The organism is Alcaligenes faecalis, from assembly GCF_005311025.1.
Classification (GTDB): Bacteria; Pseudomonadota; Gammaproteobacteria; order Burkholderiales; family Burkholderiaceae_B; genus Alcaligenes; species Alcaligenes phenolicus.
The window spans coordinates 1,205,767-1,321,109 of the sequence record NZ_CP031747.1 but is presented as its reverse complement, the minus strand read 5'-3'; the positions used below and the strand labels follow the sequence as shown (position 1 = coordinate 1,321,109).

The window sequence follows — 115,343 nt, the reverse complement described above, 5'->3', positions numbered from 1 at the left end:
GATCGCGAATCTACGATTCGAGCCTGAAGTGCGACAAGCCTGGGTCAATGACCAAGCCTTGATGTTGCCACGGCGGGAAAGCCTGCTCTTGCTGGAGCTGATGCAGGCCAGCCCCCGTTTGCTGGTCAAGGATTATTTGCTGGAGCAGCTCTATCAAAACCAGACCGACATCAGTCTGAATGCCATCGAAGCGTTGATCTCCAAACTACGCCGCAAGTTGCGCGAGCAAAATGCCCTGGTTTGCATCGACACGGTGCGCGGTGTGGGCTACCGCTTGCGCGCTCTGTGAGCAGGCGCGCCTTCAGTCTGCGCGGGCGATTACTGATCAGCCTTTTGCTGATGCTGGCCTTGGGCTTTTGCACTTTGGCCCTGTCCTTGTTCGATACACGAGACGAGCTGCGCCGCATCAGCCTGTTTTTGCAGGCCGAGGAAATTGCCCGCGACTTTAAACCCTCGGAATCATTGGATAGCTTGCCGCGTCAGTACGCCGGTGGGGAAATGTCCTATTCGCTGTACAGCGCCGAGGGTGAGTTGCTCCAGGCTTCATCCAATCTGGCAAGTCCACGACGCCTGCGCCCTGCTCAGCCCGAAGACGAGCTGGCCTTGTTCAGACTGAAGCATCGCAGTGGCTATGTGGTGTCGGTTTCGGTCACGCTGCCCAGTGGCGAAATCCTGATGGTCGCCAAACGAGACCAGCGCGAAAGAGAGCTGATCGGAGCCTTGCTGCAAACCCGCATGTGGCGCTCACTGCTTTTGTGGCTGCCGGTGTGTGCGTTGGGTCTGTTGTTGATCGCCTGGCTGATTCATTGGACCTTGCGCCCGGTACGACAAGCGGCAAATCTGGCTGCGACGCTGGGTCCCGCACAACCCGAGCTACGCTTGCCAGTCACTGAGCTACCCAAAGAAATTCGCCCCTTGGCACAGGCCGTCAATCAAAGTCTGGACCGCCTGATGCAGGCCTATCACCATGAACAACAACTGGTCGCAGATGCCGCGCACCAACTGCGCACCCCATTAGCTGTGATGTCCTTGCGTCTGCAAACGGCTGAACACCATAGCGAGCAGGACTGGGATTTGCTGCGCGAGGATATTACCCACTTGCAGCGTCTGGTCAGCCAATGGCTCAGCCTGGCCCGCAAGCAGGAGCAGGCTACGGAGCTAACAGACCACACAGCCTTGGCACCGTTGTGCCGCCGTGTGATGGGAGACTTATGGCCGCTTTTCGAGCAGGCCAATCGAGAGATTCAATTTCACGATGATAGTTCGCTCGATACTGTTCAAGCCTGCGAGGCCGATCTGTCCGAAGCCATTGTCAACGCACTGGACAATGCCCTAACACATGGCAAAGGCACGGTCAGCTTGCATTTGCATAACCCACAGCCAGACCAATGCGCGATCGATATCAGCGATCAAGGTGCAGCCTTGGATGCGCAAACAGCTCATCTGGCCTTTGAGCGCTTTCACAAGCAAGACAGCGCCAGCAAAGGAGCGGGCCTGGGGTTGACGATTGTGCGTCAGATTTTGCTGCGCCACGGTGGCCAGGCCCAGTTCCTGCCCGGCGCACCCTGCACTCTGAGGCTCTTGCTGCCACTAGCGGCTCCCGCCTCTGACAAAAAAACGGTTTAGCGGTAAACTCGTCCGGTTGGCCTCCCCGGCCAACTACGTTCTCAGGGCGGGGTGCAAGTCCCCACCGGCGGTAATGGCACTAGCCTAGCCCGCGAGCGCCTGGCCTTGTGTCAGGGACAGCAGACCCGGTGTGATTCCGGGGCCGACGGTATAGTCCGGATAAAGAGAGAACGGGATACCCTCATAACCTGTACAGGAGTCATCCTGCTATGGGCTTGAGCTATCCTGCTTCCTGCATGCCCTGTTTTTGTTGTCATAAAACAGGAAATCAACATGAACAGTATTACCCCAGCCAATCTTCTGGCTCCCCGTATCGCCTTTATTCAAGCTTGCTGGCACAAGGACATTGTGGATCAGGCCCGACTGGGTTTTATCGACGAAATCAAAGCCATGGGCCACGACAGCAGCCTGATCGACTTCTTTGAAGTAGGCGGCGCCTTTGAAATCCCACTGCATGCTCAACGTCTGGCCCAATCGGGTCAATATGCCGCTGTTGTGGCTGCCGGCCTGGTGGTTGATGGCGGTATTTATCGCCACGACTTTGTGGCTACCGCAGTGATTCAAGGCATGATGCAAGTCCAGCTCAGCACCAACGTGCCGGTGTTTTCAGTCGTGCTGACTCCTCACCATTTCCATGATGGCAAAGAGCACCACGATTACTTTCACCGTCACTTTGTGATCAAGGGCCAGGAAGCGGCCCGTACATGCCTGGATACCATGAGCAAATTGCAAGCACTGCCTGCGGCATCCGTCGCCGCTCTCTAAACGGCAAGGCGGCCTGAAAAGGCCGCCTCAATCCCAAACCCCCCGGGCTGCTTTTACCCGCAGCGCCAGAGCTGGCCAGAAGCTTGCTGGCCATGCATTTGGTAACTACTGTATCAAGACTGGTTACGCTTGCGCGACGAGTCTATACCCAGCTGTTTAAGCTTGCGGTACAAGTGGGTGCGTTCCAGACCAGTACGCTCCGACACACGCGTCATGCTGTGATTTTCGCGGCGCAGATGATATTCAAAATAAATGCGCTCGAACTCGTCACGCGCTTCGCGCAAAGGCAGATCCAAAGAAATGCTACCCAGCTGAGACTCATCCTGCTCGACTTCAGGGACGGCCATGGCAGGTGCCATACCGGGAGCCATTGTGGCGGTTTCAGGGCGGCGATCACCACCTTGAGCCACCGGGCGGGCAGCGGCTGCCAGCGCCTTGGGTGCAACGGTACGCTCCAGACCCGAGGCGACGGTCTTGAGCAGGCGCTGCATGGTGATGGGTTTTTCCAGGAAGTCCACCGCACCAATACGGGTTGCTTCCACCGCGGTATCCACTGTGGCGTGACCACTCATCATGACCACTGGCATATCCAGCAAGCCTTGAGAAGCCCACTCCTTGAGCAGGCTGACACCGTCAGTGTCTGGCATCCAGATATCCAGCAAGACCAGATCGGGGCGGCCCCGCAAGCGTGCCTCGCGAGCCTGGGCGGCATTCTCTGCCAATTGCACGGTGTGCCCTTCGTCGTAAAGAATTTCCGACAAAAGTTCCCGAATGCCGATTTCGTCATCAACTACCAGAATTCTGGCCATAAAACGTCACCTACGTGATTTTTACGCATTATCGTTTGCTCGCCGCCCAGAGTCCAGACGAATATGCTGGCCAGCAAGCCGGGTAAAGAGGATGGAAATGCGAGCCCCCCCCTCACGACGATTGGAAACATCGATTCTGCCGCCGTGCTCCTCGATGATTTTCTTAACTATAGCAAGTCCCAGACCCGTGCCGGTGGGCTTGGTGGTTACGTAAGGTTCAAAAACGCGCACCAGCATCTGGGGATCAAAACCAGGCCCGTTATCTGACACCACAAAACTGACCGCATCAGAAGAGTCGGAACCTTCTACGCCCGCAATCATGGTTTTAACAAATACATGCGCCTGGTCAAGTGATTGATCCTGGGCAGCCGCTTCACGAGCATTGGCCAGCAGATTATGGATAACCTGCCGCAGCTGCGTGGGGTCGCCTTGAACCATGGGCAAATCAGGGTCCAGCTCCACATCAATTGCCACACTATAACCATCGTCCCGGACCATGCCTTCTTCCGGGTCCCAACCATATAAAGTCAGCACTTCGGTAATCAGCTCGTTCAGATTCAGAGCTTGCATCTGAGTCGCCGGTTTACGAGCATACTCTCGGAAATCTTCCACCATCTTCTTGAGCGAACTGACCTGATTGACGATGGTATTGGTATAGCGCAGCAACATGGCAGCATGGACTTCATCCAGCTGCGACTCCAGTTTCATGGCCAGACGTTCGGCCGACAACTGAATAGGCGTTAACGGGTTCTTGATCTCGTGTGCCAGGCGTCGAGCCACCTCGCTCCAGGCCACCAGACGGCTGGCGGAAATCACGTCGGTAATATCGTCAAACACCACCAGATACCCGGTTGGCTGACCATCTACACGCAGCAAGGTACCACGGGCCAAAACGGTGACGATAGTATCACGCGCTTCATTACCTTCTTGCATTTCCAATTCAAACTGCTGCTGCCAGTAAGGATGATCCGAGCCCATGGCCTGATGCGTGGAAAAGGCTTCACGTATCACCGAGGCAAAGGTCATGGCCCCTTCCAGCGTTTCCAGCGGACGACCCTTAATGGAGCGCAAGTCCACCTGCAAGATACGCTGTGCCCCCTGGTTGAACATGGTGACGCGGAACATCTCGTCAAAAGCCAGCACACCACTGGACAGGTTACTGAGCACGGACTCCAGGTACATATTGGAGCGTTCCAACTGCAGACGATTTTTCTCGACCATGCGGCGCGCTTCATCCAGTTGCCGAGTCATGGCATTGAAAGAGCGGGTCAACTGGCCTACTTCATCTTTGGCAGGTGGCTCAGGCAAAGCCCGGTAATCCCCTACCCCTACCGCCTGCGTCCCGGCAGCCAATGTCAGCAATGGACGCGTCAGGCGGCGCGACAAGGCCAGGGCAGCCGCCACAGCCGTAAACACCGCCAGAATCAAGGCCAGCGTCAGCGTTATGCCGTAGAGCTTGCGCAAGCCCTGACGAGATAAGGCCAGCTCCTGATAATCCCGGAAACCTTGCTGCACCTGGTTGGCATTGCGTGCAATCTTGTCCGGCACTGGCTGAATGACCTGCAGCCAGCGCGAGTCTGCCGTGCCACTCAAGGTTGCCGCAAAGCGATTGGGATCGGCCAATGGTAGAACCGTGCGCAGACGCAAACCTGTGGACTCTGCGGGAACCCCGCCTTCGTCCAGGCCGTTGTCGTGAACAGGCGCATCATCATCCACCTCGGCAGCCGAATAGCGGCCTGCAATACGCAGCTGATTCATCACGCTGGAGGGCGGCATATCAGGCAGCAGCGTGTCATAGCGGCCCGAGGAAAAGGCAATCAGACGACCATTGCCCGAAAACACCATTGCCTCCGTCACCCCGCTGTTCTCACGCAAGGAGATCAGCAAGCTGCTGTACTGCGCGCTATCCGCCTTGTTCAGTGCCGACACCATTTCATTGGCACGACCTTCCAGCTCATTGAGCTGCGAATCCAGGGCGGCACGGCCCAGGCTCAAGCCCGACTCCAGGGCCGTATCCACCCGCACGTTGAACCAGGACTCGATCGAGCGTGACATGAACTGCACCGAGAGCAGGTAGATCAGCGCCCCCGGAATAATGCCGATCAAGGTGAAGTAAAAGGCAAAGCGCGCCGTCATACGGGCACCAAACTGACGCCGGCGTATTTGTCTGAACAGACGAATCGTGAGCAACAGCACCCAGGAAATCAGCGTGGCGGCCAGTACACCGTTGAGCACCAGCAGCAAGTCATACTGCTGCGCATAGCGCGAAGCGTTACCCGTAGACCAGACAAGAAGAGAAAACAGCGCCAACGCGCTGACACCCGCTCCGAACAGAGCGGTGCGCAAGATCCAACGTATCAAGGTTGGGGCTCGTCGACGGAGACGGAAAAGGAAAAGGTTTTCCATGGAGTAGCCAATGTCCAGGCAGAACTATTGATGGCGTCCACTTGAAACGGACGGGCCAGCAAAGAGGTATCCAGGCGCAAACGCACACGACCCTGGTATTCCTGGTCGCGGTCCAGATCAGCCACATAGGCCACGGCCCAGCCGCGAATATGTCGCAGCATGGCCAATGCGTCGTTCATGGAGGATTCGGGCAGAGAAAGGTCGCCGGTGCCCACGCGCCACTGACGGGTCAGGGCGTTATACACGACCCGCCAAGTTTGTTGTTCTTTGACAACGTTTTTGTCAAACCAGTACCAGCGGGGTTTGGCCAATTCCACTTCAACCGTGAAATACAGCGGCACCCCTTTCTCGGCAGCGGTACGCAATTCCGGGCTTAACTCGAATTCGACATCCGCGTCGATATACAGTTTTTCGTCCCGAATATGGGGCTCGACCTTGACGACCCGCTCTCCCGACGTAGCGACCGGCACAATGGTATTGGCCGAGCTTAGCGCGCAGTTGAAAATCAGCAGAAAAGACAGAAAAACGCGCCACATCGTGATTAACCGCAAAAAGGACAAAGTCAGAGCCCTAATTGTGACAAGTCAAACCGGGCGCGTAAATAAGGCGTAGAAAAAACCGTCGCCATCTGCCAGCGATCGTCCCGCAACGCCGGGCAAAATCTGGCCAGGAGAGTCCAAAAGCTGCGCCTCGGGGTGACGGGCCAAAAATGCCTCGACCTGTTGCTCCCCTTCAGCCGGAAAAATCGAGCAGGTCGAATACAGGAAATGCCCGCCGGGCCGCAATGTGGACCACAAGGCATCCAGTATAGATCTTTGCAAACGCGCGGTATCGGCAATGTCCGACTCGCGGCGCAACCAGCGAATATCGGGGTGACGACGCACAATACCCGAAGCGGTACAAGGCACATCAGCCAGGATGGCATCAAAGGGCTGACCATCCCACCACTGGGCAGGACGAGCCGCATCGCCCCGTTTCAATTGAACTTTGTCGCTGGCCAGGCCCAGACGACGCAGGTTATGACCTACGCGCTCCAGACGCTCGCCGTCCGAATCCAGGGCCAACAGGGAAACATCCGCCTGCTCCAGCAAATGAGCGGTCTTGCCACCCGGGGCCGCGCAAGCATCCAGCACGCGCATGCCATCCTTGACCGGCAAAAGCAGACCGGCTTGCTGAGCCGACCAGTCCTGCACCGACCACCAGCCCAGATCAAACCCAGGAATCGCCTGAACCGGCATGGCCTTGTCCAAGGTAACGGCACCCGTGCCGGGGCTGCTGGACGCAATCCCGGCTTCCGTCAGCACCGCCTGCAAGCGCTCCACCGAGCAACGACGCTGATTCACACGCAAGGTCAAAGGACCGGGGCGATTAGCCGCTTGCAACAACGCTTCCCAATCACGAGGGTAAGCACGACGCAATTCCTTGACCCACCAGCCAGGATGATTCCAGCGTGCTTCGGGACGGCTCTCTACCTGAGACAGGATCATCTTGCGCTCGCGTGTAAAGCGACGCAGCACCCCGTTCACCAAGCCCTTGGACAGACGCAGCGCAGCCTGGCTATCAGCCGCACGCACAGCCTGATCCACCACCGTATGCACGGCATAGACCGGCACATCCGGGCGATCCTCAAAAGTCCTGGCATCCTCTTGCACACGCATGGCTGTATCCAGCAAGGCCAGCGACACCATCAGCAAGGCATCCAGCCAGGTATTGCTGGGCTGGCGCGGCACCAGCGTGATACGAATCTGACGGGCATGGCCCAGACGGCGCAAAACATGGAAGCTGACAGACTGCACCGCCGCCCGGGCTGGCGCTGGCGTTGCAGCCAGGCTTTCAGTCAGGGACTTGCCTGCCAGCACGCCTTCAATATTGCGCGCGCTCAGCAGCATGACTTCGGACAGGGGCAAAGAGGGGGAAAGATGGGTGTCGGACACAGAACAACCGCTAGAAAAGAAAAATATGACTGCGACTGTAGCACTATTTGCCGCATAAACCGGGCTCAAACGCACAAGATCCGCACGCATCCGGGCATGGGACGGTAAAATCAAGCCTATTTCCCAATTTCGAGCCCTCAAGCTCCAGAAGGACCCTCTATGAGCGCCCCCAAAGTCGGATTCGTGAGCCTGGGTTGTCCCAAGGCCCTGGTCGATTCCGAACGAATTCTTACCCAGCTGCGTACCGACGGCTATCAGATCACCCCCAGCTACGACAATGCGGATGTGGTGGTGGTCAATACCTGTGGCTTTATCGACAGCGCCAAGGCTGAATCGCTGGAAGCGATCGGCGAGGCACTGGCTGAGAACGGCCGCGTCATTGTCACCGGTTGTATGGGTGTGGACGAAGGATTGATTCGCGACGTACACCCCTCGGTGCTGTCCGTCAGCGGCCCCCAGCAGTACGAGCAGGTACTGCGCGCCGTGCGTGAAGCCGCCCCGCCCTCGCTGGACCACAATCCCTATATTGATCTGGTACCGCCACAAGGCATCAAGCTGACCCCGCGTCACTACGCCTACCTGAAGATTTCCGAAGGCTGTAACCACAGCTGCAGCTTCTGTATTATCCCGTCCATGCGCGGCAAGCTCGTCAGCCGTCCTGTCGGCGAGGTGCTGGGCGAAGCCGAGCGTCTGGTCAAGGCAGGTGTCAAAGAACTGCTGGTGATCTCACAAGACACCAGCGCCTATGGCGTAGACATCCGTCAACGCACCGGCTTCTGGAATGGCCGCCCCGTCAAGAGCAGCATGCTGGACTTGAGCGCCGCCCTGTCGGAACTGGGTGCCTGGGTGCGCCTGCATTACGTCTACCCCTACCCACACGTGGACAACATCATCCCGCTGATGGCTGAAGGCAAAGTGCTGCCGTACCTGGATATTCCCTTCCAGCACGCCAGCCCTTCGGTGCTGCGTTCCATGAAACGCCCTGCTTTTGAAGATCGCACCCTGTCACGTATCAAGCAATGGCGTCAGGACTGCCCGGATCTGACCATCCGCTCCACCTTCATCGTGGGCTTCCCCGGCGAGACCGAGGAAGACTTCCAATACCTGCTGGACTGGATGACCGAAGCCCAACTGGATCGCGTTGGCTGCTTCCAGTATTCGCCTGTTGAAGGCGCCCCCGCCAACAAACTCGACGGCATCGTCCCTGATGAAGTCAAGCAAGAGCGCTGGGAACGCTTCATGGAACATCAGCAAGCCATCTCCACCGCTCGCCTGGCTGCCAAAGTGGGCCGCGAAATGGACGTGCTGATTGATGAGATCGACGAAGACGGCGATGCCGTTGGCCGCTCCAGCGCCGACGCCCCGGAAATTGACGGCAACGTCTTCATCACCAGCGAACAAAAACTGGAACCCGGCCAGATGGTGCGTGTGCGCATTACGGATTCCAGTGAATATGACTTGTTTGGAGAAACAAGCTAAGCTCGAACGTCCCTACGTTCATTTGACAATAGCCCGGCCCTCGAGCCGGGCTATTCGCTTACGACATGATAAGAACACGACTCATTGATCTGGTTGTTGTTATCGCGCTGGGGTACTTCCAGCACTATCTTTTGCAGGACCATCTGGATTTTCTCTTTCTGGATGAGGCAGGCCAATATCGATGGCTTGCGCTGGCCCTCTCCATGGCCCCACTATTTGCGCTCTACTTTCTGCTGCGGGTAGTTCTACCCTGTACGGTCGCAGGGGCCCTGACGGCAGGGGTCTCCTTATTGCTGACAGAAGTCAGTAACACCAAGCAGGCGCTGACGACCGAACCGCTTAGTTGGACAGATATCACTCGCACTGACAATCTGTCAGTTGTGCCGCACTACATAAGCCAGTCCCACATAATCTATGCATTACTAGTCATTGCCGGGCTTGTGCTACTGCTACGGCTTGATCGAACAGCACGCTTAAAAAAGACAGGGATTGTGCTGGCCACCCTTTTTTCTGTGCTGTCCCTGCACCCCTACTTGAATCGCATAGATACACCGTTAAGCCACCTAGCGCAGTTTGAATTAACACGCCAAGACATCAACTATGTCGTGTGGGACTGGCCCAGGAATATTAGAAAAAATGGCCTGCTTACCCATTTAGTTCAAACAAGCCAACGCCGCATGCCCCCGAAGCCCTCGACCGAAGAACGGGCGCAATTTGATATTTTGAAAGAATCCAGTGCTGGCACATCAGCTCTCCCCTCAAACATCATTGTGATTCTCTGTGAGGCATGCTGGCATGATGAGCAGCACTTCAAAGAGGCCTTCACCCCCTTGGAAACAATAGGCTTTCAAGCCTTTCGCGCCATTGCTCCCGTGTATGGAGGCGGGACTGTCAACTCAGCATTTGAACTCCTTACCGGACTGCCCGCCAATGGTGCTTTAAATGGCATCATTTACCAGGAATATACAGAGCTGCTCTCTTCGCAGGCCTGGAGCTGGCCCCGTAGCCTTGAGCAAGCAGGTTACGCCAGCGTTTCACTGCACAATCACAATGCGGCCTTCTGGAACCGGCACATTGTTAATCCCAAACTTGGGTTCCGACGGTTTGTCGCCCTGGAAGACATGGATTACAACGGCCCGATCTGGGCCAATGATGGAATTCTTTTCAAGGCCGCCAGCCAAGAGCAGCAAAACAGTGACCGGCCAAACTTTCAGTTCATCACAACCGTTTATACACATGGGGCCTATTACCCACGTGATGGCGACCATGGCGAGCAGCACTATCAAGAGAAACTGACTCAAAGCCTGCGTGATGCGGCTGATTTTGCCGAGCGACTTCTTGCCGACCATCCGGACTCCCTTATTATGCTTGTTGGAGACCACAAGCCAGCCTTGACCCGTTTTTTCCACCAAGAAAATGTCTTTCCAGATGATTTCTTCATACGAACGGGGGAAATGAACGACGACTATATGTTCGCTCCCTCCGCCCCAAAAGAAATACTGGGTGACGTACCGGGCTATATTTACTATCGTGGTCAGGATCTGACAGCCCATTTGAACCATCAGCCCTTTTTCTGCCTTGGCCAGATCATTAATGACGCCTCCGCAGGTGCTGTCTTGCCAGCGTTCCAATACGCCAGGCATTATGATCTTTGCTCTTCCACCCCAAAGCTCACCTATACCCAGCGCAGTGAATCCTATCCAGGCTGGCTATATTCCGCCTCCCTCTTCGACTTCTGATTTTTGTACATTGTTATGCCTATCTATCAACTAGACGAACACAGCCCACAAATCCATGACAGCAGCTTTGTTGCCGCAGAGGCCACCCTGATTGGCAAGGTCGTATTGAAAGAGCACAGCAGTGTCTGGCCCGGTGCCGTTATCCGTGGTGACAACGAAACCATTACCGTAGGCGTAGGCTCGAACGTACAAGAAGGTGCCGTACTGCACACCGACCCCGGCTATCCCCTGAATATTGGCGACCACGTCACCATCGGCCACCAGGCCATGCTGCACGGCTGTACCATCGGTGAAGGCTCATTGATCGGCATTCAGGCTGTGGTGCTGAACGGTGCTGTCATCGGCCGCGATAGCCTAGTTGGTGCTGGCGCATTGGTCACTGAAGGCAAAGTGTTCCCGGAGCGCAGCCTGATCATCGGATCGCCCGCCAAAGCCGTACGTACCCTGAGCGATGAGGACATTGCCAAGCTACGTCAAAACGCCAGTGTTTACGCCCAACGCGGTGGCCACTACAAAACGGCCTTGAAACGCATAGGCTAAGAAAAACAGGCGTACACCGGGTTCCTCTTTGTCACACACCATGCAGTCAGCTGTCGCTTAAAAAGCCTCCGGAAAATATGCGAGGCCACTCAACGCTGGCAATCCGGACTGTCCTGATCCCTGCCACTCCTGCCATCGCCGTTGGCGATGGCACGTTGACAGATGATTGATTTGCAAGGAAGAAAACGGGTCCTAGAATGAAGGCGTCAATCTAAAAACCACCTTCAGAGACAGATTCCTATGAAAACCTACCGCATCGGTCAGATCGTTCCCAGCTCCAACACCACCATGGAAACCGAGATTCCTGCCATGTTGCAGGCTCGTTACGCCGAGTTTCCTGAAGAGCGCTTCACCTTCCACTCCTCGCGCATGCGCATGATGCACGTAAACCCCGAAGAGCTGAAAGCCATGGACATCGCCAGCGATCGCTGCGCTGTTGAGCTGAGCGACGCCCGCATGAGCGTGATGGCCTACGCTTGCCTGGTTGCCATCATGGCCCAAGGCGACGGCTACCACCGCGTGTCGCAAGAGCGTTTGCAAAACACTGTAAAAGACAACGGCGTGGAAATTCCTGTGCTGAGCTCGGCCGGTGCCCTGGTCGATACGCTGAAAGAATTCGGCTACAAGAAAGTCTCCATCATCACCCCTTACATGAAGCCGCTGACCAAGCGCGTGGCTGACTACATCGAAGCTGAAGGCATCGAAGTTCAAGACTCCATCAGCCTGGAAGTGTCGGACAACCTGGAAGTGGGCCTGTTGAATCCAGAGAACCTGCTGGAGCACGTCAAGCGCCTGAACCACGACGGCGTGGACGCAGTTATTCTGTCCGCTTGCGTGCAGATGCCTTCCCTGCCTGCTATCCAGCGCGCCCAAGACCAGATCGGCAAGCCCGTTCTGTCCGCCGCTGTTTGCACCGTGTACCAAATGCTCAAGACCCTGGGTCTGGAAACCCGCGTTCCTAACGCTGGCCACATCCTGTCTGGCGCCAAGCCACAAGCCTGATCCAACAGGCTTAGCGGTACAAAGCCCTGCCGACATACTGTCGGCGGGGCTTTTTTTTATGCTTAGACATCCTCAATGCGTACCGTAAAAACCGCAGTTGTAGCGACTCATAAACAAACGCCAAGCCATGGCCGGTCGTTCGCCCTCGATACAGGCTGATAACACCCTCTGCTACTACATCCGTATGGAGATATGGCGTAGACACGACGCGAAATAGCCATAGAGCTTAGAGCGATGACTCTCTCCGCTGCCACCGTCAGCCCAGATGCAGATAATCAAAAAAAAGCGATATGATGCCTGCATGAAACTGGACCTTCTAACCCTCAAACTGTTTGTCCGCATCCTGGAAGAAGGCACGATCAGCCAAGCGGCAGAGCGTGAGCATATTGCTGCCGCCGCGGTCAGCCGCCGGATTGCGGATCTGGAACAGTCTCTGAACACCACCCTGCTGCTGCGTACGAACAAAGGTGTCAGCCCAACTGCGGCGGGCCTGGAGCTGCTGTACCGCTCACGTGCCTTGCTCAACAGTGCTCAAGAGATCGAGACGCGCCTCCAAGCGTTTTCGCAAGGCCAGCAAGGGCTGGTACATATCCTGGCCAACACATCGGCTATCTCTCAGTTTCTAGCCGAGCCTCTGGGCAAATTTGGACGTCTGCACCCCGCTATTCCCCTGCAACTGGAAGAACAAACCAGCCTGGACATTATTCGGGCTCTGGCAGAGGGCAAAGCCGACCTGGGGGTGTTTACTCGCCTGCCTTATGCAGCCGATATTGAAGCTTACCCATTTCGCAGTGACAAGCTAGTCGTGCTAGTGCCTATCAATCACCCCTTGGCTCAGCATGAAAGAATCCGTTTCGAGCAGACGCTGGAACATGAGCAGATTACGCTACTGACCGGCACGCAGCTGCATTACCAGATCACCAAAATCGCCATGGAAGCCAACCGTTCGGTGCGTATCCGCACCGAGGTTTCCGGCTACGACGCCATGTGCTTATTGATTAATGCAGGCATGGGTATAGGCATCTTGCCGCGCAAGAGCGCCAGCATTTATCAGATCCCCAATACCCGTGTGATTGAGCTGGACGAAGAATGGAGCCAGCGAGAAATTCTGATCGGTGTGCGCCGCCGCAGTGACCTGCAACCGAGCGCCGAAAGCTTGCTGAGCTTCCTGCTCGAGAGCGGCGCTTAAGAAAGCCGACCTTAGCCGGTGCTACGGCCAAGGTCATATCGTCTAATAAGCAGGCCCGGCCTTTACAACATAACTGAGGCGGAGCAGCTATCCGCAAGACGTCTGGCGATCTAACAAGCTTTAGTAAGCGGCGCCGGGCTGAGCAGCTGGCACCTCGACCTCGTCCTTGAATTGACCCAACAAAGCCGTTGCCGCCTGCCGCAACAAAACCGCGTCCACGCCTACGGCCACAAACAAGGCCCCCAAGGACAAATAGTGATGCGCTGCCTCGACATTGGCCTGCAAGATTCCGGGAGCCTTACCCGCCTTGCTGATACGCACGATCGCGTCCTCAATCGCTGACAAAACGTCTGGATGCCCGGGTTCGGTCAAATACCCCATACTGGCCGCCAAATCCGCCGGGCCGATGAAAATACCGTCCACGCCCTCCACCGCCAGAATCTCGTCCAGGTTCTCCAGCGCCTCACGCGTTTCCACCTGACAAATCACGCACATTTCCTGATTGGCTCGCGCCACATAGTCCGTGGTCGCCCCCCAGCGAGCAGCACGCGCCAAGGCTGCCCCCACCCCTCGAATGCCATGCGGAGGATACCGTGTCGCGGCAACAGCCGCTTTGGCCTGCTCCGCGTTTTGCACCATGGGAATTAAAAGGTTCTGAGCCCCCATATCCAGCAGCAGCTTGATCTGCACAGGGTCATTCCAGCTGGGACGCACAATCGGCGCAATAGGATGGGCCGATACGGCCTGCAACTGCGCCAACAAAGTCTGTACCGTATTGGGAACATGCTCGCCATCCAGCAAGATCCAGTCATAGCCCAGGCCTGCACAGAGGTCCGCCACATACGGGCTGGCCAAGCCATGCCACAAACCAATCTGGGACTTGCCCTGCCGCAAAGCCTGCTTGAATGCATTTACCGGGTGCTTCATGTCCTCTCCTTGTCATGTGCTTAGGCGTCAAACAAGTAGTGTAAAGCGCGCAAGGTAGAAGTGAGCACAGGGCCTGATTGTTTTGTCTCTGAGCATACCCATGCAGAACCAGCAGACAAGAGTAGGCAACAGAAACGGCCCACTCAATGGGCCGTTCTTCTTGATGCAATGGCAGACGTAATTACAAGGCCTGACCAACCTCTTTCACCAACTCCCCAAAGCGGGGTGTAGTGCGATCTCGCGGACGTGGCAGGTCTACCTCTATCCGGGCGCTGACACCAGCCGGGCTGCCACCCAGAACGATAATGGTATCGGCCAAAAAGACCGCTTCGTCAATGTCGTGCGTCACAAACAGAACTGCTGCTGAACTACGCTGCCACACTTGAACCAGCTCATCCTGCAAGGCCTGACGAGTCAAGGCATCCACGGCAGAAAAAGGTTCATCCATCAACAACAAATCCGGCTGCACAGCCAAGGCACGGGCAATGCCAACACGCTGTACCTGACCACCCGACAGTTGATGCGGCCAGCGGTCTTTCAGATGCGCCAAACCCACCTGATTCAAGGCGGCATCCACACGCTGATCACGCTCTTCACGCGACAGACCCAGACCTTCCAGACCATAAGCCACGTTGGAAGCAATACGCCGCCAAGGCAGCAGACGGCTGTCCTGAAACACGAAGGCGTTGGCACGACGGCCAGGACTATCTTGCAGGTTAGAACGCAGATGTCCGAAGCTGGGCTGGCTCAAACCGGCCGCCGCACGTAGCAAGGTGCTCTTGCCTACGCCCGAACCACCCACAATCGCCACAAAATGCCCTGCCTGAACTTCCAGATTCACATCGCGGATCACAGGTGCAGGCGCACCGGGGTACTGAAAACCAAACCCCTGAAACTGGATCAAGGCTGCCACTGAAGTACCCATTTGTTGAAAGCCAGAAAAAGCATGTCGCACAAGGTGTAGACCACCGAGATGATCAACATATAGACCACCACCGCATCGTAAGCACCCACTCCCGCTGCGGCATTCATTTCCTGACCCATACCAGGCACACCCAGCAACTCGGCCGCAATCAACGTCATCCAGGCTTGACCAATACCAGCACGCACACCACTCAACAAGCCGGGGCTGATCGCTGGCAGAACCACCGTCCAGGCGCGAGAAAAATAAGAATTATGCCCAAAAGCCGCAGCCAATTCGTAATAGCGGGGATCGACCGAACGCACCGCACTGTAAGTGGCAAAGTAATTCAGCCAGAACACACCGATTGCAATCACAAAGGCTGCACCAGTGTGGCTGACCTTGAACCAGGCAATGGCAAACACCACCCACGCCAAGGGCGGGATAGGACGCAGCAAGCGAACCAAGTAAGCTTGCAGTAAATCAAAGCGATGGATCGTTGCCGCCGCCAGACCAAAAGCAATACCCAGGAAAGTGCCGATGCCCAAGCCCCAGAAATAATGCACCAGGCTGGACTGAGCAGCCGGCCAAAGACGACCGGCTTCAATCTCCTGGAACAAAGCCGAGGGCAAGCTCAATGGATCAGGCAGCGTACCGCGCGGAGCCCAGCCATAGACATAAGCCAGGCGCCACACCAGGATAAACAAGGCCAGACCGGCTACGCCGTAAACAATCCGCTCCAGACCGCGACGCCACAAGGCATCAACCAGGGCACCCGCAGTTGCGGGTGCTGCGGCGGGCAAACTTGCTTGTTTCGCAACGCTCATTACGGTGCTGCCTTTTCATAAAAGCGAACGTCAAACAGGCTTTGAACATCATCCAGCTTGGTCGCCAGCGTGCCTAAAGAAACCTGGAAATCCTGCAGCTGAACCGTGCCATCAATAATCTTGTGAGGGTCAGGCTGGAACTGATCACGCGAGCGCTCGATAGCGGCTTGCACAATCTCTTTAGGCAAGCGACCACCGCCTACATACTTCTGCACATAAGGTGTTGCCTTGGCTGGCTCATCGCGCAACATGGCAGTGGCACGCAAGTGAGCATTCACCAAGTGCTGAACCAGATCAGGATTGGATTTGATCAAGCCTTCGCGCACCAGCAGTACCGAGCCGGGCTCATTGGGGAACAACTCACCACCATGAGCCACAATCTTGGCATCGGGCTGGCGCTGCAGAATTTGGCTAACCGTCGGTTCCAGAATGGCGGCGGCATCAACAGCGTGATTGCTCAAGGCCTGTTGAATCTGGGCCTCGCCCTGGTAGATCACCTCGACCACATTCGGATCAACTTTCAACATATTGCGCAGCCAGTACTGCAAGGCAGCTTCAGGCACAGCACCTTTGGGGTAGCTGGCAACCTTGGGCTTGTGACCCTTCTCTTGGGTGAACTTGGCGACAGCCGCTGCGAAATCAGGCTTGTCGGCATCAAGATAAGCAGCCAGATCGCCAATAGCCACCACACTGACCTGCTCCACGATGTTGGAGGCAACAACTTTGACGTCGGCCTCTTTAGCCTTGGCCACCAAAGCGGGGCCAATACCCACATAGGCAACATCCAGCTGCCCGGCGATCAAGGCCTGGGTCAGCGCTGGACCGCTTTGAAACTGAACCAGCTTGGGTTCCGCTTGTCCCTCTGGCAATAAGTCGCCAGACCCTAAGCCCACGAACAATTGAGCGGCAGGCATGATAGGCAAATAGCCGATCTCCAGCGCTTGCTCGGCAGCCTGTGCGGAGAAGGAGACGGATAGAGCAAGAAGGCCAGGGGCTAAATAACGGGAAAACATAACGATCTCGTGAAACAGGCGAAAACTGAAGCTTAAACCTGTTGGGGAGACGCATCTTTATTTGTTTATAACTATAGAAAATATAAGAGCTTCGTCACATAGCTGTAGCTATTGGTCTAACCTCATACAGTCTGTAGGATCCCTGCTCATATCCCGCTATACAATAGCGAGCATATCGAGAACGAGCGCTTATATTGGCGCATGGCTTTCCCCATCAGAGGAGCTTTCGCTTGACTAGTCCGTCTACTCCCCCCTCTTCCGTTGACCAAGGCCCTACGATCTTTGATGTTCTGGATGCATTACGCAATAACAAATTGCCTGTTATCTTGCTATCCCTAGCGGGCATAATATGCGCGGCCGCTTATCTGGTGATAGCAGAACCGCGCTTTCGCGCGCACTCCACCCTAACTCCGCCCACCCCCACTGATCTGGTTCATTTCAATACCGCCATTCGCTCCTTAGGCCCCGAAATAGACAATATTCTTAATGAGCAGCCGGGAGAAGCTGGCAAGCAACACCTTGCCGAACTTACTCCGGAAACCGCTTTTCAGATCTTCACCCGGCATCTGAACTCTCAGAAAACCCTCGACGAGTTTTTCGAAACTGTTTATCTCCCTCACCTGAATAACACGGCCTTACCTGCCCAGGAAAGAGAAATACTACGAGAACAATTTTCGCGAGACCTCAATATTTTGAACTCCAGCCCGAATGGGGTTCCGACAGCAACGGTAACCTTAAGTAATCAAGATCCCCAATTAGCCAAAGCCTGGACGAACCAATTCGTTACCCTGGCTTTGCAGAACAGCCGTGCTGAAGTTCTACAAACAGTGCAAAGCACGGTAGATCTGGAGAAAAAAACAACGGACTCCCAGATCACTGCCCTGCGCTTATTTGCAGAGACAGAACGACAAGCGCAAATTTCGCGCATAAAGGACGCCCATGAGATTGCCTTGAGCATTGCACTGGAACATCCTTCTTCTACAGGTAATCTCATTACTTCTTATTCAGGCGACAACTTGTACCTGCGCGGTACAAAAGCTCTGCAAGCACAACTTGATACGCTTGAGAAGCGCCAGAATAACGACCCCTATATTCCTACTCTGCCACCTCTAAAGGCTAAGTTGGACTTATTGAGCAGCATCGATTCAACTCAACTATCAGGTCAAGTTGCGACCATAGACCAGCCAGCTATCGAACCCAGCACACCTTATCAACCACGTACATTGATAACTCTGGCGATAGGCCTGCTTGGTGGCCTCGGCATTGCCTGTCTATATGTTTTGACCAGACTGTCGTACTTATTCAGACAAAAACCAACGGCTGCAGATCAGTAACCTCACACTCTCACTGTGATCTACTATCTCTTTCTCTTTCTGGCACTGCTTTATCTCTACCTGCTTGGAGTCTCTTCCAGACTCCAAGTTTTCCTGTCACTACTAATATTGTGCATTTTTTCTGGCGTACGTTTCAATGCGGGATATGACTATCCTGTTTACTACAATCTCAGCCAAAAAGATGACTACGACTGGTTCGAGCCTTTATCCCGTGTTCTTATGGATATTGGCCATCACACCGATCCTATTCTGTTATTTATTCTATCAAGCGCATTGATCGCAACATTCTACTATCTTGCGTTCGATCGCTACAGTCGGCTTTACAAATGGCACCCGGTAGGCCTTTTTGCTTTTCTAGGTTTACCCATCGCATACCTGGATAGTTTGGGAGTCATTCGTCAATTTATAGCCATCGCTATTTTTGTGTATGTTGCCAGCAATATCCAACGCCGCACATTAATTTCCATAGCTTGGCTGCTAGTCGCAGCCCTGTTTCATAAATCAATTCTGGTCCTCTTTCCTCTAGTGATACTAAGACGATGGCTATCCAAACCGCACTCTTGGTTCATCTATGTACTAATTTGGTCCTGCTTCCTAACATTAGGACCATTACTGATCACCGCTGTCTCGCAATACACAGGGCTATACACTAGCTACTTTACTTTGCATCTCTCAAATAGCGGCCTCAAAATTTATGCTTTACTTTCTCTAATATATATCTTCTTTTTAATCAACAGAAAATATATATTCGAAAACAGCAATCATATATTCTTATTTCATTGCTACTTTATTGGTATTTTACTTTTCTCAGCAGCTCTTCCCTTTGGGATTCATATATCAAGAATAAGCTGGGCACTACTGGCTGTACACCCCCTTTTATTTGGAATAGTGCTTTATAACAAGACCTCATTTCTGCGGGGATCTTTCATTATTGCTTGTGCACTTACCATGAGCCTGTCGCTGTTTCTTGCATACAAAAATCCTGAGCGGGACTTTTTAAACCAATACCAGCCTTTTTTTCTATTAGATAAATTTCAACGAGATTTTATCGTCGAAAAATCCTTGCAAACAGAAATTCAACGTCAAGACTAATGATCAGCGGCCTTCAAACCTATAGCCGCTATCAATGACTGCATTCTGCGAGCCTGTGAATCCGGTGATAAATACAAATGAAAAGCCTCCAATGCCAGCTGGCGACGGCGCAAAAGCTCATCCGGATCCGCAAACAAGGCTGCCAACCCATGAACCATTTGGCCAACATCGTTAACCACCTCAATCACACAACGATAGCGATCCGAAGACAGCACGTCTTCATAGCCTTCTGCAGCATTTTCCATGCAGATAACCGGCAGGCCATAGGATAGCGCCTCTGCAACCTTGGTTTTCATGCCGCTTCCCCACGCAACAGGCGCTAAATACACAGATGCACTACGGAAAAAAGCTTGCATCTGCGCACTACTTGGCGACTTCAACTTCTCAAAATGCTCCCCTGGTATGGAACATTTCGACAGACCCGCCCCAGCAGCAGCAAAGCTTACGTCATGCCCTGCTGCAGACAGGCGGAATTGCTCAGCGGCCTGAGCAAACGTCTGCAGTGCACTAACGTTGGGGGCAAAGCCAAAATGACCAGTGAAAATGACGCGGGGATGTTGAGCAGGCCTTAACTCGGTAGCAGATATACCGGCTTCGACAGTGATCGGCAAGATTTCATGTAGGGCAGGCTGTCCATATCGAGCGATATACACATCCCGATCTTTACGCGTAATAAACGAAATAAAATCCGCCTGCAAACAGCGCTTTTCAGCTGCATAAATCTCGGAGCTGTCTATTGCCCGTTCCAACTTCCGCAGCCAACTACTGGCTTCATGCTGTCGTCTCAAGTCGTATTCTGAATTATCAGAAATAATACCGAACCGCTTGCCTGGCAACCGTCGTTTCAAGGTACTCAGAATGCGGCCGCACCGAGAATTATGCAGGACTACCAGATCTGCTTCCTGAGCATGCTGGGCAATCAGCTCAGTACTGGTTCCAAGAAAGGTGGGATTGAGCATCGCTCGAGAAACGATATCCGAACGCACGGTTTTCGGCACATAAACATATCGTGCTTTTTCAGGCAAAGTGACACTTTGCTCCCCGACCTCCTTAGAGATGACAGTCACTTCTCCCACATCGTCCAGGCTGGCGAATGCTCTCACCACAGAACGCAAATAAAGTCCGCCACCAGAGAGTTCCTGGACGCCATTTAAAGAAACGATCAGAACTTTAATGCTCACCGCTCTCACACCCGGCCATATGTATCTTCGAGACGAACAATATCGTCCTCACCCAAATAAGCCCCCGTCTGCACCTCAATCAGTTCCAGGGAAGTTTTGCCCACATTCTCTAAACGATGAGTCGTTCCCAAGGGAATATAAATAGACTGGTTCTCGGATAACAGATGCTGCTCTTCGCCCCTGGTCACCAGGGCCGTACCTTTGACAACAATCCAGTGCTCGGAGCGCTGATAGTGTTTCTGCAAGCTCAATGCGGCCCCCGGTTTCACAACAATACGTTTGACCTGAAAGCGATCACCACTATCAATGCTGTCATACGAGCCCCAGGGACGCACGACATTACGATGCGTATCGGCTTGAGCAACATTAGACTTTCTCAGGTCCTCAACAACGTGTTTGATTTTTTCCACTTCCGAAGCCCGTGCCACCAGCACAGCATCTGCCGTTTCCACTATCTGCAAGTCTTGCAGACCCAGGCCGACAACCACACGATGTTCAGCTCGAATGCTGGTACCCGAACAACCATACGCATAGGCTTGACCCGACAGACGGTTATCGTCCTCGTCAGCCTCCTGGACTGCTGATAAGGCATTCCAGCTACCGACATCACTCCAGGCGCCACGGAACGCGGTCATCATGACCTTGTCACTTTTTTCAAGCACGGCATAGTCGAAACTGTCTTCAGGAGTCTGGGCAAAGACTTCTGCATCTGGGCGGAAAAACAAACCATCCACCTGCCCTGCCTGGAATGCTCGGGCAACATGATCCAACATATCAGGAGCCAACACCTCCAACTCGCTCAACAGTACATCTGCTTTGGCCAGCACCATGCCTGAGTTCCAAAACACATTACGGTTGGCCAGCAACTGTGTGGCAAGCTCCAGTGACGGCTTCTCGATAAAAGCCTTGACCGGCACAGCAGACTCTTCACCCAGCTCATGCTTGCTTTCTATATATCCATAAGCAGTACTAGGGAAGCTAGGCTGCACGCCAAAGATCACGATTGCTCCCTGCTCGGCAGCAGGCACTGCTCGACGTATGCACTCCTCGAACAGTTGCGCGTCCGGAATAAAATGGTCTGCAGGACAGATCAGCAATAAGTCATCGGGTCCGACGGCCATTGCCGCTAACGCCACCGCAGGGGCCGTATTCTTGGCGACGGGCTCCAATATGATCTTGCCCAGCAAATTCACGGACTCCAGCTCATTGCTGATCAGAAAGCGATGTTCCTCAGAGCCAATACAAACCAAAGACCCGCTCTGCATCAAAGGGCTTAATCGCTCCAGCGTCAATCTGAGCAAGCTGCGATCATGAATGACAGGCGCAAACTGTTTCGGAAAACTTTTCCGGCTAAGTGGCCATAATCGGGTTCCCGATCCACCACACAGCACTACCGGAGAAATCACAGGCTTAGTCATCAATTACCTACTTCAAAGTACGCTATATTATAAAGTCCGGCGGATTCCGTTCCTGCAAAGAAAACGCATCTCATCATAACCGGACTGTCTCGTAGGTCGGAGTATGGCATAGGCGTCCGTTTACCACTTGTATCGATACTCGCTTAATTGCATCCTTGCCTATAGACACGCAACGAAATCCGTATCGTTTTTATGATTCAAATAGTGGCCCGGCACAAGCCATCTCCACCTCAGTACTGAAATACCACGTTACAGACCGCTGCCATTGCCAGATAAGGTGTGGCAGACCAGCAGGCGAGAAGCCTGTGACTCTTTGCCCAAGTGCCCTCACCCCTCAAATATTCATGTCCTTAAAAAACGAATCCGCCCTTGTCAGTGTCATTATGCCGGCCTACAACGCTCAAGCTACTCTGGCCGATTCCGTTCGCTCTGTGCTCAAGCAAACTTACCCCCATCTTGAGCTTTTAATTATTAACGACTGCTCAACCGATAACACGAGTCAGCTCATGCAAGAGCTGGCTCAAGAGGATGCCAGAATCCGTTTAGTACAGTGTGAAACTAATGGGGGTGTTGCTCGGGCCCGTAATGCCGGGATAGAACTTGCCCAAGGACAATACATCGCTTTTCTGGACTCAGATGACTTATGGCTACCTGAAAAGCTGGAAAAACAGCTCGAGCTAATGCGCGCCACCAACACGCTGGTATGCACTAGTGCATACTACCGGTTCCGTGAGCCTGGACAGTGGCTAAGCACCTCATCGCCCCCTCAACAGACTAGCTACCACCAACTTCTTCAAGGCAATGTCATCGGTAACCTGACCGGTCTATATGATTGCCATGCCTTGGGCAAATTTTATCAGCAGCCCATCCGCCACGAAGACTATCTCATGTGGCTGGAAGTCACGCGCAAGGCAGGCACAGTCTGTGCAGTACCCGAACCCTTGGCGGCCTACCGGGTGGGCCATGCCTCGCTGTCATCAAACAAATTTAAATCGGTTCAATGGACCTGGGAAATCTACCGCAAACATCTGGGCCTGTCTGCGCCTTACAGCATGTATCTGATGCTGCATTACCTCAGCAAAGCCATCCTCAAAAGACTTTAATCCCATGAATGTTTCATCACAGACCACAGCTTGGGTAGACATACTGCTCGTCAATTACAACGGTGGCAGCCAGATTCTCGAGACCATAGCAAGTATCGAGCAGTACAGTACGCCAGATACCTATCGCATCACCGTCGTGGATAACGGCTCCAGTGATGACAGCTGTGATCAGATCGAACAACGTTACCCGCGGGTTCAATTGCTGCGCACAGGGGCAAACAACGGGTTTGGCAAAGGCTGCAATATAGGCGCACGCCACACCAATGCGCCTCACATCATGTTGCTGAATCCAGATGCCCAACTGCTCTGTAATGTTATCGAGATCTTCCAGCAGTATTTGGCTGTCCCTCAACCGGGGCCACAGCCTATTCTGGGAGGCTTGTCTGTTGATAGCCAAGGCACGCCAAGCTATGCCTATGAGCACTTTCCCACGCCACTGACACTAATGCTCAAGGCGTTCGGACTAGGGCGTTTGCTAACTCCCTCATACACCCGCACAGAGCCTCATCAGGTGGACTACGTTTCGGGCTCCTTGCTGCTAATCGGTCGCGAGCAATTTCAACAGCTTCACGGCTTTGACGAGTCGTTCTTTCTCTACTTTGAAGAGACAGACCTGCAATATCGAGCAAGGCAACAAGGCATTGCTTCCGTTCATATTCCTGCCGCGCGTTACTTGCACGAGTCAGGCGGCACATTTACAGATGAGTCATTTCGGGGACGTTGTTATAGCGACGGCATGAAAGTCTATCTGAACAAGCACTACGGGCATTGGGGGTCCGTCTTGCATCGCCTCTACCATCTGATCCATGGCACCCTGCAACCGCTGAAAAATTGGATCAAGAAGCGCTTGTCATCAAGCGCCTAACGTGCTCCAAAACCTGTAGCCATCGTCTTGAGAGTCAGAAATGTAATGTAGAGATCCAGCATGATTGAACAATTCTTAATATAGTAAAGATCGTGCTGAATCTTGACTCGGGTATCTTCTGCATTGGAAACATACCCATGCCGCACCTGCGCCCAACCCGTAATGCCAGGTTTGACGACATGGCGGTAACTATAGAAAGGAATCATTTCATCAAATTCCTTCACAAAAGAGGGTTGTTCAGGCCGCGGACCAATCAGGCTCATATCCCCGCGCAACACGTTGTAGAACTGCGGCAGCTCGTCAATACGCAGTTTACGAATAATCCGCCCTACTCGCGTAATACGTGGGTCATCCTCACCAGCAAACTGCTCGCATGCGTCTCGATCGAAACGCATGCTGCGCAATTTATAAATGGTGAACGGACGGTTACCCTGCCCCACTCGCACTTGCGAGTAGATCGCCTTGCCCGGACTTTCCAGTCGAATCGCCAATGCGGTCAGCAGGCACACGGGCACCACAACAACAGCGCTCAACAAAACAATCGTGTAATCGAACACAGTCTTGCTTATCTCATATTGACGTGAGGGCAACAAAGAGCCGATGTTGTTCTCGGACATTCGATCAATACGCACACGCCCGGTCACCGACTCAAAGACCTGGCGGGCGCTGTATACGGCAATCCGTTGCAATGCACAGCGCGTTAGAAAGCGCTCGCCATTCGCATCTAGACAGGAAAAATCGGCCACAACCCCATCGAACCGTCGCCCAGTCAAATCAAAATCAGAAATATAACGGGCGTCCACACCTGGCAATCCAATCAGGGAGTCCGCCTCGCCGCCAGGCAACACCGCTAACTTGACAATGCGGTATCGACTGGTCAAAAAATACTCAAGGTGCAACCAGCAAAGGGATAAAACACCACTGCTTAGCAGCAGGGCCCGTGATGCATCAAAGCGCAAGAAAAAAGTCACCACATACAGCAGGATGTATACACAGAGCACCGTGGGCGCAATAAGCCACGCACTATGAGCCCCGGGGTAGTCAGACGAACTTTTATTAATACTTAACTTGCTGACGACAAAAGCACAGCTGGTTAATATCCATGCACTTAACTGCCCCACATCAGGGTGTAGCAAAACACGCGTTCCCCACAGCCCTAAGGCAGGGGCAACGACTGTGACCAACAGGCCACATAACAGGGAAATAGGTAGAGACAGCAACAGCAGCTCATGCAAGCGCTGAAATCGACGAATTTTTAACTGGCTCATTCTGGATCGGTGGTCCAATATTTCAAGTTGGAGTCAAAAAGCATTATACGCATAGGACGTTACAACTAAATATTGGTCGTATCGCGAAAACGCTTATATTTATCTAAACGAATGAGAATCACTACTATTAAAATAATTCCTAAGTTATCTCATCTTCACGATTGCTGCGGATGCTAAGCTTTGTAAATTGTAACCTACAGCAACCTTTTTCAGACTGTTTAACGATGGTCAACACCCAATAAACCTACGCGTACAATACAGCCCACCATGCAACGACCTTCTTTCCATTTTTCCGCATACGCGAATTTAGGTATCAACCTGGGTTTTTCACTGTTTTTCGCCAGTATCCTATCGACTCGGAACGTATATGCCATTGCGGCAGGCCTATTGTTAGTCAGCTCGCTGGCATTATGCTTTCTACGCTCCCTCCAACCCAACCCGGCAAGCTCATTTAACAAAGGGCTGCATGTACTGCTGCTCTTGATCTTCCTGAACGGGCTTGCCATGTGGCTTTATCACGGCGACGCCGTCCGTCAGCTTGACCTGATCAGCCGCTACCTGCTGCTACTACCCATTCTGTATGCCTTGAGCAAGGCGACACTCAAACCTGACTGGATCTCGGCTTCCTTTGCATTGGGCAGCCTATCTTCTCTATGGCTAGTCTACGCACAATTAGGCGGTGAGCTTCATAATGGCAGGGTTTATGGCTATACCGGCGCAATTCAGTTTGGCAATATTGCCCTCCTGCTTGGGCTATTTTGCCTGACTGCTTTACTGGCGCAATGGCACGCCAAGGAGTTCAAGCGCGGCCTTGCCTCTCTCTATGCCTTAGGAGCCCTCGCAGGTTTATTCGCCTCTCTGGCTTCTGGCAGCCGAGGAGGATGGATTGCACTACCCCTTGCTCTTGCCATACTGATTATCGCCTACACGCCCAAACGCTATGCCGTGCGCAGCATCACAAGCTGCGTACTGGCGGCAATCCTGGCAGGAGCCCTGCTGACGCAAAGTTCCTTTGTGCAGGAACGATATCAACTAGCTGCTCAAGATATTACTCAGTTCCAGGAGGGCAACGCCAATACCTCAATCGGTGCCCGTCTCGCAATCTGGCAAGCGAACTGGGAATTAATCAAGCAGCGCCCTATTGTGGCTTGGTCCGATGCAGAACATCAAAAAGCGCTGGAACAACTCACACAAAACAGAGCCGACGCTCCGATTATTCTCGGCCTGGCAAACTCACATAACAACTATATTGAAACATGGCTGCATTTTGGTATTAGCGGCTTATTTCTTTTAGTTTCTTTATTTGTTTTTTGTTTTTTTAATTTTATTAAAAATATTTTCCACAACAACCCGATAAAAAAACAGTCAGCCATTAATGGATCTATTCTTGTAGTTGTTTACTCAATCTCCAATCTCACGCAAAACATGATGGAAAGAAACAATACATTATTATTTTTTCTTCTAGCCATTTCCATTTTCTGGAGCCTCATGAGCTTCAGTAAAACTACTAACACTCATGCGTCCTTATCCAAGCAATGAGTTTAATTAAAAACTCCTTCTGGAACTTAGCGGGGTATGCGGCCCCACTCATTATCGCCATTCCGGCTATGGGCGTTATTGCTCGTCTGCTGGGGGTGGAGCAGTTTGGTATTTTCACCTTGTTTTTTGCAATTGTTGGCTACGCCAGCCTGTTTGATCTCGGTATCAGCCGTGCCGTCATTCGCTCCGTTGCCATAGAGCAAGGCAACCTGGCAGGCATCCATAGCATCCTGGGCACCTCGACCATACTTGTCGCGGCAAGCAGCCTGCTGGCATTGCTACTGATCGCTGGGTTCAATACCACACTGGTGCAGTGGCTTTCCATCAGCCCGGAGTACCAGGCAGACAGTGCACGAGCCTTTTCCATACTAGCCGTGACACTTCCTCTCGTACTATTGAGCTCGGTCTGGTTTTCTTACCTGGAAGGCATGTCCAATTTTCGCCTTCTCAATATGCTTAGAACTCTCAGCGGAATTTTTCTCGCTGTTTTTCCATTGATTGGCGTCTGGATACATGCTGATTTGAGCCACGCGGTCTGGGGACTGTTCTTTGGCCGTTTACTAACTGCCCTGATCGCCTATATCTGGAGCTTACCCGGCTCATCCCGCAAATATCTGTTGCGCTGGGAAACGGCAACCGCTTTCACCCTTTTCCGCTTTGGCGGCTGGCTAACAGTTAGCAATTTAATCAGCCCCTTAATGGTGTATTTTGATCGTTTTCTGCTCTCTACGATGAATGGAGCCAAAGTCGTGGCCTTCTATACCGGGCCAGCCGAAGCAATCACCCGACTGCTAGCCATACCAGGATCAGTGGTCAGAGCCATCTTTCCGGTGCTCAGCGCACGCAGCGGCATTGGCAATGAAACGCGGTTATCCTACCTGCTGCTATGTGGCGTATGTGGCGCCATTTCACTGACAGGCATTTTTCTGGCAAAGTGGATTCTGCTTTTATGGTTAGGACAGGACTTTCTGGGAGATGCCGTTCCGGTCCTGCAGATTCTGTTGGTCGGTTTTTTCTTTAATGCCGTCGCGCAAATCCCATACACCGTCATTCAAGCAGCTGGCCACTCACGCGTCACAGCTTTGTTGCACCTGGCCGAGATCATGCCTTATTTAGGACTGCTCTATTTGAGCATCAACCGGTGGGGTGTCATCGGCGCGGCACTGGCATGGACGATACGAGTCGGCGTAGACTGCTTGGCCCTTATCCTGTTGTCCAGACGATATCGCTAATTCTCACTGTCCGAGTCTAATCTTTTGTCCAACTGCACTAACGAGATCACTTCATGCGCATTCTAGTCACCGGCGGAGCGGGCTTCATCGGCTCGGCAGTTATCCGTCACTTGATCCTGGATACGAATCACAGCGTCCTTAATGTTGACAAACTGACTTACGCGGGGAATCTGGAGTCTGTTGCTCCGGTAGCTAACAATCCCCGATATCAGTTTGCTCATGCCGATATATGCGATGCCTCCCAGATGAGCCATTTGCTCACGCAGTTTTGCCCTGACGTGATCATGCACCTGGCCGCGGAATCCCATGTTGATCGCTCCATCGACGGACCCGCCGCATTTATTCATACCAATATCATGGGCACCTACACCCTGCTGGAAGCAGCACGGCAGTACTGGTCAGCCTTGCAGCCTGAAGATCAAGCCAGATTCCGCTTCCATCATATTTCTACAGACGAGGTTTATGGCGATCTGGATGGAACAGATCAATTATTTGTGGAAACAACGCCATATGCGCCCAGTTCGCCCTATTCTGCGAGTAAAGCCAGCTCCGATCATCTGGTCCGTGCCTGGCACCGTACCTATGGGCTACCGGTACTGATTACCAACTGCTCCAACAACTATGGGCCTTATCACTTCCCCGAAAAGCTCATTCCCCACGTTATCCTGAATGCCCTGAATGGGAAGCCTTTGCCGATTTATGGCAAAGGCGATCAGATTCGAGATTGGCTATATGTCGAAGACCATGCTCGTGCGCTGGTGCTGGTAGCTACAACTGGCAAGGCAGGTGAAACCTACAATATTGGCGGCCACAACGAAAAGCAGAACCTGGAAGTCGTACATAGTATCTGTACTATTCTGGAAAAATTGGCTCCCACCAAACCCGAAGGGGTCAAACAATACGCCGATCTGATCACTTTTGTCACAGACCGCCCAGGTCACGACAAACGCTACGCAATCGATGCCAGCAAAATTGCTAATGAGTTAGGCTGGCAACCCAAAGAAACATTTGAAACAGGACTGCGCAAGACCGTGGCCTGGTATCTGGAAAACACGGGCTGGTGGGAACGAGTACTTAGCGGCGACTACCGTCTGGATCGTATAGGAAACAAGGCATGAAAGGCATTATTCTGGCAGGCGGGTCAGGGACTCGCCTTCACCCCATTACCATGGGCGTATCCAAACAGCTGCTGCCCATCTACGATAAACCGATGATTTTCTATCCTTTGTCGGTTTTGATGTTGGCCGGCATCAGGGAGATCTTGATTATCTCCACCCCTGAAGACCTTCCTAATTTTCGCAAGCTACTTGGAGATGGTTCTCGCTACGGCTTGTCTCTGTCTTACGCTGAACAACCCTCACCCGATGGATTGGCCCAAGCCTTTATTATCGGAGCCGACTTCATCGGCCAGGACAATGTCAGTCTGATTCTCGGAGATAATATTTTCTACGGATACGGCTTTAGCCAGATGTTGCGCGAAGCTGCAGAACGAAAAACAGGCGCAACTGTCTTTGGTTATCAAGTCAGTGACCCGGAACGCTTTGGTGTTGTCGAGTTCGACGCACAAGGTAAAGCGATTTCGATTGAGGAAAAACCCTCCAAACCCAAATCAAACTTTGCTGTCACTGGCCTGTACTTTTACGATAACCGGGTGGTCGACATCGCCCGTCAAGTTAAACCTTCTGCCCGCGGCGAACTGGAAATCACAGACGTCAACAATGCTTACCTAGAATCCGGCCAATTACACGTCAGCCTTTTGGGCAGGGGCTTTGCTTGGCTGGATACAGGCACTCACGAAAGCCTGCAAGAAGCTGGCAGCTTCGTGCGCACGATTGAACATCGCCAAGGCCTGAAAGTCGCCTGTCTGGAAGAGATTGCTTTCAATCAAGGTTGGCTCAGTCGTGAGCAGCTACACGAGCAAGCCCAGGCACTGGCTAAAACGGGCTATGGCCAATACCTGCTGAAACTGGCTGGAGCAAAGCATGAAGGTGATTGAAACTGCACTGAACGGCGTCATGATCATCGAGCCACGTGTCTTCGGTGACGAACGAGGATTCTTTAAAGAGACATTCAGTGTCGAACGGTATCGTGACCAAGCCGGCATTACATTGCCATTCGTTCAAGATAACCACTCCCGCTCTCAGCAAGGTGTTCTGCGTGGGATGCATTTTCAGCGCACCCGGCCACAAGGTAAATTAGTCAGCGTGACACGGGGTGCAGTTTACGATGTCGCGGTCGATATCAACCCCGCCTCCCCCACGTTTGGTACCTATGTGGGTGTAGAGCTTAGCGACAGCAACCACCGCCAACTCTGGATTCCCCCAGGCTATGCACACGGATTTTGCGTTCTGTCCGAAATTGCCGACTTCACCTATAAATGCACCGACTACTACTTCCCCCAGGACGAGGGCGGACTTGCATGGGACTGCCCTGAAGTGGCAATAGCGTGGCCAATCCAGAACCCAAGGCTATCTGATAAAGATACACAGTACCCAGGCCTCCAAGAGCTGGCGACGCAACAGAAAACCTGAGCACCCATGTCACGCACTCTTATTCTTGTTACAGGCGCTCAAGGCCAGCTTGGACAATCCCTGCAATGGATACACAAGCTCGCTCCTCAGGACAGCGATCTGGTTCTGCTTGGTCGAGATGAGCTTGATATCACCCAAACAGACTCAATCTCACACGCATTAGACAAGTACAAACCAGCAGTCCTCATCAATGCAGCGGCCTACACAGCGGTGGATAAAGCCGAATCTGAACCTGACCTTGCACATCTGATCAACGGTGTAGCTCCTGGTCTACTAGCCATAGCTTGCGCACAACGCGCCATCAAGATGGTGCATGTCTCCACTGACTACGTGTTTGACGGCCTGGCAAGCCAGCCTTACCCCGAAGAGGCCCCTACAGCCCCTGTCAGTGTCTATGGACAAAGCAAGCTGAAAGGTGAGCAGTCTGTCTTGAACGCACTGCCTTCAGCCATTGTTTTGAGGACCAGCTGGGTCTTTAGCCAATTTGGAAACAACTTTCTGAAAACCATGTTGCGTCTCGGGCGCGAGCGAGCTGAGCTCAGTATTGTGGCCGATCAGATCGGAGGCCCAAGTTACGCGCCCCATATTGGCCAAGTATTATTAAGCTTGGCTGCACAACAGATCCAGCCAACTCATGGACAGAGCCCGCATTCCGCTCCATCTGGTATTTACCATTTCGCAGGACAACCTTATACAAGCTGGTACGACTTTGCGCACGAGATTTTCAAGCAAGCCTCCACGCTAGGGCTACTGGCTCAGTCTCCTGCTTTACATCCTATCCCCAGCAGCCAATACCCAACACCAGCCACGCGACCTGCCCAATCAAGCTTGGAACAAGGCAAGCTGAATGCCCTGCTAGGGGATAAAAACATAGAGCGGGACTGGAGCAAGGGAATTGAACAAAGCTTGTTGTTCCTGCAAAAACAAGCTGAATAACACTTTGCCAAATTGGCTATATCACAACGCAAAAAAGCCACCCCTAAGGGTGGCTTTTTCACGGATGCTACCGACTTGAGCTTAGTGCTTGCGCGCGTTGCTCAAGCGACGTGCTGCGGCAGCTTGAGCGGCCAGCATGGCCAGCTCGGCTTCCACAACAGCGATGTCGGCCTTGTCCTTGGTGTTGCGCAGGGCCTCTTCCGCATGCTTGCGGGCTTCCAGAGCCTTTGCTTCATCCAGGTCTTGTGCGCGAATCGCGGTATCCGACAATACAGTGACTTTCCCAGGCTGAACCTCGAGTATGCCGCCAGCGACAAAGATATGCTCTTCGCTGCCATCGTCCATAACGATCTTCAGCGTGCCGGGACGAATCCGCGAGATCAGTGGAGTGTGACCGGGCAAAATACCCAGCTCCCCAGCCTCGCCGGGCAGTGCCACGAACTTTGCTTCACCAGCAAAGATCGATTCTTCAGCACTAACCACGTCAACATGAAGCTTAGCCATGAGTAATCCTTATTACTGAATAGTCTTGGCTTTTTCGAAAGCCTCGTCGATCGAACCGACCATGTAGAACGCCTGTTCTGGCAGTGCATCACACTCGCCGTCGACGATCATCTTGAAGCCGCGCAGGGTTTCAGCCAGTGGAACGTACTTACCAGGCGAGCCGGTAAACACTTCTGCCACGTGGAAAGGCTGAGACAGGAAGCGCTGGATCTTACGGGCGCGGGCAACAGCCTGCTTGTCTTCTGGAGACAGCTCGTCCATACCCAGAATCGCGATAATGTCACGCAATTCCTTGTAGCGCTGCAGCGTTTGCTGAACACCGCGAGCCACTGCGTAGTGCTCTTCGCCCACAATTTGTGGATCCAGCTGACGGCTGGTGGAGTCCAGAGGGTCCACAGCGGGGTAAATACCCAGAGCAGCAATGTCACGCGACAACACAACAGTGGAGTCCAAGTGCAGGAAGGTCGTAGCAGGCGATGGGTCAGTCAAGTCATCGGCTGGAACGTAAACGGCCTGGATGGACGTAATCGAACCGGTCTTGGTGGAGGTAATGCGCTCTTGCAGCTTACCCATTTCCTCGGCCAGCGTAGGCTGGTAACCCACTGCGGAAGGCATACGACCCAGCAAAGCGGACACTTCGGTACCGGCCAGCGTGTAGCGGTAGATGTTGTCCACAAAGAACAGGATGTCACGGCCTTCGTCACGGAACTTCTCGGCCATGGTCAGGCCGGACAGTGCCACACGCAGACGGTTGCCTGGAGGTTCGTTCATCTGACCGAACACCATGGCCACTTTGGACTCGCTCAGGTTGTCCATCTGGATAACGCCAGCATCGGCCATTTCGTGGTAGAAGTCGTTACCTTCACGGGTACGCTCACCCACACCGGCAAACACGGACAGACCGCTGTGTGCCTTGGCGATGTTGTTGATCAGCTCCAGCATGTTCACGGTCTTGCCCACACCGGCACCACCGAACAGACCAACCTTACCACCCTTGGCGAACGGGCAAACCAGGTCAATCACTTTAATACCGGTTTCCAGCAGCTCTACGGAAGGCGACAGTTCGTCGAAAGTAGGAGCGGCTTGGTGAATGGCGCGACGCTCGTCGGACTGGATAGGACCGACTTCGTCGATCGGGCGACCCAGAACGTCCATAATGCGGCCCAGAGTACCAACACCGACTGGCACGGAGATAGGAGCGCCCGAACCGGCCACTTCCATACCGCGGCGCAGGCCGTCGCTGGAACCCATGGCGATGGTGCGAACTACACCGTCACCCAATTGTTGCTGTACTTCAAAAGTCAGGCCTTTTTCTGCGAAAGCCGAACTTTCGTCAACGAGCGTCAATGCTTCGTAGACTTTAGGGATGCTGTCGCGGGGGAACTGAATATCCACCACGGCGCCGATGCACTGAACGATGGTACCGTTGCTCATGTTGAGTCCTTGCAATATAACTTTGATGGTGTGCCTTGCCGTGATTACACAGCAGCGGCACCCCCCACGATTTCAGAGATTTCTTTCGTAATCGCTGCCTGGCGGGTCTTGTTATAGACCAGCTGAAGATCACCGATAACGGTCTTGGCGTTGTCCGAAGCGGCTTTCATGGCCACCATACGGGCAGACTGCTCAGAGGCCATGTTCTCGGCAACGGCCTGATACACCAGACCCTCTACGTAACGCAGCAGCAAGTCGTCAATAACCGACTTGGCATCGGGTTCGTAGATGTAATCCCAACCGTATTCGGAAGAGTTAGCGCTTTCTTGAGCGACTACCTGATCACCAGCCTGGAAAGGATCTTTCAGACCGGAAGGCAGAGGCAGCAAGCGAATAAATGTTGGGTCCTGCTTCATCGTATTGACAAAGCGGCTGGTCGCCAGATAAACAGCATCAATGCGGCCTTCCACGAAGTCGTCGATCTGCACCTTGATAGCGCCAATCAGACGTTCCAGGTTAGGCGCGTCGCCCAAGCCCACTTCCTGAGAAACCAGATTGGCACCAACACGCGCCAATGTTCCAGCAGCTTTACCACCCAGAGCCGTTGTCTGAACCTTAATACCCTTGTCTTCAAACTCGCGAACACGCGCAAGTACCAGACGCAGAATATTGGTGTTCAGGCCGCCACACAGACCTTTGTCCGTGCTGACAACCACGATACCTACCGATTTGACTTCGGCAGGCTCAACCATGTAGGGGTGAGTGTAGTCGGGGTGCGCCTGCATCAGATGCGAAGCAATCTCGCGCACCTTGTCTGCATAGGGACGACCAGCACGCATCCGCTCTTGCGCCTTGCGCATCTTGGATGCCGCCACCATCTCCATGGCTTTGGTGATCTTGGACGTGTTTTGCACGCTCTTGATCTTAGTACGAATTTCCTTGATTCCGGCCATCACACTTTCCTGTAAGGGCATTATCGGGAGCCAGACTAGGCTGTCGACTCCCGCTAATCATGACGCCGGGGTTTCCGGCGCCTGCCAACAATGATTAGAAAGCGCCGTGCTTTTTGAAGTCCTGGATGGCTGTAACCAACTCAGCCTCGTCTTCTTTAACCAGTTCCTTCTTGCTTTCGATACGCTCAACCAGGGCAGCGAACTTGCTGCGCAGGTGATCTTTCAGGCCTTTCTCGAAAGGCAGAACCTGAGCGACTTCCAGATCGTCGAAGTAACCGTTGTTCACAGCGTACAGGCTCACGGCCAGTTCCCACACAGCCAGAGGCTGGTACTGGGGCTGCTTGAGCAGTTCGACCACGCGCTTACCACGTTCCAGCTGGCGACGGGTTGCGTCATCCAGGTCGGAAGCGAACTGAGCAAACGCAGCCAATTCACGGTACTGAGCCAAGTCGGTACGAATACCGCCGGACAGTTTCTTGATGACCTTGGTTTGAGCAGCGCCACCCACGCGGGACACCGAAATACCGGCGTTAATAGCGGGACGAACACCAGCGTTGAACAGGTCGGACTCCAGGAAGATCTGACCGTCAGTAATCGAAATCACGTTGGTTGGAACGAAAGCGGAAACGTCACCGGCTTGCGTTTCAATGATAGGCAGTGCGGTCAACGAACCGGTCTTGCCTTTCACTTCACCGTTAGTGAATTTTTCTACGTACTCGGCGTTCACACGAGCAGCGCGCTCGAGCAGACGGGAGTGCAGGTAGAACACGTCACCGGGGTAGGCTTCACGGCCTGGTGGGCGACGCAGCAACAGGGATACTTGACGGTAGGCCCAAGCTTGCTTGGTCAAGTCGTCATAAATGATCAGGGCGTCTTCGCCACGATCACGGAAGTATTCACCCATGGTGCAACCGGAGTAAGGAGCCAGGTATTGCATGGCAGCGGACTCGGAAGCCGAGGCGGCCACAACAATTGTGTACTCCAAAGCACCGTGCTCTTCGAGCTTGCGCACCACGTTGTTGATCGTGGAGGCTTTTTGGCCCACGGCAACGTAGATACATTTAACGCCATTGCCCTTTTGAGCAATGATGGTGTCCACAGCCACGGCAGTCTTGCCGGTCTGACGGTCACCAATGATCAGTTCGCGCTGACCACGGCCGATTGGCACCATGGAGTCCACGGCTTTCGTGCCGGTCTGCATGGGCTGGGAAACGGACTCACGGGCGATAACGCCAGGAGCCACTTTCTCGATGACGTCAGTCATCTTGGCGTTGATCGGGCCCTTGCCGTCGATAGGCATACCCAGAGTATCAACCACACGACCCAGCAGTTCGGGGCCAACGGGTACTTCCAGAATGCGGCCAGTTGTTTTAACTGCGTCGCCTTCGGAAACACCGGTGTATTCACCCAGAATCACGGCGCCGACAGAGTCGCGCTCGAGGTTAAGGGCCAGACCGAACGTGTTGTTCGGAAATTCGAGCATTTCGCCCTGCATCACATCGGACAAACCGTGGATGCGCGTAATACCGTCGGTCACGGATACGACCGTGCCTTGTGTACGAACGTCAGTCGACGCACCCAGGCCTTCGATGCGGCTCTTGAGCAGTTCGCTGATCTCGGACGGATTAAGTTGCATGTTCAGACTCCTGAAATCCTGTTTACTGACTCGCGCTATGCGGTCAGCGTATCGCGCATGCTGGCCAGCCGGGCCTGCACGGAAGTGTCGAGCACCTGGTCACCAACAATCACCCGAATACCGCCGATAAGGTCAGCGTCGACGGTCACAGTCGGTTTTAGCTTCAGGCCAAACTTTTTCTCCAGCCCAGCGGTCAGCTCAGCAACCTGAGCCTCAGCCATCGGGAAAGCACTGATAATCTGTGCCTGCGCCGTGCCTTCGAGTTGGTGTTTCAATAGATCAAACTGTTCTGCAATTTGTGGCAACAGCAAGATGCGCTGGTTATCCACCAACAATTGAAGAAAGTTGCGAGCCTTTTCGGTGACCTGTGACTTAACCAGGCCCGTAAAGAGTTCGAGTCGCTGCCCGTTATTCAGGCGCGGATCGTTCAGTGCCTCGCGCACATCGTGGAGACCGGCCACCTGAGCCATTTCGGACAACAGGGCCGACCACGATTCGAGACCCTGGCTGTCGTCGCGCACGGCGGCGAACAGGGCTTCGGCGTAAGGTCTGGCAATAGTCGATAGTTCAGCCATGGCCTGCCTTGATGTTAAAGTTCTGCCTTGAGCTGCTCGAGCAGCTGGGCGTGCGCATTAGCGTCAACTTCGCGTCGCAAGATTTGCTCGGCACCCTTGACGGCCAAGGCAGCCACTTCGCTACGCAGACCTTCACGTACACGTTGCACTTCCTGGTTAGCGTCTTGCTGGGCCTGCGCAATAATGCGGGCTTTTTCGGCTTCGGCTTCACGACGAGCTTGCTCCAAAAGAGCAGTCGCTTGTTTTTCAGCGTCGACAATGCGTTGATGGTTTTCGGACTTGGCCGAAGCATCCATCAGGCTGATACGCGCTTGGGCCTGTGCCAGATCGGCCTTGCCTTTATCGGCAGCAGCCAAACCATCAGCGATTTTCTGACGACGATCATCGATTGCTTTCGTCAGTGGCGGCCATACGAATTTCATCGTAAACCAGGCCAAAACGAAAAACACGATCATCTGAAAAAAGAGAGTCGCGTTTAAATTCACGGTCGTATCCCTTCAATACCACGTGTGTAGGAAGCGGTATGCGTCCTGACACATGTATGTTCAAGTCGACAAGCGGTGCATGATCAAACCGAGCAACACACCGCTAACGACGACTGCCTGCCCGTCTGCCAAAAGCGGCAACGGACTCGCCTTATTACCCAACGAATGGGTTGGCGAATGCAAACAACATGGCGATACCGACACCGATCAGGAAAGCAGCATCGATCAGACCGGCCAACAGGAACATCTTGGTTTGCAGAGCGTTCATCAGTTCAGGCTGACGAGCCGATGCTTCCAGATATTTACCACCCATCAGGGCGATACCAATGCAAGCGCCAAAAGCGCCCAGACCGATGATGATACCGCAAGCAAGAGCAACGAGAGCTACGTTGGTCATGACAACTCCTTGGTTAAAAATCAGGTGTAATTCAAAAAAATCAAAGCGTTAGCAGGCCAGGCCTGCTCCCCCCAACCAGACACCATTGTCCAGTCGGAATCGGATTAATGGCCTTCGTGTGCTTGTCCAATATAGACAAGGGTGAGCATCATGAAGATGAACGCCTGGAGCAACACAATCAGAATGTGGAAGATTGCCCACACAGAACCGGCCAGAATGTGACCGATACCCAGTCCCAGGCTGGCGCCATTAAACCCTGTCCATGCGCCACCCAGCAGAGCGATCAACATGAAAACCAGTTCACCGGCAAACATATTGCCGAACAACCGCATGCCCAAGGACACGGACTTGGCCGCGTATTCGATGCAGTTCAGCAAGAAGTTGAAAGGTGCCAGCACAACAGCCATCAGGCCTGTGGCAGTGAACGGTGCAGTAAACAGCTCTTTGACGAAGCCGCCGGGGTGCTTGATCTTGATGCCGTAGTAGAACATCAGCAGCAGCACGCCCATGGACATGCCCATAGGCACGTTCAAGTCAGCGGTTGGCAAAATACGGTGGTAGTAAAGAGGGTCGCCATGTTCAGCGGCCAGACCGGTCTGGATGAAGATCCAGCCCAGACCATCAACGGGCAGCAAGTCCAGCACGTTCATCATGACGATCCACAGGAACACGGTCAGCGCCAGGGGCGAGACAAATTTCCGGGACTCAGCGTTAGGAACAATGGATTTGGCCTGGTCTTCAACCCAATCGACCAGCATTTCTACAAAAGACTGCAAGCGGCCTGGTACGCCGGCTGTTGCGGCCGAAGCGGCGCGCCACAGAAAGAAAACCACAACCAGACCCATCAGCAGGGACCAGAACATGGAGTCGTAGTTAATGACACCGAAGTTGGCCAGAACATCCTGTTTTTCACCCAAGTTGTTCAAGTGAACCAAGTGATGCTGGATGTACCCTGACTGAGGCGAAATATCACTAGCAGCAGCCATCTGTATTTACCCTGTGATGTATACGTTATGGGACGAGCCCGTGAAACAAAAATTCGTTATGGCAGCTTGCGGAAAAACAGCAGCAGCACATATCCCTTCAAGACACACAGCAGGCCAAAGAGCAAGGCAGGCCAAACTAACCAGCCCGTGTTTGCCATGGCAGCCGTTGCCAGTGTCAATACCGCAAAACCGAGTTTGAATGCCTCCCCCCAGAAGAAGGAAAGCGCTCCGGCGTTGCCGCCGCCCATCAAACCCAGCAAAAGACGCAATGCGAACAATGCGTTAGGCACAAAATAAGCAGCCGCACCAATCAGTGCTGAGGCTGCTGCATATGCGCCGGAAATCCATGCCGACAGGCCAATTGCCACCAGACCCATAAAAGCTTGGGCAACAAGTGTGCGCACAATTCCTTGCCCTGCCCGGCGAGCCATGCGGCTACGTTGCTCGGGTGTAAGTACTACGGGTTCCGGAAATGGTGGCTTGTCCCCTGCTGCCTGCACCGTGGCTGTGGTGCCTGTCTGCTGATAAATCGGCTGATTCATAGTAGGAAACAATCAGATAACGTTGTGTGGGTGGATGTACTGCAAAGGCCTTGGCCAATCCATCCGCGCAATATTATCGGCCCCTTTCAAAAGCCGGTGTCGTCAAACCCATAAAGTATAGCGTCTTTTTTTTGTTGTAAGCAAATTCAGCCTTGCTTGTTTGATACTTAATGCAAGGCTGATTTACGCAATCTCAATGGCATCAAGGGGTAAGCTTATTTTGTAACATTGCAGTGCAGCAATTTTACAACACACCCCTTGTTTTATCAGCGATTGAGAAACTTAGCGGTGCTTGAACTCGGGCTTGCGCTTCTCGACAAAAGCACGCATGCCTTCCTTCTGATCGTCAGTGGCAAACAAGCCATGGAAGTTACGACGCTCGAACAGTAACCCTTCTTCCAGTGACGATTCAAAAGCACGGTTCACACACTCTTTGGCCATCAGGACCGACGGCAAGGACATGCTGGAAATAACCGTTGCGGCTTCCAGCGCCTCTTCAATCAGCTTGTCGGCAGGCACCACGCGCGACACCAGACCGGAGCGCTCGGCCTCTTCGGCATTCATCATGCGCGAAGTCAGAATCAGATCCATGGCCTTGGCCTTGCCCACGGCACGGGGCAGACGCTGCGTACCACCAAAACCGGGAATCACGCCCAGCTTGATTTCTGGCTGACCAAAACGAGCGGAGTCAGCGGCAATGATGAAGTCACACAACATGGCCAGTTCGCAGCCACCGCCCAAGGCATAGCCAGCGACGGCGGCAATGATGGGCTTGCGGAAACGGCGCAGTTCTTCCCACTGGCCACCCAGATAGTCCTGGGAGCTGACATCGTGGTAATTCCAGTCTTTCATGGCGCCGATATCGGCACCGGCGGCAAAGGCTTTTTCGTTACCGGTCAGCACGATACAACCGATTTCGTTGTCGGCATCGTATTTCTTTAACAGGGCATACAACTCGGCGATCAGCTCGTTATTGAGCGCATTCAAAGCCTTGGGCCGATTTAATGTCAATAAAGCAACACGACCATGCACCTCTGCTTTGACTAAGGGTTCGTTCATGCTGACTCCCAGAAAAATTAAATAGAATAGGGGAATGGAACCTACACCCGTACTTTACCGTGCCGAGCCGACAGATCTCGCCGGCCACCGCCTGACTGTCCAGATACAGATCACTTCCCCCCAAACAGATGGCCAGATCTTGAGCCTTCCGGCCTGGATCCCTGGCAGCTACCTGATCCGCGACTTCTCGCGTCAGATCGAAAGCATAGCCGCCTTCTTCGGCGAAAAGCCGGTTTCCATCCGCAAGCTGGACAACCATCGCTGGCAGTGCGAACCCTGCGAGGGCCCCTTGAGCATTCAGTACCAGGTCTATGCCTGGGACCTGTCCGTACGAGGCGCGCATATTGATCAGACCCATGCTTTCTTTAATGGCACCAGCGCCCTGCTGGCCGTTGAGGGCCAGACTGAACAGCCGTGCCTGCTGGAACTGATGTCCAACGAGGACATGGAAGACTGGCAGGTTTACACCAGCCTGCCCGAGGCCACCGGCATGCCAGGCGCGGCAGAGCGCTATGGTTTTGGCCTGTACCGCGCCAGCAATTACGATGAGTTGATCGACCACCCCATTGAGATGGGTACCCCCCAGGTCATCAGCTTCTTTGCACACGGCGCTGAACACGAACTGGTCTTTACTGGCGTCATCCCGAACCTGGACCTGCCCCGCATTGCCCGTGACGTAGAGAAAATCTGTGCCGAGCAAATCGCATTTTTCGAACCTGAAACCCGTCGCGCGCCCTTCCTGGATTGCAGCTCGCGCTACGTGTTCATGACCATGGTGACTGATGACGGTTACGGCGGGCTGGAGCATCGCGCCTCGACCGCCCTGATGGCTTCGCGTCGAGACCTGCCTACCCAGAGCCAGGACAAATCGGTGAAAAGCGCGGGCTACCAGACCTTTTTGGGCCTGATCAGCCATGAGTACTTCCATACATGGAACGTCAAACGCATCAAGCCCGCCGTCTTCGCACCCTATGACCTGAGCCGTGAAAACCACACCCGCTTGCTATGGGTGTTTGAAGGCTTCACCTCGTACTACGACGATTTGATGCTGCTGCGCTCGGGCGTGCTGAGCGAAGCCGACTACCTGAAGCTGCTGGCCAAGAACATCAATGCCGTTGAGCGTGGCCCCGGGCGCTTCAAGCAGTCCGCCGCACAAAGCTCTTTTGACGCCTGGACGCGCTATTACAAGCAGGACGAGAACTCCCCCAACGCACTGGTCAGCTATTACAGCAAGGGCGCACTGATCGCCCTGGGCCTGGACCTGTGCATTCGCAGCCATACCCAGCAAGCCAAGAGTCTGGACGATGTGATGCTGCTGATGTGGGAGCGCTATGGTCGTGACTTCTATCAAGGCAAGCCAGAAGGCATTCCTGAAGATGCCATGCCTGCCCTGATCCTGGAAGCCACCGGCTACGACGCCACGGATTTCATTGCTCGCTACGTTGAAGGCTGCGAGGACCTGCCCTTGAAACCCTGGCTGGCCGAACAAGGCTTGAAGCTGGAATGGCAAGCCTCCTCCAAGCTGCCCAGCCTGAACGCTCGCTTGCGCCAAAGCGCAGGCCAATGCCAGCTGGCTACCGTCTTCACTGATGGTGCAGCGCATCAAGCAGGCCTGTCTGCGGGTGACGCCCTGGTCGCGATTGACGGCTTGCGTGTCAGCGACACGGCGAGCCTGGAGCGTCTGCTGGCCGCTTACGAGCCGGGTCAAACCGTTCAGGTCCACGCCTTCCGCCGCGATGAACTACACTGCTTCACGCTGCAACTGGCGCGTCCTGCCTTGGACGAATGCGTCCTGAGCCGCCAGTCCTGATTGACTTCACAGGCCCGCCATACCCGGCGGGCCTGATACTTTGTTTTTGCCATGACGACACGCCGTATATTTATCAACAATCTGGTGGTGCAAGCCTCTATCGGCATGCTGGACCACGAGCTGGTTCACCGCCAGCCCCTGCATATTGATGCCGAATTCGACACCACCATTACACAAGACGTAGAAGACAGTGATATTGGTACCGTGCTGGACTACCGTCAGCTGCGCGAGGCACTGATCGACGTCAGCACCACGGAACACACGAATCTGCTGGAAACACTGGTAGAGCGCCTGGCTGATCGCATCCAGAATGATTTCCCGACCGTGGAACGCGTTAAAATCCGCGCCAGCAAACCCGAGGCCTTTGCCGACTGTGATGCCGTCGGCATCGAGATTGAACGCAGCCGCTAAAGCCCCCTGCCCCGCCTCTGGCCGGAGCTACGACGACACTTCTTTCCGCTTTTCCTTATGTCCCAAGACACCAGCACCCTCCCTCCTTCCGAAACCGAGACTCCCGTGTTTGCCAGCAAGGCTGAACGCAAGCAGCGCGTCAATGACAACAAGCTGAGCAAACGCATCATGCGTGAGGTGGGCCGCGCCATCGGTGACTTCAACATGATCGAGGAAGGCGACAAGATCATGGTCTGCCTGTCTGGCGGCAAGGATTCCTACGGCTTGCTGGACGTGCTGATGACTTTGCAAAAGCGCGCTCCGATCAAGTTCGACATCGTGGCCGTGAACCTGGACCAGAAACAGCCCGGTTTCCCTGACCACATCCTGCCCGAGTATCTGGAAAAGCTGGGCGTGCCCTATCACATCGAAACTCAGGACACGTACTCGGTGGTGACGCGCGTGATTGCCGAAGGCAAGACCATGTGCTCGCTGTGCTCGCGTTTGCGTCGCGGCATCTTGTACCGTGTCGCCAAGGAGCTGGGTGCTACCAAAATCGCCCTGGGCCATCATCGTGATGACATTCTGGCCACCTTCTTCCTGAACCTGTTTTACGGTGGCCGTATGAAGGGCATGCCGCCCAAGCTGATGTCGGACAATGGCGAGCACATCGTGATCCGTCCTCTAGCCTATGTGCCCGAGAAGGACCTGATCGCCTACGCCAAGCTCAAAGAATTCCCCATCATCCCCTGTAATCTGTGCGGCTCACAGGAAAACCTGAAGCGCCAGGAAATCAACCGCATGATTGCGGACTGGGACAAGAAATTCCCGCACCGTTCCTGGAACGTGTTTGGTGCCCTGACTCGCGTGGTGCCTTCGCACCTGATGGACCCCAAGCTGCATAACTTTGCAGACCTGAAGGTCACAGGCCAGGCCGATCCGGAAGGCGATAAAGGCTTTGATCAGGATTATTTTGACGATCACCTGCCCGAGAGTTTGCTGGCCGCAGGCTTTGAGGAAGATAACGACGAAGCTACTCCGGGCGTGCGTCAGGATGCCTTCACACCCGCTCAACCTGCCGCTTCTGGTGAACAGCAGATTGTGTTCATGAGCAAGCGTCGTTCCGGCCAATAAACATGACACGCGGCTTAGCGTAGCGCTTGCCGCCTGCCAATACACAAGCGACAGACAATAAAAAGCCCCGATATAAACCGCTAGCGTCTGGAATGACATCCAGATTGTGGAGGTTTATATCGGGGCTTTTTTTTGCGCCCGCTGAAAGATTATCAGGCCTTAGCTCGGTTTTTGCGAACCATCCCAGCGTTCACCGGGCACCTGAATATCGAACAATTCCAACACCCGCATCACCGTGTGATCGACAATATCGTCGATGCTTTTGGGTCGCAGGTAAAAAGCGGGCATAGGCGGGAAGATGATCCCGCCCATTTCCGTTACGGCCGTCATATTACGCAAATGCGCCAGATTGAATGGCGTTTCGCGCACCATCATCACCAAACGACGACGCTCTTTCAAGGTAACGTCGGCAGCCCGGGTAATCAGGTTGTCAGACAAACCATGCGCCACGGCGGCCAGCGTACGCATCGAGCACGGCACAATCACCATGCCCGCCGTAGGAAAACTGCCACTGGCCAAGGTTGCACCCACATCGCGGAAGCTGTGCACCTGATCGGCCAGAGCCTGAATCTCGTGCCTGCCGATATCCAGCTCATATTTGATGTTCAGCACCCCGGAGGGCGAGATCACCAAATGGGTTTCCACATCCGGACAGGACTGCAGCACTTGCAGCAGGCGCACGGTATAGACCGCCCCGGTAGCCCCGGTCATACCTATGACCAGGCGTCGCTTGGTGCTCACTCCAGAGCCCCAGCCTCGCGCAGCATGGTTTCCAGTTCGCCGTTTTCGTACATTTCAGACACGATGTCCGAACCGCCGACGAATTCGCCCTTGATGTACAGCTGGGGGATGGTGGGCCAGTTGGAGAAGTCCTTGATGCCCTGACGCACTTCGGCGTCGTCCAGCACGTTGACCACAACCACCTGGCTCAGGCCAACAGCGCGCAGAATCTGCACGGTGCGTGCGGAGAAACCACACTGAGGAGCTTGAGCTGTGCCCTTCATAAACAGCACAACGGGGTTTTCCGTTACGGTTTCGCGGATGAAATCTTGAACTTCACTCATGATGTTCTCTTAAGAAAAGAATTAACACTGTCCACCTGTGACCCGCCGGATTCCTGCCAGATCTTCATAACTGATGACCTGTTTGAACCCTGCCTGCCGCAGCATATTTTGCACATGGTCGGCCTGATCCCAGCCGTGCTCCATGAGAAGACTAGCACCAGGACGCAGATACGGCCCGGCTCCCTGAACTATTGTACGCAAATCCGTCAAGCCGTCAGAGCCATCTGTCAGTGCCTGACGCGGCTCGAACCGCACATCGCCCTGCGCCAGATGTTCATCATCCACTGCAATGTATGGAGGGTTGGACACGATCAGGTCAAAAGGTTCCTGGCCTGCCACGGCATCGTACCAACTCCCCAGGCAAAACTCGACTTTCCCACACAAACGCTGAGCATTTAAGCCCGCCTGCGCCAATACCAGTGTGCTGATGTCACTGGCGACCACATGGGCATCGGGACGGGCCAGCGCCAGAGAAACCGCAATGGCACCGCTGCCACAGCCCATATCCAGAATGCGGGGAGATTGGATATGCTGCACGCGCTCCAAGGCACGCTCGACCAGGGTTTCGGTATCCGGGCGAGGAATCAGCACCGAGGGCGACACCAGAAACTCGTGACCCATGAATTCACGCACACCGACGATATACGCCATGGGCTCGCCCGCCACACGGCGGGCTTCCAGTGCTTGATAGGCTTGGATCTTGTCCAGCGGCAACTCGTCCGTATCGTGCGCAATCAACCAGGAACGACCGACGCCCAGCACCTGCATCCACAGCATGTCGCGCTCCAGGCGCGGCAAGGGACTTAGCGGCTGCAAGGCTCGCAAGGTACGTGGAGAATCGGCAGGCGTGGCCATTGAGGACACGGCCTGCTCACCGGATAGGTTCATGCTCACGCCTGCGCCAGATCAGCCAGCAAACCGGCCTGATGCTCGGACAGCAAGGCCTTGATCAGCTCGTCCAGATCGCCGTCCATGATGTAGCCCAGCTTGTACAAGGTCAGATTAATACGGTGATCCGTCATGCGGCCTTGCGGGAAGTTGTAGGTGCGGATGCGCTCGGAGCGGTCACCCGTACCGACCAGGCTTTTACGCTCGGCGGCTTCTTTGTCAGATTGCTCACGCTGCTGCTTGTCTTTCAGACGCGCGGCCAGCACCTGCAAGGCCTTTTCGCGGTTACGGTGCTGGGAACGGTCGTCCTGACACTCCACCACCAAACCTGTAGGCAAATGAGTCAAACGGACAGCTGAGTCCGTCTTGTTCACGTGCTGACCACCAGCACCACTGGCGCGGAAGGTGTCCACACGCAAGTCAGCGGGGTTAATGGTGATTTCAGCCAGGCCTTCGGCTTCGGGCAACACGGCCACGGTACACGTAGAGGTATGGATGCGGCCCTGAGCTTCAGTCTCAGGCACACGCTGCACACGGTGCGCACCGGACTCGAACTTCAGACGCCCGTACACATCCTGGCCTTCAATTCGGACGATCACTTCCTTGTAACCACCCACTTCCGAATCGCTGGCAGACATGATCTCCGTACGCCAGCCGCAGTTTTCGGCATAGCGCATGTACATGCGCAGCAAATCCCCGGCAAACAAAGCGCTTTCATCCCCACCGGCACCGGCGCGGATTTCAATGAACACGTTACGGGTGTCGTCCGGGTCGCGCGGCAGGAGCAGGATTTGCAATTCATCTTCCAGTTGAGCGATACGTTCCTTGCCCAACTTGTATTCTTCCTCGCCCATTTCCTTCAATTCAGGGTCGGACATCATGTCCTGGGCCGCTTGCAGATCGCCTTCGGCAGCCTCATAGCTTTTGAATGCTGCTACAACAGGGTCCAGCTCGGAACGTTCGCGCGACAGTTTGCGAAACTCGTCCATATTGCTGGCAATTTCAGGCTCGGCAAGCATGGCATCAACTTCATGCAGACGGCGAGCCAATTGCTCAAGCCGACTGCGCATAGAGTCTTTCATAGGGAACAGCCTAAAGGGAAAATCAGAGGGTCTGGGCGCAGTTCAAAGCTATCGGGCTGCACCGCAGGAAAGTCGGTGAACAGACAACAGCCCAAACGCTAACGTCGACGGGTGGTCGAGGGCAACAGGCGAGGCAGCAGATTCAACAATTGCTCGCGCTCGGAACCTTCACTGCGCGTCAATTCAGCCATCGGGCCGTGCATGTACTTTTGAGTCAGGCCATGCGCCAGCATTTCAATGACTTCTGCTGGATCATCACCACGGGCCAACATGCGGCGCGCGCGCTCCAGCTCGTGTTGACGTACTTTTTCGACCGACTGCTGCACATCCAGAATGGCCGGCACAATCGCACGGGTACTCAGCCAGTGCATGTAATGCTGCACCTGGGTGTCAATAATGGCTTCAGCCTGCACCACAGCGGCCTGACGGGCATCGGCACCCCGTTGCACAAAGCGGCCCAGATCATCGACGGTATACAGGTACACGTCGTCCAGGCGACCTACTTCGGTTTCAATATCGCGTGGCACGGCCAGATCAACCATGACCACAGGGCGGTGACGACGCGAACGCACGGCTCGTTCCACCATACCCAAACCCAGAATGGGCAAGGTACTGGCCGTACAGGACACCACCACGTCAAAATCTGCCAGACGATCAGGCACATCAGCCAGCTTCATGGTGCTGGCCATGAAGCGCGAGGCCAGGCTTTCAGCCCGTTCCTGAGTACGGTTGGCGACCACGATGCTACAGGGATTCACTGCTGCAAAGTGCGTGGCACACAGCTCGATCATTTCCCCAGCACCAATAAACAGCACTTTGGCCTGGCTCAGATCACCAAACACACGCTCGGCCAAACGAACAGCCGCGGCAGCCATGGACACCGAATGGGCACCAATAGCCGTTTGCGTACGGACTTCCTTGGCCACCGAGAAGGTGCGCTGGAACAATTGATGCAGCAAGGTGCCCAGCGAGCCGGCTTCATTGGCGGCACGCACGGCATCTTTCATCTGACCCAGAATCTGGGGCTCGCCCAAGACCATGGAGTCCAGACCGCTGGCAACACGGAACGCATGGCGCACGGCCTCGTTCTGGTTGTAGCGGTACAGATGGGGGGTCAGCTCGGCAGAGCGCAGACTGTTGAAGTCTGCCATCCACTCGGGCAGACGTTCTGCCACATGGGGCTCGGCCGCACAGTAGATCTCGGTGCGATTACAGGTAGACAGGATAGCTGCTTCACGGACACCGGTGCCAAACGTGGCACGCAAGGTATCAAGCGCAGGCTTTAACACATCGATCGGAAACGCAACGCGCTCGCGCACGGCAACGGGCGCGGACACATGATTCAGACCGAAGGTTAGAACATCTACAGACATGAGCAGTACAGGCTATAGCCCTGAAAAGACCAAGACTGGCAATTTTGCAAAGGCAAAACGCATGAAATTTAAGTGATTTTACGCCGCAAGCCGCAATTTTGCCAAAAATGTTACTTGAATTGCCCTTTTGTGATTACAATTGCACTCCTTTATGCAGCCCTCTTTTCGCTGAAAAGGGCCTCCCCCTAGGGGTACGGCAAATTTGAAGTCGAAAAGATGCATAAATTTTTTGTTGTACTATGCGCACAAATTAAAAAACGTGGTATAGTTCTATTTTTACCGAGCAGTACACGTTGGCCTGGTAGCTCAGTCGGTAGAGCAGAGGATTGAAAATCCTTGTGTCGGTGGTTCGATTCCGCCCCAGGCCACCAAGAATTCAAGCAAAAAGCCCAGTCAAACGACTGGGCTTTTTGTTTTTCTACTTGCCAGATGCGCAGACTCTAGCCCATACACACGACGTGAAGCATTTTCATTTCAGTATGGAAATCTGCCCTACCTGCCTCGGACACCTCGTCTATCGATCATCAGACAGCATGCTTTGCCTACAGCAGTGTCGCTGGCATCGCCTCCAAGCGCTTGGCGGACTCACGCATTCCCAGTTCAATTGCCTCAAACACTTCCATAGGAAACTCAGCAGGCAGCTGCTGGGCGACCACCTCCAACACGTGCGGGACTCGTCCTAAGCAATCCTTGATCAGGCCCTCCATGTTCTCTCCCCACCCGCACAGTCGGGCCATGTGGTTGAAATGCCGGCGCTGAATATCACGCAATCGGTAGTGGGTATTTTTCCCGCGAACGGCCATGGCCAGCTTGAGACGATTCACATCCAACTTGTTCGGTCCAGTACCCGTGACTGGCCAAGCCGACAAAACATCGTACAGAGGCGTCAAGCGGTAACGGCCACCAGGCAATAGAAAAATCGAAAAATTCTTCGCATGCCCATCAGTCGCTGCCAACATCCAAAACACTAATTGTGCTGTCAGCAAAGTACGCAAGTCCTGCTCCCTCGCTTCAGACAGCTGCAAAATACGCGCGATATCAACAACGCCCGGCCCGCCATCGGCCTCGTATTTAGCATCAGGAGACTTGCCTGTTGCCTGACAAAAGTCCTCCTGTGGCAGCCTCAGCCAATAAGACTGTACAGCCAACTTCCGGTCAAAACGCTCAACGATCAATACCTTTTGCTCTTCAAAACTGGCCATCTCGCAGTTAGCGACAGGTAAATCAAAGGCGCGCAAAATCTGTGCACACAGCCATTCATTTTCTACAGAACTGCGCATATCCGCTTGGCGGCCCCCCACCAAGCCCAATGGTAGTTTGAAGATATGCGTTGTCGGAGTAGATCCAACAGGTCGACACCATTGTCCGTGATGCCATAAAAAGGCTGTTTTTTCCTGGGCTCCTGCCAAGGATATTCTGAAGTCTTCATCAGACGCTTGCTGTTGCCCCAAGACCAACGGTGCAGCAGTAGCCGCCCTCAAAGCGTTAGCGATTTCAGCCTCGTTTAAAGGACAAGCCTGAATATCAAAGACATCATCGGGCTCCTCACCTTCGGGAAGCAGCTGAATAGCTCCAACACAATCACGCCCGATAGCCGTTAGCAAATCAAAAGCATCTGTGCTGGATGTTCTGAATCGTGTCTGCAGGCGACGGCGGATTACATCACTGTCTGGTAGCAGGTTGTCAAAATAATTTCGTACTTGAGGACCACGCAAAGGCGCGTTATCAATAGTGAACGGCAAAGAAAGCGATAAGGGACGCCCTTGTGATGATACGAGCCAAACAGGGTCGTAAGTCAGTCTATCCTCGCCATTGGCGGCTACTTGCCAAGTCCCTACCCGAAGGCCATTCGCCCATAAACCCAATAGGCGTTGCTGTGAACGGTGCGCCATGGCTACCATTCACTTGTACTTAAAGGGGCTTGAGAGCGCTGTTGTATGGCTAGCTCCAGCCCCAAAATACCAGTCAAGGCTAACAATCGCTCAACGGTTAACTGGCTCGGCTGACTTTCCAGTTCGGACAAACGATTTTGGCTGATCCCCAAACGAGATGCGACTTCCTGCTGCGTCAGACCTAAAGCCTTGCGTCGAGCAACAAGCTGATAACCAAGCTGATCACTAGTAGAAAGTATGTACATATCTATTTATCGCTAATGTCGATAATTTGAGTATATCGATTATCTCGATAAACAACAAATATCGACAATATCGATAAAATTAAATTATCGATATTAGCGATAAAAGCCTCAAAATCCCACCGGCTCCGCCATCCAGCCAAACCCGGCCGTCATGGTCGGTGGTGGTGTTACACAGGCCTTGCGCCCCTGTCGCAGCTCCGTCCAATTTCCCAGCAACGCCTGTTCGCAATGCGCCTCAGCCCGGCGCAGCTCGTTGCGTGCTTTGCTGGTGGTGACGCCGAAGCGTTCGGCCACCACACTCAGGCTCTGTTCTTCCAGCCGGGCCGCCAGAAAGATGGCGCGACGTTGGCGGGGCAACAGCTCGATGGCGTAGATCAGGACGGACAGCAAAGATCGGCCGATCAGGCTGGACTCTGGCCCCGGCATGGGGGAAATCTGCTGATGCTCTTCCAGTTCCTCCAGGGGTACCAGCGTCCCTCTGCCAGATTCGGCACGCCATTCATCAATCGCCAGGTTGCTGGCCATACGCAGCAAATACAAGCGCGGGTTGGCAACGGGCCCGATCTCCCGGCTGTCATGCAGGCGCAACCAGGTGTCGTGCAAGGCATCCGCTGCGCGGTCGCGGCAGCGCAGGCGGATGGTCAATTGCCGCAGCAGTTCTTCGTAGTGCACCTTCAGATACAAGCACAGTGAATACTGCGGCGTCACACACTCTTCATTACGCTTGCGGGTAGGCAAGGGCAGGCAAGTGGACAGCATGATCAGATCTCCCAGGCTCAGGCTACAGTGTCATCCGCCGCCGCTCCTCGGGCGTCAACCGATCCAGAGCGGATTGCGGATTGGCGCCCAGTCCCAGGACCTGCACCGTACTGTCTTGGCGATACGCAGAGGCATCTATCCTGGAAGTCGCTGGGCCTGCTCCTGATGATGTGGCCCCGCCCCCTGACTGCCCTGCATCCCCAAATCCCAGAATCTGCACAGTAATGACCGAAGGCAGATTCTGACGAGCCTGTGCACGAGCGCGGTTGACCGTATCCTGCGCCGCCGATGCGGCCGAAGATGCTGTCGCGCTGGCGTTACTCAAGGCGCCTGTGTTGACAGTCGCCACCACCGGAATTCCCTTGGACTCGCCCTGTACCTGAATATTGTCTGCATTGACCACACGCAAGGCGGCGATATTGATGTCGCCCGACACGCGAATCCCTGCCTCGCCCGCGTCCACCGTTCCCAATGGCGCAATCAGATCGATATAACCTGGCGGGACCTCGGGAACCGGGTTCAAGGTAGCGATACCCGCACCGGTATTCGGTGTTGATGGTGACAAGGCCACATTGCCAAACAGATCGTAAACACGACGCTGCGGTGTGTAGACCACCGTGGTCTTGCTACCCCGACCCGCGTTGATGTCCCCTGCTGCCGACCAGGCCAGAATATTGCCGCCAAAGGTCGTAAAGACCCGGCTCTGCCCCATCAGAATGTCGCTTTGCGAGAAGAAGTTGATGTCCCCTTCCCCTTGCGTGATCACACCTGATCCCGGACCAGGGTTAAAGCCACCATCAATCCCCACCAGAGCACGACCGCCTGGAGTCAGGATGCTGATGTCCCCACCAAAGTTGGTGTGAATACCTGCATCCAGCACGTCGTAGAACGACACGTTGTAACCCGGACTGCCCAAGGCCTCCCACTCGGCCTTGGTGATGTAATCCAGCTTGGGATTAGGCCGGCTCTTGCCCGCCGTGTTGTTCACGTAATCCGCGTCGTAATACAGCGCACTGCTGTACATCGTCAAATCACCCGTGTAGCTCAAGGCCTTGCCTTGAGCATCCTGTTCGGGGAACAAGGTGGCAATCGCTTCACGGCCACGCAAATAGCTGCCTGCGCGCTTGCTGTCACTATCGTTGTACTCACGGCCCGATGCCTTCAGCTCTGCGTAGTACACATTGCGCAGATAGCTACGTTGCTGCTCGGGCGGCAAGGCCTCGAAGAAGCTGCGGGCGTCCATGCTGGCCGCATCAAAATGCAGGCCCAGGCCGTTCTTGTCGCCAAAGCGGGTGCTCAACCAGTTGACCAGATGCAGCTGGCTCTCCAGCTTGTACTCGCGCGCCAAGGGACGACTGGAGGCATTGCGGCCTTCAGCCCTGGCCTGATCGCGTACCTGATCCAGCTCTCCCTGCTTCTCCTGCAAGAAGGCTTGTGCGCCGGATTCATCACCTGTGTAGCCAAACTCGCGTTGCAGCCATTGCCCCAGCGTCAGGCCACCGCTGTAGATGTACAGCGCCTTGCCCTGTTGATCTGCAAACGGCAGCTCCAGATCAGCCTGATTCTCGGGGTTCAGATAGCGCGCCGCAAAGTCGTTCCAATGCGCTCCTTCGCCCATTCCGGCCGAGACCGAAATACTGGCGCCACCACCACGACTATCGGACAAGGCACTGCTCAAGGGCCCCAGACTCTTGATCTCGCCCTTGTCAGCCAGATACACATGACGCCCGGCCGACACGTCCAGCAAACCTGGCCCCAAGATGTAGAAGCTGCTGTTACGGACATCCCGACCCGCTTCAACAATGGAAATATCGTCTGCCCAGGCATGGGTAATCAAATTACCGCGTGTCGTCGCAGTGGCACTCTTGGCCCCTGCCACCGCATCTTTCTGCCCCAGGCGTGTGCCCGAGTCGGTAATGTCACGCCCGGCCCGAATCGCCACAGGAACCGAGCCTTCCATACGTGAGCCCTGCGAGCCTGGAGGGTACCCCAACAACACTTCCTGACCGACGCGCAAGCCAACAATGTCGCCGTTGACAGCGTAGTAACGAGCAGGCTGACGTTGAGCTGCGGCAGTACCGATATTGACCGGCGTACCAAACACAAACAAGGAACCTGTATTTTGACGGCCTCCGTACAGCGAAGTGACCGCCTTGCTGCTGACGGTGAACCAGTCGTTGAGCTTGACGGCCTCGCCATCCACGTTATGAATAATGCGAGGGTTATAGCCGTACTCGCCGCCCCCTGTCTGCGATAGCAAGCCTACAAAGGCAGGACGGAAAGGGCTGGACATGGCCGCTGCGTCTGCCGCCGAGGCCGAGAAAACATAGCCGGCCGCCTGAATGGAGCCCCCCGCCAGGAACTGCAGTTCACCACGCCCTGTTGCGTTGACAAACTGCTCGCCCATTGGCGAAGGGGCCAGTACCGTACCAAAGCCATAACGCAATATCGAATTGCTGGATACAGTGGCATCGCTGGCACTGGCTCCATACTGAATATTGCCGTTGGCGGCCGCCGCACGCAGGATAGAAGGATAAAAATGACCATCTGCGTTATGAGACTGGTTGCGGCCTGGGTCGCCCCAACGCGTATCTTCATACGCATTGCGCTCATCCCAGGACGTGGTGGGCGTCAGGTTGCCCCCCACGCTCAACAAATCAATCGCCGTCGCCGGTGTCCACAAGGAGAACCAGGACCAGCCATTGCCGTCATAGTGCTGGCCATCTACGGAGAAAGGCGTTGAGCTTAAAGACAAGGTACGCCCTGGGTCTACCGTACTGCCCAGCACCAGATCGCCCCGCGTTTGCATGCGTACTGCGGAATCACCCAAGACCAGAATCGGACCACCGGTTGCGGCCCCTCCGCCGCTGGCATAAATATTGCCAGGACGCGTATCCATTTGATCTGTTCCACCAAAGCCCAGCTTTACCCCACCAACCGCGCCGGCATCCAGAGCAATGGCTCCTCGCAAATTCACCAAAGTGCTGTTCAGATCATGCTCGTTCAAGCGCACATCGGGGTTCGGGTTCAGTGTGCCGCCCAGGCGCAGGACCAGATCCCCGCCACCTGTCTGTACCAGTTCGCCCCCCGGGGTGATTCGGCCTGTGCTGCCCACCACCAGATGCAAGCCCTGGCTGCGCGGCGTATGCGTCTGCTGATTCCAGCTGCTGCGAATACCGCGCTGGTTCAACATGCCGGCATCCGCCCCGGCCTCCACGGTCAAATTGCCACCACCCAAAGTACCCACTCCGGTAAAGCCGGCCAGGAAAGGATCATTGGCAAACAACCAGGTGTCGTACTCGCTATACCCGCCATTTGCGGTACCCGCCACATATGTCCCGAAGTTGACCCACCAGGCACTGGGAGTCCCTTCCGAGGCTGACACTGCACTACCCGTTCCCTGGCGCCACAACCAGTTACCCACTGCCGTAGAAGCAATCTGCTGACGCGTGTTGTAGAAGGTGTAGCTCAGATCATTCTTGCCGTCGTTATTGCCGACCAGATCCCCCTTCACACTGCCTTGAGCACGCAGCAACACATTGCCGCCCTTTTCGGGATACCAGGCCTGGTACAGGCTGTCCGCACCACCGTCGACCAGCGACTCGAAACGCTTGCCTTCCGCACGCAAGATCGTGCCATCGAACAACTTGCCACGCGCCTGGTTATAGGCCGCCCCCATCGATGCCGACGGCGTGCCCGCGGTGTAGACCCCATACAGCGAATTCATCTCGATGTCGCCACCAGACACCAGATCCAGGTCACCCACGCCCGTACGCAGGACACTGAACAGTTGCTCACGGGCGGGCTGTTTCACGTCTTGCATCTCGGGCGGTGTAGCGGGCGAGAGCTCGGCGGCCATATCGCCCATGCCAAAAATATTCAATTCAGTGACATCGGCACCGATAATGCCGTACGCTTGCAGCTCTTCGATCTGAGCCTGTGTCACCTGCTCACCAGAGACAGGCACAAAGCTCAACCAATAGCCCCCCGCCAGCAATTCAATCAGCTCTTCAAAGCGGCTGACCTCTCCCCAGCCATACACCGCTGGTTTACCCGTTCCTGGAATTTCGATTGATTTCACGCCAAGGCCAAAGTGCGTATCCGCCAGCATCAAGCGACGCTCGGCATCAATCAACGTCAAGCGATTATCCGCTGCCGAGGTATCCGCCCCGGCAACCAGACGCAAATCCCAGGACTGCGACCCAGCGGCCAACATGGGGGCCAAAGCCAGCATACGACCTTGCGTGTCATCCCCATCTCGAGGACGAAGATCAACCATCACGGCCCCGCCCGGCAATACCACGTCCGTCTCGGAAGGCACCAGCGCCCCTTTCTTCAAGGCAACCTGCTGGTTCAATTTCATGAGCACCGGCAAGGGCACGCCTTTGGGCCACAGAGTAGCCGCCATTTGCGCATCCTCCGGCAAACGGAAGCCCGCGGCCAACTGCATATTGGCTGGTAGTGTCACAGCCTCTTTCAAGACCGTGCCAGCGGCATAAACCACTTGCCCGGACGCATCCAGCACGGCCGCTGACAGCACCGTTCCTGCCTGCAAGGACAGGCCTTGCGCCAGACTCATCAGGCTGGGGATTACGGTGCCGCGTGGCAAGCTCATGCCCTCCACGGGCAGGTCATAGTTAACGGTACGACCGGCCGCGAACTGGGTCCCCACGTCCAGCGTGGCCATGCCGCCATGGGGGATGATGAGATCACCGCCAAAAGGCATACGACCTGCGGGCAGAACCCAGCCACCATCATCAGCCGTGACACCCAGCACGGAGGTATTGAAGCCATCCGTCAAACTGCCAAAAATCGTCAGATCTCCAGCGGCGCGCAATACCAGGGCCCCGGCCTCGCCCGAGCCATATACCGAGCTTTTCTGAGCATGAGGATTTACGCTGGCATAGCGGTAGCCCGACAGATCAATATCCCCATCCACATGCAGATCACCATCTGGATTCGTGACGGCATTGCTGACAATCTCCACACCAGGGCGCAGGTGGAATTGATCACCATAAGCACGCAGCCCGGCCAGCTTGCCTTGCATCAAGGCCTGATTCGCCAGAGCCTTGTTGATGAAGGTTTCACTATCCAGATGCTTCTGACGCAAGTAGTCCTGATCGATACGCTGGTAGCTGCGACCATCTACCGTTTCATCGAGGCCGAGCTGCGCATCGTCGTATTGCTGGAAAGCATTGACGGCAATCGACCTGGCCCCGGTAATGTTGAGTGCACCGCGTGCATCAATATCGACATCGTTGCCCGTCGCGCCACCCAGGCGCGGTGCGTTCAGAGCGACAGTGCCGTAATTCGCATGGGAACCAGCCACACTCAGATTCATGCGCATGCCATCGACCAGAACCAGACGACCCTGGCCCGAATCAATTTCAATGACAGCCCGGTTAGGTGCTTCAATCACTTGGCCATAACTGTCCCGACGCAGCACACTGGCACTGGCATCCAGCACGGCGCTGCCAGTCAGGGTCACCCCTCGCTTGGCAGCCAGGCGAATGCTGCCCGCCTGCTCACCGCTGGCATCAATGGTACCGTTGACCGTCAGGCTGCCATTGTCCACGGAGACATTGACTTCACGCGCTTTAAGCTCGTTGCCAATGAGCAGATCTCCCTGGCGCAGCTGGAAGCTGCGACCACCCCACACCGATCCTTCATTCAGACGGGCGTTAAGTCCCGCAAAGTCCGCAATCTGCTGTCCACGCAGCTCAATAAAGCCGGAGGCAAAAGGCACCAAGGTACCGCCCGCATCGTAATGCCCTGTTCCAGCTCCCAACATACGGCCACGCAAGTCCACCAAGCCGTTCAAGGCCAGGGCCGTCAGTTTGCCTGCACGATTGTGCTGGGCCGATACATCAATCAGGGATTCCGCCGCTTGGGTCACATTGCCGCCGCGACTCTCCAGCACAACCTCGCCACCCCAGCTGTACTTGTTCACATCAAAAAAGCCGATCGGACGCCCTGCCAGATCCAGTTGCGCACCCTCTTGCAGAACCACATCGTCCTGAGCAGACAGCTTCAGCTTTCCGCTAGGCAGCAAGGCCGCACTGTCCCAGACCAGGGACCTGGCAGCATCCAGGCTCAACTCGGCTCCCAAGGCGTGCACCGCTGTGGCCAGATCAGGCTGCACCGTGCTGCTCCCCTGCGGACGAGTCACCGCAATGTTGCCACCTGCACGGATGTTGTTGACCGAACCGGCCTGTCCGGTAAACAAGGGGGTGCTGATGTTCAGATTGCCGCCCTGATAGGTCCAGCCATTGCTGGCTGCATCCCAGGCACCACGACTGTGGTACACGGACAAGCTGCCCTTGTGATTGGCTGTGATGCGCTCGGAGGCATTCAGGTTCACGCTGCTAAAGCCCAAGGCCAGACGGTCGTGCATGCCCACGGTATCGGGCTGGCTTTTCGGGCCGTAACCAAACTCAATCTGCTGAGCATCAAATACCAGACGGCCATTCCCCGTGCCCGCGCCACCTTCCACGATGCTACCCGCCGGTGTCGTGGCTCCGTTCCAGACCAGAATTCCGGTTTCAATACGTGCTTCACTATGTGCGTCGCCATAGCCATAAATGGCAGCTGCGCTTAACACCAGGCGCTCCAGTGCCGACTTGCCTGTCACCGGGTCCAGCGTGCTCAAATTGACATCACCATAGAAGTTGACGGAGTCACGCGCCGTCAACACCAGGTTCTCCAATGCAGGCGCCCCCATCTGGGTATCGCCGCGCAGCAAGCGCTCCAGCACACGTTGATTCAGCGTCAGACCGGAGGGCAAGATACCCGCAACAGACGCGTCGGACAGGGCCTGCGCTCCGCCCACATTGATGCCACCCATAGCCAGCACCAGATTGCGTGTGCCATAGCGCACCGACTCATCCAGCTCAAAGGTTTTATTGGTGGCAGCAGTAATCGTGCCTTCAGAATACAAACGGGTTTCACCCGAACAGCTGCTACCGACGGCACAAGTCCCAATATGCAGAAAGCCCGCCCCTACCGTGCCCCAACTATCGTCGTTGCTGGGTGAAGTGACATCCAGCCAGCCATTGCTCAAGGCCAGAACCCCTTTCTGGCCGGGCTGCAGCACATAGCCCTCACTGGAGTCCCAGGGCGCGGCGCCTTTGCCCAAAGTGTTGATCGTGGCGCCCTGCTCAACCGTCAGGCCCTTTTCACGATTACCCACCACCAGAAATACCTGCGCTGCTTCCAGCACGGCGCCGCCGCGAATATAGATTTCATCTGTGCGCGTGTTGCCCAGACTGACACGCCAGGCATCGCGGGTCGAACCATAACCTTGCAAGGCAAACGTGGAGGTAGGTGCCCCCCCGATACTGATGCCTGCCGCCCCCAGGCGATTGAGCACACCGGACTCTACCGACATACCATCAAAGCCTGCGGTCGGCGCTGCCCCATCAGCCAGCACTTCAATGCGCTGACCAGTCAGCACCACATTGCCCCCACGGCCATTCGGGGCCGGTTCAAACTTGGCAACACCGGACGCCACCTGCAAACGGTTCGCCTCCAGCTGCAGTTGGCGGGCATCCCGCTCCAGTTGAGGGCGCGGGACGCTATCGCGCATGGCCCAGTCCAGCCCAAACTGCGAGTAAGACGTTTCGTTGTACTGGGAATACTGGCGCAGAGTGTCTGCCGAGGTCAGCACCACGCGCGAGGGCATGGCATCCATGACATGGGTATTGGCGATCCCCAAACGAGCGGCCACATTGTAGGAACCATTACGCATTGCAATGGTGCCACCCATAGCCGCACTGGCACTGCCCGAACCACTGATTTCAACGCGGTAAGCACCAGGCAACAAGGCGTAGGTAGAGGGCAGCAAGGTATACGTCCCTGCGGCCAGGCCCGGCACGCCCTCTCCGATATGAATCTGGCGTCCCACCATAGGATCGCCTGCACCATTGTCGGCCGCCAATGGCGCCACCACTTGCTGTACACCTGGCACGACGGCATAGACCGGGTTGCCAGAAAGCTCGGGCAGCATGAAGCCGTTATTGGTGCTCTGAATCAGGGGGTGCAGACGGGCATCCGTAGAACCACCCCGCCCAGGCAGGAAACCTGCTCCTGTCAGTTCTCCACCACCCGACAGATCCAGCAAGGCACCTTCTTGCACGTCCACGCTGGTGGCTTTCAGGCTGAGATTACCCAGCAGACCGCCCAGGCCCACATAAGGCGCATCGCTACCTGCATAGTTATAGGTCAGCCCATCCACCGTCCCGCCGTAGGGCATGATCAAACCCGCGGCACTGACCGAGGTAATGCTGCCAGGGCGCATCACCATGGAGGTTGGGGCTTGCGAGGCACCACCTACACCCACACCCAACTCCAACTGCCCCAAGGGAGCCAGCAACACACCGCCCTGATCAATATTGCCCGACATCAGGCGCAAGACACCCAAGGCAGAATAAGGCTGGGCGACAGGGCCACTGCCAATGCGCTCGATACGCAAGCTGCGCTGCGGGTCATACTGTGTCAGCGGGTTATTCCACTGATCGCGCTGGATATAACGGCCGGAAATCACCTCCGCCGTCACGCCAGTTCCCGGATAAATGCGGCCAGCCGCCAGCACCAGATCCCCTTCGGTCAGCAACTGTGTACGATCACCGACCGAATGCTTCAGGAAACGCAGATCGTTCTGCGCACGCAAATCCACCGTATCAAAGCCGGCACGCGATACCTCGGCCTTGCCACTTTGCAAGGACCGGCCCAATGCACCGAAGGCGATCTGGTTGGCTATGTCCAGCACATTGGCGTCGATACGCAGATAGGAGTCTGGCAGCAGCTCGGGCAATCGGCCTTCATTACTGTTCAGAGCCTGAATCAGCGGAGTCACATACTTGTCGCGGGTGGGATGCGTTGCCCCTGCCAAACGGACATGAGGCGCGGCCAGCTTGACCGTAGCACCGGGCATTGAGCCAGGGGCCAAGGCAATCTTGGGGGTGGCCAGATGCAGGCTTTGGCCCATCTGCAAATCCACACCGTTTTCAATCGACAAAATGCCGTTGGACAGCAGGGCCAGATTATCAAAGCCCCCCGCCTGAATGCGGTCCACACCCAAACGAGCATGGCCGTAGACCAAACCCGCATCAGCACGACCAGCTTGCAGATCAAGCGGCAGATTCTCCAGTTGCTGCTCTTGCACCAAGGTCATTTCACGGTGTGCCAGCACGCGATCACCCGGCCCACCTGACATTTCATAGTTCGGCGACTCCAGGGCGACCGACAAGGTTCCGCCTGCCGCATTGGCACCACCGGCCCAGGCCTGCATATCGCCATCCAGATACAGTCCGTTGAAGCTGGCCAGATGAATGACACCGCCATTGGAAGCGATGGTTTGCGCGCCCTGACCAGGCATGTCCAAAGTCGCTGCGGCTCCGGATGCCAGCAGGCGCGCGCCTTCGCGCACAATGACAAAGCTGTCGATAGCCTTGACCTGCGTCGCAGCCTGCTGGTACTTGCTACCAATTTCGATACGACCACCATTGAGCACCTTGCCGTAGCGTTGACCCTGGGTATCGACAGCCGTCATGGCCTTGCCCGACACATCCAGCACGGCATTGCTGCCCAACCAGATTGAACCGTCGTGTCCTTTGAGGTGGCGCACGTCCTCGCTACCAGCACTCAGGCCATAGATACCGATCTTGCCACCCGAGGCTCGCAAGGAGCCATCCACCGTAATCTGACCGCTGCCTTGCAAGATAATGTTGCGACCATCATCTACGCTAATATGCGCCGCCTTGCCCACGGACAGGGTGGGGCCACTGGGGTCCACATCTTGCTGCTTGTACTCAAAACCTGCCGTCAAGCTCAGATCGGCACCGCCGCGCTGGCTGATCGAGCCTTTTTCGGGCGATTCGCTGAACTCGGGTGGCAACCACAGGGAGGCAACCTGGCTCAGATCCCCACCATTGGCCAGTTGACGTGCAGCGGGCAGATCCAGCTGCATGACGGGCATGTTCAGCGCCAGATTGGCCCCTTCTGCCACGGCCACGCCGTAACCGCCTATCACGTCGTAATTCGCAAACCCTTTCTGGAACAGGCTGCTGTCCAGATGCAGCATGGTCCCCACGGCCACATCCTGCGTCAAGCGCGTTCCGGCACGCAGCAAGGTGCCTGCGCTATAGCTCAAATCGGCATGAGCGACCGTGCCAGCCTTGTAAACACCGGGGGATGGCGCAATGGCAATGCCATCAGGCAGGATATCTGCCGGCACCACATAGTTGGTCGGGAAGCCGGCGGGATTCATGATCTCCATGATCACCGTTCCCGCTGGCAAGGTTGGCGCCACGCTCCAGCTATAACCGTCTACCCGCAACTGCTGGCCATTGGACAGCCAAACCGAATAACTGGAGTTCTCGTTGCTTGGCTTGGGCAAGGTCCAGGGGGTCGTCAAATGAATCCAGCTGGACTGATTGGCCTGCTCAACCTTGGGCGCCCCGCCAATAACCTCGCCAGCGGCGGCATGGGTACGCATGTAGTGGAAATCCACCGGCAAAATCGCACCAGCAGCAATGGTAAAGGCCTCGGTCGTCAGCAAATCGGCCAGAGAGCTTTGACCCGCCTGCAGGACGCCATCACTGCCCTGCACCGTGCCACCCAACACGACAGTCTCCCCGGTCTGCAAGCGCAAGGTGCCACCACCAGCCACACCATGACCACGGATTTCACCTTCGAAGACCAGTCGTCCACCTATGCCGGATACGCCGGATATATACGCATCAGCGGCCAGAGTGATATTGCCACCCTTGCCACCTAGCACCGAGCCATCGGCCATATAGGCCGCCGCCGAAGAGACGTCCAGCAGCGCGTGTTCGGCCACAGTCACATCACCGCTGCTGCGCAAAATGATTTCACCACCATTACGCCACGGCAGATAGCGCATCGCGCGGCTATCCATCTCCTGATTGCTCCAGAAGCCTCTGGTATCCAGGGTGACACCTGAGTCAATTCGTGTGGCAGCAATAGCGCCGGCTGCCACATCGGCAATCTTGCTGGATTGCCAGCCCAAACTGGCGCTGGTCCATTTATCCACCATATCACCCAGCAAAATACGGCCACCGCGCGCCGTCAGGTCAGCCTTCACATCGACTTGATTGGCATGCAGCGCGATCTCGCCCCCCAGAGCAAGCTCCAGCGCGTCATTGACTTCCACACTTTGGCTGGCATAGGCACGTAGAGCCCCCAGACCCATTTGCGTCAACCAATCGGAATCCAGGCTGATGCGAGAAGGGCCGGACGTCGCGTCGGACTGCTCACCCCCCTCTTGCGCCTGAGCCTTGCCAATCACAATCTGCTCAACCACTGCACTGGGGCTATAACGCAGATTCTGCGTGTCCTTGTCATAAACCGGTGTCCAACCACCCAGAATCAGCTCGGCCCGACGCGCTACAGCCGTTTGTGACTGCTGATAGCCATCCAGCTTGGGAGCCGGTGCCTGAATCTGGCGCGGGCCCTGGTAAACCTCGGATTCGATATGCCCTTGCAGGTCCGCCGCCTTGGTCGAAATAACCAGGCGGCCCGCATCACGTCCTACCGTATAGCCTTCTTCGTAACGCTGGGTAGGAGCCAGAATCGGGTTATAGAAGCTGCGGGTTTGACCCCAGCGCGCGCTGGTCTGCTCGTAACCTTTGTACAAGCCGGTGTAGAGCAAATCGCCCGGTGCACTATCGACCGCGTATAGACGGCCATCCACACCCCGCAGCCAGCTTTGGCGCAGATAACCGCTTTGTACATCCAGCGTGCCGCCCGACAAGTTGATCAAGGAGCCGGGACGCGTCACCACGCTGGCACCGCTGAACTGCACGGTGCCACCTTGGGCGGCCCACTCGCCGATACCGTGGCTGGCGACCCCCAGATAACCACCCACTTCCAGTAGCCCGCCCGCGGTGTACCAACGGTCCTTTTCATAGCCATTGGTGCCAGCAGGAACAAACACCAGGTTGCGGCGATCCAGCCAGACATCGCTGCTGCGCAGATTGTCGCCCTCGCGGTTGACCGGAGCATCGCGTTGCTCATTACCCTGAATGTTGATCATCAGGTTGTTGGCTTCCATCGCCACGCGAACACCCACATGGCCGGACACATCAATCACGGCGTCCTGACGTACCTCGCTGTTCCTGGCCGCGTCCACAAAGACCTGACCACCCGTCGCCAGCGTAAGGCTGTCGGCGTCAAAAACCACATCGCCACCGCTGGCAATCTGTACCAGCGACTGATCACGGCGATGACGCAGGCCGTCGCCTTCCTTGTCCGATTCCTTGATCAGAGCTTCGCGTTGCACATCCAGGGCGGTAGCAGCGCTTTCGTCCAGCACAATGGCTGTGACGCTATCCTTGCCCAAGGTCACGCTGGATTGAGCATCCGTCTTGTTGTTCTGCAGATGAATCGTGCCTCGGTTGTGAACCGAGGTGCTGGCCACCAGCACGCCGTCCTGGCTGATCGTGCGCCCGGCCAAGGTGATGTCGCCCGTTGCGGCTTGAATCACGCCCGTATTGCGAACCAGGCCCGCCTTGTCGGATGCCCCTGCCTGAGCTACCACCGTATTGCCACGGGTGGTGGAATTGACGTTTTCCTCTGTCCCCATCCCCTTGCGGATGATGAAGTTCTCGCCAGCGGCCAAGGCAGCCTGCCCGCCCGGGGTCGAGATACTGCCTGCATTGTGCACTTCCTGCCCCAGCAAGAGCACATAGCCCCCGCCCTGGTTCACGGTCTCGGATGCGTGTGTGCCGATACGTGCACCGGCGTGTATCTCGATCTTGCCTTGCGCATTAGTGAAGGACGCCGTGTTGGCATCCTTGCCATACAAACCTTCCTTGAATTGCTGGTCCGTGATCTTGGCGGCGGCTGTCACCAGATTACGCACGTTCACTTGAGACGTGCCACTGAACACCACCCCGTTCTGGTTCACCACCATCACGGTGCCATCACCCTTGATGGCGCCTTGAATCTGGCTCGGGGCGGTCTCTGCCCCCACAACACGGTTCAACACCGCATCGGACGCTTTTTGCTGGAACTGCACCGTGGTGTTGCGGCCCACGTTAAAGCTTTCCCAATTCAGTACGGCTTTGCTTTCGGTCTGCTTGATGGCAACGGTGTGCTGACCATTGTCTTGTGTGTGCACCGGACGCTCTGCGCCGGTCCAGACGTGCAGATTGCCTGCAGCATCACGATCCCACACCCCGCCTTGCACATAACCGTCCGGCACACCGGCTTCTTTGGCAGCAGCCTCGCGCGCGGCTTTTTGTGCAGCTTGCTGAGCAGCAATCGCACTGGCGGTACGACCCAGGTTCTCGACCGAACGGGCCAATTGCTGACGTGCTTCGGCATGTTGGCGTGCCGCCGAGTTCAAAAGGCCATTGCCCGGATCAACCATTCCACCTTGGGCGCCGGAGACATTGCGCTCTACCGCTCCCCGCGACGCGAACCACGCGCCTGATACGGGCTGGGTTTGCGCATAAGCCTGCGCACTTACCCCCCCTGTAAGCAGCAAGGTCGCGATGGCTCGGGCCACCGGCGTAAGGCGATTTCGGGTCTTGTCGCGAGAAGCTCTATCGACAGGGTTTCTAGGATCAGATGACTTGGAAGACAAACTGCGTAGGCGTGGCGACATTGCTTGAGTTTCCCGACTTAAGACTGGAGGGATTTCGTATCCATATCTACAAGACTGGTTCTGGCGAGAAATCAATCATGCCTATTTTGTTACTTTATGTAACTACGCCTGCCTTACCAGAGCAATACCACCCGCCAACTCTTGCACCCGTATGCCGGACATGGCGCGCAGCATATCCAGGGCCAAATCCATATCGCTGATGGACAAGCTCAAGTACACCGGGCGGCTCTTCAAACTATCGCTGTAAATCACGATTTTTCCGGGCCGATAGCGGTTCAATTCTTCCACTACATCAGCCAGAGGCTGACCTTCAAAAGCCAGATAACCACGTCGCCAGGAACTGACCTGGTCCAGGTTAGGGCGCTGCACCGCGTGGATGCGCTCATAGTCGTAAACCGTTTGCTGGCCCGCCTGCAAAGTGACGGTTTGATTCGCCTGCACCTGGACCTGCCCTTGCAGGCACGTCACCGTTACGTTCTTCCCCGTGTAGCGCACGTTGAACTGTGCCTGTTGCGCTTGCATGCGCCCTGGCCCAGCCTGGACGTGGAGGTGGCTGGTCGCTCCATCCAGCACCCGAATTTCGACTTCACCTTCAACAAGCTCAATGCCTGCCCCCTGGGCAGTATCACGACGGTTGATGCAAGTTTGCGTGTTCATCTGAATGGCAACGGCCTGCCCCAGTTGAATCTCGCGCTGCTCGCCCACCCCTGTTCGAAAATCCGATGTCAATTCCGTGAACGATGGCCACAAGCCCCAGGGCGGATGTACCACTCCCACCACCGCCAGGGCCGAGGCTGCAAAAGCTCCCCCCATGAAGGCGCGCCGGGCCGTAAATACGGGTGGGGCAGCGGGAGCTTTCCATTCCGGCAACAAGTCTCTGGCGGCCTGCAAACCAGGTGTTACCGTGTCCATCGTTACCGTCAGCTCCTGCCAGGCCACACGATGTTCGGGACTTTGCTCCAGCCATTGCTGAAAGCTCTGCGCATCGGACTGCCGGGCACTGCCCGAATGCAGCCGCACCCACCATTGATTGGCTTGGGTACGCACGGCGTCAGACGGAGAGGAGGAAGAAGAACTCATGGGGCAAAACTTAAGCGTCGGTAAGGCTGTCGGAGACGCTGACACCCACAGCATCATTGAATTGTTCCGCGCACCGCAGTCGCAAATAGTCCAGCGCGCGCATCATTTCCTTGTTCACCAGGGAAACCGAAATATTGTACTGTTTGGCGATCTGGGCATAGGTCAGACCATCTACCCGCGAAGCCATCAAAATCGTGCGCTGACGAATCGGCATGTCCTGCAGCACAGCCAGCAATTGCGCCGTCGTGATGCGCGCCCAGGCACAACGCTGGGTATCGAAGGTGTCATCGGCAATATGGCTCAAGGCGTCCAGATCCATGGCAGTCAGCAAGCTGTTGCGCTGTTTGTAGGAATCAATGGCGATATGGGTGGCCATGCGCAGCAAGTAGGCTTCGTCATTGTTCACCGATACTCCATTGCCTACCCCCCCTATCCGTATCCAGGTTTCCTGCAAGGCATCCGCCGCATCTTCACGCGAACCTATCGTGCGCTCCAGCCGCCGACGCAAATGCGTGTAACGGGCGATCAGACTTTGGCGCAAACGGCTACGCAGTGCTTCGGACATGATCTACTTCCCGGCCTGCACAGGGCAGTCGTCACGCACATGGCCCGAAACGGGGGCCAGCAACAGGACCAAGGGTTGCGGCAGACTGGCATCCGGGGCCACGCCCATTGCCAGTGAGTCCAGCACCTGACTGATCGCCTGATCGCGGCTGGCCTGCCCGGTCGAGCCCAACAGGTGCACGCGTTCCACTTGCCCCTGTGGGTTCAGCCACAGCTGCATGGCCAGCCGGTACGCGCCGGGGCGGGTCTGGGGTGATCGGCACAAGGCATGACGCACGGTCTGCTGGACTCGGGTGACATAGGCACTGTAATCATGGGCACCATCACGCACGCCCGAGATGTGATTCAGATTCAAGGGGCGCTGGCCGGTGGCCACTTTGCCCGGCCTGCTATCGGGCAAGCGGATCACAATCGAGCGGTTATCCACGTAATAGGCTTGCAAGCCCGAACCATGCAGCAAGGAGGACAAGGCTTGCTTGCGCGTCATTTCGCCGCGCACGGCTGGCATGGGTCGCTGCGGATCGGCACCGTCCAGCAGCACAGAGAGATCAGAACGTTGACCATACGCTTTCAAGGCCTGAGCCAAAGGCTGAGCCTGAATGTCGAAAGACAAACGTTCGGAAGAATTTAGCAGGGTGTCAGCATCAGACCGGGCAACTGCGAGACTTGCACAGGCAAATAACAAGAAAGCGCCGAGTAACACCGCCACACTGATCGCCACCTGAGTCATGGTCATGCGCACGTTAATAGGTCTAGCCGCGGCGTCGGACAGTGAAACGAAAAGGGGTGAGGCGAGGCGATTGTAGAAGTCCCCAATGACAACATAGTGACAGTTCCCGCCCGCTTTACGTGCCAAGCCACCTTAGCGCAGCACCAGCCAGGGCGTAGCGCCCTGCAGGTGTTCACGCATCTGTTCCAGGCTGCGCTCCAGCGCCTGAGCATCCTGGCGGTACAGATGAATCAAGGAAAACAGCGGCGAGCGGGTATCAATCAAATATTGATTCGCCCCGTTCAAGGCAGGCACACACAGCACAGGCCGGTCGGCCAGCAAGCGCCAGCGCAAGGTCAGGTCGCGCGTTTCTTTCAGGTTGAAATGCCAGTGGCGCGAGACCTGCGCACGGCGTATCAAATTCTGGCTGACACCGACTGAATGCAGGGCCTGGTGGCTGGGGATCAGGTCTGGATGAGGCAGGCAGTGGCGCAATAAATACGCGCACACTGCCGCCAGAGGGGAGGCATGGTAGATGGAGATGGAAGAAGTTTTGGCACTGAACCACGGCGTGGCTTCATGCTGCTTTTCCCAATGCGTACTGCTGATCCGCCACAATCGCATGCCATTCTCCTTCACCCGCCCTGCCCCTGGGCCTGCTGCCTGCTGCCTGCTGCCTGCTGCCTGCTGCCTGCTGCCTGCTGCCTGCAACATTTTGCCCGGTACAAACAGCCAGCATCACCCCCAGGGTTCAAGACTATGGGGTCTGCTGCAACAACTGACTCAACACCTTGCCATCCACGCTTACCGTATCGGCATCCAGCATGCCAGCCACATAGGCCTGCGTTGCTTCCTGCTGTCGCTGACGACGCAAGGCATCACGTAGCGCCGGCTTTACTTCCTCCAGCGAACGCACGCTAGCCGGGCGCAGATCAGTCAACTGCAGAATATGCACACCATCGGCCTGCACAATCGGATCACTCAGCTGGCCCGGTTCCAGCTTGGCAACCGTGGCACGCATGGCTGGCACCAACTGGCTAATCGGTAAAAAGCCATTGTCGCCACCCCGCTCGGCACTGATTTTCTCGTCCGAATGCTCTTTGGCCAGCGCCGCAAAATCCGCCTTGCCTTCGCGCATTTGCTTGACCCAGGCATCGGCCCGTTTCTTCGCTTGCGCCAAAGCCTGTTCGTCCTTGTCCGGCACGCTTAAAAAGATCTGGCTCAAGCGATACATGGCCGGCAACTGGAACTGATCCTGATTGGCCTGATAAGCCGTTTGCAGATCCTGCTCGGACGGGTAATCCGCTGCAGGTTCAGACACGGATTGCAGATAGCTGCGCAGGATCACCTGATTCTGCGCTTCTTCAATGGCACTGCGTATCTCGGGCTTCTTGTCCCATTCCTGAGCCTTGGCCTGCTCTACCACGGCTTTCTCGGCCAGGCGGCTGCGCAGCCACTGCTCCAGCACCACGCGATCATTACGCATGGCTTCACGCTGTGCTGCGGGCAAAACCTGCAGGAACTGCTGTAACTCGTCCTGGCTGACCACCACCTGTCCCAGCGTGGCGACCGCAGGCGTCGCAGCACTGCTTTTTGCCGTCGATGCCGGAGCGCTGCTTTGTTGCCCGGCAGCTTGCGGCTGCTGGGCTTGAGCATCGCCATTTTTCCCACAACCCACCAACAGGGCCGACAGGCTCAGAGCCAGCACACTTTGCAGCAGAAATTTGGGGTGTGTCATCGTGCTCACCTGGTTCAAGCTTGTGCCGCTTCAGTTTGTTCAGCGTCGACAGGCGCAGTAGTCTCTTGGGCTACTTCTGGCTGAACAGCAACCGCTTCACCCTTGTCGGCACTCTGGGCTTCATTATTCGCCGCCGCATGCTGACGCAAAAACAGCAGGAATTCCTGCAACAAGCGGTCCCACAATTCAGCGGTAGCTTGCAGGTAGCTTGGTGCAACGCCACCGGCCACGATAACGTCCATTTCCAGCACCAGAAACTCGCCTTGTACCGCTAGGCGAGCAAAACGCTTGCCAATATTCCAGGCCGATTCGATACCGGCAGGCATCTCGCCTTGAACGCGCAAAGCGCAGCTCAAGGTGTAATCCAGTGCCTGGTCCGCCTCATGCGCAGGATTACCCAGGCGCAGCGCAAAACCAATGCCTTGCGAAGCCGACAAGAGCTGGCGATTCCCAGCCTGCTCGGACTCGGTCACGCGATAGCCCATCTGTTGCAACAACTCCTGCAATTGCTTCAAGGAGACGGATTGGATGGTTTGGGAGTCAGTCATACATATTCCTTGTGGGTATCAATCAATAAGGCTCAGGGCGCGACAGGCGGCTGTTCCGACGACGTGGCACCGGGCGTGTACAAGCCGTCATAAAGCTTGTCGCCCAGCGCCTGCGCGTGCTCGTCGAACTTCACGCGTGCAGAGCCGGCCAGCGGTTGTCGGATCTTGAGCAAGTCGCCCGTGCTGAACTGCTCATACGCCGCCAGGATTTCTTTCCCGGCTGCATACAATTCCTTGTTTTTTGCCGTGCACAGTCCCAGTTCCTCTTCGCGCTGGGCCAGACTGGACGCCAGGCTGGCACGCTGCGTTTCAGTGGCACGAGCTTGCACCTGCAAGGTTTCAAACTCGTTACGCGCACGGCCTAATTGCGATTGCGCTGCCGCCACTTGCTGACGCGCAGAGGTCTTGATGCCCTCCTGCTCGTCTTGCAAGCTTTGCGCCTGCTTGCTGGCCTTGTCCAAACGGGCCTTCAGTTGCTCGACCTCCTTGCGGGCCGCATCACGTTCGGTTTCTGCAGCCGTCTTAGCGGCCGTCAACTGCGCTTGCTGGCTTTGCAACTGCTGCAATTGCTGCGTGCTGGAGCGCAACTGCGTGCGCAGCCGCTCCTCCATATCCGATTTTTGTGCCATGGCTGGGCCAGCCCATTGGCCCAGGCCCGCCAGCAGCAGCGCGCCCAGCGTCATGAGAAAAGGCTTGCGCCCACTTGGCTGCACACACGGCTTCCAGGATGAGTTCAATATCTTCATGGCTTAGAACCTGGCGTTAAGTTCAAGCTGGATGATGTCGATAGACAGCGGTGCGCCATAGACTTCCTTGGAGCTGCTCCAGCGCAGATGGCCGGTTACGTTCTTCTCGAAGGCATAACCTGCACCCAGGAAGTAGCCACGTGCATTGGTGCCACCCAAGTGGAAGGAAGAGTCGTTATAGCCATCAGGCATGGCATCCGGTTCGATGTACTTGTAGCCCGCAAAAGCCAGCCAATCGCCCTTGTCCTTCAAGCCCAGGCTGCTGCCCAAGGTCGCTTGAACCATCCAGGCATTGCCGCCGCTTTCGATACCAGTCGGGTTACCGGAGGCATCGTAAGTACCGTTGGAGGCGATGTTGTGCAGACCACCAGCACGATCCGCCATCTTGTTGCTGTCGTAAGCCAGGTTACGCACGTAATTACCGGCCAAACGCAGGTTCAAGCCATTCATGACTTCGGTATCCCAGCGCATGTTCACGTCCAGCAAGTTGAACTTGGAGGCCAGGCCCACGTATTGCCATTCGTTCCAGTTCTTGGGATCTGCCGACCACTGACGGATGTCACGCAAGAGGAAGACGGTATTGCCCTTTTGCATGAAGGCCGGACGCGACCAGTCTGTGTCACACACATCGCTGGACGAGTACAAAGTACACGCGCTGGAGCGCTGGCCGGCGATATTGTCAAAGTGGTAGTACGCTACGCTGCCGCGCAGATTGTTGCGCTGGTTGATCTTCCATTCAGCACCGATCTGCGCACCCAACAGCCATTTGTTTTCGCTGGAGCCTTCGGACAGGCTGTTGCGATCCCATGGCGTGTTGGCGTATTCCAGCGCATAGGCACCCAGATTGCCAAAGACGGTCACTGGACGATCCGACATCGCGTGCTTGAAGGCAGCAGAAATCCCATCGACATTCAAGTCAGACGACCACAGCAGATCCGTGGAGTCAAAGGGGCTGGAGGCGCGACCCGCCACAATAGTGGCCCAATCGGTAGGACGGTAAGACAAGTAGGCCTGATCCAGCCACAGGTGCTTCTTGCCCATGCCGTTGCCCAGCGTATCGGAAGTGGACACCGGATTGTCATCGCTGCCCGTGGCCAGGCGGATACCGGCCTCCCAACGCTCGGACAGCGTCGCTTTCACACCCAGACGAGCACGGATACGCCACAGGTTGCGGCGATCCTGGCGACTGTTCAGATAAGGAATCTTCAAACCATAGGGCTTGTTTTCGACCACGGTAGGAATGGGGCCGTTGTCGTTCCACTTCGCAAAGTTGATCAACTCGTTACTGTTCGCGCCATCCATCAGGCGCGACTCGTTACGCACGCGTACATCGCCTTCAACCGTGATGCGCGACACCCAGTCCGGGAAGGTGTTGGGCTGGGCCCAGTTCTCGGCCTTGGCTTGCGACATCACTTCATTCTTCACTTCTTCGCGGATCTGCTCACGCACCGTCTCCGGGATGTACGTGACACGCACATCACCTGGCCGGGCCTGGGCGGCACCTGCTGCACCAATATCGGCTTTACGAGCCTGGGCCGCTTCCGCCTCGGCCTGAGCCACCAGGGCATCGGCCTGAGCCTGGGGCAAGACGCCTTGCTGCACCAGCAGACGAATCAGGTTAACGGTGGCGTTCTGGGATGGCGCCTGAGCCAGCACAGGGCCAGCGGTGCAGGTCAAGGCCAGCGCCACCGCGCAAGCCAGCCGACTAGGATGGGTTTTCATGAAAAGCGCACTCCAAATCATTCGGTCAAAAAAGGCAGACAATCAACTGGGCCTACGACCCGTTACCTGGGCTCGGATAGGCATGCTTACCGACGCCGGTGGCCGCTCGCTCAAGCGCCCGACTTCACGCAAGGCAGCTACCAAGGCCTCATCAATCTCGGTATCGCCCGAGGACTGCGCCAGGGCGACACGGGTAATGGACCCGTCTTCGGTCAACCACAACTGCACCTGAACGCGGTAGACCAAGTTGCGGGTGCGGCTGTCCTCACGCAGGATTTTTTGCAGCGCATAGGCCAGGTACTGGCTATAGGTGGCATTGCCTGCACGGCCACCGCCACTGCCGCCCATGCCTCGTCCCTGTCCGGCACTGATGTTGAAACTGTCAGTACCGGCCTGGGCGTCGCTGTCCATCTGCATCGGGTCTGACAAATCGTCCGATGGCGTAGGTGGCGCTTCATCCTGCGGTTGGGGCTCTTCAACCGGCGTAGGCTCGGGTTCAGGCTCCGGCTCGACCACTTCCTCTTCTTTGGGCTCTTCAGGCTCCGGTGGCGGCTCGGGTTCGGGCGGCGGAGGAGGCGGTGGCGGCAAAGGAATCAACATGGGCTCTTTGGGCACCTGGCGCTTGATCCCTGCCATGTCGTTGGCCCATTTCCAGACCCACCAGCCCAGCAGCGCCACCAGCACCACAACCAGCCCCCTGATGGCCAGCCGACGCCAGCGTGCGCGTTGGTTGGCTTGCGGTTTGGATGAGTTTGGCAACATCGTTAGAACACCAATTAACTTACTGAGGTTTGCCGGTCACCAGACCGACCTGGGACAGTTCCAAGCGCCGCAACACATCCAGCACTTCCACCACTTTCTGGTACTGCACAATGCTGTCGCCGCGCACAATGACCGGGAAATCCGGGTTCAGGGCTTTCTCGGTACGCAAGCGGTCTTCCAGCTCGGGCAGGGTCACCGGATAGGCATCCAGAAACACCTGGCCCGCTTCGTTCACGGAGATGGCTTTGGTTTTGGGTTGAACCAGGGACACGGTGGAACTGGCCTTGGGCAAATTCACCTGAATGCCGGAAATTTGTGCGGTGGCGGTCAGGATGAACATGACCAGCACCACCATCAGCACATCAACCAGCGGGGTAATGTTGATGCCGTCAACGGCTGCGCCGTCATCGTCGTCGTCTCGTAGGGCTGCCATGTCCGTTCCTTATGCCGAGCCAGCAGCCTGGGCGTGGGCCAGATCAAGGTCAGCGCCTTGAGCCAATGCCGCCTCGTGCTTGTCGTGTTTGGTTTTGCCGGGCGCGCTGTTCTGGCCATGGATTTCAGCCAGGCGAGTCACAAACTCGTCCACAAACACACGCATATCCGCGCTGACATCTTTATTGCGGCCAATCAGGCGGTTGTAGCCAAACAGGGCCGGAATCGCGACGAACAGACCCATTGCAGTCGCCAGCAAGGCAGCAGCCATACCGGGAGCAATTGCATTGATGTTCACATCACCCGCCATCGCGGTTCCCAGGAACACCACCATGATCCCCAGCACCGTGCCAAGCAGACCGATGTAAGGGCCACCGGCAATCGCGTTGGACAAAATGCCCAGACGTGCACCCAGTGCCTGATTTTCTTGTGTGCGAACACCGTCCATGGAAGCGCGGATGGCTTCGATGGTGTTGGGAGACAAGGCCTTCATGCCTTGGGCCTGACGGTTGTGCAGCTCTTTCACCCCCATGCGGTACAGGCGCCACAAAGAGGAATGAGCAAAGTTCTGTTCGGCCTTGGCGTCGGTCTGTACCGCATCCAGCTTGCCGCCGGACTCACCAAATGCAGCACGGAACTGACGGTTGGCTTCTTGCACACGGCCCACCTGACGGCTCTTGCGGTACATGATGACCCAGGACTGGAACATCATGAAGACCAGCACGGCGATCACAATCCAGGCGTCCATCGGGACGGCTTTCAGCAGAAAGCCCAGAGCACCGAAACCGAAGCCGGACTGCTCTTCATCCGCACCGTACGCAATCAGGCGAGACTCGGCTCCTTGTGCCAGTGCATCGGCGTAAATCAGGGCAGCAGGTCGGGCAGTTTTGGACAAGCGCAGCTCGTCGATCGCGCCAACAAAGGGAGCATAGTTAGCGACTGGAGCGGCGACAGGCGCTGTGGCCTCGGCACCGGCAGAGGCGGCGGCACCGGGCGTGGCACCGGGCGTGGCACCGTCAGCGCCAGCTACTTCAGCCGCCACAGGAGCAGGCGCGGCCAACAAAGTGCCAGGGACATCACCACCCAAAGCGGCAACCGTGTTCAGCGGTGGCAGGCTGGCATTCAGGGAAGCCGTGGCGCGGCCCTGGACGTACAGAATCACTTGGCTGCCATCGGCTGTCACGGCCAGGTGCTGCCAGGTGCTGGGCGACAAGGGGGCACCAGCAGGACTGCGTTGGCCATTGATCTCAACAAAGGGCACGCCCTGGTCCAGACCGATCAGAAAGCTGTTGGCACCATCACGACGGGCATAGACCAATTGCTGGCCTTGGGGCTGATCTGCACGCACCCAGGCGCTGAAAGAAAAAGCACCGGCTGCTGGCACGGCCAGGGAAGGACTGGCAGGCAGCATCAAGGGCGCTGTACCCACAAACTGGGCGGCACGTCCGGACACGCCGTCAATCACGCCCGCTGGGGCTGTTTGAGCGTGGTTGGTGTACGCCGTACTGTCACGCGAAGGTGCACCAGCGGCGCCATCAAAGTGGTAGACCAGGGTGTAGTTGGGATCGAAGGTAATCTGGCCGTTGGAAGCCACCGGGGCTTTCTCGTTGCCGTAGTACATCCAGATATCCTGCTTCTGGCTGGCCATCACCTCAGGAATATCCACCCAGATCAGCGCCATGCCCATCAAGGGGTCAAAGCTCTCGATCTGGTGGTTCAGCACGGTCTGATCATCACCGGACACAAAGCGCAGGTCCGAGCCATTTTCATTGGTGCCATCAAAGGAAAAATTGCCAGTATGCAGACGCACCAGCAAGGGGGTGCGGCCTACGTTTTCGCTGATGGCCGCGCCTTCAGGCGTAGTATCAACAGAGATTTGCTTGCGGTACTGCCAGTCAGGCTGCCACCAGGCCTGCGCCACGGCGGGTAGCCAGCCCACCATCATGGCGAGCATCAAAAGAAGAAGGCGTTTCATGATCGAATTACTCCGGGAACAAAATCAGGCAGATTGTTCTGGCTAAGGGGGTCAGAAGGAGGCGCGCAGGCTGAAGTGCACACGCGGATCGTGTCGTTCGGTGTTGACGCCTTGCGTCAGGGGATAAGCCCAGTCGGCATGCAGGGACAGCCAGTCAAACATTTGCAGACGCGTACCGATGCCCACACTGGCCAGATGAAAGCTGGACTCCTGCTCAGGCAAGGGGTCACGCAAGCGCAAACGAGCAACGTCGCTGAAGGCGTAGAAGCGCCACTCGTTAACCGAGGGGCCAATCCAGCGGGCCAGCGAGGGGGTACGCAGTTCGACGCTGGCCATCCAGCCATCGTCTGCACTGCGCTCAGCGGCCAGATAACCGCGCACGCTGGTCGCGCCACCGGCCGAAAACTGTTCGTTGGAAACCAGAGCACCTGAACCAATCTGAAAGCCCACTCGGCCATAGGCCTGCCAGTCTTTGGCAAAAGTTTCGGTGTGGTTCAGATCGCCCTTGAACACCATGAAACTGGGGCTGGCCATCCAGCGCTTGTAGTCGAACTCTTCCCACTCGCTGTTCAGGCCAAACAGGCTGCGGCTGGCGCCCGTCAAGGTCAGGCCGACACTGGTTTGCGAGTCTTCGGTATAGCGGTAGCCGTTGTAGGCCAACGTGAAGGGCAGATACGTCAGCGGCACGCGGTCACTGGTCTCACCAAAACGGGTTTGCTCTTCAAAATCCTTGTAGTCCATGCCAATCGAGGCGGTGTGATACCAGGAGCCGGACTGCGGAAAGGTGTAGGTGGCATGAATGCCGTAGGACTGGCCCTTGCCCAGCACATTGGTACCGCCAACAGTCGAGACATCGCTGTCAGACTTGTAGCCAGAGAACGCCAGGCTCCAGCGCGGGGACAAAGGCATGGTGTAGGCCGCCGACCAGACCTTGGCATCCTGCATATCACGCGGAGCTGTGAAGTAGGTCAGGGAGAAGGTATGGCCGCTTTGCCAAAGATTGTCGTGGCCAAGAGTGACCATGCCGCGCAGCTTGCTGGTGTCGGCGCTGTAATCATTGTTCAAGCCCACACTGGCACTCCAGGGGCTTTTGTCGTCAACGCGCAGATCCACGTCCATGGTGCCGGGCACACGCCCCTCTTTCACCATGGGCATGACCTGACGACTGGCACCGCGATTGAGCTCCGCCAGTTCCGCCTGCGCCTTGCTGAAATCCGGCACCTGACCTTCTTGCAAGGACGGCACGCCGTCACGAATGGCCAGCGGCGAATAGTGTTCAGCACCGACCACGCGCACACGGCCTACCTTGGTTTCCGTGACCTGGAAAAACACCACGCCATCGGCCACGGCCTGCTCGGGCAGGTCCACGTAAACCGACTGATAGCCCTGCGCGTTATAGACTTCCTGCAAGGCGTCGCGCGCTTTTTCAATATCCTCAAGGCTGCGCTCGGGGCCTAAAAAGGGGTAGACCGCTTTTTCAATGCTGCGGGCATCCAGCACGGTATTGCCACGCACAATGTATTCATTGATGTTGACCTTGCCCTGAGCCTGCGCAAAGGCACTATGAGGCAGCAACAAAGCCAGCGCCATCACTGGCGCAGCACAAAAGGGGTGGCCCCTCCACCCGGACAAACGGACGTTGCGCCCTGAAATTTCTGCTGGCATCACGATGCTTCCGATCCTCAATCTGATGAGCGCTGTGTCGGTGTACCCCTGCTGGGACGACACGCCGCGCGACTCGTTGACATCTAGACGCAGCAGAAATCGAAAACTTTCGTTTGTAACAAAAACTTCATAATTCTTTCTGGGCGGCGGGGGCCAACCAAGCGGACTCGTCCCCAACGGCGCGATGTGCCTGCCCCCATGACAGCGGCAAAATACGCCGCCTTTGTCATGAAAACTTCACCCAGAAAAGAGAAAGCTTGCGCTAGGGTGTGTGGAACCCGAACGCCGTTATGGTGTGACTTCTTTTTATTGGCACCACCCTATGCGCCCTCTCCTTTTCTTCTTATTGTTTTTGGTTCAGGCAGGCAGCATGGCCCAGGAAAACGCGCAGACTGAAGGCGCAAAAAGGCCCCCGTCCGATGTGTCTCCCGGCTGTGTCAGTGTAGTAGTGGATGGACAGGCGGCCCTGTCCTACGATTGCTTGAGCCAGCAAATGCAGCCCAAAGCAGGCACAACACCCGGCGCGCCAGGACTAGGGTCTGAAGCCATCATCCAGAAAGGCCCGAATGCAATGGGTTTGGTCAATCCGGCAACAAGCAGCAATCGCATGGGCTCGAACTTCGGGACCTCGGCTTATCCGCAACGACCGCCACGGCCATCAGCGCCTTCGCCTTTTGCGCCGCCTAATCCCTGAGAAAGCAGCCGGCCCCAAGCAAACCTGTTTGAATATAAAAAAGCCCCACACAAATCGGTCCCCTGTCCGATTTGTGTGGGGCTTCTGCTAGCGCTGACTGACTCCAGCCCCTCAGGTAAAAACACCTGGGGTGATGTGTTTTTTCTAACTGCGCTGATACTGCAAGCAGCGCCCCTTGTAAGACACCTCCTTGCCTTCGGGCATCAAAATGGGGCGATCGCGCAAGCAGACCTGTCGTACCAGCTCAAAACCGTAGCGCGACATTTCCTGAGTAAATTTGTTGCGATGCCCCCGGTCCGGGTCTACCACCCAGACTTCGGCCTGTTTCTTCGCACGCTGGTCTACCAGTTGGGCTAATTGGGCGGGCGTATTCCCTTCATACAACAGGTCACTGCCCACGATCAGGTCATAACGCTGCCGGGCGGGTTTCAGCCCCAAAGAAGCCAATAAATCAGGGCAAGATTGCTCCCCCCACTGGGCATGGACATACGGCAGATCGGACAAGCCATTCAAAGCCTGATTCAGCTTCAGGAAATGCGGCACCATGGGATGGCAATCGCTGGCGTGGATTTGCGCGCCACGTTTATGCATCACCAGACTGGTCAGGCCCAATCCGCAGCCCAGTTCCAGAATGCTTTCATCCGCCCGAATGGGGCGGTTTTTCAGTTTGCGCGCCAGCTGGATGCTGGACGGCCATACCAGGCCAAACAAGGGCCAGACAGCCGGGCCTATGCCCAGAGACTGTGCATGTCCCAACGGGTCAGCATATTGCATGTGATCGGCCAAGGAACGAATACGTAACGATTCTCTGGGCGAGATTCGTATATGCTGGAGACGGGTTTTTAACTTGGCGGGCGTGGATGAGGTCGAGCCATATAAGTCTGACATAGACTGATGATCGTCCATATCCACACAAAAAGCGAATTTTGGCTTAATTTGCTGTGGTTTAAACTATAGATAGCCGAATTTAAACGAATTTTCGCTCAACACCATTGATAAGGACCGCTATTGTTCAAAGACCTGATTAAAGACCTTGACGACCATTCCATCGTGGAACCTGACATTTTTCTGGACGTACCCTTCGTCCCCAGCGACGACCGCGTCATCGACACCATGCTGCAACTGGCTCAAACCGGGCGCAAGGACGTCTTGTATGACCTGGGCTGTGGCGATGGGCGCATTGTTATTGCGGCCGCCAAAAAATACCACTGCACCAGCATAGGCGTCGAACTGGACCCGCTGCGCGTTGCCGATGCCATGGAGCAAGCCGGCCATGCCGGCGTGGAGTATCTGGTGGACTTTGTGGAAGAGGATCTGTTTACCGCAGACTTCAGCCAGGCCACCATCGTGACGCTGTACTTGATGGACACCATCAATGCCATCCTGCGCCCACGCTTGTTGCAGGAGCTGCGACCCGGTGCGCGCATTGTGTCGCACGCCTTTGATATGGGAGACTGGGAAGCCGACGAGATCCTGCATGTAGGCGGCATCAAAATCTACAAATGGATTGTGCCCGCGCAGGTGGCCGGTGAATGGGAATGGGAAGGTCTGGACGGGACGGACTACCGCTTGCAGCTCAAGCAGCGGTATCAGGATGTCAGCGGGAAAATCTGGATGAATGGCAAGCCCGCTCTGCTGACTGATCTTTATCTGTCCGGCGATTGTCTGGAACTAAGTGCACAGGCCGACGACTCCTCGTCCGTAATCAGCTCCCATCTATACTTCGACCACCAGGAGCTGCTGTCCGTGGAAGAGGTGGAAGCAGAGGACTGATTCCACAAACCTCTGCTTCGCAATATCAAGCCCTGGCATCAGACCAGGGCTTTTGTTTTAGAACTGGTACTTCATCGTCAGCATGATCTTCTGCGGTGCACCGTAAAAGCCCTGAGAGTCTTCCGTCAGGTCTACATACTTTTTGTCGAACAGATTATTCACGTTCAACTGGGCCGACAAGCTAGGCGAGAAGCGGTAATGCGCCATCAAGTTGGCCAGCAAAATGGAACCTTGCTCGCGTCGTGCGCTAAGATTTGGCGCCACAGTTCTATCCACATAAACATGACTGCGCCATTGCACACCGCCGCCTACCGTCAACTTCCCTTCGGTACCCGGCACGATATAGGAAGTTTGCAAATGCGCCAGGTTCTGCGGTTCAGAAGTTTTAAAAGGACCACCCTCAGCATTGCGCACCAGATTACGTGCAAAGCCTGCGGACACCTGCCAGCCAGGTTGAATTTCACCCGATGCCTGTAGCTCGAAACCCTCGCTGGTCACGCCCTTGGCCCCCCGATAAGCAAAATCGCTGGAGCCAGGTACAGTCCTGTCACCGTCTTTTTCGGCCACATTGTCCTGCTCGATACGAAACAATGCCAGCGAAGTGTTGAGCTTGCCATCAAAGTGCTCGGATTTCAGACCCAGCTCATAACTCTTGCCCTGCACCGGGTCCAGAAAGCCGCCACTGGCATCACGATAGGTCTGGGGCTGAAAGATATCCGTGTAGCTGAGATAAGCCGTGAAGTTATCGTTGAAGTCGTACAGCAGGCCAGCGTACGGCGTGAATACATGATGGTTCATGGTGTCATTGCCGGACTCGCGCTTCCAATTGGTTTGTCGACCACCCACAATCAGCTTCAGGGAATCGCTCAAGGACAGGCGCAGAGCGCCATAGACCGCATTCTGGCGCGTTTCCTGTTCGCCCAACGGCTGAAAACTCCCCCATACCGGCTCGGGATAGGAGCCGTCCCATTCAAAGACATTACCCACTGGCGTATTGCCTTGCGGAGCGTGGTTGCCATAACGGTAGTTGGACTTGCTGCCCATCACTCCCACAAAAGCCTCATGCTCCTGGCCGAAGGCATTAAATGGCCCGCTCAGTTCCAGCGAGGCGCTGTTCTGATCGAACTCCTGATGCGAGTTGTTCAGCAAGGACGTCATGCCCAAGCCGGTGACAGGATCAGGGTGGCCCATCAAATACACCAGCTTGGAGTCGTACTCGCTCTCCAGACGGCTGACATTGGCTTTCAAGGACCAGCCATTGGAAAAGCGATGGTCTATACCCGCGTAGAAGGTATTGCTGGTCGTATCCCAGCGTGTCCAATCTGCACCGACACTGAAAGAGCGACGCCAATCCAGATCCCCGCCCTTGTTATCCAGCGTAGGCAGACCGCCCCAGGTCACGCCCGTCGGACGTTTGGCCTGATGCTCTACTCCAACCCGCACAGTCGTGTCAGGCGTCAGATCCGCTTCCGCAGTCGCTAACCAGGCACGATTGCGCGTGTGGTAACGGTCGATATACGAGTCGCGCTCCTCCATCATCCCTGCCACGCGGGCACGCACGGTACCGTCCTTGTTCAAGGGCGTAGATAGATCAATCGTGCCCCGGTGATGGTCCCAAGAGCCTATGCCAACAGAGGCGGTGCCGGTAAACACATCGCTGGTCGCGCGTTTGCGCACGATATTCACCGAAGCCCCAGGATTGCCCGCCCCCGTCATCAAGCCGGTAGCACCACGCACTATCTCGATGCGGTCGTACAGAATGGGATCAAAGTTGGAAGTTCCGAAGAAATCATTCTGTGTGGCAATAGACACCCCATCGTATTGGTAAGTGTCGATATAGAAACCACGCGAATGAATATCGGTGCGGTCAATATCCGACATGGACGTTGCAATCCCCGTGACGGTCTTAAAGCTCTCGCCCAGCGTAGTCAAATTCATATCTTCCATCTGCTGGCGTGTAATCACACTGACGGACTGCGGGGTCTCGCGTGGTGACAGACGCAAACCTGTTGCCGCCGTGGTCGCCTGAACGGCATAGGAGCCCGAGCCTTCAGTAGACAGATCACGCCCCACCACACGAACCGGAGCCAGCTGCGTCGTCTCGCCCTGCACCGGGCGGGTCAGGGACACATTCTTGCCCTTACGTCGAAATTCCAGACCCGTGCCTGCCAGCAAGCGACTTAAGGCCTGATCTGCCGTGAGACTGCCGGACACAGGGGGAGCCGCAATCCCTTTAACCGCGTCAGGCAGATAGAAAATCTGCAACCCGGCCTGTGCACCTAGCTTTTCCAGCGCGGCCTCCAAGGGTTGTGCGGCAATGCTGATCGCCACCGGCGTTTCCTGCGCCCAGGCATGGGGTGCGTACAGACCAATAGCCAGAAAAAGGGAAAGTGCGAGGGCGTTAAGACCAATCGATGTCGTACCCCGACGCGCGGCGGCGGGTATTGCTTGCGTGTCCAGCATGAACAGAGTTCCAAAAAATAAGTACGCGCATGGTGCGCAGACGCCCTTGGCCAAGGCTATGGGCTAGCCTGTTTCCGATCTGGAAAGCAGGCCCCCATAAGTAAGACGCCGTAGCGAAAAATTTTCCGGAATGATTCTCACTGCTCTTTTTGATACAAAATGTATCAATAGTGGTGCACGACTTGCTTGGCAACGGAACTCGACAGCACAGCATCGTTCGTCTTCGAATCGCTGTTCACCATTCGCACTTCACGGTTCGTGGCTTATTGCTTGCTGCCAAACGCAAAACGAGCCGTAACCTTAACGCGCCATCAACAAAGCGCTGCCATCCGCTTGTCGCACCACCCGTACTGGCGCGATGTCCGGCAGGATATCCAGCGCCGCTGCTGGTTCCTCAATACTCAATGTGCCCGAAATGCGCAACTTGGTGATCTGTGAGTCTGTCACCCGCAAGGGGTGTTCCAGATAGCGGCTCAGCTCCTGTGCCACCGTCGTCAAAGGCACATCACGGAACACGATGCGCCCCTCTTGCCAGGCCATAATCGCTTCCACACGCTCCTGAACTAAAGGCATCACCTTGTTGTTTACCGCGCTGGATACCTGCCCAGCCGATAACATCGCCCGGTCCCGGCGCCACCACGGGCCTGTGGAAAGCTGCACCGAGCCCTCGCGCACAGCCACGGCGACACTCTCCGCCTCTCGACGCACATTGAACTGCGTCCCGGTAACCAGCACCTGCGCCTGACCCGCGTCTACGGAAAAGGGGCGATTCTTGTCGGACTGCACCGCAAACAGGGCCTCGCCCCGCAGCAACTCCACGTTTCGGCGCGACGCGTAAAACGCGATGCTCACCTCCGTGTCCGTATTCAAATCCAGACGCGAACCATCCGGCAATTCAAGCTGCTTGCGCTCGCCGCGTGCGGTCAACAGGCGCTGGGTAAACACAGGTGTCTCGGCCCACATCGAACGACTGAACCAGGCCCCGGCGGCCACCGTTGCAAGCGTCACCCCTGTACCCATCACCCAGCGTCGACGCGCGAAGTCAGGCACCTCTTGCGCCGGACGATTCATGATCTCCCGCATCTCGTCCATGGGCAGATGGTCCGCCACCTGCCAGACCTGCTGCAAGGAACGGTACTCCCGCTCATTGGCCGGATCCTGCGCCAACCACGCATCCCGCTCACGCTGCTCCTGCGGCGTCAGCTCACCGAGCTGCTCTCTGGAAAACCAGTCCAGCGCTTGCTCTTGGGGCAGATAAGAGGGGGGATGCTTGTCGTTTTTAGGCATGGCTCGCGTCGCCAGGGACACAGGGCACAAAACCGTGCCCTTCACTGATAAGACGTTTATGCATAAGGAAATCCGGAATCAATGAGGGGCATAGCTTTGTAACTTTTTCTGAAGATGCCGCAATGCCCGCTTCATGTATTTTTCCACCGAGCTGGGCGTCAGATCCAGCTTCTCTGCAATTTCCTTTTGCGTATAGCCCTCTATTTTGTTCCACAAAAACACTTGCTGGCACTTCAAGGGCAGCTCCTGCAAGGCATCTCGCAACGCCTGGCTAAGCTGCTCCATGCGCAGATCACTTTCGGGTCCAAGACCTACCGGGTGCTCCTCCTCTCGCAAATCGTGTAGAGGCACCACGTCGTGGCGCGACTGACGGCGGATCTCACTGATCAGCTGGTTTTGCGCACTGCGATACATATAGGCTTTTTGATTCAGTGCCGCAGCATGTTCGCCGCGCAGCAAGCCTTCAATGGAGTCCTGCGCGGCATCTTCCGCGTCCTGCGGCAAAGAGCTGCGCTTGGCCCACGAGCCGATCAGCCCGCTGTAATGAGCGAGCCAGCCTTTCTTGGACGTGGGGCGGCGGGACATGGCAAATACAAGAGACGGATGTCGAATGAAGCGAGCATATTAACAATAATTCTCATTTAGATATAGAAAAGTCCCTGCGGTGTGGCATCCCACCTCATCCTGCAAATTTGCAAGAGGGTTTGCAACATTGGCGCTTTCCTATCGCGCCCTTCTTCTTAAGAATGGCAAATACAAATCCAATCAAAAAAGGAGACAAACATGGCGGATATCTCTGCCCAGGTTTATGAGGCGCTGTACGCAAAGCCTCAATTCCAGGATCTGGTACGCAAGCGAAGAGGCGTGGTGCTGCGGTTGTTGTTTGTCAGCATGGCCTTCTTTTTTCTGGTTCCCATTCTTTCCAGTCTTAGCCCCGAGCTTTTTCGTCTGAAACTGAGCAACTCCACCAATTTCGGGCTCTGGTATCTGATCGCCCAGTATCTGGTGGGGGGTGCCGTGGCCTGGCGCTATGCCGTCCAGTTGCGTCACCTGGACAAGATGGTGCAGCAGTTAACACAAGAAGAATCCCAGCAGTTCTCAATGCGCTCCGCGACCGTTTAAGGGGCTCATCATGAAAAAAATAGTATTTGCGACAGCCTTGATGGCTGTCAGCGAAGCTGCGCTCGCACAGGAAAGCACCTTGGTTAATGAAGGCAACAGGGTGCTGACGTTTTCAGTATTCGCCTTCTTGTTCTTGTTCACGCTGGGCATCACCTTTCTGGCGGCACGCCGCAACGCCACTGCCAGCGACTTCTACACGGCGGGCGGCGGTATCAGCGCCCGTTTTAATGGACTGGCCATTGCCGGGGATTACCTCTCAGCCGCCGCGTTTTTGGGCGTTTCCGGGCTGATCGCGATATATGGTCTGGACGGTATCAGCTATCTGGTGGGCTTTTTCGTATCCTTCATTCCAGTGCTGATTCTGGTGGCCGAACCTTGCCGGAATCTGGGTCGCTACACGCTGGGCGATGTGCTGTCCTATCGAAACAACTTCCGTGCCACCAAGCTGGTTGTGGCCGGGTCCAGCATTCTGGTCGCGCTGTTTTACATGGTCCCGCAGATTGTGGGCGGTGCCGTGATTATCCGGGCGCTGATCGGGATTCCCTATGAGGTTTCTGTTGGCATCGTCGGCCTGATGATGCTGATTTACGTGTTATTTGGTGGCATGCGTGCCACTACCTCAGTGCAAGTGCTCAAGGCTGGTCTGCTGATCAGTTTCTGCTTCGTGCTGGTGATTCTGTCCTGGGCGCCCTACGGCTTTAACGTGGAAGCGTTTTTTGGCTCGGTCATTTCCAGCCCCGCCATCCAGAATCATGTGATCAATTTCCTGGGGCAATCTTCGCTGGGTGTGGCCGAAGCCGGACAGCGCTTTCTGGAACCGGGCCTGTATCTGAAAAACCCGGTCGAACAGATTTCGCTGGGTATGGCACTGGTGCTGGGAACCGCCGCAATGCCACATATCCTGATGCGCTTTTTCACTGTGCCACATGCGCAAGCCGCCCGCAAATCGGCACTGTACGCCATGTTTGCCATCGGCCTGTGCCATCTGTTCATTGTGGTGATCGGCTTTTCTGCCGCACTGAATGTCAGCCCTAGCGCGATTCTGGGCCTGGACAAGGGCGGCAATCTGGCCGCGCCCATGCTGGCGCAACTGTTGGGTGGGGGGCCGGAGAGCATGATGGGCAACTTCATGCTGGCCGTGGTGGCTGCCGTGTCCTTTGCCACGATTGTGGCGGTGGTGGCCGGCCTGACACTGGCCGCGGCTTCCTCGCTGGCCCATGACGTGTATATCGGCGCAATTCGCAACGGTGCAGGCACCGAGCGCGAACAGGTCATTGCAGCGCGTATCGCCACCTTGCTGATGGCGGTGATTTCCATCGCTGCCGGTATTGCGGCCAAGGGACAGAACGTGGCGCATCTGGTGGGCCTGGGCTATGCCGTTGCCGCATCGGCCAACCTGCCAGCGCTGGTCTGCACCTTGTACTGGAAACGCTGCAATACCGCCGGTGTGGTGGCGGGTGTAGTAGGCGGAACGATCCTGTCCATCGGGCTGGTGCTGGTATCGCCCAACATGAGCTACCCGCTGCTGCAAAAAGAAGCTGCACTGGCCACTGTCACCACCGTCAATCAAAAGCTGAACACGGCAAGCGACCCTGCCCTGCGCGACAAGCTGGTCACTGAACGCAACGCAGCCCAGGCCACGGCAGATGCCATTCCTGCCGATGCAAGCAGCGTGGTGGGCCTCTCCAAGCCCCTGATCAGCCTGCGCAATCCCGGAATTATCTCCATTCCACTGGGCTTTTTACTGGTGATTCTGTTCTCGCTGTTCACCCGCAGCGCCCTGTCGGAATCCAGGTGGGTAGAGATGTCGGTTCGCCGGGAAACCGGATTAGGTGTGGCCAAGGCCACGGTTCACTAAACGTAGAGAGAAACACACCATGTCACTTCCAATCACTCAAGTTGCCGCGGCACATATTGCTTCTGTTTACATGGACGCGTCCGCCTCGGTACGCAAGGCCGTTGCCATTATTGACGAGGCCGCCCGCCACGGTGCCGAGCTGATCACCTTTCCCGAAGCCTTCATCCCCGGTTTTCCAGTCTGGGCCGCGCTGTGGGCGCCCATTTACAACCACGACTGGTTCAAGAAAATGGCAGCCAACAGCATCCATATTGATGGCCCGGAAATCGCCCAGATTCGTGCCGCTGCCAAGCGCAATGGCATCTTTGTGTCCCTGGGTTTTAGCGAAAGCACCGAGGCCAGCGTAGGCTGCATCTGGAATTCCAATGTGATCATTGGCGATGATGGTTCCATCCTGAATCACCACCGTAAACTGGTGCCCACCTTCTACGAAAAAATGGTCTGGGCTCCGGGCGATGGCCATGGTCTGCGCGTGTGCCAAACCCGCATTGGCCGCATCGGTGCCCTGATCTGCGGGGAGAACACCAACCCGCTGGCCCGCTACTCACTGGCGGCCCAGGGCGAGCAGATTCACATCTCCGCCTGGCCGGCTATCTGGCCGACCCGCATGCCCAAATCCGGCCAGAACTTTGACAATGTGGCAGCCAACAAAATACGAGCAGGCGGCCACTCTTTTGAGTCCAAAGTCTTCGGCATTCTGAATGCCGGTTTCATGGACCAGGCCATGCTTGATGCCCTGACCGAAGGCGGGGATGCCCAGGCGCGCGAAGTGCTGGAAAACACCCCGCGCGCGGCAACCCAGTTCCTGGACCCCACCGGCGCATCCGTAGGCGACTTTCTGCAAAATGAAGAAGGGATTGCCTATGCCACTTTTGATTTGAACGCCTGCGTGGAGCCCAAGCAGTTCCACGACATTGTGGGCTACTACAACCGCTTCGATGTGTTTGATCTGTCCATTGATCGTCGACGCATCACGCCCGCTACTTTCCGAGGACCAAACAGCGCAAGCGGTAAACAATCACGTAGCAGTGAGCCCGTGCAGGACGGTCAGGTAGCCAGTTCGGAAACGATGGAGGAGTAAGGCCATCGTCTGACCCACCCTGCTAGCAGTACCTGCCATGTACTTCCGTTGCCTCGGGGGTACATGGCAGCCTCTATTTCTCTTTCTAAACAAGGCCGTCAGCAACACAAGGTGCATTGCAAATTTGCAACTCCCTGAAAGCTTGATCTATACCGTGATAGCTCGCAGTAGACTTAAAAATACGCACGGGTTTCGTCCATTATTTGGTACCCGCCTTGCAAATATTCTTGTCCAGGGTTGTAGCCATGTCTCCTATTGATCCCAATTGGCATGATCTGAAAATTTTCCTGGAAGTGGCGCGCTGCGGCACCCTGGGCGCGGCCGCCAGACGTTTGAAGGTAGACCCGTCCACCCTGAGCCGTCATATCAGCCGATTGGAAGAAACGATTAACGCGCCCATCTTCGAGCGCAGTAACCAGGGTCTGCATCTGACCGCAGGCGGGCAAGGCTTGCTGGAGTATGTGGAGTCCATGGAAGCCAGTGCCGTGGCTCTGGCAGAACAATTGGGGGATCGCCCTAAAGAACCCTCCGGCACAGTGCGGGTCGGCTCCATGGAAGGCATTGCCTCCTTATATCTGGCTGCAGAGTTTCAGGGCTTTTCATCGCTACACCCCAAAATCGCCATTGAGCTAGTCACGACGACCCAGCAAATGCACGTCAACCGGCGCGAAGCGGATGTATTCCTGAGTTTTTTTCCCATGGCAGGCAAGTCCATTGATGTGGTGCCCCTGGGCTCCTTTCCGCTACATCTGTACGCGTCTCCCGAGTACCTGACCCGTCACGGCCATCCCTGTGATCTGAACGACCTGCTGGATCACCAATTTGCCTCTTATGTGGACGACCTGATCCAGCTGGATACCGTGCGCTGGCTTAATGAAATCATCTCCCGGCCCAAGCTGGCTTTTCAGTCCTCCAGCATGATTGCCCAGATGTTTGCCGCCGCAGCCGGTGCAGGTATCGTCATGCTGCCCTCTTTTGCCAAACCGGAACGACTGGGCATGATCAAGCTGCTGGATGAACAAGTTACCGTACGTCGCACCATCTGGATGACAGTGCATCGGGACTTGCAATACTTGCCCCGCATCAAGGCAGTAACTCGTTTTCTGGAAAAGACGATAGGCCGGGACTACCCTTGTCGGACCGACTAAACCCTTGCTTGGTCCACCGCTTTCAGGCACTTTTTCAGGCCGACTTTACTGACAAAGAGAAACGTCTCTTAACTGCATGGCGCGGCTGCAATGCTAGGCTGATCTAACCTTCTGTTTTATTTCAGCAAAGGAATCAGCCTTATGCGTTTTTCTTCCTTCAAAGCGCGATGCGCAATGGTCTTGGCCACCGCAGGCGCCACCCTTGCTTTATCCGCCCCCTCGCTGGCCGACGTCATCATCCCCATGAATATGGCGACCGAAAGCGGTGCTGGCGAACAGATCGGCCAGGTTAGCGTCCGTCAGACAGAGCATGGTTTGGTTTTCACGCCAGACCTGAAAAACCTGAAACCCGGTGTACATGGCTTCCATGTGCATGAGAACGCCAGCTGCGCCCCCAGCGAAAAAGACGGCAAGGTAACGCCTGCCGGAGCAGCGGGCGGCCACCTGGATCCTGCAAAAACCGGCAAGCACGGCTTCCCATGGGGCAACGGCCACTTGGGCGACCTGCCCGCCCTGTATGTACAGGCTGACGGTACCGCCAGCACACCCGTTCTGGCCCCACGCCTGAAGTCCTTGGATCAGATCAAGGGCCGCTCCCTGATGATTCACGAAGGCGGTGACAACCACTCCGACCACCCCGCGCCCCTGGGCGGCGGTGGCGGACGCTTTGCTTGCGGGGTGATTAAGTAAGCAGTATTAACTCTTCAACCTTCTCAAGGAGATGCCATGAACGAAACAATTGAATCTTCCTTTGAACATCTGCAAGAGATTATCAAGGACATCCGCTTTGCGATGTTCGTCACCCATGCGGCCAATGGCGAACTCCATGCCTGGCCCATGACAACCCAGAAGGCAAAAATGGGGTCGACCCAAGAGGACTATGAGCATGACAAGCTATGGTTCTTCATGTCGCGCAGCAGTGACCCGGTCAGTAATCTGAGCGCCAATCCGCATGTGAACGTCAGCTATGCCGATCCTAAAAGCGACACCTATGTGTCGGTGTCCGGTATGGCCCGCGTGGTCGACTCCATGAACCAGAAAGAACGCTTCTGGAACACCATGACTGAAGCCTGGTTTGCCGAGGGTATTACCGACCCCGATCTGGCGCTGGTGTGCGTGCATATTGATAGTGCGGAGTACTGGAGCGTGCGCGAAGGCAAGCTGGCACAAGCCGGAAAAATGCTGAAAGCCACGCTAATGGGCGAGCGCCTGACCGAGATCGGCGAGCATGGCAAAGTCACGCCTGGCCGCTAACCCTCTGTCGCAAGCTACCCTTTCTTGATGCAAAAGAAAAAAAGCCCGGTCAGACACCGGGCTTTTTTCATCAGGCTGATACGAACAGCCCTCAACTCAGTTTTAAGTGGCGGGCAAGACGGGTATATAAAGGTCCGGTCAACACCAACACGCAAACCATGCGCGCCACCTGAAAGGAGGTCACCATCGGCGCTCCCAATTGCAGCACTTTGGCGGTAATCGCCATCTCTGCAATGCCGCCTGGGCTGACGCCAAGCACCAACGTGGGATAGGCAATATCGGAAAGCCGATACAGGCCATAGGCGAAGGCAAACGCCAAGCACAGATTGATCAGGTTACTGATGGCAGCGACCCCCAAATACCTGGGAGCACGACGGAAAAAGTCCGGCCCGAACTTGTCGCCCAGAGCCCAGCCAATGCACAGCTGCCCCAAGTTGGAAATTTGTATCGGCAGGCCCGACAAAATAATGTCGTTATACGTAAGAATGGCCACCACCAACAAAGGGCCTAGCACCCAAGGGTTGGGCAAACGCAAGATTTGAAAGAGGAAGCCGGCCGCACTGCTTAACAGCACCAGCAGAGCCAGGCCAGGAAGGTTCAAAAAATCAGGCCGTACAACAGCTCCCGCCTGCTCCCCTGAAAAGCCCAAAGCCTCGAACGCGAAGGGAATAATCACTACGACCATCAGCACCCGCAAACCATGTGCAGAGGCGACCAGATCCGGACGTGCGCCATAACGCTCCGCCAGCCCCGTCATCTCACTGGCTCCCCCTACTGCACTGGCAAACCAGGCAGTACGCAGATCCGTACCGGCATAACGAGTCAGCATGAATGTACCTATGCAGCACAAGACCAGCGCAAACACCATGCCCATCACGATAAACAGAGCATTACTGCCAATCAGATGCACCATGGCTGGGGTGAAATACAGCCCCAAGGATGTTCCAATAACCCATTGACCTGCGTTGCGCGCCAGCGGCATGCAGGCCCCCGGACTGCCTGCCATTTTGGTAGCTGCCGTCAAGATCAGGGCACCCAACATCCAGGGCAAAGGCATACTTAGCCAACTGGCCACCAGGGCACCAAGCAGGGCTACCCCAAAACCCAGGGCAATTCGAAACCAGATAGCCATAACAAAAACAACAAGGCCAGGCCGCAGCCTGGCGCTTTCTCCCGATAAAAGCCCCACCGAGGCGGTGGGGTCCCCCTATTTATGTCTCGTCGCGCAGTTGCTTGCGCCCTGCAATACGACGCAGCACGATCGGACCTACACTAACCAAAACGGCCGCGATCCACAAGGCAATTGAAACTTTGCTCTCGAACAGAATACCGATTTCACCGTTCGTGATGGACAGCGCGCGACGCAGATTCTGCTCCATCATATTGCCCAGAACCACTCCCAGCACCATCGGTGCCATGGGCACGTTCATCTTGCGCAGGAAGTAGCCCAGAACGCCGATACCAACGACCAGCAGCAGATCAAAGCTCGTGCCATTGATGGCATAGACCCCGATATAGCTGATCGCCAAAATACCAGGCACCAACAGGCGCGGAGGAATAGCCAGCATGGAGGCAAAGACCCGCACCATGGGCACGTTCATCAAGAACAGCATGACGTTGGCGACCATCAAGGAAGCAATCAAGCCCCACACAATCTGTGGCTGCGACTCAAACAACACTGGCCCCGGCGTGATGTTGTACAGCGTCAGGGCACCCATCATGACCGCCGTTGTTCCAGAGCCTGGCACGCCCAGTGTCAGCATGGGAATGAAGGAGCCGGTTGCAGCACTGTTATTGGCCGCCTCTGGCGCAGCCAGGCCACGCATATCGCCCTGGCCAAACATGGCATTGGGATCTTTGCCTTCGATATATTTTTTCTCATTGGCGTAGGCCACCGCAGAGGCCACACTGGCCCCGGCACCGGGCAGGATACCGATGAAAAAACCCATCACACCACCACGCACGGTGCTCCACCAGGTCATGCCCAGCTCTTTCAGGTTAAAGAGCTTGCGCTTGCTTTTAGGTACTTCGATCGACACGCCACCCAACAGGTTTTCCAGCATCTGCAACATCTCTGCCACAGCAAACAAACCAATCACGACAACAACAAAATCAATGCCATCTGCCAGGTTCGGAATATCAAAGCTGTACCGATATACCCCCGAGTTGGCGTCCACTCCCACCGTAGAAATGAACAGGCCCAGCATAGCGGCCAGGATACCTTTGACTGGCTCATCCCCCAACAAACTGGTCAGCGCACAAAAGGCAAACACCATCAGCACAAAATACTCGGCCGGGCCAAAGGCAACCGCCCAGCCCGCCAGCATGGGAGCCAGCAGCACAATACCGCAGATGGCAATGGTGGACCCGATGAACGAGGAAAAAGCCGACAAGGACAAGGCCACACTGGCCAAACCTTTGCGCGCCAGCGGATAACCGTCCAGCGTCGTCATGACCGCTGCCGCTTCACCGGGCACATTGATCAGAATGGAGGTAATACGACCACCATACTCCGCACCCACATACACAGCGGCCAGCAGGATCAGAGCAGACTCCGGGGGCAGCTTCATGGCAAAGGCTATCGGCACCAGCATGGCTACACCATTAATCGGCCCCAGCCCAGGCAACACGCCCACAATGGTGCCGATAAAAGCGCCAATCGCGGCGACCAGCAGATTCTGGGCAGAAAAAGCAACGCCAAAGCCTACGCTCAAATAATCAAGAATCGAGCTCATAACCACTCTCCCAGGATGCCGTAGGGCAGAACCACATCCAGGCCCAAATCAAATAGCAGAAACAGCCCCACTCCCATCGCCAGCCCGCCAATCAGGGCCTGCTTCCAGCTACCGCCAAACAAACGGCCTACCAAGGTAGCCATCAGCGTGGTGGCAATGATGAAACCCAGCCACTGAAACAGCCAGGCATAAGCCGCCAGGTAGGCCACCATCATCAAGATGCGGCCATTGGCTCCACTGGGGTTGGCAGGCACAGTCCCACCACCTTTGATAATCAGGCGCAGCCCGCATAAAGCAATGATCAAGGCCAGCAATAAAGGGAAGGCCTTGGGGCCAACAGGCTCATAGGAAAAAGGCGGCTCTAGGTCGTAGCCAAAAGCGGTGATCAAGGCAGCGAGCACCAGCGCGCCCACGCCTAGTACGCGATCATTCAGCGTCATGATTGGAATCTCCGGATTCACCCGCCATGGACGACGGGGCAGACAGGCGGCACTCCCGGCGCAAACCGGCCGGGAGTACCGTAAAAACTTACTTCTTGATCAGGCCAAACGAGTCAGCCAATTCTCGATACTGAAGTACTTGTTGTTTTACGTAAGCATCCAGTTCCTGGCCGCTCATATTGAAGGGGAACAGGCCCTGCTGGGTTTGCATGCGAGCAAACTCGGGCGTTTTCATCAGCTGCTCGAACGCCTGAACCCACCACTGATATTGCTCGTCAGAGACTTTGGGGCCCACATAAAAGCCGCGAATAATAGGCCACTCGATATCAAAGCCCTGCTCTTTGGCCGTGGGAATCTCGGCCAGCGCACCGTCCAGTCGCTTATCGTTAAAGACAGCCAGAACACGAATAGGCGCTCCACCCTCCAGCATGGTGTGAGCTTCGGCTGCATCGCCCATATAGGCCTGAATATGGCCACCGCGCAGGGCCGTCATCGCCTCGCCACCGCCCTCAAAGGCAACAAAGCGCATTTTGCGGAAATCCACATCTGCGGCACGGGCCGTCAACGCAGCCTTCATCCAGTCCTGCCCACCCACGGAACCACCCGCTCCCAGAACAATCTTGGTCGGGTTGGCCTTGAAGGCCTCCATCAGGGATTTCAGGTCCTGATAAGGCGAGTCCGCACGCACAATGGCCACGCCATAATCACTGCCAATCGACGCCAGCCAGCGCACGTCCTCTACCGAGTATTTGCCAAACTTGCCCTGTGCCAGATTCAGCAGGGAGCCACCCGAGAAAGCAGCAATCGCATTGTCGTCGCCCGGGCGCTGCGCCACGATATGGTTATAGGCCACCGCCCCTACACCGCCGGGCATATAGACGGTGCGCATGGGATTTTCCAGCAGCTTGGTTTCCAGAAAACCGTTCACGGCTACACGACAGGTCAGATCAAACCCGCCGCCTGGCTGTGCTGGAGCAATACACTCAGGCTTGGAGGGTTGCTGGGCCTGTACGCCACTCAGGCTGCTCAAGCCCAGAATACTGCTGGCCAGTAGCACCCGTAGTTTCATGTGGATAGTCATTGATTCGCCTCTAGGAGGATCTTGGTCGTTGTAATGGGTGCGACCTTACCGGAGCGAAGCTTTCGCCTACCTTTCAATTTCGCCAAAAAACACGATTTTCAAGGGTATACCCTGAACAATCCAATCAGTGTTCAAGCGAATCAAACTCCAAACGCACAATCAAACCACGCTGCTGCGGGCCTGTCCGCAAGCTCATGCGAGCGCCATGAATCTGTGCAATAGCCTGTACGATCGCCAGCCCCAAACCGGAGCCCTGCAAGGCCTTCCCCGCCTCGCCACGCCTGAAACGATGGCCTGCCTTGGCCATATCATCAGCACTCATACCCGGACCGTCGTCTTCAACCTGAATGCTGCACACCGGCCCTTCCTTGCGCACCGTTACCGTAATGCATGCAGCACGTGGGCAGTACTTGATGGCATTGCTGACCATATTGCTTAAAGCCTGTTGCAAGAGCCAAGCCTCCCCGGCTACCCGAACAGGGGTGGAGGGCGCGTCCAGGCCCAGGTCCTGACGCTTGGACCTCGCCAGGCTCCAGAGCTCATCCACCACCAGCCCGGCCTGCTGGCACAAGTCGACTGTGCCCAAGGCTGCGCGGGTGCGTAGCTGGTCAGCAGCATCGCGAACCCTGGACAAGGCCACCATTTGATGCGTCATCTGGGCCGTGTTGTTCAAGCGTAATTGAATTGCCTCCAGCACCTCCTTCATTTCATCGGTCTTGGCCAGAGACAGGGCAAAATCCACCTGGGTCAGCAAAACAGCCAAGGGGGTTTTCAACTGGTGCGAGGCATCGTCCAGAAACTGCTGTTGCTCGCGTGATTTGCGTGCATAACGATCCATATGCAAATTGATGGTCTGTACCAAAGGCCGGACCTCTCGCGGCAGGCTGGCCTCGCTGATCGGTTCCAGATTATCGGGGGAACGATGCCGTACCTCGGCGCTCAACTTGCGCAAAGGGCGTAGCGCCAGCAAGGTGCCAACCAGAATCAGAATAATGAAAAGGCTGAGCACCGCCACGTCCTGAATCAGATTCTGGATAATGACTTTGCGTATGAAAGCATGGCGCTCGCTCAGGTTTTCACCTGCCTGAATCAGGATTCGGCTGTCTTGATAAGTCTGCAAGCGTCCATCCGACTCCAGCGCCACCGCCGCGATGCGCAAGGGCTCTCCCAGATATTCAGCGTCATAGAAAACGGGCTGATTACTGAGCAGACGCCGCACTGGCAGCGGCATACCGGTAAAGCCAATTTCCGATAAACCATCTTCAGTAGCCACCCTGAAATACACCTGACTGCTGATGGTGTACTCCATGAACTCCATCATGTAGTAAGACTGCTCCATCGCCAGCCCGCCACTAATGGTCAAGACATTGGACGACATGGACTTCAAGGCACCGGCCAAAGCCCGGTCAAACGCGGCGTTGACCTGATCCTTCAGAGTCATGCTGGAAACAAACAGGGACACGCCCGAGGTCAGCAAGGCCGCAGGAATCAGCATGAACAACAAAGTACGACGCAGACTGCTTAAGGCCATATTTGCCCCCGATAAGGCAATACGCTAAGGCTCATCATCGCCCACAGGCTCCAGGCAATAACCTACGCCGCGCAAAGTGACGATATGGACATCCGAGGACTGCAGTTTCTTGCGCAAGCGATGCACCAATACCTCGATCGCTTCGATATTGATTTCATCCTCATCCTTGTCATTGAGCCGATCCAGGATGAACTGCTTGTTCACAGGTTCTCCGCTACGCTGCACCAGAATACGCAGCACCTCGGCCTCGCGCGGTGACACGGACAGAAGCGCCGAATCCAGCGTAAAGCGCTGTGTGGACAAGTCATAGATCAGGCTGCCACACGCCATACGCGGTTTGTCCTTGCCCCGACTACGACGAATCAGGGCATTGACGCGCGCCACCAGCTCTTCAATACGAAAAGGTTTGGGCAAAAAATCGTCCGCCCCACACTCCAGGGCTTCCACTCGCTCCTGCAAGGAGTCGCGAGCCGTCAAAATCAACACGGGAGTCCGGTTATCCTCCGAACGCAGACGTGCCAGCAAGGCACGTCCGTCCATGCCCGGCAAGCCCAGGTCCAGGACGAGCGCATCAAATTCCTCGATCTGCAAACGATGGTAGGCCACCATCCCGTCGTTGGACCACTCGACTGCAAACCCTTTCTTTTGCATGCTGCGTGTCAGCCACAGGGCCAAATCAGGCTCGTCTTCAATCAATAAAATTCGCATGGCGGATAGTAGAAAAGAAAACAGAACAGGGGCAATAGTACGCCGCCGGATCGTATCAGCAGCACGTCACTGGCTGACAGACTCGGTCAGCTCCAGCACAAAACGCCGCAACCAGCGGCTTTCTTCATCATGTTCCTTGTTGATGTCCCAAATCATGGACACCACAAAAGATGGCACTCGCAACGGCACCGGCGAGACGGCTAATCGACTATTGCACTCCACAAAGGAACGGGCGGCGTAATCGGGCATGGTCAGCACCAAAGGGCTGCCAATAATGGCGTTGATTGCCCCGGAAAAATGCGTGAACGAGGCCTTGACCTTGCGCTGCAGTCGCTCGGCATCAAAGAGTTCATCAACAAAGCCGCGCAAGCCGTCAAAGGACACCCGCCCATGATGAGCATGCAGATACTCCTGCTTGCTGATGGGGGTTGAAAACGCAATGGACTGCTTATCGTAAATGCAGATATAGGAAGCGGAAAACAGCACTTGCGACTTGTGCATGGTGCTCAGAAATTTGGGGCTGGAGCAAATCGCCAGATCCGCCCCATGCTCCACCATGCTTTGCGGCCACAAATAGCTATTCGTTTGGTAGAAGGAAAAACTGATCGTCCAGCCCTGCTCGTCAGCCATGCGAATCATGCGTTTGGCCAGCATATTTTCCAGATCGTCGGACAAAGCGATGCGAAAAACCCGGCTGGAGCGAGCTGGATCGAACTCCTGCTCGGATGTGACCAGCGCCGAGATGCTTTTCAGGGCCTCGGATATCTGCGGGGCAATCTCCAAGGCCCGATGCGTAGGCGTCATTCCGTGCGAACCACGGGTAAACAGCTCGTCATTGAATACCACCCGCAACTTGCGCAAAGACGCGCTGACCGCGCCCTGGGTCAGAAATAGGGCATTGGCGGCCTTGGTCACGCTGCGCTCGTTCATCAAGCACTGGAACACCAGCAGCAGGTTCAGATCCATCCGCCTGATATTAGCGATATTAATGGAAGCCATTTTTCTAATTAGTTTGAATAATTATTTGGCTTGATTAGACTAAAAATCAGCCACAACCACAATAAGGGTCGGGTATTCACCTGCCCTGCTCGAGGAGATCTTTATGGGCACTGCTACCGTCGCCCCTGCACATGCCAAATCGGCCCCCCCAGGCCAGCCGGGCTTAAGTAAAAAACAAGTTGTTGCCGTTGGTATTGGCAACTTCATGGAATGGTTTGACTTCGCGATCTATGGCTACTTTGCAGCCATTATCGGCAGCATCTATTTTCCATCCGACGCCGCTGGCGTTTCCCTGCTCTCGTCCCTGGCCGTATTTGCCGTGGGTTTTGTCTCGCGCCCCTTTGGCGCCCTGATTCTGGGCCCCATAGGCGACCGCTTTGGCCGCAAGACCGTGCTGATGATTACCGTCTTTGGCATGGGCGTGTTCACCACTCTGATTGGCCTGCTGCCTGGCTATGACACCATCGGCATTACGGCTCCTATCTTGCTGGTGGTGCTGCGCTTCCTGCAAGGCATGATGGTGGGTGGCGAGTGGTCCGCTGCCGGTATTTTCCTGGTGGAAAGCGCCCCCTCCAACCGTCGTGCCACCGCCGCCAGCGTGGTGACCTTCACCGCCGGCATCGCCTTCCTGTTGGGTACCGCCACCGCTGCCGCCATCAACGCCACGCTGACCGAAGCCCAAGTCTACAGCTGGGGCTGGCGTGTGCCCTTCGTGCTGTCGATTGTGATGACCTTCATTGCGGTCTTTATCCGTCGCAAACTGAACGACACCCCCGTCTACCACGAGCTGCAGGAAAAGAAAGCCAACAACACACTGGAGCGCGTCTCGTCCAAGGACAAGTTCAACGCCTTTGTTCTGTCCTTTGCGTTCTCCGCCCTGTTCCTGGTGTCGCTGTACTACTTCATCACCTACGCCAATAACCACCTGATTTCCATCCTGGGAATGAGCAAAACCTCGGCCCTGTGGCTGTGCAGTGCCTCGTTGGTGGTGTATTGCATCTTGCACCCGCTGGTTGGCCGCTTCTCGGACCACTACGGTCGCCGCAAACTGGCCTTGTTTGCCGCTGCGGGTCTGACCATCATGGCCTACCCGATTTTCATCATGATGAACTCCGGCAAACTCGCGCTGATTCTGCTGGGCCTGATCATCATGGCTTTCCTGGTAGCCATCTCTGCCGTCATGAACGTGGTGCTGCTGGTGGAAGTGTTCCCCGCCTCGATTCGCTCGACCGGCGCCGCACTGGGCCACAACGTCTCGTCGGCACTGCTGGCTGGCCCTGGCCCCTTCATTGCTGCCGCCCTGATCCAGTACACAGGTAACCCCAACGTACCGGCCTGGTACCTGGCGGCGGTATCCCTGGTGTGCTTCCTGATCCTGTATACCCGCCTGCCTGAAACAAAAAACGTGGACTTGTCCGCAGGCTGACCTTTAAAGGAGACCTAGTTATGAGCAAAGTTGCTGTTATACAAGCGGCATCCATTCCGTTTGACTCTGCCAGCAGTGTCGAAAAAGCCGCCGCCATCTTGCAGCGCGTAGCTGCCAATGGCGCCACTCTGGCTGTCTTTCCCGAAGCCTTTCTGGGCGGGTATCCCAAAGGCATCAGCTTTGGCAGCGTCATCGGCAACCGCCGTCCTGAAGGCCGTGCCCTGTACCAGATGTATGTGGAAGGCGCAGTCACCCTAGGTGGCCCTGAACTGGAAGCACTGGCCGATGCCGTTACCCAAACCGGTGTGTACACCGTCATGGGTGTAATCGAGAAAATGGGCCGCACCCTGTACTGCACCGCTCTGACACTGGCTCCGGGCAAAGGCGTGGTGGGCATCCACCGCAAACTGATGCCTACCGGCCAGGAACGTCTGGTCTGGGGCTTTGGCGATGGTTCCACCATGGGTACTGTCGACACCCCCATGGGCCGAATCGGCAACGTGATCTGCTGGGAGAACTACATGCCCACCCTGCGTCAGACCATGTATGCCCAAGGCACCGAACTGTACTGCGCTCCCACGGCAGACGACCGCCCTACCTGGGCCTCGTCCATGATTCACATCGCCGTTGAAGGCCGTGTGTTTGTGCTGTCCGCCTGCCAGGCCATCCGCCTGAACAACTACCCCGAGTCCTTCCAGAAAGAATTTGCCCTGCCCGGCGAATTTGCTCCGGACAGCTACGTGATGCACGGCGGCAGCATGATCGTCAGCCCCACCGGCGAAGTGCTGGCCGGCCCGGTGTTTGACGAAGAAACCGAGCTGTACGCCGAACTGGATATGGACCTGCTCAAACAGGCCAACCTGGACTTTGATGTTTACGGCCACTACTCGCGCCCCGACATCTTCTCCCTGCATGTCGACACCCGAGCCAAGCAGGTAGTGAAACTGCAAACCGAAGACTCGGCCGAGTAAAACCAGCCAAATCCTGCACCAAAAAACCGGCCCCATCGCGCGATAAACGTGATGGGGCCGGAACTGCTTTTGAGCCTGGCACAAGCTGCTGCCTGCACCTGCCCTTTCCTGTCGTAGCTTTCTTTTTAATCCCTTGGCACTAGCTCAAAGCCAAAGGTTCCAGCACGGGCTGATACGAAGACATCTGCAACTGCGTCTCGTCCAGACCCATTCCCTGCGCCAACAGAGCCAACATCGTCAGGCTCAATGGAACAAGACCTTTCTCGATCACGTTGTATTCCGCCACACTGATTCCCAAACGACTGGCCAAACGCTCGCGCTTGATCTCCAGATACTCGCGCCAGGCACGAATCAGGGTCCAGCGATGCGTTCGCATATCCTTGAGCACCACATACGGAATACCCTTGTCCGAACGCACGAAACGCGGTGCGGCCATCAACTTGCGCACGCACTCATCATTCATGGCATCTCGTGTCAACAGATGGGCATACAGCACGGCCTGCTCGGGCAAAGTGCGAGGATCAATATCTTCAGTGGTCAACAAGTATGTATTCATCATGGCTGACAAACCTAAGGATGTAAGAGAACGGTGAACCCTGAACTTACCTACCCGTTCCACCCCGGTCTGTCAGATAATTCTGAAAGTGCACCCTGACCGCCCTATCGGCTGATCCTGATCAAGACACACATCCAAACAGACCAAAAAAAAGCCTCTGAACACGTCAGAGGCACTCTTCCACCGCACTACACAACAACAACAACAACAACAACAACAACAACAACAACAACAATTCAGATACAAGCGGGCCTTAATCCACCCAGACACAGCGTCATAAACCCGTGGCCGATCCAAGGGACCGTGCAATGAAAGCCCAAGTCACGCCCCTGTAGTCGGAAAGCCTTAAGGCAAGAATTCCCTGTGAGCCCCTCTGGCCTGCGCCGGGGCCTTGGGGCGATTCAGAGTGCTTGCCGCAGGCGAGAGATCAGGCAGGGGTTCAAGCACCCAGCTGTTTGAACCCGACGCTTGTACTTGGTCCGGGGGACCAAGTACCGGGTGAGTTCTGGGTGCGCCCTGCCTGATCTCTTGACAAGGGGACCGGTGCGCAGCACCGGCAAGTGCTCAAGCCCCATGGCCCCGGCGCAGGCCAGAGGGGCGTCTACACTGAGACAACTCCTGCCTAATCGTTAACTAATCATCAAGCCAAAAACCAAGGCATCAAAAACGATCAGAAGTTATATTTCACCCCACCAAAGAAACTCCTGCCATTGCCCGCCAGATAAGTAGGCATCGCCTCCGAAGCCGAACGCCGAATCACATAACTGCTGGCATACGTCTTGTCAAAAATGTTATCTGCCATCAGATAAGCACTCCAATGCTTGTCATGCTGATAAGCGACCTTGAAACCCCAAATGGCATAAGCATTTTGATGCGTGCCTTCCACATTCTGATGGTTGGTCGGCGTATCCGAAGCCAGCCAGCGCACGTTCGGCCCAAACCGCCAGCCACCACGTCGATACATCAGTTCTGCACCCAGCAAATGCTTGGGCACCCCGGCAATACGATTGCCTTCATACTCGCCCCCTCGGAAGCGGAAATCACTGTAGGTATAGGACAGACGATAGTCCCAGCGCCCTGCAGCCGGAGCAGGCAAGGAACCGCTCAAACCAGCCTCCACGCCCTGGTGCCGCGTCCGATCAGCATAGTTAAATGTCACTGATGAAGCCCCGGTTGCATCACTGACAGCCATCAGCTCATCTTTCACATTGCTGCGATACACAGCCAGGGACCAGTCCACCGCCGACTCGCCACTGCCCCAGCGCCCGGCACCACCCAACTCAAAAGTCGTCGCCTTTTGCACATTCAATTCCGTCAGCCCTGTCACTGCCGAGCGCACATTCATGGGCTGCGGTACTTCCGCACTGATGATCTCCCAATACGTAGGCGCCTCATGACTGCGGCTGACATTGGCAAACACCCGCAAATCCTCGGACGGCTGCCACACCACGCCCAGTTTCGGGCTGGCGTAGGACCATTTCTGGTTCAGGGTATCGCCCCCCAAACGATTGCGCGCATCACGAATCGCCTGGCTGTACTTCACATCCCCCACCACGGTCCACTGGGGCGCAACCTTCCAGCTCAAACCCAACAGCGCATTGCGGTTTTCAGCCCGCAGGCGATAGTCCCCAAAGAACAAGGCACGGCTGCCATTGGCAGGATTGACCGCATACAACTCACGATCCATATCACTGCGCGCCCAGTCCAGGGCAAGGCGATAATCCAGGCTGCCTTCACGACCAGCCAACTGCCACTGTGCGCCATAGGTATTCCCCTTGGTGGGCGAAGACACCTGCGGATTCGTAAAAGTATCGTCCACCGTCTGCCAGTACAGGCCCACGGTCTGGTTGAAATCCTCGGTACCCCAATAACTACGGTTAGCCAAACGGAATTGAGTGGCCTTGCGATTCGGATCACGCTTATAGACATTGGCCGCCATATCCTGCGGCGTGCCATAGTCCCCCATCACACTGCGCGGATCGCTGTAAAGACGCTCACGCGGGACCACATTGGGAATATCAAACTTCAAATCCACATAGGACAGGTAAGTGCGGTTCTCGAACTGCCCGCGCTTGAAACCGATATTGCCCTGCACATTCGTGCGCTCGGAATCCGAGTGATGACGGTAGCCATCAGCCTTGTCATGGCTGACTGCCAAGCGCCCATCAAACTCGTTCGTCTGAAAACCCTTGGCGGCATACAAACCCAGACGCCCGAAACTGCCGCCCTCCACGCTGATGGCGTCACCCTGCGTACCGTTCATGGAGCGAAAATCCAATTCTCCACCTAAAGTGGTCGCACTGGCCGACAAGGCATTTGCACCACGCCGCACGCTGATCAAGGAGCTGTTGCGCGGTTCCAGAAAGCCGATCACAAACGAGCCATCCGCCTCGTTCAAAGGCAGACCATCTTGCAACAGCAAGACACCTCGATTAACCGGATTACTTTGAATCCCCGAACCGCGAATATTGAGCCGAGGCTGATCAATCCCGCCAAAGAAATCCTGCACGATCAAGCCGGGCTGATAGTCCAGGGCATCGCGCAAAGTCACCAGACGCAGCTCTTCCTGCGGCTGAATCAAATTGGTGCCACCAGGCACCGCATCCAGGCGAGCCTTTTCTTGTCGCAGGTCGGCCTGCAGCACGCTTTGCCCGACAGGCGCCTTGATGACAATGGGAGACAAGGTGGAGGTAGACGGGTCGGCCCAGGCGGCGCCCGACCACAGCCCTCCCAGCGCCAGGCTGACTGTCAGCCGACGCAATACAGGAACGTGTGACATCGTATTCTCGATAGAAAGTGAAATTACCAGTGCAGATAAAACATGGTCTTGGCCAGGATCACGATCCCGACCATGTGACAGAACACGCTTAGGTGAATGCGCTTGAAATGGATGGACTTCATGCGCCCGGTGCGCCGCAAAGTCATGGCCGTCAGAAAATGAGCAAAAACGCTAAGCGCCAACAGAATCTTGATGGTCAAAAACAGGCCCAAAGTGTTATCGAAAGGATGGGCCAGCGCAGCGCGGTGATGCCAAGCCAAACCTATCCCGGCGCTGTACAGAACCAGCAGAACCCAGGGCATGATGCGGCGGGCACGGTCACCAATGGCAATCTCCAAGGTGCGCATGGCTTCTCGCGGAACGTGCTTGCGTATGCCTTCCAGCATCAGGACTTCAAAAAACACCGTGCCGATGAAAAACAGAGCGGCAAACAGATGGAACAGCAGGATCACGGGATAGGCAGTCATGGCGTCAAAGCCTCCTGAGACAAAAGTTGGGCGTACAAGGAATCGGCCAGACACTCACGGGCAGCGGTATCCGCCGGGGCCACCGGCTCAAACAACTGGCCTTGCCCCTTTTTCAGCAGCAGGCAGGAATCAGCGACCCGCATCAATTCACGGGGTTGATGACTGACGTACAGCAGCGCTGCTCCGGTTTCTTCCAGGCAGCGCAGGCAGACTTGAGCCAGGCTATTGCGCAGCGCCGGGTCCAGAGCACTGAAGGGTTCATCCAGCAGCAAAAGATCCGGTTGCAAGGCAAAGGCGCGGGCCAGTGCCACCCGCTGTGCCATGCCACCGGACAGCTCGCCGGGCCAGGACTGGGCGACATCGGCCAGTTCCACCTGCCCCAGCCAATACATGGCACGCTCTTTGGCTTGCGCAGCCGACAAGCCTTGCGCACGCAGCGGAATCTGCACGTTGTCCAGCACGCTGCGCCAAGGCAACAAACGGGGCTGCTGAAACACCAGCACGGGGTGACGAAACTCGTTCCAGACCTGGCCGGAATCAGGCTTGATCAGGCCCGCAACCAAACGCAGCAAGGTACTTTTCCCTTCGCCACTAGGCCCCAGAACGCCCAGGCGCTGCCCGGCTTTCAAGGTGAAACTTAAATCCTGCAAAACCGGCTTTTGCCCGAACAGGACCTGGACATGGCTTAGCTCAAGCATGGCTGTCCTCCCGCCACTGTCCCAGACGACGCTGCAAGGGTTGCAGCAGAACAAATTCAATCGCGGCGACCAAGCCCAGAATCAGCACAACCCAAGCGTACAGCTCGGCGCTGTCAAAGGTGCTACGTGCATTGGCCAAGGCATAGCCTGCGCCACTTTCTGCACCCAGCACTTCGGCCATCACCACCAGACGAACCCCACCGCAGCAAGCAATCAGCAAAGCGGCAGTCAAAGGAGCCGTCAGAGAAGGCAGATACAGGTGACGCAGACGGCGCCACCAGCCAAAGCGGTACACGTGGCTCATCTCGATCAGATCTCGGTCCACCTGCAACATTCCTTTGACGGTGTTCACGTACATGCCCGGCACCATCATCAGCACCGTCATGAAAATCACCATGCTCGAACCCAGGCCAAACCAGAGCATGGCCAGCACAACGACCACCACAGGCGGAATCGCCATCAATAGCCAACGCAAAGGCTCCAGCAAGCCACGCAGACGCGGGCTGTGTGCCGCCAAAATGCCTAGCGTGAAACCAATGGAGCAACCCACGCTGACGCCAATTGCCACGCGCAGCAGACTGGCTCCGGCGTCATTCAGAAAATGGCCGGACATCATCAAACGCGGAATCGCACGGGCGGTTTCCATGGGCGAGGCCATCAGCAAAGGCCCCAGAAACATGGCGCTGATCTGCCAGCACAGCAAGATCAGCAGCACGCCCGCTACGCCCCATGCACGAGAGCTACGTGCCGATAAATTCGACTTGCTTTTCATGGTCCATAAAACCCGGCAGCAGGCAGGCCACCACCCAAGGCTTGGGGATGCTGATCCGCCAGCAATTGGTACAGCGCCTCCAGTTGAGGGCGGATTTCATTGGCTGGACGACTATCCAGACGAGTCTTTTCAATCGCGGTTTGAATTGCCGGAACCGGGAACTGAGGCAAATAGCCATGAACCATTTGGGCGCACTCTTGCGGCTGCTGGCTGCACCAGCGGGCCGACTCGGCATAAGCCCGTTCCACGGCCTGATTCAGCTCGGTATCGTGGGCCACAGTGACGTTAGCCATGACACCGGCTTGAGGCAGCGCCTGTTGCAAAGGAAAAGCCTGCGCCCAGGCTTGCTCCAGACTTTGACCGCGATGCAGCTCCACCTTCTTCTGCTCCGCCTGCCACAAGAGCAAGGAAGCAGTGGGTTCAACTAGCAAGGCTTGATCGCCCTGGCCGGTCAGCATCAAGGCAATGGCGTCCTGAGCATCGCGCGTACGACGCAAGCGTACAGTTTCCTTACCCCCTTGGGCTTGCTTGGCCAGCAAGGTATCCAGCAAGACAGCAGGCAGATCGCGCTGAAATGGCACCAGCAGTTCCTTACCGGCCAGATCGCTAAAGCTCTTGACGGCGGGATCACGGCTGACTAGCCACAAAATGCCCCAGACCGAAATATTCAGCTGTTTGACGGCCTGCCCCTTGTTGAACATCAAGGCAGACAGATTGCTGGGTGCAGCGCTGTAATCCACTTCCTTTTTAGCCAGCAGAACACGCAACTGATCCGGGTTCTGCCACAGACGAAACTCCAGCTTGTCCGTGTATTGGCTCAAGGCCTGGGTCCGCGCCATATGCATCAAGGGGTAGGACACCACGGCACCGGGGCCGGCCAAAGTCAAAGTCTCGTAGCGGGGAGCGGCGTGGGCACCTGCTACCAGCGAGGCCAGGAGCAAGCCAGGCAAAACACGGCTCAAGACCTTGCGAACGAACATCCCACGGCCATCTCTTTTGGAGTTACCCAGCGTCGTAGAGGCAAACCGAGCACGAACCCGCTCCTTAACCCCACCAAAAACGTGAACCTGTGCCCCGTTTTTTAGATCAAGTTCATCCAGACGGGGCATGGCAGCACGCTTACCTGATAAGCCAGCATCAATTGCCTTGGGGGTAGCCTGATTTAAGGGAAGTCCACGCGCATGGCTGGCTATAGCCAATTGCCCTCTGTCTGAACGGGCACTTTTTCCCTGAGATGCAGCCCAGCGACGAAACCCTTGATAGATATATGGCATGAAGATTTGTATAATGAGAACTATTATCAAATGGGAATTCTCCCATCTTCATCCCAGCCCCCCAATGACAAAAGTCAACATGCCCGGCTCGTGTCCTGCTTTGTTTGAATTGCTGGCTCGCCACCGTCTCCTGCAAGGTTTGCCCATCGAGGTCATCCAGCATTTGTGCCGTGACGCTTTGGCTCAAAACGCCAGCTCTGGGCAGATTCTGTTCAATGAAGGCGACGAGGCCCGCTATTGCTTGCTGGTGGACAGTGGACAGGTAGAAATCCTGCGCTACAGCCAAAATGGCGACGAACGTGTTTTCAATGTTTTCGAGCCCGGCCAATTGGTGGCGGAAGCCGCCATGTTCATGCCGCATGGTCGCTACCCCATGTGCGCTCGCGCCAAGGGAACCGTGCGCGTCTACAAACTCTCGCGCAGCAGCCTGCAAGAAGCCTGCCGCCGCTGGCCCGAACTGGCCATGAACATGATGGCGGGCCTGAGCAGCGCCTTGTATGCACAAGTCAATAAAGTGGACTGGATTTCAGCCAGCTCGGCCGCCGAGCGTTTGGCGAACTACTTGCTCAATCTGCAAGCCCGCCAAGGGGAAAAAATCCAGTTACCCTTGAACCAACGGCAACTGGCCGCCCATCTGGGTATACGGGCAGAGACCTTGAGCCGATTGTTCACCGACTGGCAGGCGCGTGGTTACGTCAGTGGCAAGCGCAGCGATTGGCAGGTACATGACCAGGCCCACCTGCGCCGCTTGGCCAGTCCAGCCCAACGCTCTTTTTAAGCGATCGACACACTCATGACTTTTGTCATTTGAGTACTTTTCAAGCAGACCGAGAATGCCGACTTTTAGCTTCTCTGCTTGATACTCATGACACACTTGCCGCCACAGGCCGCTTACACTGAAGCCGACATTCGCCAATTGGTGACCCAGTTCTACGCCCAGGTTCGGCAAGATGCGCAGCTAGGCCCGATTTTTGAACACAATGTGCAGGACTGGGACGAGCATCTGGATATGCTGTGCGATTTCTGGTCGGCCATTTTGCTGGGCACACGCCGCTTCAAGGGCGCCCCGATTGCGCGCCATGCGGCCCTGCCCGAGTTATCCTGGCCCTTGTTTGAACGCTGGCTGGAAATTTTCCACCAAACCACGGCCACGCTGGGCAAACCCACCCTGCAACAAAAGGCAGACGCTATGGCAGACCGCATTGCCGCCAAACTTTGGCAGACCTATCAGGCGCAAAGCAATCAAACGCGCCTGCCTGACACCCTGCCTGAAGGGCTGGAGCGCTACAGCCAATCCCCCGTTTTCACGCCGGACAATTTGCCCGAGGCCTTGCGCCGTGCCCACAACACCAAAGTTGGCACCTGGGGCCTGCTGCGTGTTCAAACCGGCGTGCTGCGCTTTGCTCTGGATCAGGAGCCTTTTACTGAAGTGGTGCTGACAGCCGGACAATGTGTGGCGATTGAGCCCCAAGTTCTGCATCACGTGGAGTTCGAACTGCCCGGCAGCTTTCAGATCGAATTCTTCAAACAAGCCCGCTAAATTGAAAAAATCCCTTGCAAATAGTAGGTGAATACCCGCATCACCGACTACACTTGCGGCTCCGGCGTGAAAACCTCAATAGAATCAAGATTGTCCTTGATCAATTAGACACGCCCTCTTGGCAGTAGCCCATAAGTTCAACGCTTATACTGTTCAACTATAAAACAGGGGCAGAGCTCACAAGGCGCCTCCCCTGACGATTTCAAACACGAAAACACAATCCTATTGGAGAGCCGCATGGTGAACATGAATCGGCGTCAGTTCTTCAAAGTGACGGGGGCCTCGCTGGCCAGTTCCAGCATGGTCTTGCTGGGCGCTGCGCCCACCCCCGCCATGGCGGAAGTCAGGCAGTACAAACTGACCCGCATGACAGAGACGCGCAATACCTGTCCTTACTGTTCCGTAGCCTGTGGGGTGCTGCTGTACTCCCGTGGTGACGGCGCCATGAATGCCGAGCCCAGCGTGGTTCACATTGAAGGCGATGCCGACCACCCCGTGAACCGCGGCACACTCTGTCCCAAGGGCGCAGGCTTGGTGGATTTCATCAAGAGCCCCAACCGACTCAAATACCCTGAATACCGTGCCGCTGACTCGGACAAGTGGGAACGCATCTCCTGGGAAGACGCTTTCACGCGTATTGCCAAGCTGATGAAAGAAGACCGCGACGCCAACTTCCAGACCACTGCTGAAGACGGCACCGTCGTCAACCGTTGGCTGACCACCGGCATGCTGGCTGCTTCGGCAAGTAGTAACGAAGTGGGCTATGTCACCCATAAAGTCATCCGCAGCATGGGTGTACTGGCGTTCGATAACCAAGCACGTGTCTGACACGGCCCGACGGTGGCAGGTCTTGCCCCGACGTTTGGCCGTGGAGCGATGACGAACCATTGGGTCGACATCAAGAACGCGGATATTGTGCTGATTATGGGCGGCAACGCAGCCGAGGCGCACCCCTGTGGTTTCAAATGGGTGACCGAGGCCAAAGCACACAACAATGCAAAACTGATCGTTGTGGATCCACGCTTTACGCGTTCGGCATCCGTAGCGGACTTTTACGCGCCTATACGTACCGGTAGTGACATCACCTTCCTGGGTGGCGTCATCAAATACCTGCTGGATAACGACAAGATCCAGCACGAATACGTGCGCAACTACACCGATATGCCCTTTATCGTGCGCGAAGACTTTGACTTCGAGCAGGGGCTGTATTCGGGCTACAACGAAGAAAAACGCAGCTACGACAAGTCCTCCTGGGACTACGAGCTGGGCGAGGACGGCTACGTCAAGACGGACCCCACCTTGCAACACCCACGCTCGGTCTACCAACTGCTGCGCAAGCACTACGAGCGCTACACGCCCGAGATGGTGGAACGCGTCTGTGGCACGCCCAAGGACAAGTTCCTGAAAGTCTGTGAAATGCTGGCCTCGACCGCTGAACCGGGTCGCGCGGGCACCATCCTGTATGCGCTGGGCTGGACGCAACACAGTATTGGTTCGCAGATCATCCGTACCGGCGCCATGGTCCAGCTGCTGCTAGGCAATATTGGTATTGCCGGCGGTGGCATGAACGCGCTGCGCGGACACTCCAACATTCAGGGTCTGACTGACCTGGGTTTGATGTCCAACCTGCTGCCCGGCTATCTGACTTTGCCCAACCAGGCCGAGAAAGAGTTTGACGGCTACATCGGCGCACGTGCCCAACAGCCGCTACGCCCCAACCAGCTAAGCTACTGGCGCAACTACAAGAAGTTCCACGTCAGCCTGATGAAAGCCTGGTTTGGTGATGCCGCCCAGGCCGAGAACAACTGGGCCTACGACTATCTGCCCAAGCTGGACAAGCTCTACGACATGCTGCAAGTGTTCGAGCTGATGGACGAAGGCAAGATGACGGGCTACATCTGTCAGGGCTTTAACCCCCTGGCGGCGGCACCGTACAAGGCCAAGCTGCTGCGTGGTTTCTCCAAGCTCAAGTACATGGTCATCATGGACCCGCTGGTTACGGAAACGTCAGAGTTCTGGAAGAACTATGGCGAGCACAATGATGTCGATTCCGCTTCCATCCAGACCGAAGTCTTCCGTCTGCCCACCACCTGTTTCGCCGAGGAAGAAGGCGCACTGGTGAACTCGGGTCGCTGGTTGCAATGGCACTGGAAGGCCGCCAACCCTCCGGGCGAGGCCAAGAGCGACATTGAGATCATGAGTACGCTGTTCACGCGTATTCGCTCGCTGTACCAGAAAGAAGGCGGTGCCTTCCCTGATCCGATCCTGAACCTGTCCTGGCCCTACTCCAACCCGGATGATCCAACCGCCGCTGAACTGGCCAAGGAATACTCGGGCCGCGCACTGGTGGATCTGCATGATCCCAAGGATCCGACGAAGATCACGCGTAAGGCAGGCGAGCAGCTGGACGGCTTTGCCGAATTGCGCGACGACGGCACCACGCTAAGTGGTTGCTGGATCTATGCCGGTGCCTGGACGCAGCAAGGCAACCTGATGGCTCGCCGCGACAATAGCGATCCAACCGGAATCGGCCAGACGCTGAACTGGGCCTGGGCCTGGCCAGCAAACCGCCGCGTGCTCTACAACCGTGCTTCCTGTGACCTGACCGGCAAACCCTTTGACCCACGCCGCAGCCTGGTTCACTGGGATGGCAAGCGCTGGGGTGGTGCGGATGTCCCTGACTACAAAGCCGATGAAAATCCGGCTGATGGCATGGGCCCGTTCATCATGAACCCCGAAGGTGTCGCCCGTTTCTTTGCCCGTAAAGGCATGGCAGAAGGCCCCTTCCCCGAGCACTACGAGCCCTTTGAAAGCCCCTTGAGCTACAACCCGCTCAGTCCTGACGAACCACGTGCCATGACCAACCCGGCGGCCCGTATCTTCAAGGACGACCTGGCAGCCATGGGTACGGTAGACAAGTTCCCCTATGTGGGCACCACCTACCGCCTGACCGAGCACTTCCACTACTGGACCAAGCACGTGAAGCTGAACGCCATCGTGCAGCCCGAACAGTTTGTGGAAATTGGCGAGGAGCTGGCCAAGGAAGTGGGCATTGTGCAAGGTGACCGCGTCAAGGTGTCCTCCAACCGTGGCTATATCAAGGCCGTGGCGGTGGTGACCAAGCGCATCAAGGCCCTGAACGTGGATGGCAAGGTTGTCCACCAAGTGGGTATCCCGCTGCACTGGGGATTTGTGGGTCTGGCCCGACCTGGTTTCCTGATCAATGCGCTGACCCCGCCGGTAGGCGATGGCAACTCGCAAACGCCAGAGACCAAGGCCTTCCTGGTTCAACTTGAAAAGGTTAAGGAGTAAGCCATGGCCTTGCAATCACTTGATATCAAACGGCGCTCCGCAACCACCACCCCATCGCCCAGCGTGCGCGAGCCCGTGGGCGGGGAAGTGGCCAAGCTGATCGACACCAGTAAGTGCATTGGCTGTAAGGCCTGTCAGGTCGCCTGCATGGAATGGAACGATACGCGCGACGAAATCGGTCACAACGTCGGGGTGTATGACAACCCGGCCGACCTGACCGACAAGTCCTGGACCATCATGCGTTTTGCGGAGTATGAAAACCCCGCTGGCGATCTGGAATGGCTGATTCGCAAAGACGGCTGCATGCACTGCGAGGACCCAGGCTGCTTGAAGGCCTGTCCCTCGCCAGGCGCCATCGTGCAGTACACCAACGGCATTGTGGATTTTCACGAGGAAAACTGCATTGGCTGCGGCTACTGCGTTACCGGCTGTCCTTTCGATGTGCCTCGCATTTCGGAAAAGGACAAGAAAGCCTACAAGTGCACCTTGTGTTCGGACCGTGTGGCGGTCGGACAGGAACCGGCCTGTGCCAAGACCTGTCCTACCGGCGCGATTGTGTTCGGTACCAAAGAAGACATGCAGCACCACGCTGCAGAGCGTATCGAAGACCTGAAATCGCGCGGCTTTGAAAACGCAGGTTTGTACGACCCGGCTGGAGTGGGTGGCACCCACGTCATGTACGTGCTGCACCACGCCGACAAGCCCGAGCTGTACAGCGACCTGCCCAAGGACCCGCAAATCAGTCCGATGGTCTCGCTCTGGAAGGGAGTGGCCAAGCCGCTGGGGGTTGCTGCCATGGCACTGACCGCCCTGATTGGTTTCTTCCACTACATCCGAACCGGTCCTAACGAGACCGACGAGGAAGACGAGCGCCGCGCCGACGAGGACGCACGCAAGATCCAGGAGGCTCACCATGACTGATCACAACCGCAAGGGCTTGATTCAGCGCTACACCACCAGTCAGCGCATTAATCACTGGATCATTGCCATGAGCTTTGTGCTCCTGGCCTTGTCCGGGCTGGCGCTGTTTCATCCGTCAATGTTCTGGCTGACCAACCTGTTTGGCGGCGGTCCGTGGACACGCATTCTGCACCCGTTCATTGGTGTGGTGATGTTTGTGTGCTTTTTCCTGTTTGCGGCCCGCATGGTACGGCACAATATGTTCTCCAAGGGTGACGCGGCCTGGCTGCGTCACTTCAAGGACGTGCTCAATGCCAAGGACGAGCGCATTCCCGAAGTAGGCCGCTATAACGCCGGGCAAAAAATCCTGTTTTTTGCTTTGGTGATCTTCATGATCGGCCTGCTGGCAACCGGTGTGGTGATGTGGCGCGAATACTTTTCCGCCTTCTTCCCCATCTGGGCTATCCGCCTGGCCTCCGTGCTGCACGCGGTCTGCGCCCTGCTGATGATTTGCGCGATTATCGTGCACATCTACGCCGGTATCTGGGTAAAAGGTTCGGTCAAAGCCATGACCCGCGGTACGGTTACCCGTGCCTGGGCCTGGAAGCACCACCGCGCCTGGTTCCGTGAAGAAATGGAAAAAGGTCCCAGCCGTCCTGCCGAATAAGCGGGGCTCTGGTACATAAGCAACCCGGCTGCCATGCACCATTTCGGGCATGGCAGCCTTGTTTTCAGGAGTCTGTCTTGCAACGCATCCTTCCGCGCGGCGAAATCGAAAGTCTGGACCACACCTCCATCCCCCGACTGCGCCTGCCTGTGCGAGCCAGCGTCTTTGCTGACCGAGCAGCACGTCTGCGTCAATTGGCTGACGGCAATCCCGTTGGTGCCTACCTGCTCTTGCTGGCCCATCTGGTTGATGGACAGCACAAACAACTCAATGCCCTGCCCCCGGCCGAACTGCCCGCCGAGGTGCTGGAAACAGCACAAAGACACGGTATGCCACCCTTGCTGGCATCGGGCTGGAAGCGTGATCCACAATGGCTCAGCATTTTGAGCAGTCTGCTCAATCACATGATCAACACTTCGGACGTGCCTGCAGCCGCCCAAGAAGTCTGTCAGAGCCTGCTAAAGAAAGCCAAATCTGACCCACAAAAACTGGAAGATCTGGCTGACGCGATTCTGGCCGAGCAATTGCCTGAGCAAGACGGTGCCGCGGCACCTTTTGTCATGGCCGCCTTGCAGGTTTACTGGACTCACCTGGCCTGCTCGCTGACCGAGGGCCAACTGTCTGTAACCAGCCCCTTTGGCGTATGCCCGTCCTGCGGCAGCCTACCTGTATCCAGCGTGGTGCGTGTGGGTGGTCGTGAAGATGGTTGCCGCTACATGTGCTGCCCGCGCTGCAGCGTGGAATGGCATCTGGTGCGTGTCACCTGCTCGCATTGCGAAAGCACCAAAAGCGTGGCGTATCACGCCATTGAAGATGGCCCGGAAGGCATCAAGGCCGAGTCCTGCGACAACTGTCATACCTACCGCAAAATCTTCTATCAGGAAAAGCAGCTGGGCATTGACCCGGTAGCGGACGACCTGGCCAGTCTGGCTTTGGACGTTCTGATGGGTGAAGAAGGCTATTCCCGCGCCAGCGGCAATCCACTTCTTTGGCACCAGTCTTAAGCTAAGATTCCCCTACGCCTTGCTGCCCCGAGCACAAGGCGTAGCTGACGGACCCTGCCCATAGACTCAAACGCCTGCCTTTGAATGATGAGCCCTACGCCTGAACTCTCCCCCGCCCACATCCCTTCCCTGGATCGCTTGCTGCGCTCGCCAGAGTTCGAGCCCTTGCTAAGCCAGTTCGGTCACACACGCCTGAGTCAACGCACTCGTGCCCATTTGCAGGCACTGCGGGAGGCCGTGTTGAAGGGAGCACTAAGCCCTCAGGACCTGGAGCCCGCTCAGCTTGCCAAAGCACTGCAAGCACAACTGCAGGAAGAATCCCGCTTGCAGCTGCGCCCGGTCTTCAATCTGACCGGCACCGTGCTGCACACCAATCTTGGGCGAGCAATGCTACCGGATGAAGCCATACAGGCTGTCGTCCAGGCCATGCGCTCGCCCGCCAATCTGGAGTTTGACCTGGAAACCGGCGGCCGAGGCGACCGCGATGACTTGATCAACCCCTTACTCTGCGAACTGACCGGCGCTGAAGCCGCCACAGTCGTGAACAATAATGCGGCTGCCGTGCTGCTGATGCTCAGCACCCTGAGCCCCCGCCGCGAAACCGTGGTGTCACGTGGCGAGCTGGTTGAAATTGGCGGAGCCTTTCGTATTCCCGACATCATGAAGCGTGCCGGTGCTCGCCTGCATGAAGTAGGCACCACCAACCGTACCCACGCGGCTGACTACGAAAACGCCATCAACGAGCGCACCGCCATGTTGATGAAGGTGCATTGCAGCAATTACGCCGTCAAAGGCTTCACCAAAAGCGTTTCAGTCGAAGAAGTTGCACAGATAGCCAAAAAACACGGCCTGCCCACCAGCGTGGATCTGGGCAGCGGCACCTTGGTGGACCTGAGCCAATGGGGCCTGCCGCCTGAACCCACCGTGCGCGAGACCATCGAAGCCGGTGCCGATATCGTGACCTTCAGCGGCGACAAGCTGCTGGGTGGCCCCCAGGCCGGTCTGATCGTAGGCCGTGCAGACCTGATCGCCAAGATCAAGAAAAACCCGCTCAAACGTGCTCTGCGCGTGGGCAAAATCACCTTGGCCGCACTGGAACCTGTGCTGGCCTTGTACCGTTCGCCAGAGCGCCTGCCCGAGCACCTGACCACCTTGCGTCTGCTGACTCGACCTTCGGCTGAAATGCGTGCCCAAGCACTACGTTTGGCCCCTGTCTTGCAGCAATGGGTGGGGACACAATTTGCAGTCGAACCCACTGCCATGCTAAGCCAGATCGGCAGCGGTGCGTTGCCCGAAGACGTACTACCCAGCTTTGGACTGCGCTTTGCCTACCAAGGCACAGGCCGTCCGGGCCGCCATCTGACTCAACTGGAAAAACGCCTGCGCACTTTGCCCCAGCCCGTCATCGGGCGCATTGCGCAAGATGCCTTTTGGCTGGACTTGCGCTGCCTGGAAGAGCCCTTTGAGGCCGCCTTCAGCGCACAACTGATTCCCGAGCAAGCATGATTGTTGGCACCGCAGGACATATCGATCACGGCAAAACCACCTTGATCCGCGCCTTGACCGGCGTGGATACCGATCGTCTGGAAGAGGAAAAAAAGCGCGGCATCTCCATCCAGCTGGGCTATGCCTATACGCCTTTGCCCGACGGACAGATCCTGGGCTTTATTGATGTGCCCGGTCACGAACGTCTAGTGCACACCATGGTCGCAGGTGCGACCGGCATTGATTTTGGCCTGCTGATCGTGGCCGCAGATGACGGTGTCATGCCGCAAACCCGCGAGCATCTGGCCGTACTGCAATTGCTGGGTTTGCAGGCGGGAGCCATCGTCCTGAGCAAGGCGGATCGCGCTGATGCTGCCAGAATTGAATTCGTCAAAGCCGAGCTGCAAGCACTTGTCCAAGGAAGCTTTCTGGACAATGCCCCCATCTTCGTTGTTGATGCCCTGTCCGCCGACAAACCCGGCCTGGAAGCACTGCGCCAGCATCTGCATGCACAGGCCATGCAATCCACCAAACAGGATGGCAAAGGCTATTTCCGCCTGGCCATTGACCGTGTCTTCACCTTGCAAGGTCACGGCACCGTCGTGACCGGCACAGTGCACGATGGCGTGCTGGATCTGGATGGCCCGGCGATGGACTTGCGCCTGATGCCACGCGGTACACCCGTACGAGTGCGCAGCATTCACGCCCAGAATCAGGCATCACGCCAGGCCCGTGCCGGCCAGCGTTGTGCCCTGAACCTGGGCGGAATTGATGTACAGGATATCGAGCGTGGCGACTGGCTGGCCGACGCCCGCTGCTTCATCCCCTCCACACGTATCGACGTGGAGTTGAGCCTGCTGGACAAAGATATTCCCGCCCTACG

General features: G+C 56.2%; 98 protein-coding genes, 1 tRNA gene and 1 riboswitch (2 of these 100 only partly in view). Of the genes, 40 read left to right on the top strand and 59 right to left on the bottom strand.

The window, feature by feature from the left end; translation table 11 throughout:
* The 3 genes from D0C27_RS05990 to D0C27_RS05980 form a co-directional block, all read left to right on the top strand.
* Nucleotides 1-289 carry the 3' portion of a response regulator transcription factor gene (locus D0C27_RS05990; RefSeq protein ID WP_021447183.1) on the top strand. It extends 392 nt beyond the left edge of the window, so only the last 289 of its 681 coding nucleotides appear in the window; the start codon falls outside the window, past its left edge; it ends in the stop codon at nucleotides 287-289.
* Nucleotides 286-1,626 (top strand): HAMP domain-containing sensor histidine kinase, encoded by a 1,341-nt coding sequence (locus tag D0C27_RS05985; protein ID WP_137430623.1) that lies wholly within the window; start codon nucleotides 286-288, stop codon nucleotides 1,624-1,626. Before D0C27_RS05990 ends, D0C27_RS05985 begins: the two co-directional genes overlap by 4 nt.
* A gap of 33 nt (nucleotides 1,627-1,659) precedes the next feature.
* A riboswitch (FMN riboswitch) is annotated at nucleotides 1,660-1,802 on the top strand.
* A 97-nt stretch (nucleotides 1,803-1,899) separates the two neighbouring features.
* Nucleotides 1,900-2,391: a 6,7-dimethyl-8-ribityllumazine synthase gene (locus tag D0C27_RS05980; protein ID WP_137430622.1), complete on the top strand. Its 492-nt coding sequence runs from the start codon at nucleotides 1,900-1,902 to the stop codon at nucleotides 2,389-2,391.
* Between the two features lie 113 nt (nucleotides 2,392-2,504).
* Here D0C27_RS05980 and D0C27_RS05975 read toward each other — a convergent pair whose 3' ends face one another.
* From D0C27_RS05975 to rsmB, 4 genes are read right to left on the bottom strand one after another with little or no spacing between them, the layout of a single operon-like run.
* Nucleotides 2,505-3,200 carry a response regulator gene (locus D0C27_RS05975; protein WP_137430621.1) on the bottom strand — a complete coding sequence of 232 codons (696 nt, stop codon included), beginning with the start codon at nucleotides 3,198-3,200 and terminating at the stop codon, nucleotides 2,505-2,507.
* A gap of 21 nt (nucleotides 3,201-3,221) precedes the next feature.
* Nucleotides 3,222-5,558 (bottom strand): sensor histidine kinase, encoded by a 2,337-nt coding sequence (locus D0C27_RS05970; RefSeq protein WP_035270606.1) that lies wholly within the window; start codon nucleotides 5,556-5,558, stop codon nucleotides 3,222-3,224.
* Nucleotides 5,558-6,142, bottom strand: coding sequence for a DUF4390 domain-containing protein (locus D0C27_RS05965; protein WP_026483737.1), 585 nt, complete (start codon nucleotides 6,140-6,142; stop codon nucleotides 5,558-5,560). Before D0C27_RS05965 ends, D0C27_RS05970 begins: the two co-directional genes overlap by 1 nt.
* A 48-nt stretch (nucleotides 6,143-6,190) precedes the next feature.
* Nucleotides 6,191-7,495, bottom strand: coding sequence for a 16S rRNA (cytosine(967)-C(5))-methyltransferase RsmB (rsmB, locus tag D0C27_RS05960; protein ID WP_137431549.1), 1,305 nt, complete (start codon nucleotides 7,493-7,495; stop codon nucleotides 6,191-6,193).
* A 204-nt stretch (nucleotides 7,496-7,699) separates the two neighbouring features.
* Here rsmB and rimO point away from each other — a divergent pair, with 204 nt between their 5' ends.
* The 5 genes from rimO (at nucleotide 7,700) to D0C27_RS05935 (ending at nucleotide 13,489) form a co-directional block, all read left to right on the top strand.
* Complete coding sequence (gene rimO / locus D0C27_RS05955) at nucleotides 7,700-9,019, top strand: 30S ribosomal protein S12 methylthiotransferase RimO (protein WP_137430620.1); 1,320 nt, start codon at nucleotides 7,700-7,702, stop codon at nucleotides 9,017-9,019.
* A gap of 65 nt (nucleotides 9,020-9,084) precedes the next feature.
* On the top strand, nucleotides 9,085-10,758 hold the full coding sequence (locus tag D0C27_RS05950) for a sulfatase-like hydrolase/transferase (RefSeq protein WP_137430619.1): 1,674 nt from the start codon (nucleotides 9,085-9,087) through the stop codon (nucleotides 10,756-10,758).
* A gap of 15 nt (nucleotides 10,759-10,773) precedes the next feature.
* Entirely contained in the window at nucleotides 10,774-11,298 is a 525-nt protein-coding gene (locus tag D0C27_RS05945) for a gamma carbonic anhydrase family protein (RefSeq protein ID WP_115634458.1), read from the top strand.
* A gap of 240 nt (nucleotides 11,299-11,538) precedes the next feature.
* Nucleotides 11,539-12,300: a maleate cis-trans isomerase family protein gene (locus D0C27_RS05940; RefSeq protein ID WP_009458584.1), complete on the top strand. Its 762-nt coding sequence runs from the start codon at nucleotides 11,539-11,541 to the stop codon at nucleotides 12,298-12,300.
* Between the two features lie 301 nt (nucleotides 12,301-12,601).
* The gene (locus D0C27_RS05935; RefSeq protein WP_088451967.1) at nucleotides 12,602-13,489 is read left to right on the top strand and encodes a LysR substrate-binding domain-containing protein; all 888 of its coding nucleotides are present in this window, start codon (nucleotides 12,602-12,604) and stop codon (nucleotides 13,487-13,489) included.
* A gap of 120 nt (nucleotides 13,490-13,609) precedes the next feature.
* On the opposite strand, the gene hpaI is transcribed toward D0C27_RS05935, so the two are convergent.
* From hpaI to D0C27_RS05915, 4 genes are all read right to left on the bottom strand, one after another.
* The gene (hpaI, locus tag D0C27_RS05930; RefSeq protein WP_137430618.1) at nucleotides 13,610-14,416 is read right to left on the bottom strand and encodes a 4-hydroxy-2-oxoheptanedioate aldolase; all 807 of its coding nucleotides are present in this window, start codon (nucleotides 14,414-14,416) and stop codon (nucleotides 13,610-13,612) included.
* A gap of 181 nt (nucleotides 14,417-14,597) precedes the next feature.
* Nucleotides 14,598-15,341, bottom strand: coding sequence for an ABC transporter ATP-binding protein (locus D0C27_RS05925; RefSeq protein ID WP_226791389.1), 744 nt, complete (start codon nucleotides 15,339-15,341; stop codon nucleotides 14,598-14,600).
* Nucleotides 15,317-16,144, bottom strand: a complete 828-nt coding sequence (locus tag D0C27_RS05920; protein ID WP_226349158.1) for an ABC transporter permease — start codon at nucleotides 16,142-16,144, stop codon at nucleotides 15,317-15,319. The genes D0C27_RS05925 and D0C27_RS05920 overlap by 25 nt, the downstream gene beginning before the upstream one ends.
* Nucleotides 16,144-17,157 carry an ABC transporter substrate-binding protein gene (locus D0C27_RS05915; protein WP_042486807.1) on the bottom strand — a complete coding sequence of 338 codons (1,014 nt, stop codon included), beginning with the start codon at nucleotides 17,155-17,157 and terminating at the stop codon, nucleotides 16,144-16,146. The genes D0C27_RS05920 and D0C27_RS05915 overlap by 1 nt, the downstream gene beginning before the upstream one ends.
* Nucleotides 17,158-17,387: 230 nt before the next feature.
* On the opposite strand from D0C27_RS05915, the gene D0C27_RS05910 reads away from it, so the two are divergent.
* Entirely contained in the window at nucleotides 17,388-18,491 is a 1,104-nt protein-coding gene (locus tag D0C27_RS05910; protein ID WP_170978547.1) for a Wzz/FepE/Etk N-terminal domain-containing protein, read from the top strand.
* Between the two features lie 15 nt (nucleotides 18,492-18,506).
* A complete protein-coding gene (locus D0C27_RS05905) occupies nucleotides 18,507-19,583 on the top strand; it encodes an EpsG family protein (protein WP_115634462.1) in 1,077 nt (358 codons plus the stop codon).
* Here D0C27_RS05905 and D0C27_RS05900 read toward each other — a convergent pair.
* Both D0C27_RS05900 and D0C27_RS05895 read right to left on the bottom strand, forming a co-directional pair.
* Nucleotides 19,580-20,764, bottom strand: a complete 1,185-nt coding sequence (locus D0C27_RS05900) for a glycosyltransferase family 4 protein (protein WP_137430616.1) — start codon at nucleotides 20,762-20,764, stop codon at nucleotides 19,580-19,582. The genes D0C27_RS05905 and D0C27_RS05900 overlap by 4 nt on opposite strands.
* A 5-nt stretch (nucleotides 20,765-20,769) precedes the next feature.
* The gene (locus tag D0C27_RS05895; protein WP_137430615.1) at nucleotides 20,770-22,182 is read right to left on the bottom strand and encodes a mannose-1-phosphate guanylyltransferase/mannose-6-phosphate isomerase; all 1,413 of its coding nucleotides are present in this window, start codon (nucleotides 22,180-22,182) and stop codon (nucleotides 20,770-20,772) included.
* 344 nt (nucleotides 22,183-22,526) lie between these two features.
* On the opposite strand from D0C27_RS05895, the gene D0C27_RS05890 reads away from it, so the two are divergent.
* Together D0C27_RS05890 and D0C27_RS05885 are read left to right on the top strand one after the other, a co-directional pair.
* Nucleotides 22,527-23,285, top strand: a complete 759-nt coding sequence (locus tag D0C27_RS05890) for a glycosyltransferase family 2 protein (protein ID WP_137430614.1) — start codon at nucleotides 22,527-22,529, stop codon at nucleotides 23,283-23,285.
* A gap of 4 nt (nucleotides 23,286-23,289) precedes the next feature.
* A complete protein-coding gene (locus tag D0C27_RS05885) occupies nucleotides 23,290-24,150 on the top strand; it encodes a glycosyltransferase family 2 protein (RefSeq protein ID WP_137430613.1) in 861 nt (286 codons plus the stop codon).
* Here the strand turns inward: D0C27_RS05885 and D0C27_RS05880 are convergent.
* On the bottom strand, nucleotides 24,147-25,418 hold the full coding sequence (locus tag D0C27_RS05880; protein ID WP_109089185.1) for an exopolysaccharide biosynthesis polyprenyl glycosylphosphotransferase: 1,272 nt from the start codon (nucleotides 25,416-25,418) through the stop codon (nucleotides 24,147-24,149). The genes D0C27_RS05885 and D0C27_RS05880 overlap by 4 nt on opposite strands.
* 267 nt (nucleotides 25,419-25,685) lie before the next feature.
* Between D0C27_RS05880 and D0C27_RS05875 the strand changes: the two genes are divergently transcribed.
* From D0C27_RS05875 to rfbD, 6 genes are read left to right on the top strand one after another with little or no spacing between them, the layout of a single operon-like run.
* Complete coding sequence (locus tag D0C27_RS05875) at nucleotides 25,686-26,957, top strand: O-antigen ligase family protein (RefSeq protein WP_137430612.1); 1,272 nt, start codon at nucleotides 25,686-25,688, stop codon at nucleotides 26,955-26,957.
* Entirely contained in the window at nucleotides 26,954-28,189 is a 1,236-nt protein-coding gene (locus tag D0C27_RS05870) for a flippase (RefSeq protein WP_137430611.1), read from the top strand. Before D0C27_RS05875 ends, D0C27_RS05870 begins: the two co-directional genes overlap by 4 nt.
* A gap of 53 nt (nucleotides 28,190-28,242) precedes the next feature.
* Nucleotides 28,243-29,307, top strand: coding sequence for a dTDP-glucose 4,6-dehydratase (rfbB, locus tag D0C27_RS05865; protein WP_115634468.1), 1,065 nt, complete (start codon nucleotides 28,243-28,245; stop codon nucleotides 29,305-29,307).
* Complete coding sequence (gene rfbA, locus D0C27_RS05860; RefSeq protein WP_115634469.1) at nucleotides 29,304-30,185, top strand: glucose-1-phosphate thymidylyltransferase RfbA; 882 nt, start codon at nucleotides 29,304-29,306, stop codon at nucleotides 30,183-30,185. Before rfbB ends, rfbA begins: the two co-directional genes overlap by 4 nt.
* Nucleotides 30,172-30,720, top strand: coding sequence for a dTDP-4-dehydrorhamnose 3,5-epimerase (gene rfbC, locus D0C27_RS05855; RefSeq protein WP_115634470.1), 549 nt, complete (start codon nucleotides 30,172-30,174; stop codon nucleotides 30,718-30,720). The genes rfbA and rfbC overlap by 14 nt, the downstream gene beginning before the upstream one ends.
* 6 nt (nucleotides 30,721-30,726) lie before the next feature.
* Nucleotides 30,727-31,656 carry a dTDP-4-dehydrorhamnose reductase gene (gene rfbD, locus D0C27_RS05850; protein WP_137430610.1) on the top strand — a complete coding sequence of 310 codons (930 nt, stop codon included), beginning with the start codon at nucleotides 30,727-30,729 and terminating at the stop codon, nucleotides 31,654-31,656.
* 81 nt (nucleotides 31,657-31,737) lie between these two features.
* On the opposite strand, the gene D0C27_RS05845 is transcribed toward rfbD, so the two are convergent.
* The 10 genes from D0C27_RS05845 to D0C27_RS05800 form a co-directional block, all read right to left on the bottom strand.
* A complete protein-coding gene (locus tag D0C27_RS05845) occupies nucleotides 31,738-32,160 on the bottom strand; it encodes a F0F1 ATP synthase subunit epsilon (RefSeq protein ID WP_009464130.1) in 423 nt (140 codons plus the stop codon).
* A gap of 12 nt (nucleotides 32,161-32,172) precedes the next feature.
* Nucleotides 32,173-33,594, bottom strand: coding sequence for a F0F1 ATP synthase subunit beta (gene atpD, locus D0C27_RS05840; protein WP_035270229.1), 1,422 nt, complete (start codon nucleotides 33,592-33,594; stop codon nucleotides 32,173-32,175).
* Between the two features lie 44 nt (nucleotides 33,595-33,638).
* Entirely contained in the window at nucleotides 33,639-34,547 is a 909-nt protein-coding gene (gene atpG, locus D0C27_RS05835) for a F0F1 ATP synthase subunit gamma (RefSeq protein WP_035270228.1), read from the bottom strand.
* A 94-nt stretch (nucleotides 34,548-34,641) separates the two neighbouring features.
* Nucleotides 34,642-36,183, bottom strand: a complete 1,542-nt coding sequence (atpA, locus tag D0C27_RS05830; protein ID WP_003805007.1) for a F0F1 ATP synthase subunit alpha — start codon at nucleotides 36,181-36,183, stop codon at nucleotides 34,642-34,644.
* 35 nt (nucleotides 36,184-36,218) lie between these two features.
* Nucleotides 36,219-36,758, bottom strand: a complete 540-nt coding sequence (locus D0C27_RS05825) for a F0F1 ATP synthase subunit delta (RefSeq protein ID WP_003805005.1) — start codon at nucleotides 36,756-36,758, stop codon at nucleotides 36,219-36,221.
* Between the two features lie 14 nt (nucleotides 36,759-36,772).
* Nucleotides 36,773-37,243: a F0F1 ATP synthase subunit B gene (locus D0C27_RS05820; RefSeq protein WP_009464119.1), complete on the bottom strand. Its 471-nt coding sequence runs from the start codon at nucleotides 37,241-37,243 to the stop codon at nucleotides 36,773-36,775.
* A gap of 154 nt (nucleotides 37,244-37,397) precedes the next feature.
* Nucleotides 37,398-37,640, bottom strand: a complete 243-nt coding sequence (atpE, locus tag D0C27_RS05815; RefSeq protein WP_009464117.1) for a F0F1 ATP synthase subunit C — start codon at nucleotides 37,638-37,640, stop codon at nucleotides 37,398-37,400.
* Between the two features lie 104 nt (nucleotides 37,641-37,744).
* A complete protein-coding gene (gene atpB / locus D0C27_RS05810; RefSeq protein WP_009464115.1) occupies nucleotides 37,745-38,626 on the bottom strand; it encodes a F0F1 ATP synthase subunit A in 882 nt (293 codons plus the stop codon).
* 56 nt (nucleotides 38,627-38,682) lie between these two features.
* Nucleotides 38,683-39,168 carry an ATP synthase subunit I gene (locus tag D0C27_RS05805; protein ID WP_226349147.1) on the bottom strand — a complete coding sequence of 162 codons (486 nt, stop codon included), beginning with the start codon at nucleotides 39,166-39,168 and terminating at the stop codon, nucleotides 38,683-38,685.
* A 282-nt stretch (nucleotides 39,169-39,450) separates the two neighbouring features.
* Entirely contained in the window at nucleotides 39,451-40,227 is a 777-nt protein-coding gene (locus D0C27_RS05800) for an enoyl-CoA hydratase (protein ID WP_060185379.1), read from the bottom strand.
* 34 nt (nucleotides 40,228-40,261) lie between these two features.
* On the opposite strand from D0C27_RS05800, the gene D0C27_RS05795 reads away from it, so the two are divergent.
* Genes D0C27_RS05795 through ttcA form a run of 3 tightly spaced genes read left to right on the top strand, consistent with a single transcriptional unit; the run spans nucleotide 40,262 to nucleotide 43,561 of the window.
* A complete protein-coding gene (locus tag D0C27_RS05795) occupies nucleotides 40,262-42,037 on the top strand; it encodes a M61 family metallopeptidase (RefSeq protein WP_137430609.1) in 1,776 nt (591 codons plus the stop codon).
* Between the two features lie 51 nt (nucleotides 42,038-42,088).
* Nucleotides 42,089-42,448 (top strand): dihydroneopterin aldolase, encoded by a 360-nt coding sequence (folB, locus tag D0C27_RS05790; RefSeq protein WP_137430608.1) that lies wholly within the window; start codon nucleotides 42,089-42,091, stop codon nucleotides 42,446-42,448.
* Nucleotides 42,449-42,505: 57 nt separating this feature from the next.
* Nucleotides 42,506-43,561, top strand: coding sequence for a tRNA 2-thiocytidine(32) synthetase TtcA (gene ttcA, locus D0C27_RS05785; RefSeq protein ID WP_060185382.1), 1,056 nt, complete (start codon nucleotides 42,506-42,508; stop codon nucleotides 43,559-43,561).
* Nucleotides 43,562-43,720: 159 nt separating this feature from the next.
* Here ttcA and D0C27_RS05780 read toward each other — a convergent pair whose 3' ends face one another.
* The 5 genes from D0C27_RS05780 to hemA all read right to left on the bottom strand — a co-directional run bounded on the left by D0C27_RS05780 (nucleotide 43,721) and on the right by hemA (nucleotide 47,968).
* Complete coding sequence (locus tag D0C27_RS05780) at nucleotides 43,721-44,302, bottom strand: UbiX family flavin prenyltransferase (protein ID WP_080748002.1); 582 nt, start codon at nucleotides 44,300-44,302, stop codon at nucleotides 43,721-43,723.
* Nucleotides 44,299-44,625: a Grx4 family monothiol glutaredoxin gene (gene grxD / locus D0C27_RS05775; protein ID WP_003804985.1), complete on the bottom strand. Its 327-nt coding sequence runs from the start codon at nucleotides 44,623-44,625 to the stop codon at nucleotides 44,299-44,301. Before grxD ends, D0C27_RS05780 begins: the two co-directional genes overlap by 4 nt.
* 21 nt (nucleotides 44,626-44,646) lie before the next feature.
* Nucleotides 44,647-45,513, bottom strand: coding sequence for a peptide chain release factor N(5)-glutamine methyltransferase (gene prmC, locus D0C27_RS05770; RefSeq protein ID WP_083054779.1), 867 nt, complete (start codon nucleotides 45,511-45,513; stop codon nucleotides 44,647-44,649).
* A gap of 2 nt (nucleotides 45,514-45,515) precedes the next feature.
* On the bottom strand, nucleotides 45,516-46,595 hold the full coding sequence (prfA, locus tag D0C27_RS05765; protein WP_009464100.1) for a peptide chain release factor 1: 1,080 nt from the start codon (nucleotides 46,593-46,595) through the stop codon (nucleotides 45,516-45,518).
* Nucleotides 46,596-46,693: 98 nt separating this feature from the next.
* On the bottom strand, nucleotides 46,694-47,968 hold the full coding sequence (gene hemA, locus D0C27_RS05760) for a glutamyl-tRNA reductase (RefSeq protein ID WP_021447198.1): 1,275 nt from the start codon (nucleotides 47,966-47,968) through the stop codon (nucleotides 46,694-46,696).
* 295 nt (nucleotides 47,969-48,263) lie between these two features.
* Here hemA and D0C27_RS05755 point away from each other — a divergent pair.
* Nucleotides 48,264-48,339: transfer RNA gene (locus tag D0C27_RS05755), tRNA-Phe, on the top strand.
* Nucleotides 48,340-48,510: 171 nt separating this feature from the next.
* On the opposite strand, the gene D0C27_RS05750 is transcribed toward D0C27_RS05755, so the two are convergent.
* From D0C27_RS05750 to D0C27_RS05675, 16 genes are all read right to left on the bottom strand, one after another.
* Entirely contained in the window at nucleotides 48,511-49,860 is a 1,350-nt protein-coding gene (locus tag D0C27_RS05750) for a type II toxin-antitoxin system HipA family toxin (protein ID WP_115634582.1), read from the bottom strand.
* 2 nt (nucleotides 49,861-49,862) lie between these two features.
* Nucleotides 49,863-50,105, bottom strand: a complete 243-nt coding sequence (locus tag D0C27_RS05745) for a helix-turn-helix domain-containing protein (RefSeq protein WP_137430607.1) — start codon at nucleotides 50,103-50,105, stop codon at nucleotides 49,863-49,865.
* A 108-nt stretch (nucleotides 50,106-50,213) separates the two neighbouring features.
* On the bottom strand, nucleotides 50,214-50,864 hold the full coding sequence (locus tag D0C27_RS05740; RefSeq protein ID WP_137430606.1) for an RNA polymerase sigma factor: 651 nt from the start codon (nucleotides 50,862-50,864) through the stop codon (nucleotides 50,214-50,216).
* A 22-nt stretch (nucleotides 50,865-50,886) separates the two neighbouring features.
* Complete coding sequence (locus D0C27_RS05735; protein ID WP_137430605.1) at nucleotides 50,887-64,494, bottom strand: filamentous haemagglutinin family protein; 13,608 nt, start codon at nucleotides 64,492-64,494, stop codon at nucleotides 50,887-50,889.
* Nucleotides 64,495-64,596: 102 nt separating this feature from the next.
* A complete protein-coding gene (locus tag D0C27_RS05730; protein ID WP_170978546.1) occupies nucleotides 64,597-65,574 on the bottom strand; it encodes a FecR family protein in 978 nt (325 codons plus the stop codon).
* A 10-nt stretch (nucleotides 65,575-65,584) separates the two neighbouring features.
* Complete coding sequence (locus tag D0C27_RS05725; RefSeq protein ID WP_137430603.1) at nucleotides 65,585-66,139, bottom strand: RNA polymerase sigma factor; 555 nt, start codon at nucleotides 66,137-66,139, stop codon at nucleotides 65,585-65,587.
* Nucleotides 66,140-66,142: 3 nt separating this feature from the next.
* Nucleotides 66,143-66,874 (bottom strand): STN domain-containing protein, encoded by a 732-nt coding sequence (locus tag D0C27_RS05720; protein WP_137430602.1) that lies wholly within the window; start codon nucleotides 66,872-66,874, stop codon nucleotides 66,143-66,145.
* A 126-nt stretch (nucleotides 66,875-67,000) separates the two neighbouring features.
* Entirely contained in the window at nucleotides 67,001-67,471 is a 471-nt protein-coding gene (locus D0C27_RS05715) for a hypothetical protein (protein ID WP_137430601.1), read from the bottom strand.
* A gap of 133 nt (nucleotides 67,472-67,604) precedes the next feature.
* A complete protein-coding gene (locus tag D0C27_RS05710; RefSeq protein WP_137430600.1) occupies nucleotides 67,605-68,585 on the bottom strand; it encodes a peptidylprolyl isomerase in 981 nt (326 codons plus the stop codon).
* Nucleotides 68,586-68,599: 14 nt separating this feature from the next.
* The gene (locus D0C27_RS05705) at nucleotides 68,600-69,133 is read right to left on the bottom strand and encodes a YbjN domain-containing protein (RefSeq protein WP_115634478.1); all 534 of its coding nucleotides are present in this window, start codon (nucleotides 69,131-69,133) and stop codon (nucleotides 68,600-68,602) included.
* A 32-nt stretch (nucleotides 69,134-69,165) separates the two neighbouring features.
* Nucleotides 69,166-69,816 (bottom strand): hypothetical protein, encoded by a 651-nt coding sequence (locus D0C27_RS05700; protein WP_021447203.1) that lies wholly within the window; start codon nucleotides 69,814-69,816, stop codon nucleotides 69,166-69,168.
* Between the two features lie 66 nt (nucleotides 69,817-69,882).
* Nucleotides 69,883-71,601: a putative porin gene (locus D0C27_RS05695; RefSeq protein ID WP_137430599.1), complete on the bottom strand. Its 1,719-nt coding sequence runs from the start codon at nucleotides 71,599-71,601 to the stop codon at nucleotides 69,883-69,885.
* 42 nt (nucleotides 71,602-71,643) lie between these two features.
* Nucleotides 71,644-72,363, bottom strand: a complete 720-nt coding sequence (locus tag D0C27_RS05690) for a TonB family protein (RefSeq protein WP_021447204.1) — start codon at nucleotides 72,361-72,363, stop codon at nucleotides 71,644-71,646.
* Between the two features lie 19 nt (nucleotides 72,364-72,382).
* Entirely contained in the window at nucleotides 72,383-72,796 is a 414-nt protein-coding gene (locus D0C27_RS05685; protein ID WP_009461843.1) for an ExbD/TolR family protein, read from the bottom strand.
* A 9-nt stretch (nucleotides 72,797-72,805) separates the two neighbouring features.
* A complete protein-coding gene (locus D0C27_RS05680; protein WP_137430598.1) occupies nucleotides 72,806-74,770 on the bottom strand; it encodes a DUF2341 domain-containing protein in 1,965 nt (654 codons plus the stop codon).
* A 51-nt stretch (nucleotides 74,771-74,821) separates the two neighbouring features.
* Nucleotides 74,822-76,360 carry a ShlB/FhaC/HecB family hemolysin secretion/activation protein gene (locus D0C27_RS05675; protein WP_021447205.1) on the bottom strand — a complete coding sequence of 513 codons (1,539 nt, stop codon included), beginning with the start codon at nucleotides 76,358-76,360 and terminating at the stop codon, nucleotides 74,822-74,824.
* A gap of 445 nt (nucleotides 76,361-76,805) precedes the next feature.
* Between D0C27_RS05675 and D0C27_RS05670 the strand changes: the two genes are divergently transcribed.
* Entirely contained in the window at nucleotides 76,806-77,129 is a 324-nt protein-coding gene (locus D0C27_RS05670; RefSeq protein WP_137430597.1) for a hypothetical protein, read from the top strand.
* 144 nt (nucleotides 77,130-77,273) lie between these two features.
* Here the strand turns inward: D0C27_RS05670 and D0C27_RS05665 are convergent, their stop codons facing one another.
* Entirely contained in the window at nucleotides 77,274-77,903 is a 630-nt protein-coding gene (locus D0C27_RS05665) for a class I SAM-dependent methyltransferase (RefSeq protein WP_021447206.1), read from the bottom strand.
* Between the two features lie 234 nt (nucleotides 77,904-78,137).
* Between D0C27_RS05665 and D0C27_RS05660 the strand changes: the two genes are divergently transcribed.
* A complete protein-coding gene (locus D0C27_RS05660; RefSeq protein ID WP_137430596.1) occupies nucleotides 78,138-78,902 on the top strand; it encodes a class I SAM-dependent methyltransferase in 765 nt (254 codons plus the stop codon).
* A gap of 57 nt (nucleotides 78,903-78,959) precedes the next feature.
* On the opposite strand, the gene D0C27_RS05655 is transcribed toward D0C27_RS05660, so the two are convergent.
* The 3 genes from D0C27_RS05655 to D0C27_RS05645 all read right to left on the bottom strand — a co-directional run bounded on the left by D0C27_RS05655 (nucleotide 78,960) and on the right by D0C27_RS05645 (nucleotide 83,237).
* Nucleotides 78,960-81,365 carry a TonB-dependent siderophore receptor gene (locus tag D0C27_RS05655; RefSeq protein WP_083054802.1) on the bottom strand — a complete coding sequence of 802 codons (2,406 nt, stop codon included), beginning with the start codon at nucleotides 81,363-81,365 and terminating at the stop codon, nucleotides 78,960-78,962.
* A 300-nt stretch (nucleotides 81,366-81,665) separates the two neighbouring features.
* On the bottom strand, nucleotides 81,666-82,652 hold the full coding sequence (locus tag D0C27_RS05650) for a FecR family protein (protein ID WP_137430595.1): 987 nt from the start codon (nucleotides 82,650-82,652) through the stop codon (nucleotides 81,666-81,668).
* A 78-nt stretch (nucleotides 82,653-82,730) separates the two neighbouring features.
* The gene (locus D0C27_RS05645) at nucleotides 82,731-83,237 is read right to left on the bottom strand and encodes an RNA polymerase sigma factor (RefSeq protein ID WP_088451931.1); all 507 of its coding nucleotides are present in this window, start codon (nucleotides 83,235-83,237) and stop codon (nucleotides 82,731-82,733) included.
* A gap of 198 nt (nucleotides 83,238-83,435) precedes the next feature.
* On the opposite strand from D0C27_RS05645, the gene D0C27_RS05640 reads away from it, so the two are divergent.
* The 6 genes from D0C27_RS05640 to D0C27_RS05615 all read left to right on the top strand — a co-directional run bounded on the left by D0C27_RS05640 (nucleotide 83,436) and on the right by D0C27_RS05615 (nucleotide 89,115).
* Nucleotides 83,436-83,774: a DUF485 domain-containing protein gene (locus tag D0C27_RS05640; protein WP_060185399.1), complete on the top strand. Its 339-nt coding sequence runs from the start codon at nucleotides 83,436-83,438 to the stop codon at nucleotides 83,772-83,774.
* A 10-nt stretch (nucleotides 83,775-83,784) separates the two neighbouring features.
* Complete coding sequence (locus tag D0C27_RS05635) at nucleotides 83,785-85,632, top strand: solute symporter family protein (protein ID WP_060185400.1); 1,848 nt, start codon at nucleotides 83,785-83,787, stop codon at nucleotides 85,630-85,632.
* A 19-nt stretch (nucleotides 85,633-85,651) separates the two neighbouring features.
* Entirely contained in the window at nucleotides 85,652-86,713 is a 1,062-nt protein-coding gene (locus D0C27_RS05630) for a carbon-nitrogen hydrolase family protein (protein ID WP_137430594.1), read from the top strand.
* A gap of 245 nt (nucleotides 86,714-86,958) precedes the next feature.
* Nucleotides 86,959-87,861 (top strand): LysR family transcriptional regulator, encoded by a 903-nt coding sequence (locus tag D0C27_RS05625; protein ID WP_137430593.1) that lies wholly within the window; start codon nucleotides 86,959-86,961, stop codon nucleotides 87,859-87,861.
* Between the two features lie 141 nt (nucleotides 87,862-88,002).
* Nucleotides 88,003-88,551, top strand: coding sequence for a superoxide dismutase family protein (gene sodC / locus D0C27_RS05620; RefSeq protein WP_009463437.1), 549 nt, complete (start codon nucleotides 88,003-88,005; stop codon nucleotides 88,549-88,551).
* Nucleotides 88,552-88,587: 36 nt separating this feature from the next.
* The gene (locus D0C27_RS05615; RefSeq protein ID WP_035270198.1) at nucleotides 88,588-89,115 is read left to right on the top strand and encodes a pyridoxamine 5'-phosphate oxidase family protein; all 528 of its coding nucleotides are present in this window, start codon (nucleotides 88,588-88,590) and stop codon (nucleotides 89,113-89,115) included.
* Between the two features lie 91 nt (nucleotides 89,116-89,206).
* On the opposite strand, the gene D0C27_RS05610 is transcribed toward D0C27_RS05615, so the two are convergent.
* From D0C27_RS05610 to D0C27_RS05580, 7 genes are all read right to left on the bottom strand, one after another.
* Nucleotides 89,207-90,247: an AbrB family transcriptional regulator gene (locus D0C27_RS05610; RefSeq protein ID WP_137430592.1), complete on the bottom strand. Its 1,041-nt coding sequence runs from the start codon at nucleotides 90,245-90,247 to the stop codon at nucleotides 89,207-89,209.
* A 79-nt stretch (nucleotides 90,248-90,326) separates the two neighbouring features.
* Nucleotides 90,327-91,850, bottom strand: coding sequence for a tripartite tricarboxylate transporter permease (locus tag D0C27_RS05605; protein WP_083054813.1), 1,524 nt, complete (start codon nucleotides 91,848-91,850; stop codon nucleotides 90,327-90,329).
* Complete coding sequence (locus D0C27_RS05600; protein ID WP_035270589.1) at nucleotides 91,847-92,284, bottom strand: tripartite tricarboxylate transporter TctB family protein; 438 nt, start codon at nucleotides 92,282-92,284, stop codon at nucleotides 91,847-91,849. Before D0C27_RS05600 ends, D0C27_RS05605 begins: the two co-directional genes overlap by 4 nt.
* A gap of 94 nt (nucleotides 92,285-92,378) precedes the next feature.
* Nucleotides 92,379-93,371 carry a Bug family tripartite tricarboxylate transporter substrate binding protein gene (locus D0C27_RS05595; RefSeq protein WP_137430591.1) on the bottom strand — a complete coding sequence of 331 codons (993 nt, stop codon included), beginning with the start codon at nucleotides 93,369-93,371 and terminating at the stop codon, nucleotides 92,379-92,381.
* Between the two features lie 124 nt (nucleotides 93,372-93,495).
* On the bottom strand, nucleotides 93,496-94,902 hold the full coding sequence (locus D0C27_RS05590; RefSeq protein ID WP_035270193.1) for a sensor histidine kinase: 1,407 nt from the start codon (nucleotides 94,900-94,902) through the stop codon (nucleotides 93,496-93,498).
* Between the two features lie 24 nt (nucleotides 94,903-94,926).
* On the bottom strand, nucleotides 94,927-95,610 hold the full coding sequence (locus D0C27_RS05585; protein ID WP_060185405.1) for a response regulator: 684 nt from the start codon (nucleotides 95,608-95,610) through the stop codon (nucleotides 94,927-94,929).
* 66 nt (nucleotides 95,611-95,676) lie between these two features.
* Entirely contained in the window at nucleotides 95,677-96,576 is a 900-nt protein-coding gene (locus tag D0C27_RS05580) for a LysR family transcriptional regulator (protein WP_021447210.1), read from the bottom strand.
* A 136-nt stretch (nucleotides 96,577-96,712) separates the two neighbouring features.
* Between D0C27_RS05580 and D0C27_RS05575 the strand changes: the two genes are divergently transcribed.
* On the top strand, nucleotides 96,713-98,035 hold the full coding sequence (locus D0C27_RS05575; protein ID WP_137430590.1) for an MFS transporter: 1,323 nt from the start codon (nucleotides 96,713-96,715) through the stop codon (nucleotides 98,033-98,035).
* 20 nt (nucleotides 98,036-98,055) lie between these two features.
* A complete protein-coding gene (locus tag D0C27_RS05570; protein ID WP_021447211.1) occupies nucleotides 98,056-99,006 on the top strand; it encodes a carbon-nitrogen hydrolase family protein in 951 nt (316 codons plus the stop codon).
* 139 nt (nucleotides 99,007-99,145) lie between these two features.
* Here the strand turns inward: D0C27_RS05570 and D0C27_RS05565 are convergent, their stop codons facing one another.
* The 6 genes from D0C27_RS05565 to D0C27_RS05540 form a co-directional block, all read right to left on the bottom strand.
* Nucleotides 99,146-99,565, bottom strand: coding sequence for a helix-turn-helix domain-containing protein (locus D0C27_RS05565; protein WP_060185408.1), 420 nt, complete (start codon nucleotides 99,563-99,565; stop codon nucleotides 99,146-99,148).
* Nucleotides 99,566-100,232: 667 nt separating this feature from the next.
* Nucleotides 100,233-102,341: a TonB-dependent receptor family protein gene (locus tag D0C27_RS05560; RefSeq protein WP_137430589.1), complete on the bottom strand. Its 2,109-nt coding sequence runs from the start codon at nucleotides 102,339-102,341 to the stop codon at nucleotides 100,233-100,235.
* Between the two features lie 23 nt (nucleotides 102,342-102,364).
* Nucleotides 102,365-102,808, bottom strand: a complete 444-nt coding sequence (locus D0C27_RS05555; protein WP_094197930.1) for a CopD family copper resistance protein — start codon at nucleotides 102,806-102,808, stop codon at nucleotides 102,365-102,367.
* Nucleotides 102,805-103,506, bottom strand: coding sequence for an ABC transporter ATP-binding protein (locus tag D0C27_RS05550; protein WP_137430588.1), 702 nt, complete (start codon nucleotides 103,504-103,506; stop codon nucleotides 102,805-102,807). The genes D0C27_RS05555 and D0C27_RS05550 overlap by 4 nt, the downstream gene beginning before the upstream one ends.
* Nucleotides 103,499-104,278, bottom strand: a complete 780-nt coding sequence (locus D0C27_RS05545) for an ABC transporter permease (protein ID WP_137430587.1) — start codon at nucleotides 104,276-104,278, stop codon at nucleotides 103,499-103,501. The genes D0C27_RS05550 and D0C27_RS05545 overlap by 8 nt, the downstream gene beginning before the upstream one ends.
* A complete protein-coding gene (locus D0C27_RS05540) occupies nucleotides 104,275-105,387 on the bottom strand; it encodes an ABC transporter substrate-binding protein (RefSeq protein WP_238441729.1) in 1,113 nt (370 codons plus the stop codon). The genes D0C27_RS05545 and D0C27_RS05540 overlap by 4 nt, the downstream gene beginning before the upstream one ends.
* A gap of 229 nt (nucleotides 105,388-105,616) precedes the next feature.
* On the opposite strand from D0C27_RS05540, the gene D0C27_RS05535 reads away from it, so the two are divergent.
* From D0C27_RS05535 to selB, 8 genes are all read left to right on the top strand, one after another.
* On the top strand, nucleotides 105,617-106,330 hold the full coding sequence (locus D0C27_RS05535) for a Crp/Fnr family transcriptional regulator (protein WP_088451921.1): 714 nt from the start codon (nucleotides 105,617-105,619) through the stop codon (nucleotides 106,328-106,330).
* 87 nt (nucleotides 106,331-106,417) lie between these two features.
* Nucleotides 106,418-107,092, top strand: a complete 675-nt coding sequence (locus D0C27_RS05530) for a DUF1971 domain-containing protein (protein WP_137430586.1) — start codon at nucleotides 106,418-106,420, stop codon at nucleotides 107,090-107,092.
* 237 nt (nucleotides 107,093-107,329) lie between these two features.
* Nucleotides 107,330-110,404 (top strand): formate dehydrogenase-N subunit alpha, encoded by a 3,075-nt coding sequence (gene fdnG / locus D0C27_RS05525; RefSeq protein WP_137430585.1) that lies wholly within the window; start codon nucleotides 107,330-107,332, stop codon nucleotides 110,402-110,404.
* A 3-nt stretch (nucleotides 110,405-110,407) separates the two neighbouring features.
* Entirely contained in the window at nucleotides 110,408-111,325 is a 918-nt protein-coding gene (fdxH, locus tag D0C27_RS05520) for a formate dehydrogenase subunit beta (RefSeq protein WP_021447214.1), read from the top strand.
* On the top strand, nucleotides 111,318-111,971 hold the full coding sequence (locus D0C27_RS05515; RefSeq protein WP_009463457.1) for a formate dehydrogenase subunit gamma: 654 nt from the start codon (nucleotides 111,318-111,320) through the stop codon (nucleotides 111,969-111,971). Before fdxH ends, D0C27_RS05515 begins: the two co-directional genes overlap by 8 nt.
* Nucleotides 111,972-112,048: 77 nt before the next feature.
* A complete protein-coding gene (gene fdhE / locus D0C27_RS05510) occupies nucleotides 112,049-112,975 on the top strand; it encodes a formate dehydrogenase accessory protein FdhE (RefSeq protein WP_137430584.1) in 927 nt (308 codons plus the stop codon).
* Nucleotides 112,976-113,062: 87 nt separating this feature from the next.
* Complete coding sequence (gene selA, locus D0C27_RS05505) at nucleotides 113,063-114,481, top strand: L-seryl-tRNA(Sec) selenium transferase (protein ID WP_137431543.1); 1,419 nt, start codon at nucleotides 113,063-113,065, stop codon at nucleotides 114,479-114,481.
* On the top strand, nucleotides 114,478-115,343 hold the 5' portion of the coding sequence (gene selB / locus D0C27_RS05500; protein WP_137430583.1) for a selenocysteine-specific translation elongation factor. 1,054 nt of this gene lie beyond the right edge of the window; only the first 866 of its 1,920 coding nucleotides appear in the window; it begins with the start codon at nucleotides 114,478-114,480; its stop codon lies off the right edge, out of view. Before selA ends, selB begins: the two co-directional genes overlap by 4 nt.

What these genes read in the sequence shown, in the direction of transcription:
- D0C27_RS05980 (WP_137430622.1), top strand. Translation starts at nt 1,900, where the DNA reads ATGAACAGTATTACCCCAGCCAATCTTCTGGCTCCCCGTATCGCCTTT.
- D0C27_RS05975 (WP_137430621.1), bottom strand. Translation starts at nt 3,200, where the DNA reads ATGGCCAGAATTCTGGTAGTTGATGACGAAATCGGCATTCGGGAACTT.
- D0C27_RS05965 (WP_026483737.1), bottom strand. Translation starts at nt 6,142, where the DNA reads ATGTGGCGCGTTTTTCTGTCTTTTCTGCTGATTTTCAACTGCGCGCTA.
- rsmB (WP_137431549.1), bottom strand. Translation starts at nt 7,495, where the DNA reads ATGCTGCTGAGCGCGCGCAATATTGAAGGCGTGCTGGCAGGCAAGTCC.
- rimO (WP_137430620.1), top strand. Translation starts at nt 7,700, where the DNA reads ATGAGCGCCCCCAAAGTCGGATTCGTGAGCCTGGGTTGTCCCAAGGCC.
- D0C27_RS05950 (WP_137430619.1), top strand. Translation starts at nt 9,085, where the DNA reads ATGATAAGAACACGACTCATTGATCTGGTTGTTGTTATCGCGCTGGGG.
- D0C27_RS05945 (WP_115634458.1), top strand. Translation starts at nt 10,774, where the DNA reads ATGCCTATCTATCAACTAGACGAACACAGCCCACAAATCCATGACAGC.
- D0C27_RS05940 (WP_009458584.1), top strand. Translation starts at nt 11,539, where the DNA reads ATGAAAACCTACCGCATCGGTCAGATCGTTCCCAGCTCCAACACCACC.
- D0C27_RS05935 (WP_088451967.1), top strand. Translation starts at nt 12,602, where the DNA reads ATGAAACTGGACCTTCTAACCCTCAAACTGTTTGTCCGCATCCTGGAA.
- hpaI (WP_137430618.1), bottom strand. Translation starts at nt 14,416, where the DNA reads ATGAAGCACCCGGTAAATGCATTCAAGCAGGCTTTGCGGCAGGGCAAG.
- D0C27_RS05925 (WP_226791389.1), bottom strand. Translation starts at nt 15,341, where the DNA reads ATGGGTACTTCAGTGGCAGCCTTGATCCAGTTTCAGGGGTTTGGTTTT.
- D0C27_RS05920 (WP_226349158.1), bottom strand. Translation starts at nt 16,144, where the DNA reads ATGAGCGTTGCGAAACAAGCAAGTTTGCCCGCCGCAGCACCCGCAACT.
- D0C27_RS05915 (WP_042486807.1), bottom strand. Translation starts at nt 17,157, where the DNA reads ATGTTTTCCCGTTATTTAGCCCCTGGCCTTCTTGCTCTATCCGTCTCC.
- D0C27_RS05895 (WP_137430615.1), bottom strand. Translation starts at nt 22,182, where the DNA reads ATGACTAAGCCTGTGATTTCTCCGGTAGTGCTGTGTGGTGGATCGGGA.
- D0C27_RS05890 (WP_137430614.1), top strand. Translation starts at nt 22,527, where the DNA reads ATGTCCTTAAAAAACGAATCCGCCCTTGTCAGTGTCATTATGCCGGCC.
- D0C27_RS05885 (WP_137430613.1), top strand. Translation starts at nt 23,290, where the DNA reads ATGAATGTTTCATCACAGACCACAGCTTGGGTAGACATACTGCTCGTC.
- D0C27_RS05880 (WP_109089185.1), bottom strand. Translation starts at nt 25,418, where the DNA reads ATGAGCCAGTTAAAAATTCGTCGATTTCAGCGCTTGCATGAGCTGCTG.
- D0C27_RS05875 (WP_137430612.1), top strand. Translation starts at nt 25,686, where the DNA reads ATGCAACGACCTTCTTTCCATTTTTCCGCATACGCGAATTTAGGTATC.
- D0C27_RS05870 (WP_137430611.1), top strand. Translation starts at nt 26,954, where the DNA reads ATGAGTTTAATTAAAAACTCCTTCTGGAACTTAGCGGGGTATGCGGCC.
- rfbB (WP_115634468.1), top strand. Translation starts at nt 28,243, where the DNA reads ATGCGCATTCTAGTCACCGGCGGAGCGGGCTTCATCGGCTCGGCAGTT.
- rfbA (WP_115634469.1), top strand. Translation starts at nt 29,304, where the DNA reads ATGAAAGGCATTATTCTGGCAGGCGGGTCAGGGACTCGCCTTCACCCC.
- rfbC (WP_115634470.1), top strand. Translation starts at nt 30,172, where the DNA reads ATGAAGGTGATTGAAACTGCACTGAACGGCGTCATGATCATCGAGCCA.
- rfbD (WP_137430610.1), top strand. Translation starts at nt 30,727, where the DNA reads ATGTCACGCACTCTTATTCTTGTTACAGGCGCTCAAGGCCAGCTTGGA.
- D0C27_RS05845 (WP_009464130.1), bottom strand. Translation starts at nt 32,160, where the DNA reads ATGGCTAAGCTTCATGTTGACGTGGTTAGTGCTGAAGAATCGATCTTT.
- atpD (WP_035270229.1), bottom strand. Translation starts at nt 33,594, where the DNA reads ATGAGCAACGGTACCATCGTTCAGTGCATCGGCGCCGTGGTGGATATT.
- atpG (WP_035270228.1), bottom strand. Translation starts at nt 34,547, where the DNA reads ATGGCCGGAATCAAGGAAATTCGTACTAAGATCAAGAGCGTGCAAAAC.
- atpA (WP_003805007.1), bottom strand. Translation starts at nt 36,183, where the DNA reads ATGCAACTTAATCCGTCCGAGATCAGCGAACTGCTCAAGAGCCGCATC.
- D0C27_RS05825 (WP_003805005.1), bottom strand. Translation starts at nt 36,758, where the DNA reads ATGGCTGAACTATCGACTATTGCCAGACCTTACGCCGAAGCCCTGTTC.
- atpE (WP_009464117.1), bottom strand. Translation starts at nt 37,640, where the DNA reads ATGACCAACGTAGCTCTCGTTGCTCTTGCTTGCGGTATCATCATCGGT.
- atpB (WP_009464115.1), bottom strand. Translation starts at nt 38,626, where the DNA reads ATGGCTGCTGCTAGTGATATTTCGCCTCAGTCAGGGTACATCCAGCAT.
- D0C27_RS05805 (WP_226349147.1), bottom strand. Translation starts at nt 39,168, where the DNA reads ATGAATCAGCCGATTTATCAGCAGACAGGCACCACAGCCACGGTGCAG.
- D0C27_RS05800 (WP_060185379.1), bottom strand. Translation starts at nt 40,227, where the DNA reads ATGAACGAACCCTTAGTCAAAGCAGAGGTGCATGGTCGTGTTGCTTTA.
- D0C27_RS05795 (WP_137430609.1), top strand. Translation starts at nt 40,262, where the DNA reads ATGGAACCTACACCCGTACTTTACCGTGCCGAGCCGACAGATCTCGCC.
- folB (WP_137430608.1), top strand. Translation starts at nt 42,089, where the DNA reads ATGACGACACGCCGTATATTTATCAACAATCTGGTGGTGCAAGCCTCT.
- ttcA (WP_060185382.1), top strand. Translation starts at nt 42,506, where the DNA reads ATGTCCCAAGACACCAGCACCCTCCCTCCTTCCGAAACCGAGACTCCC.
- grxD (WP_003804985.1), bottom strand. Translation starts at nt 44,625, where the DNA reads ATGAGTGAAGTTCAAGATTTCATCCGCGAAACCGTAACGGAAAACCCC.
- prmC (WP_083054779.1), bottom strand. Translation starts at nt 45,513, where the DNA reads ATGAACCTATCCGGTGAGCAGGCCGTGTCCTCAATGGCCACGCCTGCC.
- prfA (WP_009464100.1), bottom strand. Translation starts at nt 46,595, where the DNA reads ATGAAAGACTCTATGCGCAGTCGGCTTGAGCAATTGGCTCGCCGTCTG.
- hemA (WP_021447198.1), bottom strand. Translation starts at nt 47,968, where the DNA reads ATGTCTGTAGATGTTCTAACCTTCGGTCTGAATCATGTGTCCGCGCCC.
- D0C27_RS05750 (WP_115634582.1), bottom strand. Translation starts at nt 49,860, where the DNA reads ATGGCGCACCGTTCACAGCAACGCCTATTGGGTTTATGGGCGAATGGC.
- D0C27_RS05745 (WP_137430607.1), bottom strand. Translation starts at nt 50,105, where the DNA reads ATGTACATACTTTCTACTAGTGATCAGCTTGGTTATCAGCTTGTTGCT.
- D0C27_RS05740 (WP_137430606.1), bottom strand. Translation starts at nt 50,864, where the DNA reads ATGCTGTCCACTTGCCTGCCCTTGCCTACCCGCAAGCGTAATGAAGAG.
- D0C27_RS05735 (WP_137430605.1), bottom strand. Translation starts at nt 64,494, where the DNA reads ATGTCGCCACGCCTACGCAGTTTGTCTTCCAAGTCATCTGATCCTAGA.
- D0C27_RS05730 (WP_170978546.1), bottom strand. Translation starts at nt 65,574, where the DNA reads ATGAGTTCTTCTTCCTCCTCTCCGTCTGACGCCGTGCGTACCCAAGCC.
- D0C27_RS05725 (WP_137430603.1), bottom strand. Translation starts at nt 66,139, where the DNA reads ATGTCCGAAGCACTGCGTAGCCGTTTGCGCCAAAGTCTGATCGCCCGT.
- D0C27_RS05720 (WP_137430602.1), bottom strand. Translation starts at nt 66,874, where the DNA reads ATGACCATGACTCAGGTGGCGATCAGTGTGGCGGTGTTACTCGGCGCT.
- D0C27_RS05715 (WP_137430601.1), bottom strand. Translation starts at nt 67,471, where the DNA reads ATGCGATTGTGGCGGATCAGCAGTACGCATTGGGAAAAGCAGCATGAA.
- D0C27_RS05710 (WP_137430600.1), bottom strand. Translation starts at nt 68,585, where the DNA reads ATGACACACCCCAAATTTCTGCTGCAAAGTGTGCTGGCTCTGAGCCTG.
- D0C27_RS05705 (WP_115634478.1), bottom strand. Translation starts at nt 69,133, where the DNA reads ATGACTGACTCCCAAACCATCCAATCCGTCTCCTTGAAGCAATTGCAG.
- D0C27_RS05700 (WP_021447203.1), bottom strand. Translation starts at nt 69,816, where the DNA reads ATGACGCTGGGCGCGCTGCTGCTGGCGGGCCTGGGCCAATGGGCTGGC.
- D0C27_RS05695 (WP_137430599.1), bottom strand. Translation starts at nt 71,601, where the DNA reads ATGAAAACCCATCCTAGTCGGCTGGCTTGCGCGGTGGCGCTGGCCTTG.
- D0C27_RS05690 (WP_021447204.1), bottom strand. Translation starts at nt 72,363, where the DNA reads ATGTTGCCAAACTCATCCAAACCGCAAGCCAACCAACGCGCACGCTGG.
- D0C27_RS05685 (WP_009461843.1), bottom strand. Translation starts at nt 72,796, where the DNA reads ATGGCAGCCCTACGAGACGACGACGATGACGGCGCAGCCGTTGACGGC.
- D0C27_RS05680 (WP_137430598.1), bottom strand. Translation starts at nt 74,770, where the DNA reads ATGAAACGCCTTCTTCTTTTGATGCTCGCCATGATGGTGGGCTGGCTA.
- D0C27_RS05675 (WP_021447205.1), bottom strand. Translation starts at nt 76,360, where the DNA reads ATGGCGCTGGCTTTGTTGCTGCCTCATAGTGCCTTTGCGCAGGCTCAG.
- D0C27_RS05670 (WP_137430597.1), top strand. Translation starts at nt 76,806, where the DNA reads ATGGCCCAGGAAAACGCGCAGACTGAAGGCGCAAAAAGGCCCCCGTCC.
- D0C27_RS05665 (WP_021447206.1), bottom strand. Translation starts at nt 77,903, where the DNA reads ATGCAATATGCTGACCCGTTGGGACATGCACAGTCTCTGGGCATAGGC.
- D0C27_RS05655 (WP_083054802.1), bottom strand. Translation starts at nt 81,365, where the DNA reads ATGCTGGACACGCAAGCAATACCCGCCGCCGCGCGTCGGGGTACGACA.
- D0C27_RS05650 (WP_137430595.1), bottom strand. Translation starts at nt 82,652, where the DNA reads ATGCCTAAAAACGACAAGCATCCCCCCTCTTATCTGCCCCAAGAGCAA.
- D0C27_RS05645 (WP_088451931.1), bottom strand. Translation starts at nt 83,237, where the DNA reads ATGTCCCGCCGCCCCACGTCCAAGAAAGGCTGGCTCGCTCATTACAGC.
- D0C27_RS05640 (WP_060185399.1), top strand. Translation starts at nt 83,436, where the DNA reads ATGGCGGATATCTCTGCCCAGGTTTATGAGGCGCTGTACGCAAAGCCT.
- D0C27_RS05635 (WP_060185400.1), top strand. Translation starts at nt 83,785, where the DNA reads ATGAAAAAAATAGTATTTGCGACAGCCTTGATGGCTGTCAGCGAAGCT.
- D0C27_RS05630 (WP_137430594.1), top strand. Translation starts at nt 85,652, where the DNA reads ATGTCACTTCCAATCACTCAAGTTGCCGCGGCACATATTGCTTCTGTT.
- D0C27_RS05625 (WP_137430593.1), top strand. Translation starts at nt 86,959, where the DNA reads ATGTCTCCTATTGATCCCAATTGGCATGATCTGAAAATTTTCCTGGAA.
- sodC (WP_009463437.1), top strand. Translation starts at nt 88,003, where the DNA reads ATGCGTTTTTCTTCCTTCAAAGCGCGATGCGCAATGGTCTTGGCCACC.
- D0C27_RS05615 (WP_035270198.1), top strand. Translation starts at nt 88,588, where the DNA reads ATGAACGAAACAATTGAATCTTCCTTTGAACATCTGCAAGAGATTATC.
- D0C27_RS05610 (WP_137430592.1), bottom strand. Translation starts at nt 90,247, where the DNA reads ATGGCTATCTGGTTTCGAATTGCCCTGGGTTTTGGGGTAGCCCTGCTT.
- D0C27_RS05605 (WP_083054813.1), bottom strand. Translation starts at nt 91,850, where the DNA reads ATGAGCTCGATTCTTGATTATTTGAGCGTAGGCTTTGGCGTTGCTTTT.
- D0C27_RS05595 (WP_137430591.1), bottom strand. Translation starts at nt 93,371, where the DNA reads ATGACTATCCACATGAAACTACGGGTGCTACTGGCCAGCAGTATTCTG.
- D0C27_RS05590 (WP_035270193.1), bottom strand. Translation starts at nt 94,902, where the DNA reads ATGGCCTTAAGCAGTCTGCGTCGTACTTTGTTGTTCATGCTGATTCCT.
- D0C27_RS05585 (WP_060185405.1), bottom strand. Translation starts at nt 95,610, where the DNA reads ATGCGAATTTTATTGATTGAAGACGAGCCTGATTTGGCCCTGTGGCTG.
- D0C27_RS05580 (WP_021447210.1), bottom strand. Translation starts at nt 96,576, where the DNA reads ATGGATCTGAACCTGCTGCTGGTGTTCCAGTGCTTGATGAACGAGCGC.
- D0C27_RS05575 (WP_137430590.1), top strand. Translation starts at nt 96,713, where the DNA reads ATGGGCACTGCTACCGTCGCCCCTGCACATGCCAAATCGGCCCCCCCA.
- D0C27_RS05570 (WP_021447211.1), top strand. Translation starts at nt 98,056, where the DNA reads ATGAGCAAAGTTGCTGTTATACAAGCGGCATCCATTCCGTTTGACTCT.
- D0C27_RS05565 (WP_060185408.1), bottom strand. Translation starts at nt 99,565, where the DNA reads ATGATGAATACATACTTGTTGACCACTGAAGATATTGATCCTCGCACT.
- D0C27_RS05560 (WP_137430589.1), bottom strand. Translation starts at nt 102,341, where the DNA reads ATGTCACACGTTCCTGTATTGCGTCGGCTGACAGTCAGCCTGGCGCTG.
- D0C27_RS05555 (WP_094197930.1), bottom strand. Translation starts at nt 102,808, where the DNA reads ATGACTGCCTATCCCGTGATCCTGCTGTTCCATCTGTTTGCCGCTCTG.
- D0C27_RS05550 (WP_137430588.1), bottom strand. Translation starts at nt 103,506, where the DNA reads ATGCTTGAGCTAAGCCATGTCCAGGTCCTGTTCGGGCAAAAGCCGGTT.
- D0C27_RS05545 (WP_137430587.1), bottom strand. Translation starts at nt 104,278, where the DNA reads ATGAAAAGCAAGTCGAATTTATCGGCACGTAGCTCTCGTGCATGGGGC.
- D0C27_RS05540 (WP_238441729.1), bottom strand. Translation starts at nt 105,387, where the DNA reads ATGCCCCGTCTGGATGAACTTGATCTAAAAAACGGGGCACAGGTTCAC.
- D0C27_RS05535 (WP_088451921.1), top strand. Translation starts at nt 105,617, where the DNA reads ATGACAAAAGTCAACATGCCCGGCTCGTGTCCTGCTTTGTTTGAATTG.
- D0C27_RS05530 (WP_137430586.1), top strand. Translation starts at nt 106,418, where the DNA reads ATGACACACTTGCCGCCACAGGCCGCTTACACTGAAGCCGACATTCGC.
- fdxH (WP_021447214.1), top strand. Translation starts at nt 110,408, where the DNA reads ATGGCCTTGCAATCACTTGATATCAAACGGCGCTCCGCAACCACCACC.
- D0C27_RS05515 (WP_009463457.1), top strand. Translation starts at nt 111,318, where the DNA reads ATGACTGATCACAACCGCAAGGGCTTGATTCAGCGCTACACCACCAGT.
- selA (WP_137431543.1), top strand. Translation starts at nt 113,063, where the DNA reads ATGAGCCCTACGCCTGAACTCTCCCCCGCCCACATCCCTTCCCTGGAT.